The organism is Pseudomonas sp. KH_046_2, assembly GCF_057838985.1.
On sequence record NZ_CM174480.1, the window covers coordinates 787,501 to 902,843 of the forward strand.

The following is a 115,343-nucleotide window of genomic DNA, read 5'->3' on the forward strand; positions in this document are numbered from 1 at the left end:
TAAGGCGAGGCTGAAAAGCGTAGTCGATGGAAAACAGGTTAATATTCCTGTACTTCTGGTTATTGCGATGGAGGGACGGAGAAGGCTAGGCCAGCTTGGCGTTGGTTGTCCAAGTTTAAGGTGGTAGGCTGAGATCTTAGGTAAATCCGGGATCTTAAGGCCGAGAGCTGATGACGAGTGTTCTTTTAGAACACGAAGTGGTTGATGCCATGCTTCCAAGAAAAGCTTCTAAGCTTCAGGTAACCAGGAACCGTACCCCAAACCGACACAGGTGGTTGGGTAGAGAATACCAAGGCGCTTGAGAGAACTCGGGTGAAGGAACTAGGCAAAATGGCACCGTAACTTCGGGAGAAGGTGCGCCGGTGAGGGTGAAGGACTTGCTCCGTAAGCCCACGCCGGTCGAAGATACCAGGCCGCTGCGACTGTTTATTAAAAACACAGCACTCTGCAAACACGAAAGTGGACGTATAGGGTGTGACGCCTGCCCGGTGCCGGAAGGTTAATTGATGGGGTTAGCTAACGCGAAGCTCTTGATCGAAGCCCCGGTAAACGGCGGCCGTAACTATAACGGTCCTAAGGTAGCGAAATTCCTTGTCGGGTAAGTTCCGACCTGCACGAATGGCGTAACGATGGCGGCGCTGTCTCCACCCGAGACTCAGTGAAATTGAAATCGCTGTGAAGATGCAGTGTATCCGCGGCTAGACGGAAAGACCCCGTGAACCTTTACTATAGCTTTGCACTGGACTTTGAATTTGCTTGTGTAGGATAGGTGGGAGGCTTTGAAGCGTGGACGCCAGTTCGCGTGGAGCCAACCTTGAAATACCACCCTGGCAACTTTGAGGTTCTAACTCAGGTCCGTTATCCGGATCGAGGACAGTGTATGGTGGGTAGTTTGACTGGGGCGGTCTCCTCCTAAAGAGTAACGGAGGAGTACGAAGGTGCGCTCAGACCGGTCGGAAATCGGTCGTAGAGTATAAAGGCAAAAGCGCGCTTGACTGCGAGACAGACACGTCGAGCAGGTACGAAAGTAGGTCTTAGTGATCCGGTGGTTCTGTATGGAAGGGCCATCGCTCAACGGATAAAAGGTACTCCGGGGATAACAGGCTGATACCGCCCAAGAGTTCATATCGACGGCGGTGTTTGGCACCTCGATGTCGGCTCATCACATCCTGGGGCTGAAGCCGGTCCCAAGGGTATGGCTGTTCGCCATTTAAAGTGGTACGCGAGCTGGGTTTAGAACGTCGTGAGACAGTTCGGTCCCTATCTGCCGTGGACGTTTGAGATTTGAGAGGGGCTGCTCCTAGTACGAGAGGACCGGAGTGGACGAACCTCTGGTGTTCCGGTTGTCACGCCAGTGGCATTGCCGGGTAGCTATGTTCGGAAAAGATAACCGCTGAAAGCATCTAAGCGGGAAACTTGCCTCAAGATGAGATCTCACTGGGACCTTGAGTCCCCTGAAGGGCCGTCGAAGACTACGACGTTGATAGGTTGGGTGTGTAAGCGCTGTGAGGCGTTGAGCTAACCAATACTAATTGCCCGTGAGGCTTGACCATATAACACCCAAGCAATTTGCGTCGAAAGGCCAGATTGCGGTGTGTGAAGACGAAAGAACCGAAAGTTCGAAGCTCACAAAACACCGAAGCTATCACATACCCAATTTGCTGAAGCGAGGCCAGCCGGTCACGACTCAGTACCCGAATTTCTTGACGACCATAGAGCGTTGGAACCACCTGATCCCATCCCGAACTCAGCAGTGAAACGATGCATCGCCGATGGTAGTGTGGGGTTTCCCCATGTGAGAGTAGGTCATCGTCAAGATTAAATTCCGAAACCCCAATTGCGAAAGCAGTTGGGGTTTTGTTTTTGGCCGCCGTGTAGGAGCGAGCTCGCTCGCGATGGTCTTTAACGATGACACTGGCTGTCTGATGCCACCGGGCGTCCAGAAGTTTTTCGCGAGCAAGCTCGCTCCTACAGCAAGTCGCCTTCAATGCTAAAGTCGTCCCTCGATTTGTATTTTCCAAGGAAGCCTTTATGCCGGACGCGACGTCCCTCAGTGCTGGTTTTATGGTGGTTCACGGCAACCGCCTGGACGAGTTGCGCAGCCTGGTGGTCAGCTGGATGCGGCGCTACCCGCTGGCTCCCCTGGAGAATGAAATCGCGTTGGTGCAAAGCAATGGCATTGCCCAATGGCTGAAGCTGGCACTGGCGGAAGATTCCGAAGAAGACGACATGGGAGGCTGCGGCATCGCTGCCGCCATCGACGTGCAGTTGCCCGGCAGCTTCATGTGGCAGCTCTATCGCATGGTCCTTGGCCGCGACGAAATTCCGGTCAAGTCCCTGCTCGATAAAGCCCCGCTGACCTGGCGTCTGATGCGCCTGCTGCCGCAGTTGATCAACCAACCGCACTTCGAGCCGCTGCAGCGATTCCTGACCCATGACACCGACCTGCGCAAACGCTATCAACTGGCTGAGCGTCTGGCGGATCTGTTCGACCAATACCAGGTGTACCGAGCCGACTGGCTCGAAGACTGGGCGGAAGGTCGCCATCAAACAAGAAGCGCCAGGGGCGAAGCCAAACCCCTGACCCCGGCCAATTGCTGGCAGGCAGAGTTATGGCGCGCACTCTTGCTGGATGTGGGAGCAGAAGGGATGGCGCAAAGCCGTGCCGGTGTCCATCAGCGATTTGTTGAACGTATCAACAATCTCGAAACAGCCCCCAAGGGATTACCCTCGCGAGTGATCGTTTTCGGGATTTCTTCCCTGCCTGCTCAAGCTCTGGAAGCACTGGCGGGACTGGCACGATTCAGCCAGGTCCTGCTTTGCGTACACAACCCGTGTCGTCACCATTGGGCGGACATCGTCGCCGATAAAGACCTGTTGCGGCATCAATACAAGCGTCAGGCCCGCAAGAGCGGCATGCCGGTAGTGATCGATCCGCAAACCCTGCATCAGCATGCTCACCCGCTGCTGGCCGCCTGGGGCAAGCAGGGGCGGGACTACATCAACCTGCTCGACAGTTACGACGATCCCAGCAGCTATCGTTCGGCCTTCCGCGACGGGCGCATCGACCTGTTCAGTGATGGTCAGCCGCTGAACGTGCTCAACCAGTTACAGGACGACATCCTCGAGTTGCGCCCCCTCAATGAGACTCGGGAGCGTTGGCCGGCTATCGATCTTGAGCAGGACGAATCGATCCGTTTTCACATCGCCCACAGCGCCCAGCGAGAGGTCGAGATCCTCCACGATCAACTGCTCGCGCGCTTCAGTGCCGACCCGAAATTGCGGCCCCGGGACATCATCGTGATGGTCCCGGACATCGACAGCTATGCACCGCATATTCGTGCCGTGTTTGGTCAGCTTGACCGCCAGGATCCGCGCTTCATTCCGTTTACCCTGGCTGACCAGGGCCAGCGTGGTCGCGATCCATTACTTATTGTCGTCGAGCACCTGCTCAAGCTGCCTGACAGCCGATTCCCCGTCAGTGAGATTCTCGATCTGCTGGATGTCCCCGCGCTACGCGCCCGTTTTGCTGTTGAGGAGCGTGACCTGCCGACGCTGCACCGCTGGATCGAAGGTGCCGGCATTCGTTGGGGGATGAATGCCGAGCAACGTGCCGGGCTCGGGCTGCCCAATGAACTTGAGCAAAACAGCTGGCGTTTCGGCTTGCGACGGATGCTGCTCGGTTATGCCGTTGGCGGCGCCGATGCTTATGCGGGTATCGAACCCTACGACGAGATCGGTGGCCTGGACGCTGCGCTCATCGGTCCGCTGGTTGCGTTGCTCGACGCGCTGGAAGTGGCTCACCACGAACTCTCTCAGCCAGCATCGCCGGGGCAATGGGGCTTGCGCTTGCAGGCATTGGTGCAGTTGTTCTTCCTTGCCGGTAACGAACACGATGACTACTTGCTGGCCCAGCTCGAAGAGCTGCGCGAGACCTGGCTCGAGACCTGCGAATCCGTCGGGTTGCTGGATGAATTGCCGCTGACCGTTGTCCGTGAAGCCTGGCTTGCAGGTCTGGATCAGGGCCGTTTGTCCCAGCGTTTTCTGGCCGGCGCGGTCAACTTCTGCACCTTGATGCCCATGCGCGCCATCCCGTTCAAACTGGTGTGCCTGCTGGGCATGAATGACGGCGATTATCCGCGCGCGCAGCCGCCACTGGATTTCGACCTGATGGGCAGTGATTACCGTCCGGGTGACCGCTCCCGGCGCGAAGACGACCGCTACCTGCTACTGGAAGCCTTGCTGTCGGCAAGGGATCAGCTCTACATCAGTTGGGTGGGCCGCAGCATCCGCGATAACAGCGAGCGGCCTGCGTCGGTGCTGATCGGTCAGTTGCGTGATCACTTGGCCAGCGGTTGGCGATTGCTGCAAGGCGACGAGGATCTGCTGGAAGCCATGACCCGGGAACACCCATTGCAACCCTTCAGTGCTCGCTACTTTCACGACGGGGATGAGTCGTTCAGCTATGCCAGCGAATGGCAGGTGCTTCATCAGGCGGCAGAGCAACAGGCAAGCGCCGAAGTGCTCGCGCCTCACGTTCAGGACGAACCACTGAGTCTCGGTCAGGTGCAGGATTTCCTGCGCAATCCGGTACGGCATTTTTTCAGCCAGCGACTGAAAGTCTTCTTCGAGGCGGCGGAAGTGCCGTTGGCCGATGAAGAGCCCTTTGTCCTGGATGCGTTGCAGCGTTACAGCCTCAGCGACCGTTTGCTCGAAGCGGCGCTGGCGGATCCTGGAAATACCGGGCAGGCACTGGAGGATCAGGCGAAACGTTTGCAGAACAGCGGGCTGCTGCCCATGGCCGGATTCGGTGAGTGCCTGCAACGGGAGTTGATCGAGCCATTGCCTGACTTGCTGCAACGTCACCAACAGCTCCTGGCGTTGTGGCCAACACCCCTCAGCAGCGCGTTGCCCGTCAGTCTTGAACTGCAAGGCCTGCACATCGAGGGCTGGCTCAGCGGCCTGCATCAGCGTTCTGATGGTGGTTTGTTGTCTGTCACAACGATCCCCAACAGTATCGGCTCGATCAAGTCGCGCAAATGGCATCGGCTGACACGCCCGTGGGTCAATCATCTGATGGCTTGTGCCAGTGGCATGGCGCTGACCACCGCACTGGTGGCCAGCGACGACAGCCTGTTGCTCGGTCCGCTGGACCAGTCCACGGCGCGGACAATTCTCGGTGACCTGTTGATGGCATGGCAGTCGGGGATGCGCCAGCCTCTGCCGATCGCCGTCAAGACAGCCTTCGCGTGGCTGGGGCAAACCGACCCGGTCAAAGCCGAGGCCGCTGCGCGCAAGGCCTATGAAGGGGATGGGCAGACGACGGACGGAGAACGCCGCGAAAGCCCGGCACTGGCGCGCCAATTCGCCGATTACGATGCCTTGGTCGCCGACGAGACGTTCCCCCAGTGGTGTGATGCGCTCTATCGCCCGCTTCTTGAAGCACCCTGGCGTTCACTGTCCAGCGAGGAGTCGCGCTGATGAGCACGAAGACACCGCTGGCCCTGGCATTCCCGCTGCGCGGCAGCCAGCTGATCGAAGCCAGCGCCGGGACCGGCAAGACGTTCACCATTTCCGCGTTGTACCTGCGCCTGGTGCTTGGCAATGGCGGGGAGGAGAGTGGCTTCGGACGTGAGCTGTTGCCACCGCAGATCCTCGTCGTGACGTTCACCGACGCCGCGACCAAAGAGCTGCGCGAACGCATTCGCACGCGGCTCGCCGAGGCCGCACGATATTTCCGCGATGAAACACCGGCCCCCGACAGCCTGATTGCCGAGTTGCGTGATCAGTACTTGCCCGAGCAATGGCCCGGGTGCGCAAACCGTCTGGATATCGCTGCCCAGTGGATGGACGAGGCGGCGGTGTCGACCATCCACAGTTGGTGCCAGCGCATGTTGCGCGAGCACGCGTTCGACAGCGGCAGCCTGTTTACCCAGACCCTGGAAACCGACCACAGCGACTTGCTGGGGGAAGTCCTGCGCGATTACTGGCGGTTGTTCTGTTACCCGATGCAAGGTGACGCCTTGAATTGGGTGCGCAGCAATTGGGGCGGGCCGGCGGCGCTGCTGCCGCGGATTCGTGCGCTGTTCGCCAGCGAGCGGGATGCGCATGAAGGGAAAGAACCCGCCGAAGTGATTTCGCAATGCCTGCAAGAGCGGCGGGCGGCCCTGATCGAACTCAAGAAACCCTGGCTGCAGTGGGCGGACGAGTTGCTTGTCATCTGTCACCAGGGCGTTGCGACCAAGGCTGTCGACGGTCGCAAGATGCAGGCACGCTATTTCGAGCCCTGGTTTGAAAAGATCAAGGCCTGGGCCGAGGACGAATCCCTTGAGCAACTGGATATCGGCACTGGCTTCACTCGCCTGACCCCGGATGGCATGGCTGAAGCCTGGAAGGGCGAAGCACCTCGACATCCGGGGCTCGATGCGATGGCCGGCCTCAAGGCCTGCCTCGATGGGTTGCCAACGCCTGATGCCGCCGTACTGCAACATGCGGCCCGCTGGGTCGGGGCACGATTCGAGGAAGAGAAGCGCCGCCGCGCGGAAATGGGTTTCGACGACATGCTGCTGCGCCTGGATGCGGCCTTGCAGTCCGATGGCGGTGAGCGACTGGCAACCCTGATTCGTGAACAGTTTCCGGTCGCCCTGATCGATGAGTTCCAGGACACCGACCCGGTGCAATACCGGATCTTCGAGAGCATCTACCGCATTGAAGAGAACAGCCCCGAGTGCGGTCTGTTCCTGATCGGCGACCCGAAACAGGCCATCTACGCTTTTCGCGGCGCCGACATCCATACATACCTGCGCGCCCGCCAAGCCACCACCGGCCGCCTGCACACCCTGGGCACCAACTTCCGCTCAAGCCATGGCATGGTCAACGCGGTGAACCATGTGTTCGAGCGCGCCGAAGCCCGGGAGTCAGGACGCGGCGCTTTCCTCTTCCGGCAGAAGAATGGCGACAACCCGGTGCCGTTTACGCCGGTTGCCTCCCAGGGCCGCAAAGAAGTCTTGCGCATCAATGACCAGGCAATCCCAGCCTTGAACATCTGGCACTTGCCGGCCGAACAACCGTTGTCCGGTGCGGTGTACCGGCAACTACTGGCGGCTGCCTGCGCCAGTGAAATCACGGCATTGCTCAATGGCGGGCAGCAGGGGCAAGCGGGGTTCACCCAGGACGGCAAAGCCTTCAGGGGCCTGCTGCCGGCGGACATCGCCATCCTGGTGCGCGACGGCAAGGAAGCGCAGGCGGTTCGTGCGCAATTGGCCGCCCGTGGCGTGCGCAGTGTTTACCTGTCGGACAAGGACTCGGTGTTCGCCGCCCAGGAGGCGCATGACGTGCTGACCTGGCTCAAGGCCTGCGCCGAGCCGGATGTCGAGCGACCGCTGCGAGCCGCATTGGCCAGCATCACGTTGAACCTGTCATTGACGGAACTTGAGCGGCTGAATCAGGACGAGTTGGCCTGGGAAGCCCGGGTCATGCAGTTCCGGGGCTATCGCGAAGTCTGGCGCAAGCAGGGCGTACTGCCGATGCTGCGACGCTTGCTGCACGACTTCCGCCTGCCCCAGGCGCTGATCGCCCGCAGTGATGGCGAGCGCGTGTTGACCAACCTTCTGCACCTTTTCGAACTGCTGCAACAAGCCGCCGCCGAACTCGATGGCGAGCAAGCCCTGATCCGGCATTTGTCCGAGCATCTGGCGTTGTCCGGGCAGGCTGGCGAAGAGCAGATCCTGCGTCTGGAAAGTGATGAGCAACTGGTCAAGGTCGTGACCATTCACAAGTCCAAAGGCCTTGAGTATCCGTTGGTGTTCCTGCCGTTCATTTGCTCGGCGAAACCGGTGGATGGCAGCCGCCTGCCGCTGCACTACCACGATGAATCCGGCAATGCCCAGGTCACGTTGAAGCCGACGACAGAACTGATTGCCCTGGCTGACGATGAGCGTCTGGCCGAGGATCTGCGCTTGCTTTATGTCGCCCTGACCCGGGCGCAACACGCCTGCTGGCTGGGGGTGGCCGACCTCAAGCGCGGCAACAACAATGGTTCGGTGCTGCATCTGTCGGCATTGGGTTATCTGCTGGGCGGCGGTGCGCCGTTGGCCGACTCCCCGGCGTTGCAGCTTTGGTTGCGGGACCTGCAACAGGACTGCCCGGCGCTGGCCTATGCCGAGATGCCTGAAGCGACAACAGAGCACTACCAGCCACCGCAAAACGACGCGGCGTTGCTGGAACCGCTGGTTCCGAAACGCAAGGCCAGTGAAAACTGGTGGATCGCTTCCTACAGCGCGCTACGCATTGGCGACACCCTGAGTGTCGGCACCGACGAGGCGCCGGAGAGCCCGCAGGCGCAAAAACTGTTCGATGACGAACGCCTTGACCCGCTGGCCCCCAGGGAAGTGGTGGCCGGTGGCGGCGATATCCATCGCTTCCCGCGCGGCCCGAACCCCGGCACCTTCCTCCATGGCTTGCTCGAATGGGCGGGGGGCGAGGGATTTGACGCGGCACCACAAGAGGTGATCGACGCCATTGCCCGTCGCTGCAACCGCCGAGGCTGGGAGGGCTGGATCAGTACCTTGAGCGACTGGTTGCAGCATTTGCTCAAGTCGCCGCTGCAACTGGGCGGCGGTCAGGCACCGGTGATATTCGGCCAGTTGACGCAGTATCAGGTCGAGATGGAGTTCTGGTTCGCCAGCCATAAGGTCGATGTGCTCAAGCTCGATGCGCTGGTGTGCCAATACACCCATAACGGCGTGGCCCGGGTCGCCGCGGAACCGGTGTTGCTCAACGGTATGTTCAAGGGCTTCATCGACCTGACGTTCGAGCATGACGGCCGCTACTACGTTGCCGACTACAAATCCAACTGGCTCGGCGTCGATGATGCGGCCTACACCGCGCAGGCCATGGAACAGTCGATTCTCGACAATCGTTATGACCTGCAATACGTGTTGTACTTGTTGGCCCTGCACCGCCAGCTCAAGGCGCGGCTCGCCGATTACGACTACGACCGGCATGTCGGCGGTGCGTTGTACCTGTTTTTGCGCGGTACCCGTGCGGCCAGCCAGGGTGTGTTTTTCGCCCGGCCGCCAAGAGAGCTGATCGAGCGTCTGGACAGACTGTTCCAGGGCAAGCCAGAGCCCAAGGCCGAGCCCGCCTGGGAACAGGGAGTACTGTTATGAGTCGCACATTTGCCGATTTGTTGCCCACATCGCTGGCAGCCGAAAGCCTGGCCGATCTGGCGCCGCTGAGTCGTGCCGACGACTTGCTGTTGTTGCTCACGCGTTGGGTCGAGCGTGGCTGGTTGCGCGCGCTGGACAAAGCCTTTGTGGCATTTCTGCATGAACTGGCACCGGAAGATGATCCACTGGTGTTGCTGGCAGCCGCGCTGACCAGCCATCAATTGGGCCACGGGCATGTCTGTCTCGATCTGTTCGAGACGCTGAAAGAACCGGACTTCGCCCTGTCGCTGCCACCCGAAGGTGACGTGCAAGGCGGCGCGATGCTGTTGCCCTCGCAATTGCTGGGATCGCTGGACGGTGCTCATTGGTGCAAGGTGCTGGCCGCCAGCAACCTGGTCGCGCTGGCCGCTGACAGTCGTGACAACGTGCGCGACCGGCCTTTGGTGTTATCGGGCAAACGCTTGTACCTGCGCCGCTATTGGGCGTACGAGCGGCGGATCGACCTTTCGCTGCGCGAGCGTCTGACGGAACACGAATCCACGCCGAACGACTTGCTCCAGCGCCTCACCGGACTGTTTGGTCCCGCCCGGCCGGGTGAAGTGATCGACTGGCAGAAGCTGGCCTGCGCCCTGGCGACGCGCAGCGCTTTCAGTATCGTCACGGGGGGGCCGGGAACCGGCAAGACCACCACCGTCGTGCGCTTGCTGGCGTTGCTCCAGGCGCCAGCGGTCGAGGCTGGCATGCCCCTGCGCATTCGCCTCGCCGCGCCGACCGGCAAGGCCGCGGCGCGTCTGACGGAATCCATCAGCCAGCAAGTCCGGACCTTGAAGGTCACGGAGGACGTTCGGGAAAAGATCCCGTCCGACGTCACCACCGTTCACCGTCTGCTCGGCAGCCGGCCCGGGACTCGTCATTTCCGCCATCACGCGGGCAATCGCCTGCCGCTGGATGTGTTGGTGGTGGACGAGGCCTCGATGATCGACCTGGAAATGATGGCCAACCTGCTCGACGCCTTGCCGGCCCACGCGCGCCTCGTGCTGTTGGGTGACAAGGATCAACTGGCTTCGGTAGAAGCCGGTGCGGTATTGGGGGATCTGTGTCGCGACGCGGAGGCTGGCTGGCACAGCCCGCAGACACGCCAGTGGCTGGAAGCCGTCAGTGGCGAAAACCTGCAGGCCAGCGGCTTGCAGGAGGACGCGCAGGGCACTCATCCATTGGCCCAGCAGGTCGTTATGTTGCGCCATTCCCGGCGATTCGGTGAAGGCAGCGGCATTGGCCAACTGGCTCGCTGGGTCAACCAGCAGCAACCCGAAGAAGCCCGCAAGTTGTTGTCTGCGCGAAGCCATGACGATGTGTATTGCCTGGTCCTCAAGGGGGAGCAGGATCGGACCCTGGAACGCTTGCTTCTCGACGGCCATGGTGAGGGCCCGCAGGGTTATCGACATTACCTGAGCGTGCTGCGTAATCAGCGGCCGCCACTGGACAGCCCGCTGGAAGATTCGCGCTGGATTGATTGGGCTCGACAAGTGCTGCAGGCCTTCGACGCGTTCCAGTTGTTATGTGCCGTACGCAAGGGACCGTGGGGTGTCGAGGGCTTGAACCAGCGGGTGACGGAGGCATTGCTCCGGGCGCGGCTGATCGACAGCGACCAGCAGTGGTACGAAGGTCGCCCTGTCCTGATGACCCGCAACGATTACGGTTTGGGTTTGATGAACGGCGATATCGGCATCGCCCTCAAGCTCCCGGAGCAGGAGGGGCCCGGGGCTGGAAAACAGGTTCTGCGTGTGGCGTTCCCACGCAATGATGGCCAGGGTGGTGTGCGATTTGTCCTGCCCAGCCGCCTGAATGATGTCGAAACCGTGTACGCCATGACCGTGCATAAATCCCAGGGCTCGGAGTTCGCACATACCGCGTTGATTCTTCCCGATGCCTTGAATCCGGTACTCACCAAGGAACTGATCTACACCGGAATTACCCGGGCCAAGGACTGGTTCACCTTGATCGAGTCGCGTACGGGGGTGTTTGAAGAGGCGGTGAAACGCCGGGTCAAACGCTTGAGCGGACTGATGCTGGAGCTCAAGGACGGCAGCGAGCCGACAGGCTGAAAGGTCAGTAACGGTTGTAGGAAAATGTCCGAGGCTGCGTAGTACGTGGCCTCGCTGGCATTTCGTTGCTGTGCTATCGTTGCGGCATCATTTCGCTACGGTCAACGAGTATCCCTGCATGAAGGTGGCTGTCAGGACGACAGAGCGCGTCGTTGGCTGTAGAAGAGCGCTGCTGGCCATCCTTCTCTGTCTGCTGGCCAGCGTCGCTTTCGCTCAATCGCAAGCCCCGGTGGGCATGGCGGACCAACGCGCCAAAGCGGTTACCCAGGTGGTTCTCGGAATCCTCAGCTATGCCCGCTGGCCCGTCGAGCCTTTGCTGCTGCGCTTGTGCCTGGTCGGCCCTACCGAATACACCGACGACCTGGTCAAGGGCACGACCCAGGCCACCGGTCGACCTGTCGCGGTGCAGCGTTTTTTGGCCGACAACCCCTCGATTGTCAGTGACTGCGATGCGGTTTATATCGGCAAACTGACTGGCGAAGAACGCAGTCGATTGTTTGCCGCGCTGATCGGGCATCCGGTGCTGAGCATCAGTGAGAGCGACGAGCAATGCACCGTCGGCAGCCTGTTTTGCTTGCGGGTCAGCGACGAGCAGGTGTCGTTCGAGGTCAATCTCGACTCTGTCGCCCGCAGCGGCGTACGCATTCATCCGAGCGTGTTGCAACTGTCCCGCCGCAAGCCGGCGGCGCCATGAAACTACTGACACCGGGCAGCCGCCCGACTTTGCATTCGGTCATCGGTCGCGGCAATTTGCTCGTTGCGCTGGTGGGCGTCGCCATGGCCAGTGTTTCACTGACGTTGCTCGGCGTGCTGGCCTTGCGCGTGTACGCCGATCACAACCTGCACCTGATCGCACGCTCGATCAGCTACACCGTGGAAGCCGCGGTGGTGTTCAACGACAAACCCGCCGCCACCGAAGCGCTGGCGTTGATTGCGTCCACCGAAGAGGTGGCCGACGCCCAGGTATTCGACCGGCAGGGCCAGTTGCTGGCCCGCTGGCAACGACCGGAAACCGGTTGGGTGTCTGATCTCGAATTGCACATCGCCAAAGCGTTTCTGGAAGAACCCATGAGCATGCCGATCCTCCATCAAGGGCGGGAAGTCGGCAGCATCAGGCTCACCGGTCATGGCGCCAGCCTGATGCGCTTTTTGCTCAGCGGTCTGGTGGGCATCGTAGTGTGCACGGCCATCAGTGCCTGGGTTGCGCTCTTCTTGGCGCGCCGACAACTTCGCGGGATCATCAAGCCCCTGCGCAACCTGGCCGCCGTCGCCCACGCCGCGCGCAGTGAACGCGCCTTCGACAAGCGCGTGCCGCCCGCCGACATTGCCGAGCTCGATAATTTCGGCAACGACTTCAATGCCCTGCTCGATGAACTCGAAGCCTGGCAGTCGCACCTGCAAAGCGAAAACGAATCCCTGGCTCACCAGGCCAGCCACGACAGCCTCACCGGATTGCCCAACCGGGCGTTTTTCGAAGGTCGCCTGATGCGCGCGCTGCGCAACGCCAACAAGCTCGGTGAGCGAGTGGCGGTGCTGTTTCTCGACAGCGATCGCTTCAAGGAAATCAACGACAGTTTCGGCCATGCGGCGGGCGATGCGGTGTTGGTGGCCGTGGCCAATCGGGTTCGGGCGCAATTGCGCGAAGGCGACCTGGTGGCGCGCTTGGGTGGCGATGAATTTGCCGTGCTGCTGACGCCACTGCACAAGACCGAAGACGCCGAACGGATTGCCGACAAGATTCTGGCCAGCATGGACATGCCGATTCCATTGCCGGACAGCACCCAGGTATTGACCTCCCTCAGTATCGGCGTCGCGGTGTACCCGGATCATGGCGCAACGCCGGGTGCCCTGCTCAACGCCGCCGATGGCGCGATGTACCAGGCCAAGCGCCTGTCCCGAGGCGCACAGTACACGGCAGGGTCGGAGCACCCTGCCGCCGATGTTCAAAACAGGAGCTGATTTACGTGTTCACATTCAACCCGCGTTCCCTGCGTTTTTTCACCATGACCCTGCTCGTGGCCTTGCTGAGCCTGGCCGGTTGCCAAACCACCCCCAAAGGCCTGACCCCGGCGCAAATCGCCGTGCTGAAACAGCAGGGGTTCGAGCTGACAGACGATGGCTGGGCCTTCGGCTTGTCCGGCAAGGTCCTGTTTGGCAGTGACGACGACAGCCTGAACAAGCAGAGCACCGACATCGTCGAGCGCATCGGCAAGGCGCTGTTGGGGGTAGGGATCGAGCGAGTGCGGGTCGATGGTCACACCGACGCATCGGGCAAAGAGGCTTACAACGAGCAACTGTCCATGCGCAGGGCGAAAAGCGTGGCCAAGGTGCTCAACACCGTCGGCATGAAGCAGGAAAACATCCAGCTGCGTGGCCTGGGCAGCAGCGTGCCGGTGGCCAGCAACAGCACGTCCAGTGGCCGCACCGAGAATCGCCGGGTGGCGATTGTGGTCAGTTCCGACTAATCGGCAAACAACATCTCCCGACTTTCTCCCATCAACAGTCCCTGATTCTGCTCGGTGACCTGGCGGATGTAATCCCACAACAGGGTGATCCGCTTGAGCTTGCGCAGGTCTTCGCGGCAGTACATCCAGAACTGTCGGGTGATATTGATTTCCTGCGGTAACACCGGCAGCAGGCGTGGGTCCTGGGTGGCGAGGAAGCATGGCAGGATTGCCAGTGAGCGTCCTTGCTGCGCGGCCACGAACTGCGCGATCACGCTGGTGCTGCGCAGGTTGGCGCTGGCGCCGGGCAGTACGTTGGCCAGGTACAGCAGCTCCGAGCTGAACGCCAGATCATCGACGTAACTGATAAATGAATGCTTGGCCAAATCGGCTGGTTTGCGGATCGGCGGGTGGTTGTCCAGATAATCCTGGGTCGCGTACAGCTGCAATCGGTAGTCGCACAGTTTGCAGCAGACGTACGGGCCATGCTCCGGGCGCTCCAGGGCGATGACGATGTCGGCTTCGCGCTTGGACAGGCTGATGAAGTGCGGCAGCGGCAGGATATCCACCGAGATAGCCGGGTAGGTGTCGACGAAGTGGCTCAGCTGCGGCGTGATGAAGAAGCTGCCGAAGCCTTCGGTGCAGCCCATGCGTACATGACCGGACAGCGCCACGCCGGATCCGGAAACCTGCTCGCACGCCATGTGCAGGGTACTTTCGATCGACTCGGCATACCCCATCAATCTCTGGCCTTCAGCGGTCAGGACAAAGCCGTTGGTCCGGGATTTTTCGAACAGCAAAGTGCCCAGTGCGGTTTCCAGGGAGCTGATGCGCCGCGACACCGTGGTGTAGTCCACCGCCAGGCGCTTGGCCGCGGTGCTGGCCTTGCGGGTGCGGGCGACTTCAAGGAAAAACTTGAGGTCATCCCAGTTCAAAGAGCCGAGGGAGGTGATGTTTTTTTGCATGTTGGACCGGTTTATATGTGCGTTCATATTAGAAGTTTGCACATCTATACTCCAAAAACAGTCCGACAACCAATTCGCGACACACGCCTCATCCCAAGGCGACTTTCTCGCCTTGGCTCCCCTGATAACAACAAAGTCCAGGAGACCCACATGAACGCATCGCTCACGCCTAACGAAACCACCGTGCAAAAGGTCAAGCTGTTGATCGACGGCGAGTGGGTCGAATCCAAGACCACCGAATGGCACGACATCATCAACCCGGCGACCCAGCAAGTACTGGCCAAGGTGCCGTTTGCCACCGCCGAAGAAGTCGATGCTGCCATCAGCGCCGCTCATCGTGCTTTCCAGACCTGGAAACTGACCCCGATCGGCGCCCGCATGCGCATCATGCTCAAGCTCCAGGCGCTGATTCGCGAGCACTCCAAACGCATCGCCGCAGTCCTGAGCGCCGAGCAGGGCAAGACCATTGCCGACGCCGAAGGCGACATTTTCCGTGGGCTGGAAGTGGTCGAGCACGCCTGCTCCATCGGCAGCCTGCAAATGGGCGAATTCGCTGAAAACGTCGCCGGTGGCGTCGACACCTACACCCTGCGCCAGCCAATCGGCGTGTGCGCCGGCATTACCCCATTCAACTTCCCGGCGATGATTCCGCTGTGGATGTTCCCGATGGCCATCGCCTGTGGCAACACCTTCGTGCTCAAGCCGTCCGAACAGGACCCGATGTCGACCATGCTGCTGGTGGAGCTGGCGATCGAGGCGGGTATTCCGGCTGGCGTGCTCAACGTCGTGCATGGCGGCAAGGACGTGGTGGACGGGCTCTGCACCCACAAGGACATCAAGGCGGTTTCCTTCGTCGGTTCAACCGCCGTCGGTACTCATGTCTATGACCTGGCCGGCAAACACGGCAAGCGTGTGCAATCGATGATGGGCGCCAAGAACCACGCTGTGGTGCTGCCGGACGCCAATCGCGAACAAGCGCTGAATGCGTTGGTGGGTGCCGGTTTCGGTGCTGCCGGTCAACGCTGCATGGCCACCTCGGTGGTGGTGCTGGTGGGCGCGGCCAAGCAATGGCTGCCGGATCTCAAGGCGCTGGCGCAAAAGCTCAAGGTCAATGCTGGCAGTGAGCCGGGCACCGACGTCGGCCCGGTGATCTCGAAAAAGGCCAAGGCGCGGATTCTCGATCTGATCGAGAGCGGCATCAAGGAAGGCGCCAAACTGGAGCTGGACGGTCGCGAGATCTCGGTTCCCGGTTACGAGAAGGGCAACTTTGTCGGCCCGACCCTGTTCTCCGGCGTGACCACCGACATGCAGATCTACACCCAGGAAATCTTCGGCCCGGTGCTGGTGGTGCTGGAGGTCAATACGCTCGACGAGGCCATCGCCCTGGTCAACGCCAACCCGTTCGGCAACGGCACGGGCCTGTTCACCCAGAGCGGCGCGGCGGCACGTAAATTCCAGAACGAAATCGACGTCGGCCAGGTCGGTATCAACATCCCGATTCCGGTGCCGGTCCCGTTCTTCAGCTTCACCGGTTCGCGCGGTTCCAAGCTCGGCGACCTCGGCCCGTACGGCAAGCAAGTGGTGCAGTTCTACACTCAGACCAAGACCGTCACCAGTCGCTGGTTCGATGACGACAGCGTCAACGACGGTGTGAACACCACGATCAACCTGCGTTAAGGAGCCGGACATGAAAATCGCTTTTATCGGTCTGGGCAACATGGGCGCGCCGATGGCGCGCAACCTGATCAAGGCCGGCCATGCACTGCGCCTGGTGGACCTGAACAAAGCCGTACTGGCGGAGTTGGAGCAACTGGGCGGCAGTATCAGTGCTTCGGCCCGTGAAGCGGCAGAGGGCGCCGAACTGGTGATCACTATGCTGCCTGCCGCGGTGCATGTACGCAGTGTGTGGCTGGGTGAAGACGGCGTGCTCGCCGGTATCGGCAAGGGTGTTCCGGCCGTGGATTGCAGCACCATCGATCCGCAGACCGCGCGGGACGTAGCCGCCGCCGCTGCCAAACAGGGCGTGGCCATGGCCGATGCGCCGGTCTCTGGCGGCACCGGTGGTGCAGCCGCCGGGACGCTGACCTTCATGGTCGGCGCCACTCCTGATCTGTTCGCCACCCTGCAACCGGTACTGGCGCAAATGGGCCGCAACATCGTCCATTGTGGCGAGGTCGGCACCGGGCAAATCGCTAAAATCTGCAACAACCTGCTGCTGGGGATTTCCATGGTCGGCGTCAGCGAAGCCATGGCGCTGGGCGATGCCCTGGGCATCGACACCAAGGTGCTGGCGGGCATCATCAACAGTTCCACCGGGCGTTGCTGGAGCTCGGAGATGTACAACCCGTGGCCGGGCATCGTTGAAACAGCTCCGGCATCGCGCGGTTACACCGGCGGCTTCGGGGCCGAACTGATGCTCAAGGACCTGGGGCTGGCCACTGAAGCGGCGCGTCAGGCGCACCAGCCGGTGGTACTCGGCGCGGTGGCCCAGCAGTTGTATCAGGCGATGAGTTTGCGTGGGGAGGGGGGGCAGGACTTCTCGGCGATTATCAATGGTTATCGCAAGCCGCAGTAAAGCGATGCATTGAATGTAGTGAGGGCTGTTGTGGCGAGGGGGCTTGCCCCCGTTGGTTCGCGTAGCGGACCCAGAACAGATAAACGCGGTGGGTCATACGAACCGCGGTTACCGACTTTACGACGGCTTCGCCCTCGAACGGGGGCAAGCCCCCTCGCCACACAAGCTCGCTCCCACAGGGTACGGCGTTTGCCGATGGACTTTTGACCGGGAGATCACGTCGGGTGATCCCCCGGTTTTTTGTATCAGGCAAACACGAAATATTTGCGCACGGTTTCTACCACTTCCCAGGTGCCTTTCATCCCCGGCTCAACGACGAAAATGTCGCCGGCGCGCAGGTGGATCGGCGCCATGCCTTCCGGGGTGATGATGCAGTAGCCTTCCTGGAAGTGGCAGTACTCCCACTTCACGTATTCCACGTACCACTTGCCCGGGGTGCAGATCCAGGTGCCCATGATCTTGCTGCCGTCTTCACTGGTGTAGGCATTGAGGTTGACGGTGTGCGGGTCGCCTTCGAGTTTTTCCCATTTACAGGCGTCGAGCACGGGTAGCGGGTGGGTGTCGCGAAGAACGGTAATCGGTGCGGTCATGATGACTCCGGGCAGTGGGCTCAAGAACTGAAGTCGCACCCTATAGCGCCTGCCCAACCATCAGTTGTCTGAGCTCGACACTGATCTGTCCAGAAACGCACGACCCTCAAAGACGGTTCAGCGGGCAGTCGAGCCTGGATTGTTCGAGGCTGTTCTCGAATTCGACCAATTGCGAGTGTTGTTGCGACAGCGCCGCTATCCGCTCGGCGATTTCCTGTTTTTTGCTGGCGAGGATCTGGTGTGCCCGTTCCCATCGCAACTGCGGGCCCTGATGTCCGGCGAAGACCGACTGCAATTCCTTGAGCCTGAAACCCAGCTGTTGGGCACATTTGATGAACATCAGCAGGTCGACGCTGTGCTGGTCATAGATGCGGTACTTGCCCAGGCGGCGAGCGGTAGGCAGCAGGCCAATCGACTCGTAGTGACGGATGCTTTTGACAGTGGTGCCGGAACGTTGCGCGGCTTGGCCGATGTACATGGGAAGGTCCTTTTCTCCGAGGATAAAGCTCGGTGCATTATCGACCGACTCAAGCGCTGGCGATAGCTTCGGCTTGGCGTAACCAGGCCGCATGCCGGTCTGCGCTGGCGCCGAGAATTGGCCCGAAGGTGAGGGTTCGGGTTGGCTTGATGCCACAGAATTCCAGTGTGGTTTTGCGGACCTGATGCAATCCGGGCATGCGGTAGATCCATCGGTAATACCAGGGCGGTGTGTCCATGGTCACCAGCAGGTGGGCGGTTCGACCGCCTAGGAGTTTGTCGGGGAAGGCTTTGCCCTGGCGATATTTGAAGGCAAAACCCGGCAAGAACACCCGGTCGAAAAAGCCTTTGAGCAAGGCCGGTACGCCGCCCCACCAGATCGGATAAACCAGCGTCAGTTGTTCGGCCCACAGGATATCGGCTTGGGCGTTACGCAAGTCGGCTTCCAGCGGCTGGACCTGCTGATAGCCTTCGCGCAGTACCGGGTCAAAATCCATGGTGCCGAGAAACAATTGACGCACCTCATGCCCGGCGCGCATTGCCGACTGTGTGTAGCGCTCGGCAAGGGCGGCGCAGAAGCTGTTGCCGGACGGATGCCCGAGGATCACCAGTATTCGTTTACCCATCATCGCTGTCCTTGAAGATCAAACCTCAAGGATAAAGTCTGCCCCTCAGGGGAGAGTCAAGGCGTGCAGCAGGGCCTTGGCATAGCCGGGTAATGCGGCGAAGTCCCGGGCACAGAGCAACAGTTTGCGTTGGCCCCAGGGTTCTTGCAGGGCGAGGCTTTTGAAGGACCGTCCGCCTGACCCGCGTTCGACTGCGGCCAGCGGTACGATTGCCAGTCCCGCCCCACGGGCGACCATGCGCATCACGCCATCGAAGCCATCGGCACGGATGCGAATCTGCATGCGCAGGCCGGCGTGCAGTGCCTGTTCTTCCAGGTAAACCGCCAGCGCGCTGTTGGCATTCAGGCTGACGTAGTCATGATGCAGCGTGTCGGTGAAGCTCACTGAGCTCGCATGAGCCAAGGGATGTTCCCGAGGCATGATCAGCACCAGCGGATCATCGCGGAACGCTCGGGTCTGCAGGTCATCGGTGTCCACCGCGTCGGAAACGATGCCGAGGTCCGCCGCCCTTTGGCGCAAGGCGTGGGTGATGCGAGTGCTGGGCAGTTCCTGCAGGTCGATGTCGAGGTTGGGATGGCTGTGCAGGAAATCCGCGAGCAACTCTGGCAGGTACTCGGTGATCGCCGTGGTATTGCACAGCAGCCGCACCTGGCCTTTGACGCCCTGGGCGTATTCGGCCAGTTCCTGTTGCAGGCGTTCGGCCTGTTGCAGCAGGACCCGGGCGTGTCGGACCAGGGCATTGCCGGCCGGCGTCGGGCTGACCCCACGACGATTGCGCTGAAGAAACTCGACGCCCAGCGACGCCTCCATGGCGCGGATGCGCGCACTGGCTGCCGCGAGGGACAAATGACTGCGTGCGGCGCCGGCGGTGATGTTGCCGGTGTCGAGGATGTTCAGATACAGGCGCAGGTCGGTCAGGTCGAAGTGCATTGCAGCAACCTCTGGATGTGTGTTGTCTGGGAGGCCGCCATCGCGGGCAAGCCCGCTCCCACAGGGGACCGAGTTCTCCCGACTGCATGCGATCAAATGTGGGAGCGGGCTTGCCCGCGAAGAGGCCAGTCGCTTCAGCCAAATACTCAGCCTCTGTCAAGGCAAGAGGCAGCCTCAGTATATGGCAGATTTTCAATCAACCCCCGTGGGCTCACCATGGCCCCATGAATACACTCTCGGCGTTTTATCAGAATCTCGGGTTGGCCCTTTCGCTGCTGGTTATCGGCACCTTTGTGCTGGCCGGCATGATCAAGGGCGTGATCGGTCTCGGCCTGCCGACCGTTGCCATGGGCCTGCTCGGTCTGGCTATGGCGCCGACGCAGGCTGCGGCGCTGTTGATCATTCCGGCGACCCTGACCAACGTCTGGCAACTGGCATTCGGCGGTCACCTGTCGGGGCTAATCAAACGACTGTGGCCAATGTTGCTGGCGATTTTCATCGGTACCGGGGCAGGCACGCTGTGGCTCGGCATGAGCGGTGGCCATTGGGTGGTGCGGGGGTTGGGGGCGGCATTGTTGCTGTATGCGCTGAGCGGTTTGTTCCTGCCGACTGTGCGCGTTGGGCGGCGTAGCGAACGCTGGCTCGGTCCGCTGTGCGGCGTGCTGACCGGCGTCATCACTTCGGCCACCGGCGTGTTCGTGATTCCGGCGGTGCCCTATCTGCAAGCGCTGGGCTTGAGCAAGGACGAACTGGTACAGGCGCTGGGCCTGTCGTTCACCGTCTCGACCCTGGCCCTGGCCGGTGGCTTGCTATGGCGTGGCGCGCTCGGCGGGGGCGAGTTGAGCGCATCGCTGCTGGCGCTGATCCCGGCCATGCTCGGCATGTGGCTGGGGCAATCGCTGCGCCAGCGGATCAGCGCCCTGTGGTTCAAACGCGTGTTTTTCGTTGGCCTGGGTGTGCTCGGCGGCCATTTGCTGATCAGCGGCTAGCGGACGACGGGCTGATCATCTCGATGGCGCGGATCTCGAAATCCCGCTCCAGGTATTCATCACGCTGCTCGAGGAACTGCTTCATGTGCGGCAGGTTCGAGTGCACGTCGAGGTGGGCCCGGGATTGCCAGATCTCGTAGAAGATGAACAGGGTGGGGTCCTGTTTGTCGCGCAACATGTGGTATTCGATGCAACCGGGTTCGGCCCGGCTCGCTTGCACGTAGCCGCTGAAAAACGCTTCGAACGCGTCGGATTTTTCCGGGCGGGTCTTGGCGTGCAGGATGAAGCCCTGGATTTCACTCATCTACATCTCTCCTCAAGTCAGAATTGGCGCCAGTCTAAGGCAACAATCGCCTGTTGATTCGTGCTTGTAGGTCAAATGAATTTTGCCAAATCGACGCTTACTCCGCGCGAAGTCGATCGGTACTCTGCCGCCATCCGATTCCCGACCTTCCCGAGACCTCCCATGAAAAAAGTCCTGTTGCTCAATGGCAGCAAACAATTTGCGCACTCCGACGGCCGCTACAACGCCACCCTGCATGAAGCCGCGTTGAGCGTGCTGGATCGCGGCGGCATGGATGTGAAAACCACTTTCATCGACGAGGGTTACGACGTTGCGGAAGAGGTGGCCAAGTTCCTCTGGGCCGACGTGATCATCTACCAGATGCCAGGCTGGTGGATGGGCGCACCGTGGACCGTGAAAAAGTACATCGATGAAGTCTTCACCGAAGGCCATGGCAGCCTCTATGCCAGCGACGGTCGCACCCGTTCGGACGCGTCGCAGAAGTACGGCAGCGGCGGCCTGATTCAGAGCAAACAGTACATGCTGTCGCTGACCTGGAACGCCCCGCAGCAAGCCTTCGACGATCCGACCGACTTCTTCGAAGCCAAGGGCGTGGACGCGGTGTACTTCCCGTTCCACAAGGCCAACGAGTTCCTGGGTATGACCGGTTTGCCGACGTTCCTCTGCGTAGACGTGATGAAGCGTCCGAACATCGAAGGCGATGTGGCGCGCTATGAGCAGCATTTGGCTGAGGTGTTTGGCCTGCCGGCTTGAGGTTCCTTTTGCCCCGCATCCAGCTACTATCAAGCCAGTTTTTGAGTGAGGGGCAGCCGTGAAAGCCAGATCCGATGAATTGCAGATTTTTGTCTGCGTGATTGAATGCGGGTCTATATCTGCAGCGGCCGAGCAGGTCGGGCAAACGCCTTCGGCGGTCAGTCGTACGCTGTCGCGGCTGGAGGCCAAGCTCGACACCACGTTGATCAATCGCACCACGCGGCGCATGGACCTGACCGAAGAGGGCAAGTATTTCTTCGAGCACGCCAAGCGCATTCTCGATCAGATGGACGAGCTCGAAGAGCGCCTGTCCTCACGCCAGCAAACGCCGTCCGGGCGTCTGCGGATCAACGCGGCATCGCCTTTCATGCTGCACGCCATCGTGCCCTACATCGATGAATTTCGCCGGCTCTACCCCGACATCCAGCTCGAACTCAACAGCAACGATTTGATCATCGACCTGCTGGAGCAGAGCACCGACATCGCCATCCGCATCGGCACCCTGACCGACTCGACCCTGCATGCCCGCTCCCTGGGTTGCAGCCCGCTGCACATCGTCGCCAGCCCGGCCTATCTGGAAAAACACGGCACACCGCAAGCCGTGGCTGACCTGGCCAACCATACGCTGCTGGGGTTCACCCAGAACGAAGGCCTCAACCAATGGCCACTGCGTTATGTGCATGGCGATCGCTGGCCGATCCAGGCGTCGATCAGCGCCTCCAGCGGCGAGACCATCCGCCATCTCGCACTGGACGGCCAGGGCATCGCCAGCCTGTCGCATTTCATGACCATCGAGGACATTCGTGCCGGACGCTTGAAAGTGTTGCTGGCCGAATTCAACAGCGGTTATCGCCAGCCGATCAACGCGGTGTACTACCGCAACTCGCAACTGGCCCTGCGGATTCAATGCTTCCTGGACTTTATCCAGGGCAAGTTGGCCGATTATGCGAGCGCAGATTTCAAGGGCTGATTCGTGATTCCTGCGCAAAAGTGAATTGGGTCAGAGGGCATTTTTCGGCAGTGATCGCTCCTTGATACTCCTTGCATCACTTATCCACGCAGGGAGTTTCTCCATGAACGTATTCGTTACCGGCGCTGCCGGTTTTATCGGCGGCTCCATCGCCACGGGTCTGGTCCAGGCCGGCCACAGCGTCACCGGTCTGGTACGCAGTGCCGAACAAGCCGATGAACTGCGCGCACTGGGAATTTCTCCGGTGGTGGGCAGTCTGGACGACAGTGCCCTGTTGGCCGATCAGACGCTTGCTGCCGACGCTGTGATCAACGCCGCCAGCAGCGATCATCGTGGCGCGGTGCAAGCCTTGCTCGATGCCTTGCGCGGTTCCGGCAAAGTGTTCCTGCACACCAGCGGTTCGAGCATCGTCGGTGATGCCTCGGGCGGTAAATCCAGCGATGTCATCTACTTCGAAGACAACCTGCCGAAACCGACAGTCGACAAGGCGGCGCGCGTGGCCATCGACAACCTGATCCTGGCGGCGGCCATGGATGGGGTGAACTCGGCGGTGATCTGCAACACGCTGATCTACGGCCACAGCCTGGGCGTCCATCGTGACAGCGTGCAGCTGCCACGCCTGCTCAAACAGGCACGCAAAAGCGGAGTGGTGCGTCATGTCGGCCCGGGCCAGAACATCTGGTCCAATGTGCACATCGAGGACGTGGTGGCGCTGTACCTGTTGGCGCTGACTGAAAACGTACCGGGCACGTTCTACTTCGTCGAAAGCGGTGAAGCGTCGTTCATCGACATGACCACCGCCATGGCCCAGGCGCTGAACCTGGGCGAGCCGCAGGACTGGGCGCTCAAGGACGCGGAAGCCGAGTGGGGCTATGAGATGGCCAACTATGGCCTGGGCTCCAACAGCCGGGTGCGCGGCAAGCATGCGCGGGAATTGCTGGGCTGGGAACCGAAGCGCACGTCGGTAGAGGAATGGATTCGCGACGAGATGGTGTGAGTTCGCTTTAGACCGCGTCATCGTTCATCGCGGGCAAGCCACGCTCCCACAGGTACTGTGTTGTTCGCCCATTTCGTGAACGACACAAAACCTGTGGGAGCGTGGCTTGCCCGCGATGGCGTTTTCAGCAGCCCATTAACTGGCCGCGCTGCCCCCGATTCCGTAACATCCGCACACTTTTTTCGTCTCTCCCTGTGTGCGGTTCCCCATGAAAGTAAAACGTCTACGCGCCGATGTCCTGGCCGGGCTTACCACGTCCTTCGCCCTGTTGCCCGAGTGCATCGCTTTCGCGCTGGTGGCCCATCTCAATCCGCTGATGGGGCTCTATGGCGCGTTCATCATCTGCACCCTGACCGCGCTGTTCGGCGGCCGGCCGGGCATGGTGTCCGGCGCGGCCGGCTCGATGGCCGTGGTGATCGTCGCGCTGGTGGTGCAACACGGCGTGCAGTATCTGCTGGCCACGGTGTTGCTGGGCGGGTTGATCATGATGGCGTTCGGGCTGCTCAAGCTCGGCAAACTGGTGCGCATGGTGCCGTATCCGGTGATGCTCGGCTTCGTCAACGGCCTGGCGATCATCATTGCGCTGGCGCAACTGGAGCACTTCAAGAACGGTGAGGCCTGGTTGAGCGGTACGCCGCTGTACATGATGCTTGGCCTGGTCGCGGTGACCATGGCCGTTGTCTATGTGCTGCCGCGCCTGACCCGTACGGTGCCGCCGGCGCTGGTGGCGATCCTCGGCGTGGGCCTGGCGGTCTATCTGCTGGGCCTGCCGACCCGCACCCTGGGCGACATGGCGCACATTGCCGGTGGCTTGCCGACGCTGGCGCTACCGGACATTGCGTGGAACCTGGACACCCTGCGCATCATCGCGCCCTACGCGATCCTGATGGCGCTGGTCGGGTTGCTGGAAACCCTGTTGACCCTGAACCTCACCGACGAAATCACCGAGAGCCGTGGCTACCCGGATCGCGAGTGCGTGGCGCTGGGGGCGGCGAATGTGGTGTCCGGTGTGTTCGGTGGCATGGGCGGGTGCGCGATGATCGGCCAGACTGTGATCAACCTCAGTTCCGGCGGGCGCGGGCGCTTGTCCGGGATGGTGGCCGGGGTGTCGATCCTGTTGTTCATCCTGTTTCTGTCGCCGCTGATCGAGCGCATTCCGCTGGCCGCGCTGGTGGGGGTGATGTTCGTGGTATCGCAACAGACCTTCGCCTGGGCCTCGTTGCGGGTGCTGAACAAAGTGCCGCTCAACGATGTGCTGGTAATCATCGCGGTGACGGTGATTACCGTGTTCACCGACCTGGCCACGGCGGTGCTCTGCGGCATCATCATCGCGGCGCTCAATTTCGCCTGGCAGCAGGCCCGGCAGCTATACGCCGACAGTCATCTGGAAACCGACGGCAGCAAGTTGTACCGGGTGCATGGCACGCTGTTCTTCGCCTCGACCACACCATTTCTCAATCAGTTCGATACGGCCAATGACCCGCTGCAAGTGACCCTTGATTGCCAGCACCTGACCTTTGTCGACTACTCGGCCATTGCTGCCCTAGACACCCTGCGCGAGCGCTACAGCAAGGCCGGCAAGCACCTGCGGGTGCTGCATTTGTCGGAGCGTTGCAAGAAGTTGCTCAGGCGCGCCCGGGTTCACCACGACTGACTGACCGATTCTTTCCACGCTTAGCGTAGGAATGCTGCCGGATGCTCCCCAAAGCTTATATAGCTTTAATAGTTATTAAAGTTTCTGCCGCTAGTTCGCTTTTCTTATCTGAGCCAGCTGTCATTTTTGACAGTAGACATTGTTGTCAGTGCCGGAGGAGACTTCTGTGGCTGATAGCGTGCTTGATTAAGTTATGCACAGATGGCGCAGTTGATTTTGCATTCTGTGATTTGCGTTTGTCAGTGATGTTTTTTCCAAACTGACTCATTCAATACTAAAGGCAAGGTAGCCAATATGAACCACATTACTCATAACCAAAGAAAATTTGATCTGTCCGAACTACGCGACTCGCACGTGGACAGCGGGAGTAACTCAAGAACATCTTCCCGATCCGCTTATCGTGACCCGCGTTTCGGCGACAATGGTGAGTTCAATCTTTCGAGACTCCTTCACATTCACCCGCTGGACCCGAATCGATATGTGGAAGGCTGCGTGGTTCTGAATGAAGACAAACTCCTGATCAGCGCCTCGCTGTCCCGTGAAAGCAAAGGTCTCTATGGCCTGATTCGCCTGAAATCCGACGGAAAAATCGACACGACTTTCGCCGACAATGGATTGGCGTCCGGCAACTTGGATAACAGTGATAAATGCGGCGCGGGCAAAATCGCCGTTCAGGAGTCCGGGCATATCATCATGCTGGGCTGGTTACGCAGGGTGGATGACAGTAGTCCAAAAAAACTGGTGATCACGCGCTTTGAATACGACGGTTCAATTGACCGAAACTTTGGCGTCAATGGCCATGTTCTGATCGACAACTCGCATTTTGACGAGCTGGACTCAGATTCCTGCAGTTTGCATTTGTTGCGCGACGGAAAAGTTCTCGTCAGCGCCAATTACAAGAAGGGTAATATTTCTACCGGTCTGCTGATACAAATCGATAGTAAGGGCAATCTGGACACAACCTTCAACCAGAGCGGTCAACTCGAGATCAAGAATTCTGCTTTTATCAGCACCTTGGCCAATGCCTTGATAGTGCAGAGCGACGGGCAGATTCTTGTGGCCGGCGGGGCGCAACGGTCTGAATCCGAAACCGAAGGATATGTCGCTCGTTACTCTGCCGCGGGTGTACTGGATGTAACGTTTGGCAAGTCTGGCATTCCAGGTTTCTCACTTCTGAGATCCGATGCCGACACGGTGATTTTTCACACACTGCTCGCCACAATCGAAGATAAGGTCGTCGGCATTGGCCAGATCATTGGAAACCAGATCATTGGCAAAAGAAGCTGGGCAATGCTGGTGGGTTTCGACAGTAACGGCGAAGGGTATCCCGAGTTCAATAATGGCAACCCGGTATTGACCTCATTCTCGGAGGAGCTGGGCAGTGGATGGTTCAACGCTCACCTGCAGACAGATGGCAAGATCCTTTGCGTCGGCGGGCCCAAACGTCTCTACATGGTCCGATACCATGCAAACGGCGCCATTGATCGCGGCTTCGGACAGAACGGTTTAATTGAGGAGAACTCTGCCCTACTCAGAAATTCAGTGTGTATGCGAACTCAAGCCGACTATCGAATTATTTTATCAGCCAACACCAACGGAGCTCCTGGAGTTGGCAAGGTTCTCGGCTATAAACCCTGAGCTTTTGAGCATCCCCCCACCTCCCTTTCGCTCGATGGAGGTGGGGTCACGGTACCCCGGTATGCAGCCGGACAATGAAAACTCCACCGTTCGATTTTCAAAATCTGCGACCGACCATATCTCTGCGCGACACTCCTTGTCCCTGTGCGAAAATTATTTTCACCTCGTTTGATAATCACGCCTCGAAATGTTTTAAGAGTTTCACAAGTATTTCGACGTGACCCTCTCGAGGAGTACCGCATGACCCTGTCCTTCGGCTATTGGCTGCTGGTGTATGCCGCCGTTGCCATCATCGCGCTGATCGTTCTGATCGCCCGTTACCGGCTCAACCCGTTCATTGTCATCACCCTGATCTCCATCGGCCTGGCGCTGGTGGCGGGCATGCCGCCGTCGGGTGTGGTGGGGGCGTACGAGGCCGGAGTCGGCAAGACCCTGGGGCATATCGCGCTGGTGGTGGCGCTGGGCACCATGCTCGGCAAGATGATGGCCGAGTCCGGCGGCGCCGAGCAGGTGGCGCGGACCTTGATCGATCGCTTTGGCGAGAAGAACGCGCATTGGGCGATGGTAACCATCGCGTTTCTGGTGGGGTTGCCGCTGTTCTTCGAAGTCGGTTTCGTCTTGCTGGTGCCGATTGCCTTTACCGTGGCGCGGCGGGTTGGCGTATCGATCCTGATGGTCGGCTTGCCGATGGTCGCCGGGCTTTCGGTGGTGCATGCGCTGGTGCCGCCGCACCCGGCGGCGATGCTGGCGGTGCAGGTGTATCAGGCGTCGGTGGGGCAGACGTTGATGTACGCGATCCTGATCGGCATTCCGACCGCGATCATCGCCGGTCCCCTGTACGCCAAATTCATCGTGCCGCGCATTCAGTTGCCGGCGGAAAACCCGCTGGAACGACAGTTTCTTGAGCGTGAACCGCGCGACAGCCTGCCGGGGTTCGGCATCACCATGGCAACCATCCTGTTGCCGGTGGTGCTGATGCTGATCGGCGGCTGGGCCAATCTGATTTCCACGCCGGGCACAGGTTTCAACCAGTTCCTGCTGTTCATCGGCAACTCGGTGATCGCGCTGTTGCTGGCGACATTGTTGAGTTTCTGGACCCTCGGCCTGGCCCAGGGCTTCAACCGCGAATCGATCCTCAAGTTCACCAACGAATGCCTGGCGCCGACCGCGAGCATCACGCTGCTGGTGGGCGCCGGTGGTGGCTTGAACCGGATTCTGGTGGACGCCGGCGTCACCGACCAGATCGTCGGCCTGGCCCACGAATTTCATTTGTCGCCGCTGTTGATGGGCTGGCTGTTTGCCGCGCTGATGCGCATCGCCACCGGTTCTGCCACTGTGGCCATGACCACCGCTTCAGGCGTGGTCGCGCCAGTGGCCATTGGTCTGGGCTATCCCCATCCGGAACTGCTGGTGCTGGCGACTGGCGCCGGGTCGGTTATCTTTTCCCACGTCAATGACGGCGGTTTCTGGTTGATCAAGGAATACTTCAACATGACCGTTACCCAAACCTTCAAGACCTGGACCGTGCTCGAGACGTTGATCTCGGTCGTCGCCTTCGGCCTGACCGTTGGCCTTTCTTACCTGATTTAGCCGGAGCCACTTGCATGGACATCCTCTACCAGATCCGCGCCCGTCAGGACTCCTTCAGCGCCGGTGAAGGACGCATCGCCCGCTTGATGCTCGACGACGTAGGATTTGCCGCCTCCGCCAGCCTCGATGAACTGGCGCTGCGAGCAGAGGTCAGCAGTGCCACGTTGTCGCGGTTCGCCCGTACGGTCGGCTGTAAGGACCTGCGTGACTTGCGCTTGCAACTGGCCCAGGCCAGCGGCGTCGGCAGCCGGTTTCTCGACCCGACGGGCACGCCCGAGCAGTCGGCGTTCTACGGGCAGATCGTGGGCGACATCGAGTCGACCTTGCGCCAGCACCTGGCCGCGTTCGATGAGTCGCGTTTCGCCGATGCGGTGAAGCTGCTGGGCAAGGCGCGGATGATTCATGCTTTCGGCATGGGCGGCTGCTCGACCCTGTGCAGCGATGAACTGCAAGTGCGCCTGGTGCGCCTCGGCTATCCGATCGCGGTGTGCCACGATGCAGTGATGATGCGCGTCACCGCCGCCAGCCTCAGCGCTGAACACGTGGTAATTGTCTGCTCACTGACCGGGATCACCCCGGAGCTGATCGAAACGGTGGAGCTGGCGCGCAACTATGGCGCACACATTCTGGCCATCACCCGGGCCGATTCACCGCTGGCGCAACTGGCCGACATCGTCCTGCCCCTGCAAAGCGCCGAAACCTCGTTCATCTACAAACCCACGGCAGCGCGCTACGGCATGCTGCTGGCCATCGACGTGCTCGCCACCGAGCTGGCCCTGGCCAATCCCGAAGACAATCAAGAACGTCTGCGGCGGATCAAACTCGCCCTCGACGAATACCGCGGCGGCGACGATCACTTGCCGCTGGGAGACTGACATGCAGTACGACACGCTGATTCGCAACGCCCTGATCATCGACGGCAGCAACAGCCCCGGTTACCCCGCCGACGTGGCCATTCTCAACGGGCGCATCGAGCGTATCGGCGACTTGCGCGATGCCCGTGCCAGCGAAGAAATCGACGCGCAGGGCCATGTGCTGGCGCCGGGTTTCATCGACGTGCACACCCATGACGACACCGTGGTGATCCGTCAGCCGCAGATGCTGCCCAAGCTCAGCCAGGGCGTGACCACGGTCATCGTCGGCAACTGTGGGATCAGTGCGTCGCCAGTGAGCTTGCGCGGCGATCCGCCGGATCCGATGAACCTGCTGGGCACGGCCGCGGCGTTCGTTTATCCGACCTTCGGCAACTACCGCGCGGCGGTTGAAGCGGCGAACACCACGCTGAACGTTGCCGCACTGGTCGGCCACACGGCGTTGCGCAGCAATCATCTGGACGACCTGTTTCGCACCGCCACGGCGGATGAAATCAGCGCGATGCGCGAGCAATTGCGCGAAAGCCTTGAGGCCGGCGCCTTGGGCCTGTCCACCGGCCTTGCCTATGCCAGCGCCTTCTCGGCATCCACCGAGGAAGTGATGCAGCTGACCGAAGAGTTGACCGCGTTCGGGGCGGTCTACACCACCCATTTGCGCAGCGAATTCGAGCCGGTGCTGGAGGCCATGGACGAGGCGTTCAAGATCGGCCGCCATGCGCAAAGCCCGGTGATCATTTCCCACCTCAAATGTGCCGGCGCCGGTAACTGGGGGCGTAGTCCGCAGTTGCTGGCGTCCCTCGAAGAAGCGGCGAAAACCCACCCGGTGGGTTGCGACTGTTATCCGTATGCAGCGAGTTCATCGACGCTGGATTTGAAGCAGGTTACTGACGCCCATCGCATCACTATCACCTGGTCGACCCCGCACCCGGAAATGGGTGGCCTCGACTTGATGGACATTGCCGCCGAATGGAATGTGTCGCTGCTGGAGGCCGCTCGCCAACTGCAACCGGCCGGTGCGGTGTACTACGGAATGGATGAGGTGGATGTCCGCAGAATCCTCGCGCATCCGCTGTCGATGGTCGGCTCCGACGGCTTGCCGGAAGACCCGTTTCCGCACCCACGCTTGTGGGGCGCATTCCCCCGGGTGCTCGGACATTTCAGCCGTGACGTAGGACTGTTCCCGCTGCACACCGCCGTGCACAAAATGACCGGGTTGTCGGCGGCACGTTTCGGTTTGAAGGAGCGCGGTGAAATACGCGAAGGCCATTGGGCCGACTTGGTGTTGTTCGATCCGGCGACCATCCGGGATGTCGCCGATTTCAACGACCCGCAGCGGGCGGCGCAAGGCATCGAGGGGGTATGGATCAACGGTGTGTTGAGCTACCGCGATGGCCAGGCCAGCGGGCGCAGGGAGGGGCGGTTCCTGGCCCGGGAAGGGGATTTGCGCACGGGTTTTCAGTGAGTTTCGAGGACTGCGTCACAGTGATGGCACTTTGAAACTAAAGAATGGCGTTTCCGCGCCGAAGGACTGATATCAAATCCGACTACCATTGTTGTTCAATCATGTAGGAGCGAGCCTGCTCGCGATGGAGTCAAAGGCGCCGCGTTTAGCCAGTCAAAACGCGTTATCGTTAACGACCATCGCAAGCAGGCTCGCTCCTACAGGTCTTTCACCGTCTGGGAGCAACTCGATGAGCTTCGGCAAAACCACTCCGATCCTGCGTATTTTCGACGAAGCCAAGGCAGTGGAGTTCTACGTCGACTTCCTCGGTTTCAAGATCGACTGGCAGCATCGATTCGAAGCGAATTTTCCGCTGTACCTGCAAATCTCCCGTGGCGAATGTGTGCTGCACCTGTCCGAACACCATGGCGACAGCACACCGGGTTCCGCGCTGCGGATCGAGACGGATGAGCTGGAGAAGTTTCAGCAGCAACTGTTGGCCAAGGAATACAGGTTTTCCCATCCACAGATTCAGGCCATGCCTTGGGGCAGTCAGGATATGACCATCGCCGACCCGTTCGGCAATCGGTTGGTGTTTACCAACGCGATCAGTCTCTGAGCCTTCAGCCTTCGTTCGGCACCCGGTGGGTTTGGCGAAACTCGCCGGGCGGCATCCCGCGCCGGCTTTTGAACGTGCGGTGAAACGAGCGGGGTTCGGTGAAACCCAGGTACTGGGCGATGTCCTGAATCGGCAAGGTGCTGTTGAGCAGGTAATGCTCGGCCAGTTCCTGGCGCAGGTCATCGAGGATCTGTTGGTACGACGTACCGGCCAGATGCAGTTGGCGTTGCAGCGTGCGCACTGACACCGCGAGATGCTCGGCCACCTGCTCCTTGCGTGGCAGACCTTCCTTGAGCAACTTTCGCAGGATGCTTTTGACTCGCTGTTGCAGCGACGCGTCCTCCAGTGTGGCCATCAATCCCTGGGCATGTTCTTCCAGTGTGCGCAGCAATTGCGCATCGGCCTGGCGCAATGGCAGCTGCAAATACGGCAACGGGACAATCAGCGCCGAGTAAGGCTGGTCGAACCGTACCGGACAGTCGAAGAACTGCTCGTACTGTGCCAGCGTCGTGTCGGCCGGGCAGGCATGTTCCAGCCAGACGGCGGCCGGCGACATTTGCGTGTCGGCGATCCAGCGCGCGTATTGCAGCCAGGAACCGAGCACGTTTTCCACCAGGTGCCGGCGAATTCGCGGGCGCTGATGGCGGCATGTCCAGATCAGGTGCACCTCGCTGCCTTGTACCTCGGCGCGGCTGACGCCCATGTCTCCCACCAGCTTCTCGAACGGCATGATGCGGCTCATGGCGTCGCCCAGTGTCGCGCAGTTCATGGTGATGTAGCCCAGCACGCTCCAGGAGTTGGGCAACACAAAACGCGCGGCGTTGAGACCGAACAACGCATCGCCCGAGTGTTCGCAGAAATAATCGAGCAGCCGTTCATGGGCTTCACCCGGCAACCGCAGGCTGTTGTCACTCAACTGCTGTGCCTGCAACCCGGCAGCCGCCAACGCAGGCTCGATGGCCATGCCCAGTTGTTCGGCATGTCGCAGGTATTTGAGCAGCGGCGGAACTGAAGTGAAGCCCAGGGATTGCATGACCGTATTCCTTTGATCAAGGCCCGCGTGCGCGGATGAATGCACTGAAAGGTAATTTGAAACCACGGCTAAAGTAAATGGCTGACGCCTGCGCGACGTTTGACTCAATTGGCTACTCGAACTGGCCGGATGCGACCGTGACACTTTCGGACGGCTGACTAGTATGGGGGCCTGAAATATCACTGATCAGAACCGCAAAAGGACACACGCATGCGACGCTGGAACGGCTGGGGAGATGCAACCACGGTGGTCGAACTGCCGGCCCAGGGCGCGAGTTTTCTCGCCCGGCGGGTGGGTGACGGTCGAGCGCTGCCCGATGCGACGCTTGAGACGGCATTGGCCCGCGTACCCCCGTCGCGGTTGCAGCAACACTTCTTGTACAGCGTGGATGCCCATGATCGCTTGCTGCATGCTCGCGGCCAGAGCCTGCCGGACTGGCTGGCGTTGCGTGAGGGCGCGCTGGGAAATTATCCCGACGCCGTGGCCTATCCCGTGAGCGCTGAACAGATTCGCCGGTTACTGCTGCTCGCCCATGAACAGGACCTGTGCCTGATTCCTTATGGCGGCGGCACCTCGGTGGCCGGTCACATCAATCCGCCGAGTTCCGCGCGGCCGGTGGTGACGGTTTCCCTGGCCCGCATGAATCGCCTGCTGGACCTCGACGAAGAGAGCCTGCTGGCCACCTTCGGCCCCGGCATCAGTGGACCGCAGGTGGAAAGTCAGCTGCGCGCCCGGGGTTACACCCTGGGGCATTTCCCGCAGTCGTGGGAGCTGTCGACCCTGGGCGGTTGGGTCGCCAGCCGTTCCAGTGGCCAGCAGTCGCTGCGCTATGGGCGGATCGAGCAACTGTTCGCCGGCGGCACCCTGGAAACCTTTGCCGGACCTTTGGAAATCGCCTCCTTTCCGGCCTCGGCGGCCGGGCCTGATCTGCGCGAAGTGGTGTTGGGCTGTGAGGGCCGTTTCGGGATCATTTCCGAGGTGAAGGTGCGGGTCAGCGCACTGCCCGCCGATGAACGTTTCTATGGGGTGTTTCTGCCCGATTGGCCCAAGGCGCTGCAAGCCATCCGCCAGTTGGCCCAGGCGCGAGTGCCGCTGTCGATGCTGCGCCTGTCCAACGCGGTGGAAACCGAAACCCAGCTGGCGTTGGCCGGTCACCCGCAGCAGATCGCCTGGCTGGAAAAGTACCTGGCCCTGCGCGGCGCCGGTGAGGGCAAATGCCTGCTGACGTTCGGCGTGACCGGCAATCGTCGGCAAAATGCGCTGTCCCTGCGTCAGGCCCGGCAGCACCTCAAGGCGTTCGGCGGGGTATTTACCGGCACCTTGCTCGGCAAGAAGTGGGCGCAGAACCGTTTTCGTTTTCCCTACCTGCGCGAAAACCTGTGGAACGCCGGTTACGTGGTGGACACCCTGGAAACGGCCACTGACTGGAGCAACGTCGATAACCTGCTCACGCTGATCGAAAACAGCCTGCGCGACGCCTTGGCTGCCGAAGGCGAGCGGGTGCATGTCTTCACCCACCTGTCCCATGTCTACGGCGAAGGGTCGAGCATCTACACCACCTATGTGTTTCGCCCGGCGGCGGACTACCCCGCCACCCTGGCGCGCTGGCAGGCACTCAAGCAGGCGGCCAGCCAGACCATCGTCGACAACCACGGCACCATCAGTCACCAGCATGGCGTGGGTAAGGATCACGCGCCGTACCTGCGGCGTGAGAAGGGCGCGCTGGCGATGGACACCCTGCAGGCACTGAGTCGGCATTTTGATCCGGCCGGGCGACTGAACCCTGGCACGCTGTTGCAGGAGTAACGGCCATGAGCCTGGACTGGAACGCGGCGTGGCGCCAGCGGGTGCTGCCGACGCTGGCGGATGAAACCTGGGACCTGATCGTCATCGGCGGCGGCATCAGCGGCGCCGGCATCCTGCGCGAAGCCGCGCGCCGTGGCTGGCGTTGCCTGCTGCTGGAACAGCGCGATTTCGCCTGGGGCACCTCCAGCCGCTCCTCGAAAATGGTCCATGGCGGCTTGCGTTACATCGCCAAGGGTCAGTGGCGCCTGACCCGCGATTCGGTCCGCGAACGCCAGCGCCTGCTCGACGAAGCGCCGGGGCTGGTGGAGCCGATGAGTTTCATGATGCCGCATTACCGTGGCGGTTTTCCCGGACCGCGGGTGCTGGGTGGTTTGCTGTCCATCTATGACGCATTGGCCGGGCGGCGCAGCCATCACTTCCATGACGCGCAACAACTGCGTTATCTGGCACCCGGGGTGAAGGAAGATGACCTGCTGGGCGGCACCTGTTTTGTCGATGCGCTGACCGATGATGCCCGTCTGGTGATGCGCGTATTGGGCGAGGCCCGGGCCGACGGCGCCGTGGCGCTCAACGGCGTGCGCGTACAGCAATTGCTGCGTGAAGAGGGGCGCGTTTGCGGGGTTCAGGTCGAAGACTGCGAGGGGGGCCGATTACTGACATTGCGTTGTGGTGTGCTCGCCGTGGCCACCGGCGCGTGGGCCGAGCGCTTGCGCCTGCCCGACGCCCCTCGCCAGTTGCGCCCGTTGCGTGGCAGTCATCTGTTGTTGCCGGGCTGGCGTCTGCCAGTGGCGCAAGCCTTCACCTTCCTGCACGAGCGCGACCGTCGACCGGTGTTCGTTTTCCCTTGGGAGGGTGCCACGGTGGTCGGCACCACGGACCTTGATCATCACGGCGATCTGGACCAGAGCGCGAGCATCAGCCTCGAGGAGCTCGACTATCTGCTGGCGGCCTGTAGCCAACAGTTCCCCCAGGCCGAGGTGGTCGCAGCCGATGTGCTGTCGACCTGGTCGGGCGTGCGCCCTGTGGTGGGCAGCGCAGCGGGGGAACTCAAGCCGTCGAATGAAACCCGTGAGCATGTGCTGTGGCAGGAACCTGGTTGCGTGACCCTGGCCGGCGGCAAGCTGACCACCTTTCGCCCGCAGGCCATCGAAGTGCTCAAGGCCTGCGCGAGCATGCTCGACCGTCCATTCGTTGATGACGCCGCGCCGGTGTTTGCTGTCGTGCCGCCGCTGGCGATCCCTGGGCTCAGCGTCAGCCAGTGGCGACGACTGGCCGGACGGCATGGCCGTGACCTGCCGAGGCTGGCGCAACTGATCACCGAACTGAGCCACGACACCGTCGGCGGCACAGACACCTTGTGGGCGGAGCTGGCCGTTGCCTGCGATGGGGAAATGGTCCTGCACCTGGATGACCTGCTGCTGCGCCGAACCCGCCTGGGCCTGTTGCTGCCGTGCGGTGGCGAGGAATATTTCGCTGCCATTCGCCAACTCTGCCAGCCGCGACTGGGCTGGGACGATGAGCATTGGCAGCAGGAATTACAGCGTTATCGGGCGTTGTGGCAACGCCATCATGGTTTGCCGGATGCCGCGCATTGATGCCCATTGAAGAGAGCTCCATGGATAACCACCCGAACAAGCGTTACCTGTTGGCCATCGACAACGGCACCCAGAGCGTGCGCGCGCTGCTCTTCGACCTGCAGGGCAATCTGCTGGGCAAAGGCAAGGTCGAGTTGCAGGCCTATTATTCGACTCAACCCGGCTGGGCCGAGCAGGACCCGGAATATTACTGGGCAAAACTGGGTGAGGCCTGCCAATTGTTGTGGCAACAAACCGGCATCGATCGTTCACAGATTGCCGGTGTATCCCTGACCACCCAGCGCGGCACCGTGATCAACGTCGATGCCCAGGGTAAGGCGCTGCGCCCGGCGATCCTGTGGCTCGATCAACGTCAGGCCGAAGTCAAAGGCGGCATCAAGGGACCGTGGGGCTGGCTGTTCAAACTGGTCGGCGCGCAAGCCACGGTGGACTACTTTCGCGCCCAGGCCGAGGCCAACTGGATCGCCCGCAATCAGCCTGACGTCTGGGCGGCGACCGACAAATTTCTGCTGCTTTCGGGCTTTCTCACCCATCGCCTTTGCGGGCGCTTTGTCGATTCGGTGGGCTGTTGCGTCGGTTACCTGCCGTTCGACTTCAAACGCTTGCGCTGGGCCGCACCCAGCGACTGGAAATGGCAGGCGCTGGCGGTGCGTCCCGAGCAACTGCCGAGCCTGCACAAGCCCGGTGAAACCCTGGGCTACATCAGCGCCGAGGCCAGCCGCCACACCGGCATTCCCGAGGGGCTGCCGCTGATCGCCGCGGGTGCCGACAAGGCCTGCGAAGTCGTGGGTTCCGGTGTCGTCGACGCAGGCACCGTGTGCCTTTCCTACGGCACCACGGCGACGATCACCAGCACCCGGTCGCGCTACCTGGAAATCGTCCCGTTGATTCCGCCTTACCCGTCGGCGGTGCCGGATCAATACAACTGTGAGGTGATGATTTATCGCGGCTACTGGATGGTCAGCTGGTTCAAGAACGAGTTCGGCCTGCGGGAAATGCAGCAGGCCAAAGCCCAGGGCGTGGAGCCCGAGCAACTCTTCGATGCGCTGGTCGACGCGGTGCCGCCGGGCTCCATGGGGTTGATGCTGCAACCCTACTGGTCGCCCGGCATCCGCGAGCCGGGCGTGGAAGCCAAGGGCGCGATGATCGGCTTCGGCGACGTGCATACCCGCGCGCACATTTACCGGGCGATCCTCGAAGGTCTGGCGTATGCCTTGCGTCAGGGCATGGAGAAAATCGAGAAGCGCTCGAAGGTCTCGATCAAGCGCTTGCGCGTCGCCGGCGGAGGTTCGCAGAGTGATGCCGCGATGCAACTCACGGCGAACATTTTCGGCTTGCCGGCCGAGCGTCCGCATGTCTACGAAGCGTCCGGCCTGGGCGCGGCCATTTGCTGCGCGGTGGGCCTGGGGCTGCATGCGGATTTCCCCACGGCGATGGCCGCCATGACGCGGGTCGGTGCGGTATTCATGCCGCAACCCGAGGCGCAGCAGATCTATGAGCGACTGTACAAAGAGGTCTACCTGCGCATGTATCGACAGCTCAAGCCGTTGTACCAGAGCATCCGCAAAATTACCGGTTACCCCGCCTGAAAAAACACCGCAGATCCCTGTAGGAGCGAGCCTGCTCGCGATAGCGGTGTGTCAGTCAAAGTAACTGTTAGCTGACTCGCCGCCATCGCGAGCAGGCTCACTCCTACAATGTCCGGCGGTGTTTTCATGCCACCTGGCGTGGCGCTATCGGAGAACTTTTCTGGTGAGATCGGACAGTGTCAGGGGCAGGGTCGGTTGTTAGGCTCAACCCCCACGGCACATTCAATAAGAACCAGGCAATGAAGCTGACATTCCTCCTGTTGCTGCTTTGTGCAACGGCCCCTACAGCCTGGGGCTGGTCGAACCATACGGTGGGCAGCTACCTCGCGTTGCAGGACCTGCCGGCGTTGCGTGATGCACCGCAGGTCGAAGTCGAGCCGCTGGAACAGTTTCTTTCGCAGCAATACCAGGCCGTGAGGGCGCTGCTGGATGAGCAGGAACGCTTCGCCCGCGAGCACTTCGCCCAATACCCGCAGCGCCCCGACAACCTGCGATTGCCAGCCGTGCCTGGGGACAATCTGCGCCACGACTTTCTTACCGCACTGCGGATCAATCCCGGGATTCATCTGGCGATGGTCATCCAGCCGATGCCGGGCAAGGATCTGCCCGAGCGTGAGCACCTCAAGGCCGAACAAGTCATGGTGGCGCAGACGCTCTCACCGTGGAATCGCCAGCGCTTCATCGTTGTAGCTGACCATGAGCAAGTCGCGCCCCTGGCCGTGTTGGCCAGCGCCGCCGATGAGCCTGACTACGGCCACGACATCAACCTGTTCAGCGACAACCCGGGCGAGGTGGGCGCGTTGTACGGCTTCGGCCCGCAGCCTTTCGGTGACGCGCGGTTTCAGTACAGCTCCCAGGCGCCCTTTCATATGGGCTTCTTCCATGAAAGCCCGGTGGTGTACGCCGCTGCCGGATTTCTTCAGCGCAGTTGGCCGGACTGGCGCGCTTATCAGTACATGGGCTTGGCGCGACTGGCGTTTGCCACTGGCCATCCTTATTGGGGTTATCGATTTCTCGGTTGGGGCCTGCACCACGTTCAGGACCTGACCCAGCCTTATCACGCCAAGCCGCTGCCGGGTGTCGAATTGGCGAGCCTGCTGGTGCTGGAAGGCAAGGCCCTGGCCGGCTTCGATGCGGACAAACATGCTGCCATCGAGCGGGTCGCCACCCGGCACATGGAAGTGGAGAAATATCAGTCGACCTGGCTTCGTCGCCTGCTGCGCGCTGGTCAGGCACACCCGATGCTCGACGCTTATGCCGATTCTGCACAGGACGCCCGTTATCCGCCGTACTCGGTGGACTACCTGCGCGAAGTGGTGAGTGCCGAGTCCGTCGACCAATCCGCGGCGTTTGATCAAGCCATCGGCCAGTGGCTGGACACAGCGCCGATCACCAGCGATTTCAGCAACGGTAATCAGCTGCAGCGCGAAGACTTCGACCATCCGGTACTTAACCAGCAGCTGTTCAAACTGCTGGGGCATTTCGGCGCCCACAGCCGGATTTACGCCCGTACGGGATTGGCGCCATAGCCATCGCAGCAACGGTTTCAGAAGACAAAAACAATAAAACCAGGGAAAGAGGAAAGGATCATGAGCACTCGATTTCGCCTGTCTGGCGCGGCGCTTCCCGGCGTGGGCCTGGCAGGGCTGCTGCAACTGTGCGCGGTCGACGGCGTGCAGGCCAAGGAGTTCAGCGTGCTGGACAACCAGGTCACCGGTTCATTCGACAGTACCTTGTCCTATGGCCGCTTGTGGCGTGTCCAGGGCCGGGACAAGAACAACGATGACGTCAACACCAACGACGGCAATCGCAACTTCGACACCGGGCTGGTTTCCGAAGTGTACAAGATCACCTCGGAGCTCGAGGCCAACTATCAGAACTACGGGATGTTCGTGCGCGGCACCGCGTTCTATGACACCCAACTGATGGACAAACGCAACGATTACTACCGCAACAACAACCCGTCGCAACCCAGCCAGAGTTTCCCGCAGGACGACCACTTCACGGACCAGACCCGCGATATCGCCGGCAGCCGGGTGGAGATGCTCGACGCCTACCTTTATGGCAACTGGGACGTCGCGCAGATGCCACTCACGGCACGCATAGGGCGCCAGGTGTTCAACTGGGGCGAAGGGATTTTCTACCGTGGCGGGATCAACACCACCAACCCGGTGGATGCGGCCAAGTACCGTCTGCCCGGGGCCGAAGTCAAGGAAGTGCTGGTACCGGTGGAAGCGCTGAGCTTCAACATCGGCCTGACCGACAGCCTGACCATGGAAAGCTTTTACCAGACGAACTGGAAGGAAACCCGCATCGACCCAGTCGGCACGTTCTACTCGCAGACGGACCTGTTCGCCGACGGCGGTAACACCGCCTACAACAACTTCAGCGGTACCGCGCTGGACACCCCGGTGCCTGGCTTCGGCAACGTGATCGATCTGTACAGCGCGCTGGGCAACAACCCGCTGCTCAACCAGGCCCTGAGCACCACCGGCCTGTACGCCAACGGGGTCACCCCGGCCTTTGGCAACACCGTCAAAGTGGCCACGGTCGGCAAGGATTTCAACGCGCGCAACGACGGCCAGTTCGGTTTCGCTTTTCGCTACATCGTAGAAGAGCTCAACAGCACCGAGTTCGGGTTGTACATGGTCAACTACCACGCCAAGGAACCGACCATTTCCGCCGATCTGGGTGGGTACCAGGGTATCGACATGAATGCCCTGACCAACCTGTTGGCCGGTGTCGCCGGCAGTCAGGCGGGGCAACTGGCCAACGGCCTGGCGACCATGGACGTGCTGGGCAATATCCAGGCGCATCGGCGCTACGCCGAAGACATCCGCATGTACGGCTTCAGTTTCAACACCACCCTGGGCCAGGCGTCGGTGTTTGGTGAAGTGGCCTATCGGCCGAACCTGCCCATCGGGGTCGCCGCCACCAACGACCTGATCGGCGACCTGGCCAACGGCGCCGCTGCAGCGGCAGGCGGCCAGACCATCAACATCGGCGGGCAGCAGGTCACGCTCGACAGCCAGATCAATAACGCCGAACGGGTGGAAGCGTTCAACACGTCCATGGGCACCATTTACAACTTTGGCCCGAGCCTGTCATTCGACTCGCTGTTCGGCGTATTCGAGCTGGCGTCCGAGCACCTGCGCGGCAGCAGCCTGCAATACACCGCGTATGACGGCAGTACCCGTTACTACGCTGGTACCGGTAACTTTTCCTATGTGTCCGGCGGCGAGCGCAGCGACCAAGTCAACCGCAATTCCTACAGCTACACCGCGATGCTCAACGGCACCTGGAACGACGTGTATGCCGGGGTCAATGTCTCGCCTTATGTCGTCTACAAGGATGACTTCGAGGGCAACAGCTACCAGGCGGGCAACGTCATCGAGGGTCGCAAGGCCTACACCCTGGGGATCAAGGCCAACTACCAGAACAAGCTGGAGGCTGAGCTGCAATACACCGAGTTCTACGGTGGCGGGCAGGACAACGGCCTGCGTGATCGCGACAACGTCGGCTTCAACCTCAAGTACTTCTTGTGAGTTCCAACTCATCCCCCTGTAGGAGTGAGCCTGCTCGCGATGACGGACTTTCAGTCGAAGTTGATGTTGGCTGGCACACCGCTATCGCGAGCAAGCCCGCTCCCACAGGGGATCTGCTGTGTTTTGCAGACCAGCTGGATTTTTCGGAGAACGATCATGTTTCACACTTCACGACTGACCAAGACCACGCTGGCACTGTTCCTGAGCCTGGCCGCCGGCAGCGCGCTGGCCGCGGTCACGCCACAGCAGGCCGAGCAATTGAAGACCACGCTGACGCCGATGGGGGCCGAGCGTGCCGGCAACGCGGCCGGGACCATTCCGGCATGGAACGGCGGCATCACCCAGGCGCCGGCGGGCTACAAGCCCGGCCAGCATCACCTGGACCCCTATGCGGCAGACAAGCCGCTGTTCACCATCACCAAGGCCAACCTTGAACAGTACAAGGCCCACCTCAGCCCGGGTCAGATCGCACTGTTCAACAGCTACCCCGACACCTTCCAGATGCCGGTCTATCCCTCTCGCCGCTCGGGCTCGGCGCCGCAGTGGCTGTATGACAACACCTTGAAAAATGCGACCTCGGCCAAGCTGCTCGATGGCGGGACCGGTTTTGCCGATGCCTATGGCGGTGTGCCGTTCCCGGTGCCCAAGGATGGCATCGAGGTGCTGTCGAACCACATCACCCGTTATCGCGGCATCTATGTGGTCCGTCGTGCCTCCGAAGCGCCGGTACAACGCAACGGCAGCTTCGCGCTCGTGACCTCGCAGCAGGAAGGGTTTTTCAACTATTACCGTCCGGGCGGGCAGTTTGCCGACCTGAAAAACATCCTGTTTTACTACCTGGCATTCGTGAAGAGCCCGGCCCGGCTGGCGGGCGGTGCGGCACTGGTTCACGAGACCCTGGACCAGCTCAAGGACCCGCGCCAGGCCTGGGTCTACGACGCCGGCCAACGCCGTGTGCGCCGGGCGCCGAACCTCGCGTATGACACCCCGATCGCCTCATCCGACGGCCTGCGCACGGCGGACGATACGGACATGTTCAACGGCTCGCCAGACCGCTACGACTGGAAGCTCAAGGGCAAGCAAGAGGTCTATATTCCCTATAACAATTACAAAGTCGGCAGCCCTGAGGTGAAGTACGAGCAGTTGCTCACACCGGGCCACCTCAACCCGCAATTCACCCGTTATGAGCTGCATCGGGTCTGGGTGGTCGAAGGCACGCTCAAGCCGGGCGCGCGGCATATCTATTCCAAGCGCGTGCTGTTTCTTGACGAGGACAGTTGGGGCGCCGCCCTGGTGGATCAATACGACGGGCGAGGGGAGTTGTGGCGGGTGTCGATGGCCTACCTGAAAAACTTCTACGACCTGCCCACCACCTGGAGCGCGCTGGACGTATTCCATGACTTGCAGGCGCGTCGTTACTACGTGCAGAACCTGGATAACGAAGAGCCGGCCACAGTGGACTTCGCCCAACCGGTGCCGGAAGACGCGTACTTCATGCCGTCGGCATTGCGCCAGCGCGGGACGCGGTGATTCTGGCCATTCGGAAGATGGCCGGGTTTTGGTTTGCCAGGATGTGCTAGCCTGCAATCAATGATTTCATTGATTGCATGAGGCATCATGGCCAGCATCACAATTAGAAACCTTGATGAGAAGCTCAAGGAGCAGCTGCGCATCACGGCGGCTCATAATGGACATTCCATGGAAGAAGAGGCTCGCCTGATTCTGGGCAGGGCCTTGGCGACTGTTGATCGCGCCGGTGGACTTGGAAGCAGGATCCGCAACCGATTCAGCGCTCTCGGAGGCGTCGAGCTTGATCTGCCAGAGCGTTCAGAGAAAGCGACGGCGGTGGATTTTTCTGAATGATAGTGCTCGATACCAACGTTCTTTCAGAGTTTATGCGAGTCGAGCCTGAAACCCGGGTGCTTGCCTGGGTTGATGCGCAGCCGGCGATGGATCTGGCAGTCAGTGCGGTAACGGTGGCGGAAATACTCCACGGCATCGCACGCCTGTCTTCGGGCAAGCGCAAACAAAAACTTGAAGCCCATGCCATGGCCATGTTCGAAGAGGACTTTGCCGGACGCATTTTGCCGTTCGATGCCCATGCCGCTGTTGAGTACGCAACGCTGACAGCCGGTGCTGAAGCAAATGGACGTGCGGTTTCAATGGCAGATGCGCAAATTGCCGCCATTTGCCGAAGCCATGGGGCTGCCATAGCCACCCGCAATATTCGCGACTTCGGATTTCCCGGGATTGAGGTCATCAATCCTTGGGAGGCCTGAGTATCTTCGCAGTCAGATAGATAGCCATCGCGGGCAAGCCACGCTCCCACAGGGTTTTGGGTCGTTCACAGATTCTGTGTTCGACTCTCCACCTGTGGGAGCGAGCCTGCTCGCGAAGGGGTCTTTCATTCACAGCAAGGCGAATGTCAGACGCGGAAGTGGCTCACCATCTGCTGCAACTGACCACCCAACCGCGCCAGCTCAATGCTGGACTTGGCGGTTTCATCGCTCGCCGCTGCGGTCTGTTCGGACACGTCGCGCACGTTGATGATGCTGCGGCTGATTTCTTCGGCCACGGCGCTTTGCTGTTCGGCAGCGGCGGCGATCTGCTGGTTCATCGACTGGATGTTGGACACCGTGCGGGTGATGTTTTCCAGTGACTCGCCGGCCTTGCGGGTCAGGGCCACGCTGCTGTCGGTGAGGACGCGGCTGTTGTTCATCACGGCAGACACTTGTTGCGTGCCGTTCTGCAGGCCGGCCACCAGGCCTTCGATTTCCTCGGTGGATTTCTGCGTGCGCTGGGCCAGGCCGCGGACCTCGTCAGCCACCACCGCAAAACCACGACCGGCTTCACCGGCACGGGCCGCTTCGATGGCGGCATTGAGCGCCAGCAGGTTGGTCTGTTCGGCGACGGCCTTGATCACGTCCATGACGCTGCCGATCTTGTCGCTTTCCTGTTGCAGCACGCTCATGGCTTCGGTGGAGCGCACCACTTCGCTGGCCAGGCGCTCGATCTGGGCGATGGCTTCGTTGACCACTTTGTCACCCTCACGGGCTTCGCCGTCCGCCGCCGCAGCGGCTTGCGAGGCTTCTTCGGCGTTACGCGCAACTTCCTGCACCGTGGCGGTCATTTCGTGCATCGCTGTGGCGACCTGATCGGTCTCGACTTTCTGGCTGTTGACCCCGGCACTGGTCTGTTCGGTCACGGCCGACAGCTCTTCGGCGGCGCTGGCGATCTGGGTCACGCCGTCGCGGATGCCGCTGATCAAGTCGCGCAGGGTTACGCCCATGCGCGCGATGCCTTGCTGCAATACGCCGAGTTCGTCGCGACGGGTGACCTGCACGTTGTGGGACAGGTCACCGCTGGCGATGCGGTCGACCACCGCCAGGGTTTCGCGCAATGGGCGGGTGATCTGGCGGGTGATGACCACGGCGGCAATGATGCCCACCAGCAAAGCCAGCAACGTGCTGATCAGCTGCAGAGTGCGCGCCCGGGCGCTTTCGGCGTCACGGCGGTCGAGCTGGATCTGATACAGCTGATCGCTCTGGGAGACGATGGCGGCGCCCTGTTCAGTCATTTCCTTGCGCGCTTGCACCGCGTCATTGCTGGCGGCCTTGTAGGTCTGCAAGGCGCTGCGGTAGTTGCCCAGCGCGGTTTCCAGCTGACGCAGGGCGTCTTGTTGGGAATCGGCGAAATGCATGTTCAGCGGTTTCAGGCTGGCGATGGCGGCGTCCAGTTGGCCGACGGCTTTTTGCTCGGTCTCGGCATTGGTACTGGCGGTGTAGCCGCGCACTTCGTAGCGGGCCAGCAGGAACGCTTCCTTGGCCGCGGTGATGGCCTGGAACTGTTCGAAGCGCTGGTCGCTCAATGGCATTTGCTGCACGCGGGCATTGATGTCATTGATCAGCGTGTTGGCGGTTTCGGCGTTGGCACTCATGGCGTCGCGGGCGCTGTTGCCGGCGCGATAGGCGCTGCGCATCTTGCCCAGGGACGTCCTGTAGGCGTCGATGACGGCGCCTTGCTCGCGCAGCAGCTTGAGGTTTTCCGGGCTCTTGAACTTCGCCAGCAGGGCTTGCTGCTGCGCCGAGAAGGCGTCGAGGGTGGTCTGCACGTTCTGCGCGGCGGTTTCGTCGCCGTTGGTCAGCATGTATTGCAGGCGAACCACGCGCAGCTTGGTCAGGCCGGCGTTGAGCTGGGTGATGTCGCTCATCCAGTTGCTGCGGTCGATCAACCCGCCCAGGCTGGTCCAGCCGGTCAGGGCCAGGACGCAGGTCAGTGCCAGGACCAGGCCAAACCCCAGGCCCAGTTTCAGGTTCACGCTGATGTTGCCGAACCAGCTATTCATCACATTCCTCCAGGAACTTGATACTTCTTTATCGTCGGTTGGCTGGAAGATTGTTTTTTTTGGAAGCCGCCAAGCTATGTAAGCAGGATGTATCGGCAGCAATCCCGGGAGCTGAAAGGATTTTTCCGATCGGATTCTGTAACAAGATTTTTACAGCGCTTTTAAGCTTTTTTTCACATGGGTTTCACCAGTCACCGACGCACGTTTCTTTAACCTGCCGGGATCTAATGAGGTAGCGCGTGCCGGCGAGGCGGCTTGATGTGGAATTAAGACTGAGTCTTTTCGGGATAAAACGCTCGATCGATCTGAACCGCTTCGCCCGCTATCGCAACGCTGCGGTGGTGTTGGCCTCGGCGTTGCTGGTGATCCCGTTGACGGTGTTCCTGCTGCGACCTGCCGCCGTTGCGGACCTGGCTCACGGCAATGTGACCGGCGCACAGGCGTTGATGACTGGATGGGCCAAGGGCGACGTCATCGTGCTGGTGCGCCACGTCGAGCGCTGCGATCACTCCTCGGCGCCTTGCCTGGTTGGTAACGATGGCATTACCGAGCGCTCGCGCCGTGTCGCCATGGGTGTTGGTGCGCACTTCCAGAACCTGGGCCTGGACAAGGCCGATATCTACAACAGCCCGATCCTGCGGACGGCGCAGACCGCCAACTTCATGTTCGACAAGGTCGGCACGGGCGAAGACTGGTTGATCAGTTGCAAGGGCACCATGCTGCGCGACGCGTTGGCGCACAAGGTGGCCGGGCGCAACCTGATTCTGGTGACCCACAGCGAATGCATGGACCAACTGGAAAAAGACCTCCATTTGCCGACTTCGACCCTGGGTTACGGGGCCTCTTTGTTTATCTCCACCGAAACGCCGCACACTCCGCGCATGCTTGGCTTTATCGAAGCCTCGGATTGGCCGACGGTGACGCCCCGTTGAGTTTCACCATCCCTTTGAATCAGGACTGAGCATGCTGACCGCTTCCCGCTATCGCTTTTACTGGATGAATTTTGGTATTCCGCTGGCCTGCGCGGTCGTGGTGTTCCTGATGTTCGACATGACCAGCATCGACATCGCCTTCAACAATTACTTTTTTGATCCGGTGACGCAGACGTACCCGTTGGACCAGGTCCATCTGTTTGAAAAAATCACCCACAAATGGGCGCGGATCATTCCGAACTGGACCGGTGAAATTGCGATTGTCGGTGTCTTGCTGTCGTTTTTCTGGCCACGCCTGAAGGCTGAAAAGCACGCGAAAATCATCGCCTTCCTGGAAAAAATCAAAGTCGCACCGGTGCTGCGCTTTGCCAACCGCCACCGTCGTGACTTTCTCTACGTGGTGTTCGCGTTCTCCATCAGCACCGGGGTGATTCACTACCTCAAGGGCCACACCAGCGTGTATTGCCCGATCGAGACGAGCCTGTACGGCGGCAAGATGGAGCACATTGAGTGGTATGAAAATTTCGACCTGCTGAAAGTTGCCGGCGAAGGGCGCTGCTGGCCGGGCGGACATGCGTCGGGCGGTTTCACCATGCTGGCGTTGTACTTCGTGGCGCGCCGTTATCGCTGGCGCTATTCGAAAGCGATCATGTACGGCTCGCTGACCCTCGGTTTCATCTATGGCACCACACGGGTACTGCAAGGGTGGCACTACATGTCCCACACCTTCTGGGCCGGAATCTTCGTGTGGCTGGCGTGTTTGCTGACGGCGCTGGCGTTTTACGGGCGAGCGAGGCTGGAACAGCCCGTGCTTTCCAAGGCGCAACAATCGGTGGCGTCAACTCAGGCCCAACCAGCGAATTGAGTTGTTGTTGAACCGCAAAACCCGCATCTCGAAAGAGGTGCGGGTTTTTTGTCGCCCGAGGAAACCTTCAGTGAGTCTCGGATTGCGAATTCGCAGACAAAAAAAAGCCCGCGGGAGGGCGGGCAAACCGTAGTTTCTTGAATGAGCGAGTGCAATGTACAGGCAGTAACGGAACCGCGGGGTGAAGAAAAATTCATCTGGATCAAAGCCCTGTACCAGAGCTTGCGACACCGCTACGGCAAATGATCCGCGGCAAAGTCGGCTTCCGACCGGGCACGCAAGCGGCCCTTGCGGCAGGCTTGCTGGAACCGCTCGAAATCACGCTCGTTCTGCTCGGTATAGCCCTGGGCATATTTATAGAGCGCGTCGGCCAGTGCATCGCTCTTGCCGATGTAGCCGCTGTTCACCGCCGCGTGCCCGGAAGACTTGGCATGGGCGCGAGCCAGGGCCCGGCCGCAGAGCCGGCCATAAGCGGCGAATGCGTCGCCATCGAAGGTCTCGAGTTCGGCGGAGATTTTCATGTCGCGCAATTGCCGCACATAGAAATGCCGCCCGCTGGGACCGGTGGTCCAGCCGAGAAACAGGTCACTGGCCGATTGCATCAACCGCTGGCCGTCGACCACCCGTTGCCCCTCATGCCGCACCCGTGACCTGGTCTTCACGTAGCCGGCGAGCACCGAGCGTCGCGCTTCCTTGAATTGCAGGAACAGCGGGAACTCCTGATCGTCGGTCAGCAGCGCCACCAGGCAACGGGTGCCGACACTGCCCACGCCCACCACTTTGAACGCCATGTCCTGAACGTGAAAACGCGACACCAGTTCACGGCGATCCGCTTGCAGGGTGCCACGGTAGTCACGCATGAAGGTGTCATAGAGCGGACGCCAGTCCGAGAGGCGCAACCAATCGTCATCGGCATCCAGTAGCGTGGTGTTTTTGTGCAGATGGAAAATTTCCGGCAGGTCATCGCGAATGATCAGACGACCATGGGCGTCGCGCTCGCTGATTTTCGGCAGCAGTTCGGCGTGGGTGCGCCGTTCGGCTTTGGCGATGGCGCGTTCCACATGCTCCATCGTGCCTTTGTTGGCCTGAGCGAGCAGATCGTCATAGCTGATGGACTCGTACCAGGTTTCCAGCGAGCTCTGTTCGGCGCACTCCAGCATGGTTTTTTGATAGGCGCTTACCACGTCATGGCAGATGTTTTCCTCAACGGATTCCCCATGGCGCAAGTCGCGGGCGGCCACCAGGAAACTCGCCACCAGACGTTTCAAGTCCCATTCCCACGGCCCGGGATGGGCTTCGTCGAAGTCGTTGACGCTGAACAACAGGTTGCGCTCCGGCGTTGCGAAACCGCCGAAGTTCATCAAGTGGCTATCGCCACAAATCGGCGAAACCAGCCCCATGCTCGAGGTGCCCGCCAGGTCGTGGGCCTGCAGCAGCGCATTACCGCGATAGAAGGTGAACGGTGACACCAGCATCCGTCCGTAGCGCAACTCCACCAGCGATTTGATGCGTCCTTCACTTGACGCCTTGATCAGCGGTATGGGGTCGCGGTCGACCTTGCCCAAGGCTGCTTGCGAACTGCGGGAGCACTTCTTGCGCGCATCCTTGCCTTGCTTCAAACGGTCGGTGAGGGTGGTCATGGAGGCCTATTCGACAGGGGTTACAGGGCGATTGCGGATTGAGTGTAGAAGGGCTTTGCGGGTTCGTCCGAAACCACGTTCATGTATCCGTGTTGTGCTGCGATGACCGCGAGGACGGTGACTACGTGCCAATCGAGTGCGAAGCACGCCATTTAATATTCAGAGAACACAACAAAAAAGCCCGACAATTTGTCGGGCTTCATTTTGGCGCGGTCAGTTAGCTTCGTTTCGCTTCGGCTTCCATCATCACAAGATTTTGCAGCCTCGTAGCTTCAATCAACACTTCGCTATAGACACGCTTTTTCTGTTCCGACTTGGCGTTGCGAATAAAGTCAGCAAAGGAGCTTTTGGCGCCCTTGGAAAGACCTGGCTTGATCGAAATCATTGATGTGCTCCTGATCCTAACCCGAGCCTGGCCATTAAATCAGCCCGCGTGAATTGCTCAGGGATATGGTAGTCAATTTTATCGACCCCGGCTTTGTAAAGACGTCCCGAATTGTCTATGTGCTTGATTAGCAGATCCACATGAACGTCGCTCCCGTACTCTAGCTTAAGAGTATTTACCACGTCACGCGCTGCGAAATACTGGTCGATGAAATGCTCAGCTCGGATTCGTCGCCCTTCGAACTCCTCGCGAGCTTTGACGAACTCCCATGCAAGGAGCGGATTTTGGTAAACGTAAAGAATCTGCACGAACCGGCCCTTGCGCAAAGAACGCTCCACATTTCTTCGTGCTACATCGATGTTGGAAAATGTTCCATCCAGCACAAATGATTACCTCTGGTCGAAAGCGTAATCCAGAATTTTCTCGACAAAAATTGACACCCCGTTTTGGAAGATCCAGGCGTTTCCTCCCGCGTAGTCGGAAAATTCACTACGAAACTCATCAGGATCAATCCTCAGAATCGCTGTATCAGCAAACAGGTTTACCAGGGCGATTGAAGCTTCTGTCTTTCCTGCTCCAGGCGAGCCGGCCATGAATACTGAAACAGGATCTTGCTCAGGAGGGTATAGCGCTCGATCGGTTCGGCGCTTGGCTATGGTTTTCTTGTGCAATCTAGCGAAGGACATGGCTTGTTCTTGCATGAGCAATTCGGCAGGAGTCATCGTTCATTCCTTTGGTTTGAAGCGCATCAAAGGTGAAACAACAGAAGCGGTGAATTCGATTGAAAAGTCAGCGTACATGGCCGCCTATCAAGCTCCAGTCCATGAGGGGGACACAGCTTGAGGGAAATTTCCTAGAAGTGAGTTTTTGCCTTGCTTAACGTCGGTTGATTGGCTCAATGAAGTGGTGCTAATTGCAGATCAAAGTTGCTTGGAGCTCACCGTGTGTTTGAAGTGATGCTCCCAAAGCCTGACCCCCAACCCGCCCGTCCGGTCCAGTGATGACCCCATCGTCAAATCCGTAATCAACGTCGGCTGCAAACCCGCATCAAACAGCGCAAACCCCGCCGCCAGGCAGCAAGTCTCGGTCTGCAGGCCGCACACCAGCACGCGTTCGACGTTGAGGCTTTTCAGGTAGTCGATGGTTTCCGGTGTGGGCGCATAGCCGTGCTTGATAAAGATGCGGTCGGCCGGGATCAGGCTGTCATCGTCCGGTGCGGGGTGCCAGCCGAGCTGTTTTTCGAAGGGGGTTATGGATTCGTCATGGCGCTCGACCGTGGCGACACTGGGCAGGGTGCCGATGAGCGCCTGGATACCGTCGATCAGCCATTGCGGCGGGGCGAAGCCGGGTTGTACGTCGATGATCAGGAGGGCTTGGCGCATGGGCTTCTCCGAGGGGGTGGCAGTGATAGGGGGATCGTGGATGCAAAATATTGTGGCTGGTCTCGCTGGCTCTTCGCGGGCAGGCCAACTGCAAAGCTCAGCCGTGACCGATGCCCATATTGCAACCATGCACGTAGCAGCCTTGAGCGAATGACCATGTGACCCTATCGTCAGATTTCACCTGCCACAAAGTGCTTTTGTGAGTTGTGAGCGTACGATGTAACTCACGTTTTCGCTGAATTCCTGGGGGAGCGAACGAAGCGACCGAGCGATGTTGAATTGGAGAAAAGTCATGATTCGCAAGCACTACTTGAAAGCCCTGGCGACGCTGCTCATCGCCGCTGGCGTGCAGTGGGTGACGCTACCCGTCTACGCGACCGAGCAGGGTGAACAACGGCGTGAAGCTCGCGATACCCGGCAGGAAGGGCGCTCCACTGCCCGGCAAACCAAGGATGAATGCAGAAAGGGCAGTGACAAGAGCAACGTGGAATGTCGCCAGGACAAGCGCAGTACCAAGCAGGATACCCGTCGTACGGCACGGGATATCAAGTACTGATTGTTGGCGTGGGTCCTGTTTCAGACGGTTGCAGGGCTTGCGATACGCCCAGAAACAACGAAGCCCGCACGGGGCGGGCTTCGTTGGTGTCTCAATTGGTGGAGCCGGGGGGATTTGAACCCCCGTCCGCCAGTACTCCGCTGTCGGTACTACATGCGTAGCCGTGTCTATTAAGTTAACCCTCAGCGACCCGACGGGCAGGGTGCTTTGGGCGAGTTGTGTGAGTTTTAGCCGCTTCGTCCACAACGTACTGCACGGCGATTCTGTTCTATATGACAATCACTTTGGGTTTACAGACATCCCCTGGTGATTGCTGGACCCGAAGGTACCAGAAGCTCAGGGCTAAGGCTGCTTACGCAGCGAGAGCGAATTCCTGGCCGTAGTTATCGTCATTGGCAACTATAAGTAGTTGCAACAGTGGATTTACGAGTTCTGTTACCAACTCGGCATGCACCTAAAGTTTCGCAACCGGCGTCGAATCCTAAACGGCCCCGAGCCTGATGCTCTGTGAATCAAGTGAGCAGCAGGCCTATACAGTGTACGTCATCACGCCCCGGAAGGCCAACCCGAAGGTTGATCACCACAGATCATGGGGTTGGTTGGGTGCTCTGTCTGTCAGCGAGTGCCAATGCCTGGGTGGCCTCGGTGACGCATTTATTGTCGTCTCCGGAGGCTTGTGAGGCTTCGGCGCTGGACATCAGCCTTTTGATCTCCATTGAGGTGTTTGTGGCGTTCGCCGGCAGCGCATTCACTTTGCCTTTGAGCTCTTGCAACTTGCTCGTACAGAGGTTGTTGTCCGCCGCAAATACAGGAGAGGCCAGCATGGCGGCAGCAATGAACAGGCCGGCGAGTGTGGTGCGTTTCATGGGTATCTCCTTGAGCTGATGGCCTCGGTGCTGCCGTATGAGCGGACGGCCAAGCCGAGCCCGAAAAATCAGCCGCGATCTGAGGGGCCTACCTCAAAGACTGCGATTCAACGCAAGAATTCGGTTTTTTCAGAAAATGTGTCGAGCTTTTCCAGGGATGCGGGTGGTTACACATTCTCAGACCCCGGATGCAACAAAACCCGCAACTGGCGGGTTTTGGTTTGCTTCGTAGCGGGCGTAGCCGGGTTTGAACTCCCGGCCGCCAGTACCTCGTTGATGATGTACGCCAACGCGGTCTGGAAGGCCAACCCGAAGGTTGGCCGTGAACCGGGTTACTTCCCGCCTTTTTTCGAGTCGGTGACGGCCTTGATGATGTCGTTGGTCTCGGCGACGCAATCATCCGTGCCTTCCTTGGTGCCTTTTGCATGATCGGCTTTGGCTTGCTTGACGGAGGCTTCTACCTGGTCAGCCATCTCTGGAGGAATCTGTGCCTTGCCGTTTTCGATGGTTTTCAGGTTGAGCGCGCATTGGTCTTCTACGGCGGCGAACGAAGTGGAAGCCATTATGGAAGCAGTAACGAACAGACCTAACAGCACAGAACGATTCATGTGTTTCTCCTTGAACTGAAGGGCCAGCATTGCTGGCCATCAAATCGGTCTACCGAGTGTTGGGAAGGTCCCGCATTTGCGGGACTTGATCAGTGGACTGCGGCGGCACATCAGGGTTCTTTTTTCTGCTGTAGAACTGTTGATTCCGGCCAGAAGCATTAAGGAAGGCGTACCAATGCGCCTGCCTTGAGGTCCAGATTTCAGGGCTCCCTAGCCTGGGAAACGCGGTCCACCAGATAGACTAGTCCGTGGTAGTCAATGCCGCCATGTTGCGTCAAACCGATCTCACAGGTGCGGCTGGTGGAAATCCCCTCGCTGCACTGCTGCACCGCGTCCTTGAGCGTGCGCAGCGAGTGGGCGTTCAGCTCCGGGGTGGTGAAGCCCTTGTCGCCGGCGAAGCCGCAGCAGTGGATACCTTCGGGAATGACCACGTTTTTGCTGCACTTGCGCGCCAGGTCGATCAACGCCTGGCTTTCCCCGAGGTGTTGTGTGCTGCAGGTTACGTGCACAGCGATCGGCGCCTCCTGTGGCGTGAAATCCAGGCGATCCATCAAGTGTGTGCGGATGAAGCGTACCGGGTCGTACAGGTCCAGACGGACTTCGCCGAGGTCTTGAACCAGGCGCAAGGTGCAGGGGCTGGTGTCGCAGTAGATCGGGTCGAGCCCGCCACGGCTGGCGTGGAGCAGGGCGCCGATCAGCTCCTGGCGTTTGTTTTCGGCTTGCTCGGCGTAGCCTTTGGAGGCGAATGGCTGACCGCAGCACAGATTGTCGAGGTTGTCCGGGAACACCACCTGGTAGCCGGCCTTTTCCAGCAGGCCGCGGGTCTTGTCGTGCAGCGACATTTGCTCCGTGTCGCCCGCCGCCGGACCCATGGCGCGGGATACACAGGCCGCCAGATAGACCACGCGCGGGCGGGCGTCCGTCACCGTCGGACTGAAGCGAATGGCTTTTTCCGGTTGCGGCATCGCGTTGGTCCATTGCGGGACCTGACCCTTGGACAGGCGCGTCAACGTCGCCGACAACTTCGCCAATCTCGGCGCCCCCAGCAACATCCGCGCGCCATTGGCCACGTGCAGGGTGAAGCGTGCACCTTGCAGGGCCGTGGCGAAATGTCCTTCAAGCCAGTTGGCGGTTTTCGTATGTGTCGCCTTCCGGCTACGCAGCTTTTTCACCAGCTCGCCGGTATTGATGCCTACAGGGCAACGTTGTGCGCACAGGCCGGTGGCGGCGCAGGTATCGATGCCTTGATAGTCGTAGGCGGCTTCGAGTTCGGACGTATCGATGCCCGCGCGTTTCTTCGCCTGGATGTCGCGCCAGATCACGATGCGTTGGCGCGGGCTCAGGGTCAGGCCTTTCGACGGGCAGACCGGTTCGCAGAAGCCGCATTCGATGCACTTGTCCACAATCTCGTCAGCGGCAGGCAAGGGCTTGAGGTGCTTGAGGTGGATCTGTGGATCTTCGCTGAGTACCACGTCCGGGTTGAGGATGCCGTTGGGGTCGAGCAGTCGTTTGAGTTGCCACATCAACTGGTAGGCATCGCTGCCCCATTCCAGTTCAACGAACGGCGCCATGTTGCGCCCGGTGCCGTGTTCGGCTTTCAGCGATCCACCAAATTCCACCGCCACCAGTTGCGCCACGTCGTCCATGAACGCCTGATAACGTGCGACTTCTTCCGGGCTGTTGAAGCCTTGGGTGAAGACGAAGTGCAGATTGCCTTCCAGGGCGTGTCCGAAAAGGATCGCTTCGTCGTAGTGATGTTTGTCGAACAGTTCGATCAGGCGGTTGACGCCGATGGCCAGCTGTTCGACCGGGAAGGTGACGTCTTCGATGATCACCGTGGTGCCGGTCTTGCGCACTGCGCCGACGGCCGGGAAGGTGTCCTTGCGGATGGCCCAGAGACGGGCGTTTTCCTGCGGGTCTTCGGTGAAGTCGACCTGCTTTTCCACCGGGAACGCCTTCAGCGACGCCATGATCTGCGCCAGTTGTTCGTGCAGCAAGGTGGACGACGCGGCGCGGGATTCGATCAGCAAGGCGCAGGCATTGTTCGACAGATGCTGTACGAAAGGCGGCATGCCGGGTTTGTCCTGCACTGAACGCAGGCTGCGGCGGTCCAGCAGTTCCACGGCCGACACCGGTTGGCTTTTCAGTACGGTGACTGCGTTGCAGCAGGTCTCGACATCCGGGAACACAATCAGGGCCGAGGCCTTGTTCGGATGGTCGATCACGGTGTCGTAGGTCACGGCACTGATGAACCCGAGCGTGCCTTCGGAGCCCACCAGCAAGTGGCTCAAGATATCCACAGGCTCGTCGAAATCCACCAGGGCATTGAGCGACAGGCCGGTGGTATTTTTCAGACGGTATTTGTGGCGAATTTTCGCAGCCAGCTCGGCGTTTGCCCGGGTCTCGCGGCCCAGGGTCGCCAGGCGCTCCAGCAGGGCGGCGTGGCTTTGGCGAAACGCCTCAACGCTGGCGGCATCCTCGGTATCGAGACGACTGCCGTCGGCCAGCACCAGGCGAATGCCGGCCAGGGTGTGATAGGTGTTTTGCGCCGTGCCGCAGCACATGCCGCTGGCATTGTTGGCGACGATGCCGCCGATCTTGCAGGCGTTGATCGAGGCCGGGTCCGGGCCGATCTTGCGGCCGAACGGTGCCAGCCAGGCATTGGCCTGGGCGCCGATCACGCCTGGCTGCAGACGGATTTGCGTGCCTTGGCCGCGGATCTCGCGAGCGTTCCAGCTATCCCCCAGCACGATCAACACCGAGTCGCTGATGGCCTGGCCGGACAAGCTGGTGCCGGCGGCGCGGAAAGTCACCGGCACCTGATCCCGTTGCGCCAGTTGCAGCAGCGCCACCACTTCGTCTTCTGATTCGACGCGGATCACCAGTTGCGGAATCAACCGGTAGAAGCTGGCGTCGGTGCCGAAGGCCAGGGTCGACAACGGGTCGTCGAAACGTCGCTCTTGGGGAATCAGTAGCTGTGCATCACGCAGGAAAGCGGCCGGTAGACTCATTGGTCCTCCAGGATCAGTACCACCAGGTCCTTCGGACCGTGGGCGCCGTACGCCAGCACTTGTTCGATATCGGCGGTCTTCGACGGGCCGGATACCAGCAACGCGTTGGTCGGCATGCCCTGGGCCCATTGGAATTCCTGTTGCACCTGATAGAAGTTGTCGCGGATTTCACTGGCCTTGAGCAGGGCGAAATGGATCGGTGGCACCAGGCTCATCAGGCGCGGTTCTTCCCGGGTCGGCCAGAGAATCAGGCTGCCCGTGGCAGCGATGGCGCCGAGGGTTCCAGTGATGCTCGCCGGGGTGTCGTTGAACAGCTCGGCTTTCCATTCTTCAACCGGACGGTTGTAGGCCTTGAGCATTGGCTGGCCGGGATTATTCGCCCAGTGCTGCGTGATCCGTTGACCGTGGGGCGTTGTCGGTGCGATCAGCAGACTCGGCAATTGGCGGTCCTGCAGCAATTGCGCGAGTAGCGTCGGCCACTCTTCGCCGGACGTCAGATGAATTTCCGTGTGCACCGATTCCATCAGTTTGCGCAGTTGCGCAATGCGTTGCTCAGGCGCGTAGGTGTAAGGCTGGGTCACTAGATCGACATCGAAGTTGTCAGCCACAGGCGTGGTGCCTGTCAGACTTTTACGCAGCTTAGCGAGGATATTTTGCTTGGCGCTCATCAACGGTCTCCCTGTTTGGCCAAATGTTCGCGGGCCATGTCATGCAGCGAGCGGGCAGCGGGTTTCGGTGCGCTGTGGTTTTGCGTCCACGGGCCGACATTGCTCGGCGTGAGGGCGCGCAAACGAGTGGCGAAGAAACCGAACAGGCGATAGAGCGACGGCGAACTGTTGAGCTTCGCCCAGGCATTCCAGATGAACCGCTCCTTGCGCGAATACTTGCTGCCCTGGCCGCGCATCACTTGATGGGGGCTGTCCGGGGCCTTGACGTTTTCTTCCCGCAGGCGCCGCAACAGAGCAGGGATCGGGATTTTCACTGGGCAGACTTCACCGCAGGCGCCGCACAGCGAAGAAGCACTCGGGTGATCCGGGACTTTCGCCAGGCCGACCATGTGCGGGGTGATGATTTTTCCGATAGGGCCGGGGTAAACCTCCCCATAGGCATGGCCGCCGATTCGGGTGTAGACCGGGCAATGATTCATACAGGCGCCGCAGCGAATGCAGTTCAGGGTCTGGCGCAATTCGCTGTCGGCAAAGGCCTGGCTGCGGCCGTTATCGAGCAGTACGAGGTGTACTTCCTGCGGGCCGTCAAGTTCATGTTCCTTGCGCGGGCCGGAGATCATGTTGACGTAGGTGGTGATCGGGATGCCCAGGGCTGAGCGGGTCAGCAATGACAGCAATGGCACCACGTCGCGCAGGTTCTCGACGACTTTCTCGATGCCGGTGACGGCAATGTGCACCGGCGGCACCGTGGTGGTCATGCGACCGTTGCCTTCGTTTTCCACCAGCAGCAGGGTGCCGGTTTCGGCCACGGCGAAGTTGACGCCGGAGACGCCGATGTCCGCTTCGAAGAATTTCTGCCGCAGGACTCTGCGGCCGATCTGAATGAGTTGGTCAACGTCCTTGGTGTATTCCACGCCAAGTTTGTCGTGGAACAAGGACGCGACCTGACCGGCATTCTTGTGGATTGCCGGCATGATTATGTGTGAAGGCTTCTCGTGGTCGAGCTGGACGATGTACTCGCCCATGTCCGATTCCAGGCATTCAATGCCCCGATCAGCGAGGAAATGGTTCATCTCCATCTCTTCGCTGACCATCGATTTGCCCTTGATCACTTGCCGCCCCTCGTGAGCGCGGATGATCGAGAGGACGATGCCATTGGCTTCGTCCACCGTTTCCGCCCAGTGCACTGTCACACCGTTGCGGGTCAGGTTCTGTTCCAGTTGCTCGAGCAGGTCGGGCAACTTGGAGAGCGCGCGGGCACGGATTGCATTGCCCAGTGCGCGCAAGTGTTCTCTTTCATGGGCATCGCTGAACGCCGCTGCCCGTTTGCTCATCAGTGAATCCATCGCCTTGCGAAAGTTGCCTCGCAATTGCGCGTCACCCAGCGCGTTGTGGGCGCGGGTGCGGAAATCTTCTTCTACGGCAACCGTAGGAATAATCGTCGAGGTGCTCATTTCGCACCTCCGGTTCGCTGCCAGAGAAAACTGGCCAGATGCTGACCGCGTAACGCTTCCTGCTGCTTTTCCAGCGAGCCGTTGATGTTCATCAAACAGCCGCAGTCGGCACTCAACACCTTGTGCGCGCCAGATTCCTTCAGCGCCCGGGTCTTGTCAGCCACCATCGCGCCGGAAATGTCTGGCATACGGACGCTGAATGTCCCACCAAAGCCACAGCACTCACTTTCGTGATCGTGATTGACCCGCTCCACATTGCTCAGTTGCGCCAACAACTCGCGGCCGTGCAGGTGGGTGTTCATTTCACGGCGTGCCGAGCACGAGGTGTGCAGCGCCACTTTTACAGGCTCGCCGCTGTCCTTGAGCTGCACCTTGCAGACAAACAACAGGAACTCGGCCAGTTCGTAGGTTCTGGCAGCCAGGGCCTGGACCTGTTTCAACGTGTCCGGCTCGTCCTTGAACAAGTCGGCGTAATGTTCGCGCAGCATGCCCGCGCAAGAACCTGACGGCACCACCACCGGATAGTCACCGGCAAACAGCGCCAGTTGCGAGCGCGCCACGGTCCGTGCCTGTTCGGTGTAGCCCGAGGTGTAGGCCGGTTGGCCGCAGCAGCTTTGCCCTTGCGGGTATTCGACACGAATGCCTTCGCGCTCCAACAGGTGGATCGCATCCATCCCGGCTTCCGGGTAGAACAAATCGACCACGCAGGTCCCGAACAGGTAGACCCGTGAAGGTTTCTCACTGGGGTATTGCCGAGGCTCGGGCAGTGGCGGGGCGACACGGGTCGCATTCGGCACGGCGTTGTAAAAAAGCTCGCTCATCAGGCGGTCTCCGGGTGGTCCCGGTTATTCGTCTGTCGAGGCTGCTGAATATAGAGCCGGAAGCTTTCAGCAGCCTTACAGACCGGGGTGTGAATAGCGGACGCCGGGGGCGTGGCCCGGCGTCGGTTTTTATCGTGTTGCCTGTAGCCCTTAGTGCACCAGCATGCCGGTGAACCAGTAGGCCTGGGCCAACGTGATCAAGCCGACAATCGTTGCAAAGAATAGGCTGTGCTTGAGGGTGAAGCGGAACAGATCCGATTCTTTGCCCACCAGGCCGGTCGCGGCACAAGCCACGGCGATCGATTGTGGCGAGATCATCTTGCCGGTCACGCCGCCGCTGGTGTTCGCCGCCACCAGCAAGGTGTCGTTGACGCCGATCTGGTGCGCAGTGGTCGCTTGCAGCGAACTGAACAGCGCGTTGGACGAGGTATCGGAACCGGTGAGGAATACGCCCAGCCAGCCGAGGAATGGCGAGAAGAACGGGAACGCCGCGCCGGTGCCTGCCAATACCAGGGCCATGGTCGAGGACATGCCCGAGTAGTTGGTGACGAAGGCGAAGGCCAGCACCATGCCGATGGACAGGATCGGCCAGCGCAGTTCGTAGAAGGTCTCTTTAAAAGTGGTCAGACCAGTTTTGAGATTGATCTTCAGCACCAGCATGGAAATCAGGGCCGAGAAGAAAATCGCCGTGCCGGTGGCGGAAATCGGGTCCAGTTTGAATACTGCCGGAAGGGCGGTTGGCGCGGTCACGATCGGTGCGACCTTGATCACCATCTGGTCCAGGTGCGGGATGGCGAAGTTGAACACCCAGCTGTACATCGAACCGCCAGCGGCGAACATCGCCTTGAACGGCTTCAGGGTCCAGATGGTGACCAGTACGGTCAGGATCAGGAACGGCGACCAGGCCTTGAAGATTTCCCCAAGGCTGTAAGGCGAAGCCACGGTAGTGCGTTTCTGGCCGAAACCACCGACGCTGGCGCTCACCACGGAAGCCGAGACAGCGCCAACGATGTGTTGGCCGGCGGCGCGTTTTGGTTGCCAGACTTTCAGGAACAGGGTCAGGGAAATCAGGCTGGCCAGGGCTGAGGTAATGTCCGGCAGTTCCGGACCGATGAAGTTCGAGGTGAAGTACTGGGTCACGGCAAAGCTCAAGCCGGCCACCAAGGCTGCCGGCCAGGTTTCCCGCACGCCGCGCAGGCCATCCATCATGAACACCAGCCAGAAGGGCACGAACAGCGACAGCAGCGGCAATTGGCGACCGGTCATGGCGCCGATCTTGAACGCGTCGATGCCGGTGACTTGCCCGGCAACGATGATCGGAATGCCCAGCGCGCCGAAGGCCACCGGCGCGGTGTTGGCGATCAGGCACAGGCCGGCGGCGTACAGCGGGTTGAAGCCAAGCCCTACCAGCAGCGCAGCGGTAATCGCCACGGGTGCGCCAAAACCGGCTGCGCCTTCGAGGAAGGCACCGAAGCAGAAACCGATCAGCAAGACCTGCAGGCGCTGGTCATCGGTGATCGATAGGACCGAACTGCGGATGACTTCAAACTGCCCGCTCTTGACCGTCAGTTTGTAGAGGAACACCGCTGCCACGATGATCCAGGCAATCGGCCACAGGCCATAGGCGAAGCCATACCCGGCGGCGGCGAACGCCATATCGACCGGCATCTGGAAAGCGAAGATCGCCACCAGGATCGACAAAGCCAGGGTGATGCTGCCGGCCACATGTCCTTTGAGGCGGAACACGGCCAAAGCCAGGAAGAAAAACACGATGGGGATGACGGCGGCGAGTGCGGACAGGCCGAGGCTGCCGAGCGGGGTATAGAGCTGTTGCCAGGTTTGCATATGGGGTGGCCCCTAATTGTTGTTGGTCAGGCACTGATCAGCGTTCTTGGTTAATTGGTAAGACCAATTTACAATCGCTGTTGGCTAGGGTAAAAGCCTTGTAGGCGGTGTGTCAATTTGCCGCCCTAAAACTTTTGTCGAATGCGAAGTGCGCAGGTCGTCCGCCTGGTATGACCAAATGCGTTGTGGCAGGTGCTGGCGCGGCGCCGATAGGCCAGAATAGAGCGCCGGCGAGCCGTCGGATCGTGGAGTAATCGAGTTATGGGGTTTGATCAGATTCGTCAGCGCCGTTTGTCTGACGATATTGTCGAGCAGCTTGAGGGCATGATCCTCGAGGGCACGCTGAAAGCGGGTGAGCGCTTGCCGGCCGAGCGTGCGCTGGCCGAGCAATTTGGCGTGTCACGCCCTTCGTTGCGCGAAGCCATTCAGAAGCTGACCGCCAAGGGCCTGCTGGTCAGTCGCCAGGGCGGCGGCAACTATGTGGTGGAATCACTGGGTAGCACCTTCAGTGATCCCTTGTTGCATCTGCTGGAAAGCAATCCCGAGGCGCAACGCGATCTGCTGGAGTTTCGCCATACGCTGGAAGCGTCTTGCGCCTACTACGCGGCGCTGCGTGCCACGGAGGTGGACCGCGAGCGGCTGACCGCGGCATTCAATGAATTGCAGGACTGCTATTCGCGTCACGAAGAAGTGAGTCGTGCCGAAGAGGGGGCGGCGGACGCAAGGTTTCACCTGGCGATCGCCGAGGCCAGCCACAATGCCGTGTTGCTGCACACCATTCGCGGGCTGTTCGACCTGCTCAAGCGCAACGTGGTGACCAACATCGGTGGCATGTACAAGCAGCGCACTGAAACCCGCGACATGCTGATCACGCAGCATCGGGAGTTGTATCAGGCGATTATCGAAGGGCGGGCGGAGCAGGCGCGGGAAGTTTCCAGCCGGCACATTCTGTATGTGCAGGAAGTGCTGGAGGAGGTGCGTCAGGAAGTGCAGCGCGTGGCCCGGGCGGAGCGGCGCAAGGGGATGTGAGGCGGTAGCTTGATTGTGGCGAGGGAGCTTGCTCCCGTTCGGCTGCGCAGCAGTCGTCAGCAGTTTTAGTGATGGGCGCCGTCAAGCGAGGGGGCGCTTAGCACCCCAGCGGGAGCAAGCTCCCTCGCCACAAAGTCGCACCAGGGCAGAAAAATCAGTCTTCCTTGCCCTTGTTGCGCACCGCACGCTGCAACTCGCGACCGGCGTCGCGTTCGCGTTCGGTATCGCGCTTGTCGTATTCCTTCTTGCCTTTGCCCAGGGCGATCTCGCACTTGACCATGTGCTTGCTCCAGTACCAGGACAGGCACACGCAGGCGTAACCCTTTTGCTGCACGGCAGCGGCCAGCTTTTCCAGCTCGCGCCGGTTGAGCAGCAATTTACGGGTGCGAACCGGATCCGCGATGACGTGGGTACTGGCGGTCGTCAGGGGCGTAATGTGGCTGCCGAGCAGCCAGGCTTCGCCATCCTTGAGCAGCACGTAGCTGTCAACCAGCTGCAGCTTGCTTGCCCGCAGACTTTTTACTTCCCAGCCGGCCAGGACCAGACCAGCCTCGAAACGATGTTCGATGAAGTAATCGTGTCGCGCCTTTTTGTTTTGCGCGATGGTCCCTGTTGGGTGTTTCTTCTGTTTAGCCATAGGGGCGGCATTATAGGGAGTTGCACGCGAGTCGGCTACGGTGTTGCTACGTGCTTGAGCAGGTTGATTGAATCCCGGACAATGCGGCCTCTTTTTTGAACGCTTGGGCGTGATAACGATGTCGACAGACAAGGTTTCTGTCCACGGCAGTTGGGCTAGCCGCTGGGTCTTCATACTCGCCGCGACCGGTTCGGCCGTGGGGCTGGGTAGTATCTGGAAATTCCCGTACATGGTCGGCGTCTATGGCGGCGGCGCCTTCGTGCTGATGTTCCTGGCCTGCATCGCGCTGATCGGGGTGCCGGTGATGCTGGCGGAAACCCTGATCGGCCGGCGTGCCCGGCAGAGCCCGGCCAACGCCTTGAAGATGCTGGCGGTCGAGGCGGGGCACTCGGCCAAATGGTCCTGGGGCGCGTTTGCCGGGATGATCACGGCGTTGCTGATTCTGTCGTTCTACAGTGTGGTTGGCGGCTGGTCGCTGGACTACATCATCGACATGGGGCGTGGCGATTTTCAGGGCGCGACGCCGGATCAGGTGGGGGCTTACTTCGGCAATGTGATCGCCGATCCCTGGCGCCTGACACTTTGGCACACGATTTTCATGCTGTTGTCCGCGGTGGTGATCGCCAAGGGCGTGGTTGCCGGGCTTGAGCGCAGTTTGCGCATCATGATGCCGTTATTGTTCGTGATGATCCTGGTGCTGCTGGGCTACAGCATGACCACCGGGCATTTCATGGAAGGCGTGCATTTCATGTTCGACTTCCACCCGGAAAAGGTCCTGGACGGCTTGTTGCCCGCGATGGGGCATGCGTTCTTTTCCCTGAGCGTGGGCGTCGGCTCGATCATGATCTATGGCGCCTACATGCCGAAGAACTCGTCGATCTCAGGGACGGTCGTTGGCGTAGCGCTGCTCGACACCTTCGTTTCCCTGGTGGCCGGCCTGGCATTGTTTCCGATTGTTTTCGCAGCGGGCCTGAATCCGAGCGAAGGACCGGGCCTGATGTTCGTCAGCCTGCCGTTTGCCTTCGGTAACGTGGCGTTCGGGCAATTGATGGGGGTGGTGTTCTTCGTGCTGGTGGCGGTCGCAGCCTGGAGCTCGGCGATTTCCCTGCTGGAACCGATGGTGGCCTACCTGGTCGAGCGCACTAAAGTGAGTCGTGCGTGGGTCACCTTCTGGCTGGCTTTCAGCTGCTGGTTTGTCGGTCTGGGCACGGTGTTCTCCTTCAATATCTGGAAAGAGGCCAAGTTCTTCGTGAACGAAGGCGGGATGTTCCACCTCTACCAATGGGGAGCGGCCGGTGGCCTCGACTTCTTTGGCGTGATCGATTTCTTCACCTCGCGACTCATGCTGCCGCTTGGCGGTTTGTGTTTCGTGGTGTTTGCGGGCTGGATCATGGGGCGTGAGGCGGTGCGCGACGAGTTGTCGATCCGTAATCCTGCGCTGTTTGGCCTGTCCTTGTTCTTGATGCGCTATGTGGCGCCCATCGGCATTCTCGTAGTGTTTGCCGCCCAGCTGTGGAAGTGACGCTGACATGACGACACACATTTCACGTTCGGCCTTGCTGCCGTACCCGGCGCAAGCGCTGTATGACCTGGTCAACGACGTGGCGCGCTATCCGGAGTTTCTACCGTGGTGCTCGTCCGCCGAAGTCCTGGAGAGCTCACCTGAGCATATGCGGGCGAGCGTCGGCGTGGCGAAGGGTGGCCTCAGTCAGCATTTCGTGACGCGCAACACCCTGGTTCCGGGGCAGTCGATCGAAATGAACCTAGAAGAGGGCCCTTTCACTCAATTGCATGGCATCTGGGTATTCAAGGCGCTGACCGACAAAGCCTGCAAGATCAGTCTTGATCTGTCGTTCGATTATGCCGGACCGCTGGTTCGCGCCACCCTGGGACCGCTGTTCAACCAGGCGGCCAATACCCTGATGGATGCGTTCTGCCAGCGCGCCAAGCAGATACATGGTTGAGGTCATGATTGAAGTCGAGGTGGTCTACGCGGCCGTAGATCGTCAAGTGCTGCTGACAGTGGACGTGCCTGTCGGAACGACTGTGCGGGCGGCCTTGCTCAGGTCGGCTGTGGCTGAAGAGTTTCCGGAGCTGGATCTGACTCATTGCCCTGTGGGGATCTTCGGCAAGGTGGTAGCTGACCCGGAGAGTCGGGTAGTCCAGGCCGGGGATCGCATCGAGATTTACCGCCCGTTGCTGGCCGATCCGAAAGAGGTGCGCCGACTGCGCGCGGCGAAAGCTGCCGAGGCCAAAGCGCGGAATCAGTGAGCAGCCTGAACACCAGACAATAAAAAGCCCGGGCATGCCGGGCTTTTTATTGTGTCGCAAATTATTGCGGCGAGGTATCCAGTGGTTGCGGTGTCGGGACCGGAACGGTTTCTACACCGTCGACGTCCTTCTGGATCTGATCCAGCAACGAACCTGGCTTGACCGGTTTTTCCGGTTTTGGCTTCTCGACGTTTTCTGCCGGGGCAGCCACTGTCGTGCCGCTGTCCTTGCCGAGAATGGCTTCGTCACGGCTCACGCCTGGCATGAAATCACCAGAGAGGCTGACAAGCTGATCATTTGGGTTGAAGATAACGCTAATGCGTTCCTGTTGGCGTTCACCGCCACCCGGTTGCAGGCTGTACAGATAATCCCAGCGATCGGCATGGAACGTGTCAGTCAGCAGAGGGTTGCCCATGATAAACCGTACTTGCTTACGGGTCATTCCCGGGCGTAACTGGTCTATCATGTCCTGCGTGACGACATTGCCCTGCTGGATGTCGATTTTGTAAACCCCGGGGAATGAACAACCGGCGAGTGCGAGCAGTCCCACAAAGGTGAAACTGGTTAGCAAGAGCTTGGTGTTTTGCATCGGTGGGCGACTTCCACTATCTTGGCTGGGACAACGTAAACGCCGATCATACCCGCATTAAGAGAAGCTGCGAAGCAGCATCGCGAGAAAGCTGACCATGGTTGAAAATAGCGAACTACGCAAAGCCGGCCTCAAAGTGACCCTGCCACGGGTCAAAATTCTGCAAATGCTCGATTCCGCCGAGCAGCGCCACATGAGTGCCGAGGATGTCTACAAGGCCCTTATGGAGGCTGGTGAGGACGTCGGTCTGGCCACGGTTTACCGTGTCCTGACCCAGTTCGAGGCAGCTGGCCTTGTGGTGCGGCACAACTTCGACGGAGGCCATGCGGTCTTCGAACTGGACGACGGAAAGCATCACGACCATATGGTCAACGTCGAAACCAGCGAAGTGATCGAATTCTTCGACGAAGAAATCGAGCGGCTTCAGAAAGCAATCGTCGACAAGTATGGCTTCGAGATGGTTGATCACAATCTGGTGCTGTACGTGCGCAAGAAAAAGTAAGCATGTCGCGCGAACGTCAGTTCGCGAAACGAACGAAGGCGACCCCAGGGTCGCCTTCGTGCTTTCTGCCTTTATTCAATTCAAGCTTTTGCGGCCACCACCATTTTTTTGGCATGCGCCAGGGACTCCTTGGTGAGATCGATGCCGCCCAGCATCCGTGCGACTTCTTCGACACGGTCGTTTTTGCTCAATTTGGAAACGGCGGTGCGAGTGGCATCTTCGCCACGCACTTTATGCACAAACAGATGTTGATGACCCTGCGCCGCCACCTGCGGCAAGTGGGTCACGGTCAGTACCTGCCCGCGCTCGCCGAGCCTGCGCAGCAACTGGCCGACGATTTCCGCGGTCGGGCCGCCAATGCCGACATCGACTTCGTCGAACACAAGGGTCGGTACGCGAGAGGTTTGTGCGGTGATCACCTGGATCGCCAGGCTGATCCGCGACAGCTCGCCACCGGATGCGACTTTTGCCAAGGCTTTCAATGGTTGGCCCGGGTTGGCGCTGACCAGCAGTTCAACCTGTTCAAGTCCGTTAGGCAGCAGTTCGTCGCTGCTGTTTGGGCGCAGTTCAATGGTGAAGCGCCCGCCAGGCATGCCCAGGCGCTGGATTTCCTGTTCCACGGCGCTGGCCAGGCTGTTCGAGGCTTGATGGCGCAGATCGCTCAGTTCCCGAGCCTTTTCCTGATAATGGCGAGCGTATGAAGACAGCTCATCGCTCAGCCGCTCGATGGATTCGTCGTTGGCGTTGAGGGTTTCGATTTCATCCAGCAGTTTCTGCTGCATCTCGGCAACTTCGGTCGGCTGGATGCGGTGTTTGCGCGCCAGGGTGTAGATCGCGTCGAGGCGCTCTTCGAGGTATTGAAGGCGCGACGGATCGGCGTCGAAGTTGTCGAGGAAGCGGTTCAGTTCACCCACGGCCTCTTCAACCTGGATCTGTGCACTGGTCAACAGGCTGCTGGCTTCGCCCAGCGCACCGATCGAGCTGTTCACGCTCGACAGGCGATTGAGGCTGGCGGTGAGGGCGTTCAGTACATTTCCGGAATCACTTTCACTGCATTGCTCGACGACTTGCCGGCAGATACCGAGCAGGGTCTCGGCGTTGGTCAGGTTCTTGTGTTCCTGCTCCAGATGCTCCAGTTCGTTGTCGCCAAGGCCAAGGTTTTCCAGTTCTTCGAGTTGATAGCTGAGCAACTGATGGCGGGCGCGTTGCTCGTCGCCGGAGTTGGAGAGTCGCTCCAGTTCCTGGCGGGTCTGGCGCCAGCGCTGGGCGGCGAGTTGAACCTGGCGGGCAAGATCGGTCGCGCCGGCATATTCATCGAGCAGGCGGCGGTGGGTGTCGGTCTTTAGCAGGGATTGGTGTTCGTGCTGGCTGTGAATGTCGATCAGCAGCTCGCCCAGTGCCTTTAGGTCGCCAAGCGGGCAGGGCGTGCCGTTGATGTAGCCGCGCGAACGTCCTTCGGAAGTGATGACCCGGCGCAGGATGCACGGGCCGTCGTTTTCGAGGTCCCGTTCGGCCAGCCAGGCGCTGGCTTCCGGAATGTCGACCAGATCGAAGGTGGCCAGGATGTCGGCCTTGTCGGCGCCGGGGCGGACCACGCCGCTATCGGCGCGATCACCCAGGGTAAGGCCCAGCGCGTCGAGCATGATCGACTTGCCCGCGCCGGTTTCCCCGGTGATCACGCTCATCCCGCGATCGAGTTCGAGATCGAGATGTTCAACGATGGCGTAGTTGTGTACGGACAGGTGCACCAGCATATGGGCCGCTCCCAGGTGTTAGGTCTGGTTATTTATACAGTGTTTTGTTTCTGGCTGACAATGCCTCTTGTTAGCTCGATTCGCTCGGTCCGACGAAAGCCTTATCGCGAGCGGGAATGACAAAGCAGTTGTTTTTTGTAGGGTTAATCGTCGGACCCCCTTGAAGCCGGATTTTGCGGCCCCATATAGCTGGGCAGAAGCGCGAGTTGAGCTCGCGGACGAAATTGAAAGGAGAAATCTATGGCTGACGAACAGACAGTGGATACGCAAAACCCAGACGCCAACCAGGCGCCCGAGGCTTCGGGTGTAGACCTGGCGGCTCGTGTACAAGTGCTCGAAGAGCAACTGGCAGGCGCTCAGGATCAGGCTTTGCGTGTAGCCGCCGATCTGCAGAACGTCCGCCGTCGCGCCGAGCAGGATGTGGAGAAGGCTCACAAGTTCGCGCTGGAAAAATTCGCCGGCGACCTGCTGCCGATCGTCGACAGCCTGGAGCGCGGCCTGGAACTGTCCAGCCCGGACGACGAAAGCATCCGCCCGATGCGCGAAGGCATCGAGCTGACCCTGAAAATGTTCCAGGACACCCTCAAGCGTTATCAGCTTGAAGCGATCGATCCGCATGGCGAACCGTTCAACGCCGTTCAACATCAGGCGATGGCCATGCAGGAAAGCGCCGATGTCGAGCCGAACAGCGTTCTGAAGGTGTTCCAGAAGGGCTATCAGCTCAATGGTCGCCTGCTGCGCCCGGCAATGGTCGTGGTCAGCAAGGCGCCTGCGCCGGTTTCGCCTTCGATTGACGAGCAGGCTTGAAATCCGCCGCAAGGCCCCCATTTATAAGTCAAGCGTTTAAGTGCTACCGCAGTTAGCCACCACTGCTGCGGCAACCAAATCCAAAGTTTCGGGAGAGTGAACATGGGCAAAATTATCGGTATCGACCTGGGGACTACCAACTCCTGCGTCTCCGTGCTGGAAAACGGCAAGGCAAAAGTTATTGAAAACGCTGAAGGCGCGCGTACCACGCCGTCGATCATCGCTTACGCCAACGATGGCGAAATTCTGGTTGGCCAGTCGGCCAAGCGTCAGGCTGTGACCAATCCGCACAACACCCTGTATGCGGTGAAGCGTCTGATCGGTCGTCGCTTCGACGAAGAAGTCGTGCAGAAAGATATCCAGATGGTCCCTTACAAGATCGTCAAGGCTGACAACAGCGACGCCTGGGTTGAAGTGAACGGCCAGAAAATGGCACCGCCACAAATCTCGGCTGAAATCCTGAAGAAAATGAAGAAGACCGCCGAAGACTACCTCGGCGAGACCGTGACTGAAGCGGTGATCACCGTTCCGGCTTACTTCAACGACAGCCAGCGTCAGGCGACCAAAGACGCCGGCCGCATCGCCGGTCTGGACGTAAAACGTATCATCAACGAACCAACCGCAGCTGCTCTGGCTTACGGTATGGACAAGGCGAAGGGCGATCACACCGTGATCGTTTACGACCTGGGCGGTGGTACTTTCGACGTTTCCGTGATCGAGATCGCTGAAGTCGATGGCGAGCACCAGTTCGAAGTACTGGCTACCAACGGTGACACGTTCCTGGGTGGTGAGGACTTTGACATTCGTCTGATCGACTACCTCGTCGACGAATTCAAGAAAGAAAGCGGCATGAACCTCAAGGGCGACCCGCTGGCGATGCAGCGCCTGAAAGAAGCCGCTGAAAAAGCCAAGATCGAGCTGTCTTCCACTCAGTCGACCGACGTCAACCTGCCGTACATCACTGCAGATGCGACCGGTCCGAAGCACCTGAACGTGAAGATCTCCCGCGCCAAGCTGGAAGCGCTGGTGGAAGACCTGGTGCAACGCACCATCGAGCCTTGCCGTATCGCTCTGAAAGACTCCGGTATCGACGTTGGCGCGATCAACGACGTGATCCTGGTAGGCGGTCAGACCCGTATGCCACTGGTTCAGAAGCTGGTGACCGAGTTCTTCGGCAAAGAAGCGCGTAAAGACGTCAACCCGGACGAAGCGGTTGCCATGGGTGCTGCCATCCAGGGCGCAGTACTGGCCGGCGACGTGAAAGACGTTCTGCTGCTCGACGTCAGCCCGCTGACCCTGGGTATCGAAACCATGGGCGGCGTGATGACCGCGCTGATCGAGAAAAACACCACGATTCCTACCAAGAAATCGCAAGTGTTCTCGACTGCCGACGACAACCAGGGCGCCGTGACCATTCACGTGCTGCAAGGCGAGCGTAAGCAAGCCGCACAGAACAAGTCCCTGGGCAAGTTCGACCTGGCCGACATTCCACCAGCTCCACGTGGCGTGCCGCAGATCGAAGTGACCTTCGACATCGACGCCAACGGCATCCTGCACGTAGGTGCGAAGGACAAGGCTACCGGCAAGACTCAGTCGATCGTGATCAAGGCCAACTCCGGTCTGTCCGACGAAGAAATCGAGCGCATGGTGCGTGATGCCGAGGCTAACGCCGAGGAAGACCGCAAGTTCGAAGAGCTGGCCACTGCTCGTAACCAGGGTGATGCACTGGTTCACTCGACGCGCAAAATGGTTGCCGATGCTGGCGATAAAGTGACCGCTGAAGAGAAGACTGCAATCGAAGCGGCAGTAGTTGCCCTGGAAGCCGCCGTCAAAGGCGACGACAAGGCTGCTATCGACGCCAAGGTTGAAGAACTGTCGAAAGTCTCCGCTCCAGTGGCGCAGAAGATGTACGCCGAACAGGCTCAGCCTGCTGAAGGCGCTGCACCGCACGACGACAAGGCGGAAAAGGCTGACGACGTTGTCGACGCCGAGTTCGAAGAAGTCAAAGACCACAAGTAAGTTGTTGGTCGGCCGGTTGACTGCCTTCAGGCGGTGACTGGTAGGATGTCGCCGCGCGGGAGCTTGCTCCCGCGTTGGCGTATCTGGAATACGCGAATTTTTACAGCATGCGACAACGTTCGAATGCTGACGGTATGGCCGGGAATGCTCCTGCTTTTCGTGCCGCAAGTACCGCAAGAATCAAAGACCAGGATCGTTGAATTGACGTGAGTTGGGTCCGGGCCTGTATTGGGGCTCAACGAGTTCGGCAAACTCAGGAGGGTTTTGTCGGACGTCCTCAAGAGTGCAAAGACTTATGGCAAAGCGTGACTATTACGAAGTATTGGGTGTTGAGCGTGGCTCAAGCGAAGCGGACCTGAAAAAGGCCTACCGTCGCCTGGCAATGAAGCATCACCCGGACCGTAATCCCGATGACAAAGCATCGGAAGACATGTTCAAAGAGGCCAACGAGGCCTACGAAGTGCTGTCCGACTCCAGCAAACGCGCGGCATACGACCAGTACGGCCATGCCGGTGTCGACCCGAGCATGGGTGGCGGCGGTGCCGGTTTTGGTGGTCAGAACTTCTCCGACATCTTTGGCGATGTATTCAGTGACTTCTTCGGTGGCGGTCGCGGCGGTTCCCGTGGCGGCGCTCAGCGCGGCAGTGACTTGCGCTACACCCTGGAGCTGGACCTCGAAGAAGCGGTGCGCGGCACGACCGTGAATATCCGCGTTCCGACGCTGGTCAACTGCAAGCCTTGCGACGGCTCCGGGGCCAAGAAAGGTTCTGCGCCGGTGACCTGCCCGACTTGCGGCGGTATCGGTCAGGTGCGCATGCAGCAAGGTTTCTTCTCGGTGCAGCAAACCTGCCCGCGCTGCCATGGCCAGGGCAAGATCATTTCCGATCCGTGCGACTCCTGCCACGGCGAAGGTCGTGTCGAAGAGTACAAGACCCTGTCGGTGAAAGTGCCGGCCGGTGTCGATACCGGTGACCGCATTCGTCTGTCCGGCGAAGGCGAGGCGGGTGCCCAGGGTGGCCCGACTGGCGACCTGTACGTGGTGATCAACGTGCGCGAGCACTCGATTTTCCAGCGCGACGGCAAGCATCTGTTCTGCGAAGTGCCAATCAGCTTCGTCGATGCGGCGCTGGGTGGCGAGCTGGAGATTCCGACCCTTGATGGCCGGGTCAAGCTGAAGATCCCTGAGGGGACTCAGACCGGCAAGCAGTTCCGCGTTCGCGGTAAGGGCGTCGCGCCTGTGCGTGGCGGTGGTGCTGGTGACTTGATGTGCCGTGTGGCGGTCGAGACTCCGGTCAACCTGAGCCGTCGCCAGCGTGAAATGCTCGAGGAGTTCCGTAGTTCGCTGGCGGATGACAACAGCCATTCGCCAAAGACCACCGGTTGGTTCGAAGGCGTGAAGCGCTTCTTCGGCGATTTGTAAGGAGACAGGCATGCGACGTATTGCAGTGATGGGCGCCGCCGGGCGCATGGGCAAGACCCTGATTGAAGCGGTGCAGCAAACCCCGGGCGCCGGTCTGACGGCGGCGGTGGATCGTCCCGACAGCACATTGGTCGGCGCGGATGCCGGTGAGCTGGCTGCGCTGGGTCGAATCGGCGTGCCTCTGTCCGGCGACCTGGATCGGGTGGTCGACGAGTTCGACGTGCTGATCGACTTTACGCACCCGACGGTGACCCTGAAGAACCTGGCTTTCTGCCGTAAACACGGCAAGGCCATGATCATCGGTACCACCGGTTTCAGCGTTGAAGAAAAGCAGTTGCTGGCGGAAGCGGGCAAGGACATTCCGATTGTCTTCGCGGCCAACTTCAGTGTTGGGGTCAACCTGTGCCTGAAGCTGCTCGACACGGCCGCTCGCGTATTGGGCGACGATGTCGATATCGAAATCACCGAAGCTCACCATCGGCATAAAGTCGATGCGCCGTCCGGTACTGCCGTGCGCATGGGCGAGGTGATTGCCGATGCTCTGGGTCGCGATCTGAAGAAAGTGGCGGTGTACGGCCGTGAGGGCCAGACCGGCGCTCGCGATCGCGAGACCATTGGTTTCGCCACCGTACGCGCTGGCGACATCGTCGGTGATCACACCGTGCTGTTCGCCGCCGACGGCGAGCGTGTCGAGATCACTCACAAGGCGTCCAGTCGCATGACCTTCGCCAAGGGTGCGGTACGTGCTGCTTTGTGGCTGGACGGGCGCGAGCCTGGTCTTTACGACATGCAAGACGTGCTCGATCTGCGTTAAGATGCACCCGAAATCGGGCTCGCGCACAGCGTTTGAGCCCGGTTTTGTTCCGCCAAGCGACGTCCTGTCGCATTCTCCAGCCTTTAAGGCTCATTGGCGGTAGACCAAAAATGCCTTTTTCTGTAAGCTACAGCTTTAGTGTGTCCACTAAAAGCGCGCAGAATAATTCAGTGAAGAAGCGGGGTGACGTGTCCATACGTCACTCCGCTTTTTTACAACCTGCGATCGCCCTTTCAGGCTTTATTTACGGGAGGTCTTCTTGACTAAGCCAGCCATACTCGCCCTTGCTGATGGCAGCATTTTTCGCGGCGAAGCCATTGGAGCCGACGGTCAAACCGTTGGTGAGGTGGTGTTCAACACCGCAATGACCGGCTATCAGGAAATCCTTACCGATCCTTCCTACGCCCAACAGATCGTTACCCTGACTTACCCGCACATCGGCAACACCGGCACCACGCCGGAGGACGCCGAGTCCAACCGCGTCTGGTCTGCCGGCCTGGTCATCCGTGACCTGCCACTGGTGGCGAGCAACTGGCGTAACACGATGTCCCTGTCCGACTACCTGAAGGCCAACAATGTTGTGGCCATCGCCGGTATCGACACCCGCCGCCTGACGCGCATCCTGCGTGAAAAAGGCGCGCAGAACGGCTGCATCATGGCCGGTGACAACATTTCCGAAGCCGCCGCCATCGCCGCCGCCCAGGGTTTCCCTGGCCTCAAGGGCATGGACTTGGCGAAAGTCGTCAGCACCAAGGAAAGCTACGAGTGGCGCTCGACTGTCTGGGATCTGAAAACCGACAGCCACGCGACCATCGAAGCCTCCGAACTGCCGTACCACGTGGTTGCCTACGACTACGGCGTCAAGGTGAACATCCTGCGCATGCTGGTCGAGCGCGGTTGCCGCGTGACCGTGGTGCCTGCACAGACTCCAGCATCCGACGTTCTGGCACTCAAGCCGGACGGCGTGTTCCTGTCCAACGGCCCTGGTGATCCGGAGCCTTGCGACTACGCGATCCAGGCGATCCAGGACGTGCTGGAAACCGAGATCCCGGTCTTCGGTATCTGCCTCGGTCACCAACTGCTGGCCCTGGCCTCAGGCGCCAAGACCCTGAAAATGGGTCACGGCCACCACGGTGCCAACCACCCCGTCCAGGACCTGGACAGCGGCGTGGTGATGATCACCAGCCAGAACCACGGTTTTGCCGTAGACGAAGCGACCCTGCCGGCCAACGTTCGCGCGATCCACAAATCGCTGTTCGACGGCACCCTGCAAGGTATCGAGCGTACCGACAAGAGCGCCTTCAGCTTCCAGGGTCACCCGGAAGCCAGCCCTGGCCCGAACGACGTAGCGCCATTGTTCGATCGCTTCATCACCGAGATGGCCAAGCGACGCTGATCGCTCGCCCTGATGTGGCGAAGCCTGAGGGCGGTCCCGAAAACCGGTGGCCCCCTCAAGGCTTCAGAGATTGAACAAGACGGCTTGCCGACTGACCTGCGGATTTGAGTGACAACTAATGCCAAAACGTACAGACATAAAAAGCATCCTGATTCTCGGCGCTGGCCCGATCGTTATCGGCCAGGCCTGTGAATTCGACTACTCCGGCGCCCAGGCCTGCAAAGCCCTGCGCGAAGAGGGTTATCGCGTCATCCTGGTGAACTCCAACCCGGCCACCATCATGACCGACCCGGCCATGGCCGACGCCACCTACATCGAGCCGATCAAGTGGCAGACCGTTGCCAAGATCATCGAGAAAGAGCGTCCGGACGCGCTGCTGCCGACCATGGGTGGCCAGACCGCCCTGAACTGCGCCCTGGACCTGGAGCGCGAAGGCGTTCTGGAGAAGTTCGGCGTAGAAATGATCGGTGCCAACGCCGACACCATCGACAAGGCTGAAGACCGTTCGCGTTTCGACAAGGCGATGAAGTCCATCGGCCTGGCGTGCCCGCGTTCCGGTATCGCCCACAGCATGGAAGAGGCCAATGCGGTCCTCGAGAAGCTCGGCTTCCCGTGCATCATCCGTCCGTCCTTCACCATGGGCGGCACCGGTGGCGGTATCGCTTACAACCGTGAAGAGTTCGAAGAAATCTGCGCCCGCGGTCTGGACCTGTCGCCGACCAAAGAGCTGCTGATCGACGAGTCGCTGATCGGCTGGAAAGAGTACGAAATGGAGGTTGTCCGCGATAAGAAGGACAACTGCATCATCGTCTGCTCCATCGAAAACTTCGACCCGATGGGCGTGCACACCGGTGACTCGATCACCGTGGCTCCTGCGCAGACCCTGACCGACAAGGAATACCAGATCCTGCGTAACGCCTCCCTGGCGGTACTGCGCGAGATCGGCGTGGAAACCGGCGGTTCCAACGTTCAGTTCGGTATCTGCCCGAACACCGGCCGCATGGTCGTGATCGAGATGAACCCGCGTGTGTCCCGTTCCTCGGCACTGGCTTCGAAAGCCACCGGCTTCCCTATCGCCAAGGTCGCGGCCAAGCTGGCTGTGGGTTACACCCTTGACGAGCTGTCGAACGACATCACCGGTGGCAAGACCCCGGCGTCCTTCGAACCGTCCATCGACTACGTCGTCACCAAGCTGCCACGTTTCGCCTTCGAGAAATTCCCCAAGGCTGACGCGCGCCTGACCACTCAGATGAAGTCGGTGGGTGAAGTCATGGCCATCGGCCGTACCTTCCAGGAATCCCTGCAGAAAGCCCTGCGCGGTCTGGAAGTGGGCGTTTGCGGTCTGGATGAGAAGGTTGATCTGGCCAACCCGGAAAGCATGAGCGTGCTCAAGCGCGAGCTGACCGTGCCGGGCGCCGAGCGTATCTGGTACGTGGCGGACGCCATGCGCGCCGGCATGACCGTCGAAGACATCTTCGGCATGACCATGATCGACCCTTGGTTCCTGGTGCAGATGGAAGACCTGATCAAGGAAGAAGAGAAGGTCAAGACCCTGGGCCTGACCAGCATCGACCGCGATCTGATGTTCCGTCTCAAGCGCAAGGGCTTCTCCGATATGCGCCTGGCCAAATTGCTGGGTGTGACCGAGAAGAGCCTGCGTGCTCACCGTCACAAGCTGGAAATCTTCCCGGTCTACAAGCGCGTCGACACCTGCGCCGCCGAGTTCGCCACCGATACTGCTTACCTCTACTCGACGTACGAGGAAGAGTGCGAAGCGGCGCCATCGGGTCGCGACAAGATCATGATCCTGGGTGGCGGTCCGAACCGCATCGGCCAAGGCATCGAGTTCGACTACTGCTGCGTTCACGCGGCACTGGCCCTGCGCGATGATGGCTACGAGACCATCATGGTCAACTGCAACCCGGAAACCGTTTCCACCGACTACGACACTTCCGATCGCCTGTACTTCGAACCAGTGACCCTGGAAGACGTGCTGGAAATCGTCCGCGTCGAGAAGCCGAAAGGCGTGATCGTCCAGTACGGCGGCCAGACTCCGCTGAAACTGGCGCGTGCCCTGGAAGCCGCCGGCGTGCCGATCATCGGCACCAGCCCTGACGCCATCGACCGTGCCGAAGACCGCGAGCGCTTCCAGCAGATGGTCCAGCGCCTGAACCTGCGTCAGCCGCCAAACGCCACCGTGCGCAGCGAAGACGAAGCGATTCGTGCCGCCAGCAAGATCGGTTACCCGCTGGTGGTGCGTCCGTCCTATGTACTGGGCGGCCGTGCGATGGAAATCGTCTACGAAGAAGAAGAACTCAAGCGCTACCTGCGCGAAGCGGTTCAAGTATCCAACGACAGCCCGGTGCTGCTGGACCACTTCCTCAACTGCGCCATCGAAATGGACGTGGATGCGGTCTGCGACGGCAAGGACGTGGTAATCGGCGCGATCATGCAGCACATCGAGCAGGCCGGTGTTCACTCCGGTGACTCCGCATGTTCGCTGCCGCCGTACTCGCTGCCGGCGCACATCCAGGATGAGATGCGCGAACAGGTCAAGAAAATGGCCCTGGAACTGGGCGTGATCGGCCTGATGAACGTACAGTTGGCGCTGCAAGGCGACGACATCTACGTCATCGAAGTCAATCCGCGTGCTTCCCGTACCGTACCGTTCGTATCCAAGTGCATTGGCGTTTCCCTGGCAATGATCGCGGCTCGCGTCATGGCCGGTAAGACCCTGAAGGAAATCGGCTTCACCAAGGAAATCATCCCGAACTTCTACAGCGTGAAAGAGGCGGTGTTCCCGTTCGCCAAATTCCCTGGCGTTGACCCGATCCTCGGCCCAGAGATGAAGTCGACCGGTGAAGTGATGGGCGTGGGTGACACCTTCGGTGAAGCGTTCGCCAAGGCCCAGATGGGTGCCAGCGAAGTGCTGCCGACCGGAGGTACTGCGTTCATCAGCGTGCGTGACGACGACAAGCCGTTGGTTGCGGGCGTGGCCCGTGATCTGATCAACTTGGGCTTCGAAGTGGTTGCAACTGCCGGTACTGCCAAGCTGATCGAAGCCGCAGGCCTGAAAGTGCGCCGCGTGAACAAGGTGACCGAGGGTCGTCCGCACGTGGTCGACATGATCAAGAATGACGAAGTCACGCTGATCATCAACACCACCGAAGGTCGTCAGTCGATCGCTGACTCCTATTCCATTCGTCGCAATGCCCTGCAGCACAAGATTTACTGCACCACCACCATTGCTGCTGGCGAAGCTATCTGCGAAGCGCTGAAGTTCGGTCCCGAGAAGACCGTACGCCGCTTGCAGGATCTACACGCAGGATTGAAGGCATGAGCATAACGAAGTACCCAATGACCGTTCAGGGCGCTCGCGCCCTGGAAGAAGAGCACACTCACCTGACCAAGGTCGTTCGTCCGAAGCTCAGCCAGGACATCGGTACGGCCCGCGAGTTGGGTGACTTGAAGGAAAACGCCGAATACCACGCTGCCCGTGAGCAGCAGGGTATGGTCGAGGCGCGGATCCGTGACATCGAAGGCCGGATTCAGAATCAGGTCATCATTGATGTCACGACCATTCCGCACACCGGCAAAGTGATTTTCGGCACGACCGTCGAAATCGCCAACGTCGAAACCGATGAGAGCGTGGTTTACCACATCGTGGGTGAGGATGAGGCTGACTTCAAACTCGGCAAGATTTCGGTCGGCTCGCCACTGGCTCGCGCCTTGATTGCCAAGGAAGAGGGCGACGTGGTCGCCGTCAAAACGCCGGGCGGCGTTATCGAGTACGAGATTGTCGAAGTTCGCCACATCTGAAGGCCGGCGCCCGTTTCGTGCGGGCGCCATGCTTTGGCAGCTGACCCAGATGTTGTGGGTCGGCGGCTTGTGGCTGTTGCAAATCGGTCTGCTGCCGGTGCTGGGACGAATAGGCCTGGCGCCGCTGCTGATCGACGAAATTGCAGGCATGCTCAATACGCTGGTAGTGGGATTCGCTACGGCGTGTGTGATATTTCAGGCTTTGGTGCTGGTTAAGGCCGAGGGCCTTGCCAGTCTATGGCGGGATATTCGTGGGCAACTGTTGTTGATGGCGCTGTATGCGTGCGCGATGTACTTCGCGGTGCGTTTCGGCTGGCCGGATGCCGATCGTTGGCAGGCGTTCAGCTATCTTGTCCTGGGCTTTTCCGGGCTGGTGCTGGTGTTGCAGCCGGTGCCGGGATGGAGTGGCTGGGTGCGCGAAGCACACCCTTGACCCTTGTCATCACTTGAAGCGATGGACGTTCGACAGCTGCTTGTTGACGCTGAAGTTCTTGCGGTAGATCAGTGCCATCTTGCCGATGACCTGGACCAGATCCGCTTTGCCGACCTTGCAGAGCTCTGCAATGGACGCCAGGCGCGATTCGCGATCGAGGATGTTGAGCTTGATCTTGATCAGCTCGTGATCCGCCAATGCGCGTTCGAGTTCGGCTAACACACCTTCAGTCAAACCATTGTCTGCCACAATCAAAACCGGTTTCAGATGGTGGCCAATGGATTTGTACTGTTTCTTCTGCTCTTGAGTGAGCGGCATAATCTGACCCCTGCGTCTGATCTTGTAAAAAGCGGCGGCCAGTTTACCCGAGCGAGTCCGGGACCGCCCAGTTAATCACGACCCGTTTTATTTTCGAGGTGGCCCGTGGCCCGTTCCAAGACAAGCCTTAACTGGCTGAAAGAACATTTCAACGACCCATTCGTCAAAATGGCACAAAAAGACGGGTACCGTTCCCGCGCCAGCTACAAGCTGCTGGAGATCCAGGAAAAGGATCGTCTGATCCGTCCGGGCATGAGCGTAATCGACCTTGGAGCGGCCCCGGGTGGCTGGTCCCAGGTGACCAGTCGTCTGATTGGTGGGCAGGGAACACTGATCGCTTCTGACATTCTGGAAATGGACAGCATCCCGGACGTCACCTTCATTCAGGGCGACTTTACCGAGGATGCCGTGCTGGCCCAGATCCTCGATGCCGTCGGAAATAAGGAAGTAGACCTTGTGATTTCCGACATGGCCCCCAATATGAGTGGATTACCGGCCGTAGACATGCCGCGAGCGATGTTCCTGTGCGAGTTGGCACTGGATCTTTCGACGCGGGTGCTCAAGCCCGGTGGTGATTTTTTGATCAAGATCTTCCAGGGCGAAGGCTTCGACGAGTTCCACAAGAGCGTTCGCCAGCAGTTCGAAAAGGTGCAGATGCGCAAGCCGACCTCGTCGCGCGACCGTTCTCGCGAGCAGTACCTGCTGGGTCGCGGTTTCCGCGGACGCAGTGAGGGTTGAGTGAATTTTCGATCAGGGTGATAGAATTTTTGTATTACGCCTTGTCAGAATTAGCGAATATTGTGTAGGAAGTGTTTCACAAAGGGTTACAGACGGCGCCTGCCAAGTTGTAGGTAATGTAGTAAGTTAGGCCGGTGAATATCATGCGAAGCGCGCGCCAGTAGCGGAGCTTGCTTCAGAGGGTAGTTAATTGAACGATATGGCAAAGAATCTGATCCTGTGGTTGATCATCGCGGCTGTCCTGGTGACGGTGATGAACAACTTCTCCAGCCCTAACGAGCCGCAGACCCTCAACTATTCCGACTTCATCCAGCAGGTCAAGGATGGCAAGGTCGAGCGCGTGGCGGTTGATGGCTACGTGATTACCGGCAAGCGCAACGATGGCGACAGCTTCAAGACCATCCGCCCGGCGATCCAGGACAACGGCCTGATCGGCGACCTGGTGGATAACCACGTCGTGGTCGAAGGCAAGCAGCCGGAACAGCAATCCATCTGGACTCAGCTTCTGGTCGCCAGCTTCCCTATCCTCGTGATCATCGCCGTGTTCATGTTCTTCATGCGGCAGATGCAGGGCGGTGCCGGTGGCAAGGGCGGGCCGATGAGCTTCGGCAAGAGCAAGGCACGCCTGCTCTCCGAAGATCAGGTCAAAACCACTTTGGCTGACGTTGCCGGTTGCGACGAAGCCAAGGAAGAAGTTGGCGAGCTGGTCGAGTTCCTGCGTGATCCGGGCAAGTTCCAGCGTTTGGGCGGTCGCATTCCTCGTGGCGTGCTGATGGTCGGTCCTCCTGGTACTGGTAAAACCTTGATTGCCAAGGCGATTGCCGGCGAAGCCAAAGTGCCGTTCTTCACCATCTCCGGTTCCGACTTCGTCGAGATGTTCGTCGGTGTGGGTGCCAGCCGTGTTCGCGACATGTTCGAACAGGCCAAGAAACACGCTCCATGCATCATCTTCATCGACGAAATCGATGCGGTCGGTCGCCATCGTGGTGCTGGCATGGGTGGTGGTCACGACGAGCGCGAGCAGACGCTCAACCAGTTGCTGGTTGAGATGGACGGCTTTGAAATGAATGACGGCATCATCGTGATTGCCGCGACCAACCGTCCCGACGTACTGGACCCTGCGCTGCTGCGTCCGGGCCGTTTCGACCGCCAGGTTGTGGTCGGTCTGCCGGACATCCGTGGTCGCGAACAGATTCTCAAGGTTCACATGCGCAAAGTGCCGATGGGCGACGACGTTGCCCCGGGCGTGATCGCTCGTGGTACTCCGGGCTTCTCCGGTGCTGACCTGGCCAACCTGGTGAACGAGGCATCCTTGTTCGCTGCCCGTGCCGGCAAGCGCATCGTCGAGATGAAAGAGTTCGAACTGGCGAAAGACAAGATCATGATGGGCGCCGAGCGCAAGTCCATGGTCATGTCCGAGAAAGAAAAGCAGAACACGGCTTATCACGAAGCGGGCCACGCCATCGTGGGTCGTGTCGTGCCTGAGCATGATCCGGTGTACAAGGTGTCGATCATCCCGCGCGGTCGTGCGCTGGGTGTGACCATGTTCCTGCCGGAAGAAGATCGTTACAGCCTGTCCAAGCGTGCATTGATCAGTCAGATCTGCTCGCTGTACGGCGGTCGTATCGCTGAAGAAATGACCCTGGGCTTCGATGGCGTGACCACCGGTGCCTCCAACGACATCATGCGCGCCAGCCAGATTGCGCGGAACATGGTGACCAAGTGGGGTCTTTCGGAAAAACTCGGTCCGTTGATGTACGCCGAAGAAGAGGGTGAAGTGTTCCTTGGTCGCGGCGGTGGCGGTCAGAGTGCAAGCTTCTCTGGCGAGACAGCCAAGCTGATCGACTCCGAAGTGCGCAGCATCATCGATCAGTGCTATGGCACGGCGAAGCAGATTCTCTCGGACAACCGTGACAAGCTCGATGCGATGGCCGATGCCTTGATGAAGTACGAAACGATCGATGCCGAACAGATCGACGACATCATGGCGGGTCGTACGCCTCGCGAGCCGCGCGACTGGTCGGGTGGCACGGGTACTTCCGGTACCCCGCCGGTGGTGCAGGATGAGCGTCCGGAAACACCGATCGGCGGTCCTGCTGCTGACGTATAAGGTTTGAAATGACTTCTGTTCAGTCCTCGACCCGGTTGCCTTGCGGCAACCGGGTTCTTGATTTGGCCCAGACGCATGTCATGGGTATTCTCAATGTCACTCCTGATTCTTTCTCCGATGGCGGCCAATACAGCCAGCTCGACGCGGCCATGCGCCACGCCGAAGCCATGGTGGCGGCCGGTGCGACGCTGATCGACGTCGGTGGAGAATCCACCCGCCCCGGTGCCAGGGTTGTATCGCCACTCGAAGAGCTGGAGCGCGTAGCCCCCATCGTCGAGCGCATCAGTCGCGAACTGGATGTCATCATCTCGGTCGATACCTCAACGCCAGCCGTCATGCGTGAAGCTGCGCGCCTGGGGGCAGGGTTGATCAATGACGTACGTTCGTTGCGTCGCGATGGTGCACTGGATGCTGCGGCGGCCACCGGGCTACCGGTTTGCCTGATGCATATGCTGGGCGAGCCGGGCGATATGCAGGACAATCCGCAGTATGAGGATGTCACCAGGGAGGTTGGCGAGTTTCTCGCTGAGCGCCTGCATCAGTGTTCTTTGGCGGGCATTCCGGCTGAGCGGGTCATTCTTGACCCCGGCTTTGGCTTCGCCAAAACCTTGCAGCACAATCTAAGCTTGTTCAAGCATATGGAAGCCTTGCATGCCTTGGGGCGGCCCCTGTTGGTCGGGGTTTCGCGAAAAAGCATGATTGGTCAGGCGTTGAGTCGTCCGGTGGGAGATCGGCTGTATGGTGGTTTGGCACTCGCGGCGCTGGCTTCGGCGAAAGGTGCGCGTATATTGCGCGTCCATGATGTAGCCGAAACAGTGGATGTGGTGCGGATGATCGCCGCAGTGGAATCAGCCGAATAAGAATGATGGAGCACCTATGAGCAAAAAATATTTTGGCACCGATGGTATTCGTGGGCGTGTCGGTGAATATCCGATTACTCCTGATTTCATGCTCAAGCTCGGCTGGGCTGCTGGCATGGCTTTCCGCAAGATGGGCGCCTGCAAGGTGCTGGTCGGCAAGGACACCCGAATCTCCGGCTACATGTTTGAGTCGGCGCTTGAGGCCGGGCTGACGTCCGCAGGTGCCGATGTGATGCTGTTGGGGCCGATGCCGACGCCGGCTATCGCCTATCTGACGCGTACTTTCCATGCCGAGGCCGGTATCGTCATCAGTGCGTCGCACAATCCGCATGATGACAACGGCATCAAGTTCTTCTCCGGCAAGGGTACCAAGCTCCCGGATGAAGTCGAGCTGATGATCGAAGAGTTGCTCGATACGCCAATGACCGTGGTGGAGTCGAGCAAGATCGGCAAGGTCTCGCGAATCAACGACGCGTCGGGACGCTATATCGAATTCTGCAAGAGCAGCGTGCCGACCAGCACCAGCTTCTCGGGCCTGAAAATCGTCATCGATTGCGCTCACGGTGCGACCTACAAAGTGGCTCCGAGTGTGTTCCGCGAGTTGGGCGCTGAAGTCGTCGTACTGTCGGCGCAGCCCAATGGATTGAACATCAACGATAATTGCGGCTCGACCCATATGGGGCCGTTGCAGGCTGCCGTCGTGGCTGAGCAGGCCGATCTGGGTATTGCCTTCGATGGTGATGGTGACCGCGTTCAGATGGTCGATCACACCGGTGCAGTGGTGGATGGCGACGAATTGTTGTTCATCATTGCCCGTGACCTGCATGAGCGCGACAGGCTGCAGGGCGGCGTGGTCGGAACCCTGATGAGTAACCTGGGGCTGGAGCTGGCCCTGGCGGACCTGGGTATTCCATTGGTGCGTGCCAACGTCGGCGACCGCTATGTCATTGCCGAGCTGCTGGAGCGCAACTGGATCGTGGGGGGTGAAAACTCCGGACACATCGTGTGCTTCAGTCACACCACCACGGGTGATGCAATCATTGCGGCGCTGCAGGTGTTGATGGCGCTGCGCAGGCGTGACGAAGGTCTGGCGCAATCCCGGCAGGCGTTGCGCAAGTGCCCTCAGGTGCTGATCAATGTGCGATTCGGTGGTGGCGCAAGCCCTCTCGATCATCCGTCGGTCAAGGAGGCCAGCGAGCGTGTGACCAAGGCCATGGCAGGTCGGGGGCGTGTGCTGTTGCGCAAGTCCGGTACCGAACCGCTGGTGCGTGTGATGGTCGAAGGCGAAGACGAAACGCAGGTTCGCGGCTATGCCGAAGAGCTGGCAAAACTGGTTACTGAAGTTTCTGCCTGAATTCGGCTTGCCAGCCATGATTGTGTTGGGTAACATCTGCGCCCACTTTGACCGACGAGGTACAGCATGCGTCGCCCTATGGTAGCTGGTAACTGGAAGATGCACGGTACCCGCGCCAGCGTCGCTGAGCTGATCAACGGCCTTCGTGACTTGGCCTTGCCGAGCGATGTTGATGTCGCGGTATTCCCGCCTTTCCTGCATATCAATCAAGTGATTGATAGCCTGGAAGGAAAGTCGATTTCGGTCGGCGCGCAGAATTCTGCGGTGGAATCCGGACAAGGTGCGTTGACCGGTGAAGTTGCACCGAGTCAGTTGGTGGATGCAGGTTGTTCCCTGGTGCTTGTCGGACACTCCGAGCGCCGCCAGATCATGGGCGAGCAGGACGCAGTGTTGATCCGCAAGTTCGCAGCGGCACAAGCATGTGGCTTGATTCCGGTGTTGTGCATAGGGGAGACCCTGGAGCAGCGTGAAGCCGGTAAGACTCTTGAGGTTGTCTCGCGTCAGCTGGGCAGTATCATTGAGGAGCTGGGTGTCGGTGCCTTTGCCAAGGCAGTGATCGCTTACGAGCCGGTCTGGGCCATTGGCACCGGGCTGACTGCGACGCCGCAGCAGGCGCAGGATGTGCACGCAGCCATTCGCGCCCAGTTGGCGGCAGAGAATTCTGAAGTCGCACAAGGTGTGCGGCTTCTATACGGCGGCAGCGTGAAGGCGGCCAATGCGGTCGAACTGTTCGGCATGCCGGATATCGATGGGGGCCTGATTGGTGGGGCTTCCCTGAATGCAGATGAGTTCGGTGCGATCTGTCGCGCCGCGGGAAACTGAAAAAATGCTGGAAACAGTCGTAGTCGTTTTTCATCTGCTGGGTGCATTGGGCGTAGTAGCTCTGGTTTTGCTGCAGCAGGGTAAAGGTGCGGATGCTGGCGCGTCTTTCGGAGCAGGTGCTTCAAATACTGTGTTCGGAAGCCAAGGTTCCTCTACCTTTCTTAGTAAGTTTACTGCTATACTTGCCGCAGGTTTTTTCATAACCAGCTTGGGGTTAGGTTACTTTGCTAAAGAGAAGGCTCAACAGCTGACTCAAGTAGGTCTCCCAAATCCAGCGGTACTGGAAGTTCCAAAGCAACAACCGGCTTCTGATGATGTCCCGGTGCTTCAAGAGCAAAAGTCGGCTACTCCAGCGACTGACGTACCTCCAGCTCAAGAGCAGAAGTAAGAAGGGTTTCAAACGTAGTATTGCCGAGGTGGTGGAATTGGTAGACACGCAACCTTGAGGTGGTTGTGCCCATAGGGTGTAGGGGTTCGAGTCCCCTTCTCGGTACCAATTAGTCAGGAGAGCCCGCTGTTGCGGGCTTTCTTGCAGGTGGAAGGTTACATTGACCCTGTAGGGGATCGGTCGTATACTTCCGCCCCAGCTTTGTCGCGGGGTGGAGCAGTCTGGTAGCTCGTCGGGCTCATAACCCGAAGGTCGTCGGTTCAAATCCGGCCCCCGCAACCAGTTTAAGGAGCCCCTTTTAAGGGGCTTTTTGTTAGCTGGACACTTTCAACGCCGCTGTTCGACGGCGTTTCAAGGATGGGCGTTTCGCCCATTTTTTTATTTTGCATAGCATGCACATACATGCACTAGGGGGTTCAGGTGTCGAGCAAGCTAGAAGAGTTGCAGGCCTTGCTGGCCCCGGTGGTCGTGGCCCTAGGCTATGAATGCTGGGGTATCGAGTTTTCGGCTCAGGGTCGTCACTCGATGTTGCGCGTTTATATCGATAAAGAAGGCGGCGTGCTGGTGGACGATTGCGCCATCGTCAGCCGTCAGATCAGCGGTGTGCTGGATGTTGAAGATCCAATCACCGTTGAGTACACCCTTGAAGTTTCCTCGCCTGGCATGGAACGCCCTCTGTTCACTCTTGAGCAGTTTGCAAAATTTGCCGGTGAACAAGTGAAGATCAAGCTGCGCTCGCCTTTTGAAGGACGACGCAACTTTCAGGGCCTTCTGCGCGGCGTAGAAGAGCAGGATGTCGTGGTGCAGGTAGAAGACCATGAGTTCCTGTTGCCGATCGATATGATCGACAAGGCCAACATTATTCCCAGTTTTGACTGAGGCGTGCCAGATACTGCGGATCCCGCGGATCCAATGGCTTGCGAAAGGCGAGGCGTACGATGAGCAAAGAAGTACTGCTGGTTGTTGAGTCGGTATCCAATGAAAAGGGCGTACCGGCAAACGTGATTTTTGAAGCACTGGAGCTGGCCCTGGCCACTGCTACCAAAAAGCGTTTCGAAGACGAAGTTGATCTGCGTGTGGAAATCAACCGCCACACGGGTGCATACGAGACATTCCGTCGCTGGACGGTCGTCGAAGAAGCAGACCTGGACGATCCGGCCATCGAAACCTGGCCGAGCAAGGTTGCCGAAACGCATCCTGGCGCCAAGGTCGGTGACGTCGTAGAAGAGAAGATCGAGTCCATCGAGTTCGGCCGCATCGCTGCACAGACTGCCAAGCAAGTCATCGTGCAGAAAGTTCGCGAAGCCGAGCGCGCTCAGGTTGTTGATGCTTACCGCGAGCGCCTGGGTGAAATCATCTCCGGCACCGTGAAAAAAGTAACCCGCGACAACGTGATCGTTGATCTGGGCAACAACGCTGAAGCGTTGCTGGCCCGTGAAGACATCATTTCTCGCGAAACTTTCCGGGTTGGCGTGCGTCTGCGTGCGCTGCTCAAGGAAATCCGCACCGAGAACCGCGGCCCGCAGTTGATCCTGTCGCGTACCGCGCCGGAAATGCTGATCGAGTTGTTCCGCATCGAAGTGCCGGAAATTGCCGAAGGCCTGATCGAAGTGATGGCTGCGTCCCGTGATCCGGGTTCGCGCGCCAAGATCGCCGTTCGCTCCAAGGACAAACGCATCGACCCGCAGGGCGCTTGCATCGGTATGCGCGGTTCGCGCGTCCAGGCAGTGTCGGGTGAGTTGGGTGGTGAGCGTGTTGACATCGTTCTTTGGGACGACAACCCGGCTCAGTTCGTGATCAACGCCATGTCCCCGGCTGAGGTTGCGGCAATTATCGTTGACGAAGATGCCCACGCAATGGACATCGCCGTTGGCGCAGACAATCTGGCTCAGGCCATCGGTCGCGGTGGTCAGAACGTGCGTCTGGCTAGCCAGTTGACTGGCTGGACCCTGAACGTGATGACCGAATCGGACATCCAGGCTAAACAGCAAGCAGAAACCGGCGACATCCTGCGCAACTTCATCGACGAGCTGGAAGTCGACGAAGACTTGGCGCAGGTGCTGGTAGATGAAGGCTTCACCAGCCTGGAAGAGATTGCCTACGTACCGTTGGAAGAAATGCTCAACATCGACGGCTTTGACGAAGATACCGTCAACGAGCTTCGCGCTCGTGCCAAGGATCGCTTGTTGACCAAAGCCATCGCTACTGAGGAAAAGCTGGCAGACGCCCATCCGGCCGAAGACCTGCTCTCGCTTGAGGGTATGGACAAGGATTTGGCGATGGAACTGGCGGTGCGCGGCGTAATTACCCGCGAAGACCTGGCCGAGCAGTCTATTGACGACCTGCTCGACATCGACGGCATTGACGATGATCGTGCCGGCAAGTTGATCATGGCCGCCCGAGCCCACTGGTTCGAGTAATTAGGCGCGGCCTGAGGAGAGAAGTGCATGACGCAAGTCACGGTGAAACAACTGGCCGATGAGGTCAAAACACCGGTAGAGCGCCTGTTGCAGCAGATGCGTGAGGCAGGTCTGCCGCACACCGCCGCCGAAGAAAATGTGACTGACAGTGAGAAGCAATCGTTGCTGACTCACTTGAAAAGCAGCCACAAGGCGAAAGTGGAAGAACCACGCAAGATTACGCTGCAGCGTAAAACCACCAGCACCCTGCGTGTTGCTGGCAGCAAAAGCATCAGCGTTGAAGTACGCAAGAAGAAAGTCTTCGTACAGCGCAGCCCGGAAGAAATCGAAGCCGAGCGCAAGCGTGAACTGGATGAACGTCGCGCAGTAGAAAATGCTGCTCGTCAGAAGGCTGAAGAAGAAGCCAAGCGTCGCGCCGAAGAAGAAGCGCGTCGCCAGCCTGCTGCTGCGCCGACCGCTCAAGCCGTACCTGTTGCAGCGCCTGCTGTGGTGGCCGAGCCAGTTCGCGAAAGCGCACCGGTTGTGGCAGCCGCTCCAGCTCCTGCGGCCGATACCCGCAAGCGCGACGAACAGCGTCGTCCGGACAAGCCACGTGCCGACGACAACAGTCGTCGCGGTAGCGGCGATGGCGAGCGCAAAAACGCTCCGCATCGTGCTTCGGTCAAGGAAAAGGCTCCGGCGCCACGCGTTGCCCCACGTACTACCGACGAAGAAAGCGATGGCTTCCGTCGTGGTGGTCGCGGCAAGGCCAAGCTGAAGAAACGCAACGCCCACGGTTTCCAGAGCCCTACCGGCCCTGTTGTGCGCGAAGTGAAGATCGGCGAGACCATCACTGTTGGCGATCTCGCCCAGCAGATGTCGGTCAAGGCTGCTGAAATCATCAAGTTCATGTTCAAACTGGGTACTCCAGCGACCATCAACCAGGTACTGGATCAGGAAACTGCCCAGCTGGTGGCTGAAGAGCTGGGCCACAAAGTGACCCTGGTCAGCGACACCGCCCTGGAAGATTCCCTGGCCGAGTCCCTGAAGTTTGAAGGCGAGGCAGTTTCCCGTGCGCCAGTCGTGACCGTAATGGGCCACGTTGACCACGGTAAGACTTCCCTGCTCGACTACATCCGTCGTGCCAAGGTTGCTGCTGGCGAAGCCGGTGGTATCACCCAGCACATCGGCGCATACCACGTTGAAACCGACCGTGGCATGGTGACGTTCCTCGACACCCCTGGTCACGCTGCGTTTACCGCAATGCGTGCCCGTGGTGCCAAGGCGACCGACATCGTGATCCTGGTGGTTGCAGCGGACGACGGCGTGATGCCGCAGACCATTGAAGCTGTCCAGCACGCGGTAGCGGCCGGTGTGCCACTGGTTGTTGCAGTGAACAAGATCGACAAGCCAGGTGCTGACCTCGATCGCATCCGTAGCGAACTGTCGGTTCACGGCGTGACGTCGGAAGAGTGGGGTGGTGACACTCCGTTCGTACCGGTCTCGGCGAAGATGGGTACTGGCGTCGACGAACTGCTCGAAGCCGTATTGCTGCAAGCCGAAGTCCTGGAACTGACTGCAACTCCTTCGGCTCCTGGCCGTGGCGTCGTGGTTGAGTCCCGTCTGGACAAGGGCCGTGGCCCGGTGGCTACCGTTCTGGTTCAAGACGGTACCCTGCGCCAGGGCGACATGGTCCTGGTCGGTTCGAACTATGGCCGCGTTCGCGCCATGCTCGACGAGAACGGCAAGTCAATCAAGGAAGCCGGTCCGGCCATCCCTGTCGAGATTCTCGGCCTGGACGGTACCCCGGACGCTGGCGACGAGATGAGCGTGGTTGCCGACGAGAAGAAAGCCCGTGAAGTGGCTCTGTTCCGTCAAGGCAAGTTCCGCGAAGTCAAGCTGGCCCGTGCTCACGCCGGCAAGCTGGAAAACATCTTCGAAAACATGGGCCAGGAAGAGAAGAAGACGCTCAACATCGTCCTCAAATCCGACGTCCGTGGTTCGCTCGAAGCGTTGAACGGCGCCTTGAACGGCCTGGGTAACGACGAAGTGCAAGTGCGTGTAGTGGGTGGCGGTGTCGGTGGTATCACCGAATCCGACGCCAACCTGGCACTGGCCTCCAACGCTGTACTGTTCGGCTTCAACGTGCGTGCCGATGCCGGCGCGCGCAAGATCGTCGAGCAGGAAGGTCTGGATATGCGTTACTACAACGTGATCTACGACATCATCGAAGACGTCAAGAAAGCCCTGACCGGTATGCTCGGCAGCGATGTTCGCGAGAACATCCTGGGTATCGCCGAAGTGCGTGACGTGTTCCGTTCGCCGAAGTTTGGCGCGATCGCCGGTTGCATGGTTATCGAAGGTGTTGTGCACCGTAACCGTCCAATCCGTGTACTGCGTGAAGACATCGTTATCTTCGAAGGCGAGCTGGAATCCCTGCGCCGCTTCAAGGATGACGCTTCCGAAGTACGTGCCGGCATGGAATGCGGTATCGGCGTGAAGAGTTACAACGACGTTAAAGTCGGTGACAAGATCGAAGTCTTCGAGAAGGTGCAGGTTGCTCGCAGCCTCTAATTCGCGCACTTCAGGAGCCGTGACGGGTAGCCGCATGCAAATGCGCAGCTCGTCACCAGGACTCTAAACGCAACGCCCGGTCTGGCTTTTGTCAGGCCGGGCGTTTGCCGCTTTCAGACCTCACGGGTTTCACCGTGGGGCAGTAACAGGTAACAAGACATGGCAAAAGAATATAGCCGTACCCAACGCATCGGCGATCAGATGCAGCGCGAGCTGGCACAACTGATCCGTCGTGAAGTCAAAGACCCGCGCGTCGGCCTGGTCACCATTACCGCTGTGGAAGTCAGCCGTGACGTCGGTCACGCCAAGATCTTCATCACCGTGATGGGGCAGGACAGCGCCGAAGAAATCGCACAAAGCATCAAGGTGCTGAACTCCGCCGCCGGTTTCCTGCGCATGCAGCTGGCTCGCGAGATGAAGCTGCGCAGCGTTCCACAGTTGCACTTCCACTACGACGAAAGCGTCGTACGCGGTGCGCATCTGTCGGCATTGATCGAGCGCGCAGTGGCTGAAGACAATCAGCATCCGGTTGCGGCAGAAGCCGAAGACACCAAGGAGTAATCGGTGGCTCAGGTCAAACGTATCCGTCGTAACGTCAGCGGCATTATCCTTCTCGACAAGCCGTTGGGGTTCACCTCCAACGCGGCCTTGCAGAAGGTTCGCTGGTTGCTGAACGCCGAAAAGGCAGGTCATACCGGCAGTCTCGATCCCTTGGCCACCGGCGTGTTGCCGCTGTGCTTCGGCGAGGCGACCAAGTTCTCGCAATACCTGCTCGACTCCGACAAGGGTTATGAAACCCTGGCGCAACTGGGCAAGACCACCACCACGGCGGATGCCGAAGGTGAAGTTTTGCAGGAACGCCCGGTGACCGTTGGTCGCCCCGATGTCGAGGCTGTACTGCCGAAATTTCGTGGGCAAATCAGTCAGATACCGCCGATGTACTCGGCGCTCAAGCGTGATGGCCAGCCGCTGTACAAGCTGGCTCGTGCAGGCGAAGTAGTGGAGCGCGAACCGCGTTCTGTTACTATTACGCGCTTGGAATTGCTGGCCTTCGAAGGTGATACTGCGCGGCTGGCGGTGGATTGCACTAAAGGCACCTATATCCGCACCCTGGTGGAGGATATTGGTGAGCAACTCGGTTGTGGCGCTTACGTTGCAGAGCTGCGACGTACCCAGGCCGGGCCATTCACCCTGGCGCAGACGGTTACCCTCGAAGAGCTGGAAGCGGTACATGCCGAAGGCGGCAACGAAGCGGTCGATCGCTTCCTGATGCCATCGGACAGCGGCCTGCTGGATTGGCCACTGTTGCAGTTCTCGGAAGCGAGTGCGTTCTACTGGCTCAACGGCCAGCCGGTACGTGCCCCGGATGCTCCGAAGTTCGGCATGGTGCGGGTACAGGATCACAATGGTCGCTTCATCGGTATCGGTGAAGTGAGCGAAGACGGGCGCATCGCGCCGCGTCGACTGATTCGGTCAGAATGACCGGACGAGGGTGGCTGTCAACAGGCACGGTCACTACTCATTTTTAGATACAGGGATTTGTCCCTGGCCTGTTGAAACTGTTTTTCTGAAACAGTTTCCTGATAAAAGGATTGCCTCATGGCTCTCGACGTTCAAGAAAAAGCTCAAATCGTAGCTGACTACCAGCAAGCTGTTGGTGACACTGGTTCGCCAGAAGTGCAAGTTGCACTGCTGACCCACAACATCAACAAGCTGCAAGGTCACTTCAAGGCCAACGGTAAAGACCACCACTCCCGTCGTGGTCTGATCCGCATGGTTAACCAGCGTCGTAAGCTGCTGGACTACCTGAAAGGCAAGGATCTGGGTCGCTATCAGACTCTGATCGGTCGCCTGGGTCTGCGTCGCTAATAAGCGATTGCGCTAGAGGTTGGCTGTCTGTCGTGCACCAGCGGGTTTCCCGCTGGCGCATGGCAGGCTCCCAGCCTCAAGTTTTATCTGGATACCTGCTTTGCCTGAGTAACACCTGGACAAACCAGTCGGGCCGACTCCCGACATTGCCCAAGAATTTCGCAAGAAACCAGTTCCCCCAAGAGCCACAAAGAAGGTAGGACACCGTGAACCCGGTAATCAAAAAATTCCAGTTCGGTCAGTCGACCGTTACCCTCGAGACTGGCCGTATCGCCCGTCAGGCCTCCGGCGCAGTATTGGTCACCGTTGACGACGACGTCAGCGTATTGGTGACCGTAGTCGGTGCAAAACAAGCCGATCCAGGCAAGGGCTTCTTCCCTCTGTCTGTTCACTACCAGGAAAAGACTTACGCTGCCGGTAAGATCCCTGGCGGTTTCTTCAAGCGCGAAGGCCGTCCTTCCGAGAAAGAAACCCTGACTTCCCGACTGATCGACCGTCCGATCCGTCCGCTGTTCCCGGAAGGCTTCATGAACGAAGTGCAGGTTGTCTGCACCGTCGTTTCCACCAGCAAGAAGACCGATCCGGACATCGCTGCGATGATCGGTACCTCGGCTGCCCTGGCGATCTCCGGCATTCCTTTCGATGGCCCGATCGGCGCTGCCCGCGTTGCGTTCCACGAAAGCACCGGCTACCTGCTGAACCCGACCTACGAACAGCAAGCTGCTTCTAGCCTGGACATGGTCGTTGCCGGTACTTCCGACGCTGTACTGATGGTTGAATCGGAAGCCAAAGAGCTGACCGAAGACCAGATGCTGGGCGCGGTACTGTTTGCTCACGACGAGTTCCAGGTCGTGATCAACGCCGTTAAAGAACTGGCCGCTGAAGCTGCCAAGCCAACCTGGACCTGGGCTCCTGCGCCAGAAGCCACCGAACTGCTGGGCGCTATCCGTGCCGAGTTCGGCGAAGCGATCTCCCAGGCTTACACCATCACCGTCAAGGCCGACCGTTACGCTCGCCTGGGCGAGTTGAAGGACCAGGTCGTTGCCAAGCTGTCCGGTGAAGAAGGCCAGCCTTCTTCCAGCGAAGTCAAAGCGGCTTTCGGCGAAATCGAATACCGCACCGTTCGCGAAAACATCGTAAACGGCAAGCCACGTATCGACGGTCGCGACACCAAGACTGTCCGTCCGTTGAACATCGAAGTCGGCGTCCTGCCAAAAACCCACGGTTCGGCTCTGTTCACCCGTGGCGAAACCCAGGCCCTGGTAGTCGCGACTCTGGGCACCGCCCGTGACGCGCAACTGCTGGACACCCTGGAAGGCGAGAAAAAAGACCCGTTCATGCTGCACTACAACTTCCCTCCGTTCTCGGTAGGTGAGTGTGGTCGCATGGGTGGCGCTGGTCGTCGTGAAATCGGTCACGGCCGTCTGGCCCGTCGTTCGGTTTCGGCCATGCTGCCTGCCGCTGACGTGTTCCCGTACACCATCCGTGTGGTTTCGGAAATCACCGAATCCAACGGTTCGAGCTCGATGGCTTCCGTTTGCGGTGCTTCCCTGGCCCTGATGGACGCTGGTGTGCCGATGAAGGCGCCGGTTGCCGGTATCGCCATGGGTCTGGTTAAAGAAGGCGAGAAATTCGCCGTCCTGACCGACATCCTGGGAGACGAAGACCACCTGGGCGACATGGACTTCAAGGTAGCCGGTACCGCCAAAGGCGTCACCGCGCTGCAGATGGACATCAAGATCAAGGGCATCACCGAAGAAATCATGGAGATCGCTCTGGGCCAAGCCCTGGAAGCGCGCCTGAACATCCTCGGCCAGATGAACCAGATCATTGGCCAGTCGCGTACCGAACTGTCGGCCAACGCTCCGACCATGATCGCGATGAAGATCGACACCGACAAAATCCGTGATGTCATCGGTAAAGGCGGCGCGACCATTCGTGCGATCTGTGAAGAAACCAAGGCTTCGATCGACATCGAAGACGACGGTTCGATCAAGATCTTCGGCGAAACCAAGGAAGCGGCTGAAGCAGCACGTCAGCGCGTTCTGGGCATCACCGCTGAAGCCGAGATCGGCAAGATCTACGTCGGCAAGGTTGAGCGTATCGTCGATTTCGGCGCATTCGTCAACATCCTGCCTGGCAAGGACGGTCTGGTTCACATCTCCATGCTGAGCGACGCTCGCGTTGAGAAAGTGACCGACATCCTGAAAGAAGGCCAGGAAGTGGAAGTACTGGTACTGGACGTGGACAACCGCGGCCGTATCAAGCTGTCCATCAAAGACGTGGCAGCAGCCAAGGCTTCGGGCGTTTAATTACGCCTCACGCCTGACTGCTTCAACGTTATAAAAAATGCCCCGCAGTGAAAGCTGTGGGGCATTTTTTTGTCTGCAGGAAATTGAGACGTTCCGGAAGTTGCCTGCCCCTGAAGTCAGTGCTAGGTTTAGCCCACCGCCCGTGTAGCTCAGCCGGTAGAGCAGCGCACTCGTAACGCGAAGGTCGCAGGTTCGATTCCTGTCTCGGGCACCAGCAAGACTTGTTTTCAGATGATCCCGAATGGTTCTGAAGGCCAGACAAACCGCGCTTTATACGGTTTTTTGCGTCAGAGAGATCCTTGATGATCCAGATCCATCTTCCATTCCCCAGATCAACGAGAACGCCATGACAATAAAAGAATTGACCCAAGAAGCCAGACACGAAGAAGCACTGAAAAAGTACGTGCTGGATGTGCCGGATCTGATGGAAGAGATCAAGGACCTGAGTGCCGATGATCAGAAGGACCAGATTCAGTGGGCGTTCGAGGATGAAGCCGAAGCCCAGGGCTTGCAGCCGTGGGAGTTGAGCCTCAAGTACACCTCGACTCCGGAAGAGTACGAGACAGAACGCCTGAAGCTGCATAAAGAAGCTGCCGAGGTGTTGGGCGTCGAGTGGGAAGAGTACTGCGAGATGAACTATCTGGTGGTCTGACAAAAACGCCAGCCTTGATGAGGCTGGCGTTTTTTGTACGGCGAGGCGCGATCAGAGACTCAGGCGCATCGACAGATCGACCGCCTTCACATCCTTGGTCATCGCACCGATCGAAATGTAATCCACCCCGGTCTGTGCAATCGGCAGCAACGTGCTTTCGTTGATCCCGCCGCTGGCCTCCAGCTTGGCCTTGCCGGCGTTCAGGCGCACGGCTTCGCGCATGTCGTCCAGGCTCAGTTCGTCGAGCATGATGATGTCGGCACCGGCCGCGAGCGCTTCTTTCAGTTCATCCAGGCTTTCCACTTCAATCTCGACCGGTTTGCCCGGGGCGATCTTGTGCGCGGCGGCGATGGCCTGCGCGATGCCGCCGCTGGCGGCGATGTGGTTTTCCTTGATCAGGAAGGCGTCATACAGGCCGATGCGGTGGTTATGGCAGCCGCCGCAGGTCACGGCGTACTTTTGCGCCAGGCGCAGCCCCGGCAGTGTTTTGCGGGTGTCGAGCAACTTGACCTGAGTCTCGGCCACGAAGTCCGCCAGGTATTGCGCGCGGGTCGCCACGCCGGAGAGCAATTGCAGGAAGTTCAGGGCGCTGCGTTCGCCGGTCAGCAGCGAGCGTGCCGGGCCTTCGAGGTGGAACAACACCTGATTGGGCGTCACCCGTTCACCGTCGGCAACCTGCCAGTGCACCGCCACCCGTGGGTCCAGTTGCCGAAACACGTTATCCACCCAGGCGGTACCGCTGATGACGGCTGCGTCGCGGGTAATGATGGTGGCTTTGGCCAGGCGCTCGGCCGGGATCAACTGCGCGGTGATGTCGCCGCTGCCGATGTCTTCACGCAACGCACGGCGCACGTTGGCTTCGATTTCGGCGGTCAGATCGGCGAGACGTAGATTCGGCATAACGGACTCCACAAACAAAGTGGCTCGATTATAGTGCCATGGCACGGGCCAACCCAAGGCATCAGAGCGTTACGTTGGCGCTGGCGCCTGCATTTGGTCGAATCCCTGCCGTTGTCGCGTTGGTCATCGTTGCCGAACAAACGCCTGTTTGAGATCGGCAACCTCCAGCGCCTCAAACACGGCAAGGGATCGCGCCCCGGGGGATTATCGCGGCATACTGTGCCAATACAGTCGACGTTGAAGGAATCGGTATGCAGTTGGACCCCGCGAGCGGTTGGATTCAGGGTGTGCATGTCTGCCCCTCACCCAACTTCAATGCGCGCCCCACAGGCGAAATTTCCCTGCTGGTGATCCACAACATCAGCCTGCCGCCGGCGCAGTTCGCCACCGGCAAGGTGCAGGAATTTTTCCAGAATCGTCTGGATGTCACCGAACACCCCTATTTTGAAGGGATCGCGGATTTGCGGGTGTCTGCGCACTTTCTGATCGAACGTGACGGTACCGTCACCCAATTTGTTTCATGTCTTGAGCGTGCGTGGCATGCGGGTGTCTCGTGCTTCGAGGGGCGGGAAACCTGTAACGATTTTTCCGTGGGCATCGAGCTCGAAGGCACGGATGATCTGCCGTTCACCGACGCGCAATACAGCGCGTTGACAGCCCTGACCCGCCAGTTGCAACAGGCGTTCACGGCAATCACCACAGAGCGTATCTGCGGGCACAGCGACATTGCACCGGGGCGCAAAACCGATCCAGGGCCGGCGTTCGACTGGGCACGCTATCGTGCCGCCCTGGCACAAGAGGAAGGACGATGAGTTTTCTGGTGTTGCTGTTGGCGGTGTGGATCGAGAAGTTCTCGGCCCTGCGCCATCGAGTTCAGCGTGACAATGGCTGGACACACGAGCTGAACAAGCTTGAAGCCAGCCCGCGACTTTCAAACCGGCCATGGCTGGTGCTGGCGGTACTGGTCTTGTTGCCGGTGGCGTTGCTGGGTTTGCTGCTGGTGGTCATTGAGCCCGTGGCCTACGGGTTGCTGGCGTTGCCGATCCATTTGCTGGTGGTGATCTACAGCCTGGGGCGCGGTGATCTGCTGGGCGATCTCGGGCCGTTCCGCGATGCCTGGCGTCGGGAAGACCTGCAAGCGGCGGCTCATGTCGCCCAGCGCGACCTGGATATCTGCGCAGACAATGGCGAGCAATTGCTGGAGCAGGTCGAAGGGCATTTGCTGTGGGAGGCCTACCATAGCTTTTTCGCGGTGATTTTCTGGTACTTCCTGTTGGGTCCGGTCGCGGCGCTGAGTTATCGGTTGCTGGCGCTGGCCGAAGAACACGGGAAAAACCCCGCAGTGGTCGAGCGCGCCGGGCAACTGCGTCACGCCTTCGACTGGTTGCCGGTGCGTCTGCTGGCGGCGAGCCTGGCGTTGGTCGGCAATTTTGTCGCGGTCAGTCGGGTCATGCTGCATGAGCTGCTGAACTGGAACATCAGCGCCGCGCAACTGATCGTGAACGTCGGGCTGGTGGCCGGTGAAATTCCGGCGCCAGTGACCGGCGCAGAAGGTATCAACAATCTGGACCGCATCTGGGCGCTGCTGCTGCGTGCGGCGGTGCTCTGGTATGCCGGGTTTGCGTTGTGGACGGTCCTGCATTAACGCTGCATTCAAAGCAAGCTCCTTAGCCACAGGGCGATCACTAGTCCGAAGTGCTTCGCCCTGTCGTTAACCTTAAGTTACAAAACCTCCTGCCGATTTAAGTTATACAGAGATAGCGCCGAATAGTGGCTATCTGCCGTCCGTCTGCGCCTGCCAATAAAAAAAATAAGAAATTGAAGGGAGACATCCAGTGAAGAGCTTGCTCTATCCCGCTGTCGCACTGATGAACCGCCTGAGCTTCGGCATGAAGTTCAGCCTGATCAGCGTACTGTTCCTGGTGCCGATGCTGGTGACCAACTTCTATCTGGTGCGTGACTCCTACCGCGAATTCCAGGGCACGCGCATCGAACTGCAAAGTCTCGACCTGTTGGGCAGCAGCCTGACGTTGCGGCGCGATCTGGAAACCCTGAACAACCTGGTGCAGATCAATGTCAGCCTCGGCCAATCCGGCAAGGCCGGCAATGTCGAATCGAAGATCAGCGCCCTCGAGCAGAATATTCTGACTCGCCTGCAAGGGCTGACGGCGATGACCAGCGACCCGGAGCAGGTCGCGGTGTTTGATGGCAAACGCGATGAAATGATCGCCGCGTTCAAGGCCCAGCAAACGGAAAACTCCCTGCAAAGCAAAAGTGCCTTGATCGGCAAGCTGGTGGGCAGCGCGCAGATTTTCAGCCAGCTCATCACCAGCCAGTCCGGCCTCAGTCGCGACAACCAGAGCGACATGCGCCAGTTGAGCGAGCTCGTCACCCTCGTCACGCCACGGGTCACCCAGATCCTGGGCGAAGGTCGGGCAATGGGGTCTTATTCGTTGGGGCAGGGGTTCATCAACTCGGCTTCGAGTACCCGTTTCGATGAATTGCTGGCGCAGATTGAAAAGCTCCAGGCCGAGTACGGCCTGAAGTTGCAGGATGCCCTGGGTTCCAGCAACGCCGCACGCGATAACCTGGCCGCTCAGGCCGATAGCAGCCGGGCATCCTTGAAGAAAGCCAGCGAGCTGTTCGAGGAACAAGTGGTCATGGCCGATACCCTCGACGCGCCGTGGCAGGTTTTTTACGATCAGGTCAGTGCCCTGATGGACCAGACCTACCAACTCAATGAAGCAACCCTGAAGTATCTGGGCCCGCAGTTGCAGCAACGCCTGGAGCAGAACCGCACGCACATGGTCCTGCAGGCCGTGGCGCTGTCAGTCGTGTTTGTGTTGATCTTTTATCTCTACGGCGCTTTCTATGCCTCGACCCGCACCACGCTCAAGCGCCTGGGGGCGGTGATGGACAAGGTGGCGGCCGGCGACATGACCGTGACCTTCAGCGCCCACAGCCGCGATGAGCTGGGGGAGTTGGGCGAGGTGTTCAACGGCACCGTGAAGAAAATCCATGACCTGATCGAGCGGGTTGGGCAGACCGTCAGCGAAGTCGAGCGTCAGGCCGGGCAAGTGGAAAGCGTTTCCGCGCAAAGCAACCAGGCCGTCGCCGGGCAGCGCACGCAGATCGAACAAGTGGCTACGGCCATGAACCAGATGTCGGCCACTTCCCAGGAAGTTGCGCGCAGTGCCGCCGCAGCGGTGAGCAGTGCCCACAGTGTCAACGATGAGACCATCAGTGGTCGCAGTCTGGTGGAGTCTCAGCAAGGCAGCATTGCTGCACTGGCCAGCGAGATCGATCAATCGGTACTGGTGATCAATCAACTGGCCAGCGACAGCCAGTCCATCAGCCGCGTGCTCGAAGTGATCAAGAGCATCGCCGAACAGACCAACCTGCTGGCGCTCAATGCCGCCATCGAGGCAGCGCGGGCCGGTGAGCAGGGCCGTGGTTTCGCCGTGGTCGCCGATGAAGTCCGGACCCTGGCCAAACGAACCCAGCAATCGACCGAAGAAATCGAGCAGATGATCGCCAGGCTCCATGGCGGTGTCGGCGCGGCGGTCAAGGCAATGGGCACCAGCCATGAAATGGCCAGCGGCACGGTCGGGCAGTCGGAGAAGGTCCAGCGGGCGCTGGAAAACATTCTGGGAGCGGTCGGCATGATCGTTGACCAGAACCAGCAGATTGCCGCCGCCGTGGAGCAGCAAACCGCCGTGGCCCACGACATCGACCAGAACATCGTCGAGATCAATCGCGCCGGCGAGCGCACCGCTGAAGGTGCGCATCAGACCGAAGACGCCAGCCGGGCGTTGTCGGCCCAAGTCGTGGAGTTGAAGCAGTTGATCAGCGCATTTCGGGTTTGAAAGACGGCTCGGGAACCCTGTAGGAGCGAGCCTGCTCGCGAAAGCGGTTTTTCAGTCACATTGTTGTTGAATGTGCCGCCGTCTTCGCGGGCAAGTCCGCTCCCACCGTTGGCGGGTGCTGGCAGTCATGACCAGTTAAACAACTCGCAGGCATTGGCCGTACTGGCCGCGGCCAATTGCTCGGGGCTGATCGCCATGATGTCGGCCAGTGCCGCACAGATCGCCGGCAGGTGTGCCGGGCTGTTGCGCTGGCCAGGGAACATGGCGGGCGCCATGTCCGGCGAGTCGGTTTCCAGCACCATAGAATCCAGCGGTAGCTCGGCGAGCACGCGGTGCATGCGCAGCGCCTGCGGCCAGGTCGGGGCGCCGCCAAGGCCGAGTTTGAATCCGAGCTTGATGTATTCGCGGGCTTCTTCCTTGCTGCCGGCGAAGGCGTGGATGATGCCGGCCCGTTTCAGGCGAAACCGTTTGAGTGTGGCAATCACCGCCGCATGGCTACGCCGCACATGGATCAATGCCGGAAGATCGAAATCCGCCGCCAGTTGCAATTGCGCTTCGAACAACGCCTGCTGGCGGTCACGGTCGAGGGTTTCGATGAAGTAATCCAGGCCGATCTCGCCGACCGCACACAGTTGCCGATGGCCGGCCAGACGTGTAATCCAGTCACCGAGCTCACTCAGGTGTTGCGGGCGATGATCGTCCAGGTACACCGGGTGCAGTCCGAACGCGGCGTGCAGGTCGGGATCACTCTGCACCAGTTCCCAGACCCGCTGCCAATTGGCCTGATAAACCCCCAGCACCACGATCCGCCGCACACCGAGGGCGCGGCAGTCGGCCAGCAACGCCTGGCGGTCGACGTCGAAGTCCGGAAAATCCAGATGGGTGTGGGTGTCGATCAGCTCCACGGTTCAGTCCTGGCGAATACGCTGCTTGAACGTGCGCGCGATGGCTTGCACGCCGGGCCGGTAATCCGATTGCTCGATGGCTGCCAGGGCCAGCGCGAGGGCCTTGTCGGCGATCAACTGGTGTTGTTGGGCCATGGCGTTGACCGGCAGCGGCAGGAAGTCCAGCAACTGGGTGTCGCCGAAGGTGCCGAGGCGCAGCGGACGGCTTTTCAGCGGGAAGTCGTGCAGCGCATCGAACACGCCCTGAAGCAGTACGTAGGATGTGGTCACCAGGGCATCGGGCAAATGGCCCAGGCGCTGCAGCAACTCGTCCATCAATTGCTTGCCGCACTCGCGGCTGAAGGATTCGCCTTCTTCGATCAGCACCTCACCGTTGAACCCGGCGAGAGCCTCTTTGAAGCCAGCGGCACGTTCCCGGCTGATGCTCAGCTCCGGGCGGGCGCCGATCAGCGCGATCTGTTTGGGCAGCGGCTCCAGCAGGCTGCGGGTCAGTTGCAGGCTGGCCTCGCGGTCGTCACTGATTACCGAGCAGAAGTGCTCGGGTTCCATGACCCGGTCGATGGCGATGATCGGAATGCCCTTGGCCTGCAATTGGCGATAGCTGTCGTCACCGGCCGGCAGGCAGCTGGCAACGATCAATGCGTCGCAGCGCCGGGCGCGGAACAGTTGCAGCAATTGCCGTTCGCTGTCCGGTGCATCGTCGGAACTGGCGATCAGCAACTGATAACCCCGGGCTCGCGCACCTTGCTCCAGCAACTTGGCGATTCGCGCGTAACTGGGGTTTTCCAGATCCGGCAGAATGAACCCCAATGTGCGGGTGTGTCGGCTGCGCAAGCCAGCGGCCTGTGGATTAGGCGTGAAGCCATGCAGTTCGACGACCGCGCGCACGCGTTCGACGGTGGCGCTGCTGATGCGCTGTTGTTCGGCCTTGCCATTGATGACATAGCTGGCGGTGGTGACGGACACACCGGCCAACTGGGCGATATCACTGAGTTTCAACCCGCTGTTTCCTTGTTTTTTCGAGATAGCCTCGACATTTTCGTCAATCCTAACCGATTAAGGCAGGCGACCATTGTCGCAACGCATCCGACAAGTTGGACTTCAAGGATGGGCCAATATCGAGTAACGTGCCAATCGATCTAGATTAAACGTTTCAGCAAGCGTATTTTCTACGCTTTAGGTGCCTTTGGCCGGTTCTGCCGTGAAACCGCCAAAAGCGATGACCAAGCGCCTAAGCTGACTCATTCAAAACAATACCTGGCGCCCCAAGGTGCCAAAAAGGAGAAAGCATGCTCGAGCTCACTGTAGAGCAGATTTCCATGGGCCAGTCGGCCGTGGATAAGTCCGCAGCACTGCAATTGCTGGCCCGGCACCTGGTCGCCGACGGCCTGGTTGCCGAGGGTTATCTCGCCGGTTTGCAGGCGCGGGAAGCCCAGGGCTCGACCTTTCTCGGTCAAGGTATTGCCATCCCTCACGGCACACCCGAAACCCGCGAGCTGGTGTTCACCACCGGTGTGCGCCTGATGCAGTTTCCCGATGGCGTGGACTGGGGCGATGGTCATATCGTTTACCTGGCGATCGGTATCGCCGCCAAATCCGATGAACATCTACGCCTGTTGCAATTGCTTACCCGCGCCCTCGGTGAAACTGACCTGGGCCAGGCCCTGCGTCGCGCCGGTTCCGCCGAAGCCTTGCTGAAGTTGCTGCAAGGCGCGCCGCAGGAGCTGGCGCTGGATGCGCAGATGATCGGCCTCGGTGTGGCGGCCGAAGATTTCGAAGAGCTGGTCTGGCGCGGTGCACGTCTGTTGCGGCAGGCCGACTGCGTGAGCAACGGTTTCTCCGCCGTGTTGCAACAGGTTGAAGCGCTGCCGTTGGGCGATGGCCTGTGGTGGCTGCACAGCGAGCAGACGGTGAAGCGTCCGGGCCTGGCCTTCGTCACCCCGGACAGACCGCTGCGCTATCTCGGCCAGCCACTCAATGGGCTGTTCTGCCTGGCCAGCCTCGGTGAGGCCCATCAAGCCCTGCTCGAACGCCTGTGCGCGTTGTTGATCGAAGGGCGTGGCCATGAGTTGGGGCGCGCCACCAGCAGCCGCAAAGTCCTCGAAGTGCTCGGTGGCGAAGTGCCCGCCGACTGGCCCAGCGCGCGAATTGCATTGGCCAACGCCCACGGCTTGCATGCGCGCCCGGCGAAAATCCTCGCGCAACTGGCAAAGAGCTTTGAAGGTGACATCCGCGTGCGCATCGTCGATGGTCACGACAGCGCGGTGTCGGTAAAGAGCTTGAGCAAGTTGCTCAGCCTCGGCGCCCGTCGCGGGCAGGTCCTGGAAATCATCGCTGAGCCGGGCATCGCGGCCGATGCGTTGCCGGCCTTGTTGGCCGCCATCGAAGAAGGCCTTGGTGAGGAAGTCGAGCCACTTCCGCCGGTCAGCCAGGTACACGAAGTCGTTGCCGATATGGCCGAAGTGGTCCTCGCCCCGATATCGGGCAGTGTGGTTCAGGCGATTGCCGCCGCGCCGGGGATTGCCATTGGGCCGGCCCATATTCAAGTACTGCAAACCATCGATTACCCGTTGCGCGGCGAGTCCGCCGCCATCGAGCGTGAACGTCTCAAGCAAGCTCTGGCGCAGGTACGCCGTGACATCCAGGGCCTGATCGAGCGCAGCAAGAGCAAAGCCATCCGCGAAATCTTCGTCACCCATCAAGAGATGCTCGACGACCCGGAGCTGACCGATGAGGTCGATACGCGCCTCAAGCAGGGCGAAAGCGCCGAGGCGGCGTGGATGACCGTGATTGAAGCGGCGGCCCGGCAGCAGGAAGCGTTGCAGGATGCCTTGCTCGCCGAGCGTGCGGCCGACTTGCGCGACATCGGACGTCGGGTGTTGATGCAGCTATGCGGCATCGAAACCCCGAGCGAACCGGATCAACCGTACATTCTGGTGATGGACGAGGTCGGCCCGTCCGACGTTGCGCGTCTCGATCCGGCTCGCGTGGCGGGGATTCTCACCGCCCGGGGTGGCGCTACGGCACACAGTGCGATTGTCGCCCGGGCGCTGGGTATTCCGGCACTGGTCGGCGCCGGCCCCGGCGTGTTGCTGCTGGCGCCAGGTACGCCGTTGCTGCTCGATGGCCAGCGGGGTCGCCTGCATGTGGACGCTGACGAGGCGACCTTGCAACGCGCCACGGCCGAACGCGATACCCGCGAGCAGCGCTTGAAGGCGGCTGCGGAACGGCGCCATCAACCGGCGCTGACCACCGATGGCCACGCCGTCGAAGTGTTCGCCAACATTGGTGAAAGCGCTGGCGTGATCGGCGCGGTGGAGCAGGGCGCCGAGGGCATTGGCCTGTTGCGCACCGAGCTGATTTTCATGGCCCACCCGCAAGCGCCCGACGAGGCGACCCAGGAAGTCGAGTACCGCCGCGTCCTCGACGGTCTGGCCGGGCGACCGCTGGTGGTGCGCACCCTTGATGTCGGTGGCGACAAACCGCTGCCGTACTGGCCGATTGCGAAGGAAGAAAACCCCTTCCTCGGCGTGCGCGGCATTCGCCTGACCTTGCAGCGCCCGCAGATCATGGAAGCGCAACTGCGTGCCTTGCTGCGGGCTGCCGACAACCGCCCGCTGCGGATCATGTTCCCGATGGTGGGCAGCGTTGACGAGTGGCGCCAGGCCCGTGACATGACCGAACGCCTGCGCCGGGAAATCCCGGTCGCCGACCTGCAACTGGGGATCATGATCGAAGTGCCGTCGGCGGCATTGCTGGCGCCGGTGCTGGCCCAAGAGGTCGACTTTTTCAGTGTCGGTACCAACGACCTGACGCAATACACCCTGGCCATCGACCGTGGCCATCCGACGCTGTCGGCCCAGGCCGATGGCTTGCATCCGGCTGTGCTGCAACTGATCGACATCACCGTGCGCGCGGCCCATGCTCACGGTAAATGGGTCGGTGTGTGCGGCGAACTGGCGGCCGACCCGCTGGCGGTGCCGGTGCTGGTCGGCCTCGGGGTGGATGAACTCAGCGTCGGGGCGCGCAGCATTGCCGAAGTCAAGGCGCGGATACGCGAACTGGGCTTCACTCAGACTCAAACCCTTGCCCGACAGGCCCTGGCCGTGGGCAGCGCCAATGAAGTGCGCGCATTAGTGGAGGCCCTGTAATGGCCCGGATTCTTACTCTGACCCTCAACCCGGCGCTGGACCTGACCGTCCAGTTGCCGCGCCTTGAAGCCGGCCAGGTCAACCGCAGCGATGTGATGCACACCCACGCCGCCGGCAAAGGCGTGAATGTGGCGCAGGTGCTGGCGGACCTCGGTCATCAGCTGACCGTCAGTGGCTTTCTTGGCGAAGACAACCTGCAAGCGTTCGAAACATTGTTCGCCAAACGCGGTTTTGTCGATGCCTTCATCCGTGTTCCGGGCGAGACTCGCAGCAATATCAAACTGGCGGAAAGCGACGGCCGAATCACCGACATCAATGGGCCGGGGCCGCAGGTCAGCGAGGCGGCGCAGCAGGCCTTGATGGAGCGACTGGAGCAGATTGCCCCGGGCCACGATGCGGTGGTTGTCGCCGGAAGCTTGCCGTTGGGCGTCAACGCGCAGTGGTTGCAGGCGCTGATTTTGCGCTTGAAGAGACTGGGGCTGAACGTCGCCCTCGACACCAGCGGCGAGGCGTTGCGTGCAGCGCTCAAAGCGGGGCCATGGCTGATCAAGCCCAACACTGAAGAGCTGGCCGAGGTGTTGGGCTGCGAGGTCGTGTCGGTCAGTGCCCAAGCCGTAGCGGCGGAGCGGTTGCACGCCCAGGGCATTGAGCATGTGGTGATTTCCCATGGTGCCGAGGGTGTGAACTGGTTCAGCGTCGGCTCGGCGATGCATGCCACGCCACCCAAGGTCAGCGTCGCCAGCACGGTGGGCGCGGGTGATTCGTTGCTGGCGGGAATGCTCCACGGTTTGCTCAGCGCTGATACGCCGGAGCAGACCTTGCGCACCGCCACGGCGATTGCCGCGATGGCAGTGACCCAGATCGGGTTCGGTATTGGCGATGCGGCGCAACTGGCGCAGCTCGAACAGGGTGTGCGCGTGCGTCCCCTGACAGAAAAATAAGAGGGTTTGTCATGAAGTTAGCCATCGTTACGGCCTGCCCGAACGGCATGGTCACCAGTGTGCTGTGTGCCCGGCTGCTCGATGCCGCGGCCCAGCGTCAGGGCTGGAGCACCAGTGTCGAAGTCACCGATGCCGCGCATCTCGAAAAACAACTGTCGGCGGCCACCCTCGACGCGGCCGAGTGGGTGCTGCTGGTGACCAGCGCGCCCATGGACATGTCGCGGTTTGTTGGCAAGCGAGTGTTCCAGAGCACCCCGGCCCAGGCCCTGCAAGACGTGGAAGCCGTGCTGCGGCGTGGAGCGCAGGAAGCACAGGTCTACGTCGCTACCGAAGCCGTTGTCGAACCTGTGGCGGTCGTCCAGAACATGCCACGACTGGTGGCGGTCACCGCGTGCCCGACGGGTGTCGCTCACACGTTCATGGCTGCCGAGGCCTTGCAGCAAGCGGCCAAACGCCTGGGCTATGACCTGCAGGTGGAAACCCAGGGCTCGGTCGGCGCGCGCAATCCATTGAGCGCACAAGCGATTGCCGAAGCCGATGTGGTGCTGCTGGCGGCCGATATCGAAGTCGCCACCGAGCGTTTTGCCGGCAAGAAAATCTATCGCTGTGGCACCGGCATTGCCCTCAAGCAAGCTGAAGCGACCTTGAAAAAGGCCTTGGCCGAGGGTCAACAGGAAAGCGCATCGAGCGTTGGCAACACAACGGCCAAACAGGAGAAGACGGGCGTCTATAAACACCTGCTGACCGGCGTGTCGTTCATGCTGCCGATGGTGGTGGCCGGCGGTTTGATGATCGCCTTGTCGTTCGTGTTCGGCATCACCGCATTCAAGGAGCAGGGAACGCTGGCGGCGGCGTTGATGCAGATCGGTGGCGACACTGCATTCAAGCTGATGGTGCCGCTGCTGGCAGGCTATATCGCCTATTCCATCGCCGACCGTCCGGGCCTCGCGCCGGGGATGATCGGCGGCATGCTGGCGAGCACCCTGGGTGCCGGTTTCATCGGCGGGATCATCGCCGGTTTTCTGGCTGGTTATGCGGCCAAGGCGATCAACCGTTATGCGCGGTTACCGCAAAGCCTTGAGGCGCTCAAGCCGATCCTGATCATCCCGCTGCTGGCGAGTCTGTTCACCGGTCTGGTGATGATCTACGTGGTCGGCAAACCGGTGGCCGGGATGCTTGCCGGGCTCACGCATTTCCTCGACAGCATGGGCACCACCAACGCGATTCTGCTCGGTGTGCTGCTGGGCGGCATGATGTGCGTCGACCTCGGTGGGCCGATCAACAAGGCGGCCTATGCGTTCTCGGTGGGCTTGCTGGCGTCGCAGAGCTACGCGCCGATGGCGGCGACCATGGCGGCCGGCATGGTGCCGCCGATCGGCCTGGGCATCGCCACGTTCATTGCCCGGCGCAAGTTCGCCCAGACCGAACGCGAGGCCGGTAAAGCGGCGCTGGTGCTGGGGCTGTGCTTCATCTCCGAAGGGGCAATTCCGTTTGCGGCGAAAGATCCATTGCGGGTGATCCCGGCGAGCATCGCCGGCGGTGCGCTGACCGGTGCGCTGTCGATGTATTTCGGCTGCAAGCTGATGGCGCCCCACGGTGGGTTGTTCGTGCTGGCGATCCCGAATGCGATCAACCATGCGCTGCTTTACTTATTGGCGATTGTGGCGGGGAGCCTGTTGACGGCGGTGGTGTATGCGCTGGTAAAGCGGTCTGAGGCGGTGGAATTGGCACTGGAGCCGGCCAGGGCCTGACACCATTAACTGTGGTGTTGGCGGGATCTATGTCATGCCAGGGTCATAGGTCCATGCTTTAGTTTTTCCTTTTTCAGGGAGAACACCATGAGCGATTTCAACCTCGGGCGCCGTCGTGTCATGCAAGCGGTCGGCGCCGGGCTGTTGTTGCCGGGGCTGGCGCCGGCGGTCATCGCTTCGGTCAAGGATCGGCCGCAACTCACCGACGGTGTGCAGTCCGGCGACCTGCTCGGCGACCGGGCGATCATCTGGAGCCGCTGCGATCGCCCCGCGCGGATGGTGGTGGAGTGGGACACCCGCAGCCTGTTTCCCAACCCCCGGCGATTCGTCTCGCCGCTGGCCGATGCGCGCACCGATTTCACTGCCCGGGTCGAACTCACCGGACTGCCCGCCGACCAGGCGATTTTCTATCGCGTGCAGTTTGAAGACGCCCAGAGTGGCATTGCCAGCGAGCCTTGGTTCGGTCACTTGCGCAGCGTGCCGCAAACCCGCCGTGACATCCGTTTTGTCTGGAGCGGCGACACCGTCGGCCAGGGCTTCGGCATCAACCCGGACATTGGCGGCATGCGCATCTACGAAGCAATGCGCCTGCGTCTGCCGGATTTCTTTATCCACAGCGGCGACACCATTTACGCCGACGGCCCGATCCCGGCGCAGCTCACCACGGAAGGCGGCCGGGTGTGGCGCAACATCACCACCGAAGCCAAGAGCAAGGTCGCCGAGACCCTCGACGAGTACCGCGGCAACTACCGCTACAACCTGATGGACGAAAACATCCGTCGCTTCAACGCCGAGGTCCCGCAGATCTGGCAGTGGGACGACCACGAAGTGGTGAACAACTGGTCGCCTGGCAAGCAGCTGGATGCGCGTTACCAGGACAAAGATATCCACAGCCTGGTGGGCCGCGCACGCCAGGCCTGGCTCGAATACGCGCCGATGCGTTTGCAGAGCGGCGATGGCGGCGGGCGGATCTATCGCAAGCTCGGCTACGGGCCGCTGCTCGATGTTTTCGTGCTCGACATGCGCAGTTATCGCGGGGCCAACGATGACAATCTGGGTACTGAAAAACCCTTCCTCGGTCGTGAGCAACTGGACTGGCTCAAGCGGGAAATGCAGAACTCGAAGGCGCAATGGAAAGTGATCGCCGCCGACATGCCTATTGGCCTCAGCGTGCCCGACGGCGAAGTCAGCCCCGGTGTCGCGCGCTGGGAAGCGGTGGCCAACGGTGACCCCGGCCCGGCCCAGGGACGTGAACTGGAAATCGCCGAACTGCTCGGTTTCCTGCGGGCGCAGCAGGTGCGCAATTTCCTGTTCCTGACCGCGGATGTGCATTACTGCGCGGCCCATCACTACCACCCGGATCGGGCGGCGTTCCAGGATTTCGAACCGTTCTGGGAATTCGTCGCCGGACCGCTGAATGCCGGTAGCTTCGGACCGAACGCGTTGGATAAAACCTTTGGTCCTGAAGTGGTGTTCGAGAAGGCGCCGCCCGCGCAGAACGTCTCGCCGTTTGCCGGGTTTCAGTTTTTTGGCGAGGTGAATATCGATGGGCAGAGCGGGGAGTTGAGCGTGGTGTTGCGGGATCTGGACGGGGTGTCTGTATTCGAGCGCAAGTTGCAGCCAGTTTGACCGACACATGACCCCCCTGTGGGAGCGAGCTTGCTCGCGATGACGATGTGACATTCAACATGGATGTTGGCTGTCAGTACGCTATCGCGAGCAAGCTCGCTCCCACAGGGAACTCAGTGAATCAGTACACGTCGCGGCGGTAGCGGCCCTGTTCGATCAGGCGCTCCACTTCGGCGGCGCCCAGCACCTCGTTGAGCACCTGGTCCACGCCCGAAGCCATGCCTTGAAGGCTGCCGCAGATGTAGATCACCGCACCGTCCGCCAGCCATTTCTTGAGCTCGGCTGCCGATTCACGCAAGCGATCCTGTACGTAAACCTTTTCGGCCTGGTCGCGGGAAAATGCCAGGTCCAGGCGCGCCAGATCACCATTGATCAGCCACTCCTCCAGTTCCTTTCGGCACAGGTAGTCGTGCTCGCGATGGCGCTCGCCAAACAACAGCCAGTGACGTTGCTGACCGTCGGCAATCCGGGCCTTGAGCAGGCTGCGCAACCCGGCCAGCCCCGTGCCATTGCCCAGCAGGATCATCGGCACCGGTTGGGCCGGCAGGTGGAAACCACTATTGCGCCGCACGCGCAGGCTGATGGAACTGCCCACGGGCGCGTGTTCGGTCAGCCAGCCGGAACCGACGCCGAGGTTGCCGTCGGCATGCACTTCCTGACGCACGATCAATTCCAGCACGCCATCGGCCGGGATCGACGCAATGGAGTACTCGCGCATGGCCAACGGCACGAGGGCCTCTGCCAGCGCCTGGGCGTGCAGGCCGACCAGGTGGGCGCGGTTCTCCGGCAACTGGCGGCTGGCCAAGGCCTGTTCGAGGGTTTCTTCCAGGCCGTTGAGTTGCACCTTGGTTTCACCATGGATCCCCATGCCGTCGAGGAAGTGCTCGATGGCCCACGGGCAATTGCGCGGCATCACTTCCACCAGGTCGCCCGCCAGCCAACTGCTGGTGGAAGGAGACTTGAGGCCCAGCAAGTACACCGGCGAACCACTGCTGTCCGGGTTGAGCAATTCACGATGCAGCAGGGTCCAGTTGTCGTAGCTGGGCGCTTGCCAGGTATCCACGGGGGCCTGGCCGGTCAACAGGCCCAGTTGCTGTTGCCAGTGGCGCAAGGCGTAAGGGTCACCGCTATCGACTTCCACCGGGGCGAACAGGGTCTTTGCGCCATGTTCGCCCAACCAGGCGTGCAGGCGTTTGGCGAAACCGCAGAAGTGTTGATACTGCCGGTCGCCCAACCCCAGGACGGCGTAATTCAGGCGTCCCAGGCTCGGTGCCCGGCCCAGTACCTTGCGCTCGAAACCGCGGGCGCTGTCCGGTGCTTCACCGTCGCCGAAGGTGCTGACGACGAACAAGGCATTGTTCGACTCATGCAAGTCCTGCTCGCTGACGTCCGCCAATGGTTGCACTTTTACCGGCAAGCCCGCAGCCTGCAATTGTCCGGCGGTCTGCCATGCCAGCTGCTCGGCAAAACCACTTTGGCTGGCGAAGCCGATCAGCCACGCCGGCGCATCGCTGGCGGTTTGCACGAGGTCTTTGCGCGCATCCTTGATCTGGCGTTTTTTACGGCGACGATCCAGGTACAGCATCCAGCCGGTGACGAAGAACAGTGGCATGGTCAGTGAGGTGATGGTCAGGAGGATGCGCCCGACGATGCCGAAGTAACTGCCAACGTGCAGCGCATAGATGCTGGTCAGCAGTTGCGCCTTGAGGCTCTTGTCGCTGTAGCGATCAACCCGTTTGACCACGCCGGTGGCCGGGTCGAGGGTGATCTGGTTCAGGGCACGGTCGTGAGGCGAAGTTGTCAGCAGGAAATACACGGTCGCTGGTTGGCCGGCCACGGGCGGCATGCGCACGTTATAGGAACTGAGTTGCGGACCGGCCGCGCTGTAGATGCTGCTCCACATCGCCGCGTAATCGGCCGTCGGTGCCGGACCGCTCGGCGCAGGGCCGCGTCCGCCGCGCACGCGTTCGTTCTGTGGTGAGTCGGAGAGCAAGCGGGTCAGCCCCTTGTTGTACCACTCGTAGGACCAGGACAACCCGGTCAGCGCTGCCAGGAGGTAAAACACCAGGCACCAGGTACCGGCCACCGAGTGCAGGTCCCAGTTGAAGCTGCGGCCCTTTTTCTTCCAGTCCAGGGTCAGCCAGGCGCGCCAGCTTCTCCACTGGCGAGGCCAGCGCAGGTACAGGCCGGACAGGCAGAAGAACACCAGGATCAGCGTGCACGCGCCGGTGATCTGCCGACCCGTGTCACCCATGGCGAGGAAGCGGTGCAGTTGCAGCATCAGGCCGAAGAAGCCCTGGCCGGTGGCGTCGCCGAGGAACTCGGAGGTGTACGGGTCGAAGTAGCGCATCTCGCCACGGCGTTCACCCGGCGGCGGGGTGAACCACACTTTGGCGGCGTTACCGCTGTCGGTTTCCACCGTGAGCATCGAGACTTTTTTGCCCGACGCGGCTTCGATTCGCTCCACCAGTTCGGCGGGCGGCAGCACACCGGCGACCTGTTTTTCGACCTGCAATACAGACGGGTTGAGTGTGCTCAGGATTTCATCCTGAAACGACACCGCCGCCCCGGTGATGCCCATCAGGGCCAGGACCAGCCCGGCGCTGATGCCGAAAAACCAGTGCAACTGGAACAGGGTTTTCTTCAACACGTCGCTCGCCTTGTTCGTTCAAATTGATTCATCACGGCGCGCATTATGCCGTGGGGTTGTCGAGAAGCATTCTTTTTTACGCACAAAAGCCCCGTTCATCTGGATGAACGGGGCCTCGGGCTTCACACCTCTATCAGAAGTGGAAGTTGGTGCTCAGCAAAGTGGTACGACCGGCCGCCTGGTTGGCGAAGTGAGTCGAGAACGCCTTGTCGTAGTAGGTTTCGTCGGTCAGGTTCTGCACGTTCAGTTGCAGGTCGACGTTCTTGGTCAGCTTGTAGGCCGCCATCGCGTCGTAACGAACATAGGAATCAACCATGGTGGTGTTGGCGGCACTGCCGAACACGTCATCGACATAGAACGCACCGCCACCGATGGTCAGCTTCGGCGTGACTTGATAAGTCGTCCACAGGCTGGCGCTGTTTTTCGGCGTGTTAGGCAGTTCGTTGCCATCGTTGGCTTTGTTTGCTGGCATGTCGCCGCCATCGACTTGCTCGCTGTCCATGTAGGCGTAGCCGGCGAAGACCTGCCATTTGTCGGTGAGCTTGCCGGTGGCCGACAGTTCGACACCTTGAACGCGGGTTTTGCCGACGTTTTCGTACGTTGTGGTGTTGGTCTGCACACGAGCGTTTTCTTTCTCGGTGCGGAAGATGTCGGCGGTCAGGGACAGACGATCGTTCAGCAGGTCCCACTTGGTACCGATTTCGTAGTTCTTGGTGGTTTCCGGCTCCATGTCGCTGCTCAGCAGGTTGCCGTTGCGATCCGTAGTGCCATTCTGCGGGTTGGTTTCTACGCCTTCACCGAGGGTGTTGCCCGGTGGGGTGGCGGACGTTGCGTAGGAGGCATAGATGCTGCCGTTTTCCGCTGGTTTGTAGACCACGCCGAATTGGCCAGTGACGAACTCGCTGGTGTCCTTGCCTTTGGCGGCAGTGCCTTTGGTCACGACCGTGGCGCCGGAACCGTCAAAGGTGCGGTAATTGGTGTCGAAGTGGTCGTAACGCAGACCCATGTTCACCAGCCACTGCTCGGACAACGTCAGGGTGTCGAAAACGTACAGCGCGTAGGTGTCGGCCTTGGTGTTGGTGCCGGCGTAGTTGCGCGAGATGGCACCGTTCCAAGGATCGTTTTGATTAGGGTTGGACAGCGAGGTGCAGTTGTAACCGCTAGGCGCACCGATCATTGCCGGGGAGCAGTTGGTGCCTGATGGATTCGTTGAGGTCGTTGGGGTCAGTGGTGTGGTGTCCGTGTTGACGTTGTACGAGGATTTTTCATTTTCCTCGTGGGTGTATTCGACACCAGTGGAGAAGCTGTTCTTGAACCCGGCGATGTACACATCACCAAACAGATCGGTCTGGTTGGTGGTGGTCTCGGTGTTGCTCACGCGGGTGTTCGCCCGGCGCCAGACGCTGCCGTTGTTGGCGTTGCCTTTACTGTCGTCCGGCTGGGTCAGGATGTAATCCTGCATGCTGGAGCCGTGACGCAGGGTGTTCTTGATGGTCAGCGAGTCGCTCAGGTCGTGCTCGATGGCAAAGGTTGCCGTGTCGGTGCGGGTCTTGCGGAAGTCGCGATCGGTCAGGCCGTAGAAGTTGCTGCTGTCGCCGCCGGCGTAAGGCTTGTCCGGATTGGACTTGGTGCGGTCGGCCGTCTTGCCCGACGCAGGAACGGTGTACGGAATACCCGAGTCAGGCGTGTCGTTGCTTTCGAGGTGGTAGTAGTCGAGGTTGACGCGTGTGTCCGTACCCAGGCCGAAGGCCAGGGACGGTGCGATACCCCAACGGTCGTATTCGACACTGTCACGCCCGGCGACGTTGCTCTCGTGGCTCAACAGGTTCAGACGGCCGGCGGCGGTGTCGCTGAACTGGTAGTTGCCGTCGAAGGTGTAGCGCTGGGTCTGGTCGGAGCCCCAGGTGAAACCACCGTCGAGCGAATTGCCCAGGTGAGCTTTCTTGCTGACCAGGTTGATGCTGCCGCCCGCAGCGCCACGGCCGCCGATGGCCGAGTTCGGGCCCTTGCTGACTTCGATCGATTCAACGGCGAAGATTTCGCGGCTCTGGGAACCGGTGTCGCGCACGCCGTCCAGGTAGGTGTCGCCCTGGGCGTCGAAGCCACGGATAAACGGACGGTCGCCTTGCGGGTTGCCACCTTCACCGGCACCGAAGGTGATGCCTGGAACAGTACGCAATGCGTCCTGCATGTTGAGGGCGCCCGTGTCTTTGAGAACCTGTTGCGGAATGACCGTTACCGAGCGCGGCGTGTCGATCAGCGGCGCGGTGTACTTGGGCGAGGAGGCTTTCTCTACGTTGTAGGTTGTCTCGTCCTGGGCTTCGCCGGTGATGGCGGTGGCACCCAGCGAAATCACTTTGTCCGGTGCTTTTTCGTCGGTTTTTTCCGCCGCGAAAACCATGTGGCCCGCAGAGCCGGCAGTAATCGCCATGCCGATGGCCGATGCGAGCAAACGTGGTGAACTGACCGGTACTTGTGGTTGTTGACGCGACATTTGAATTCCCCTCCCCAAGGATTTGAGGCGGCGGAATATAGGGTAAATACGTATTTGTAACAATTGCGAAACATTGCTATTCGCACTGAATTTACATTCTTTACAATTTAACCTTACGGTTTTTGCTGACTCATTCGTCAGATGGGTTTTACATAGGCAATAAGAATCAATACCATTGGCGCCCCTTTGTTTTCAGGTGTCTTTGTCATGCTGCTGCACATTCCCGGCCTGTTCGAAAAAGACGAGGTGCGGCGCATTCGCGAGGCTCTGGAACAAGCCGATTGGGCCGATGGCAAGATCACCGCCGGCTACCAGTCGGCCAAGGCCAAGCACAATCTGCAGCTGCCTGAAGGGCATCCGCTGGCCAAGGAGATCGGCGCGGCGATGCTGGAGCGGCTGTGGAAAAATCCGCTGTTCATGTCAGCTGCCTTACCGCACAAAGTCTTTCCTCCGTTGCTCAACTGTTACACCGCCGGTGGCAGTTTCGACTTCCATATCGACAACGCGGTGCGTCAGCCCAAGGGCGGCATCGAGCGGGTGCGTACGGATTTGTCCGCCACGCTGTTCTTCAGCGAGCCGGAGGATTACGACGGCGGCGAGCTGGAAATCCAGGACACCTTCGGCACCCAACGGGTGAAGCTGCCTGCCGGCGACATGGTGCTGTACCCCGGCACCAGCCTGCACAAGGTCAACGCGGTGACACGCGGAACGCGACTCGCCTCGTTTTTCTGGACCCAAAGCCTGGTGCGTGAAGACAGCCAGCGCGCCCTGTTGTTCGAGATGGACGGGGCAATCCAGCAACTGACCCGCGATGTGCCCGATCATCCAGCGCTGATCCGCCTCACCGGTACCTATCACAACCTGTTGCGTCGCTGGGTCGAGGTGTAAGTGGCGGATTTTCGTTTACGCCGCGAGGAAATGCTCGACGGTGAGCGCCTGCGCGCGATGCTCGACGAAAGTCCGGCCCGGGCGGCCCAGGCCATCCTGATCGCCGCACGAGAAGGTGAGGTCGAAGCTCAGGCTTTGCTCGGGCAGATCCTGCTCGACGGCCAGGGGATCGCGCAGGACCAGCCGCTGGCGCTGAGCTGGTTCGGCATCGCCGCGCGACGCGGGCATGTGATGGCGCGCAATATGCTCGGCCGTTGTCATGAACATGGCTGGGGTTGTGTTGCCGACGCATCGCTAGCGGCCAGGCATTATCGACTTGCCGCCACTGCAGGGCTGGATTGGGCGATGTACAACTACGCCAATCTGCTGGCGACCGGTCGCGGGGTGGTTGAGGATCAGCTTCAAGCACTGAAGCTCTATCGCCGTGCGGCTGAGTTGGGCCATGCAAAATCGATGAATCTGTTGGGGCGGTATCTGGAAGAAGGGCGGGTTTGTCCCGCGGATCCGGCAGCGGCTCGTGACTGGTATCGACGTTCGGCCGAGGGCGGGGATTTTCGCGGGCAGTTCAGCTTTGCGGCGGTCTTGACCGACGAAGGGAATATCGAGGAAGCGTTGGTCTGGCTGCGC

Annotated in this window: 92 protein-coding genes, 3 tRNA genes, 2 rRNA genes, 1 other RNA gene and 2 pseudogenes (2 of these 100 only partly in view); 70 read left to right on the top strand and 30 right to left on the bottom strand. The window is 60.1% G+C overall.

Annotated features, from left to right (window positions below; all coding sequences use genetic code 11):
- From AC3IX1_RS03540 to yfiB, 8 genes are all read left to right on the top strand, one after another.
- Positions 1–1,553 (top strand): 23S ribosomal RNA (locus AC3IX1_RS03540) (it extends 1,341 nt beyond the left edge of the window).
- Between the two features lie 149 nt (positions 1,554–1,702).
- Positions 1,703–1,818, top strand: a 5S ribosomal RNA gene (rrf, locus tag AC3IX1_RS03545).
- Positions 1,819–2,031: 213 nt separating this feature from the next.
- Positions 2,032–5,481, top strand: a complete 3,450-nt coding sequence (gene recC, locus AC3IX1_RS03550) for an exodeoxyribonuclease V subunit gamma (protein ID WP_489387154.1) — start codon at positions 2,032–2,034, stop codon at positions 5,479–5,481.
- A complete protein-coding gene (recB, locus tag AC3IX1_RS03555; RefSeq protein WP_489387155.1) occupies positions 5,481–9,170 on the top strand; it encodes an exodeoxyribonuclease V subunit beta in 3,690 nt (1,229 codons plus the stop codon). The genes recC and recB overlap by 1 nt, the downstream gene beginning before the upstream one ends.
- A complete protein-coding gene (gene recD, locus AC3IX1_RS03560) occupies positions 9,167–11,275 on the top strand; it encodes an exodeoxyribonuclease V subunit alpha (protein ID WP_489387156.1) in 2,109 nt (702 codons plus the stop codon). Before recB ends, recD begins: the two co-directional genes overlap by 4 nt.
- A 118-nt stretch (positions 11,276–11,393) precedes the next feature.
- Positions 11,394–11,969, top strand: coding sequence for a regulatory sequestration protein YfiR (gene yfiR, locus AC3IX1_RS03565; protein ID WP_489387157.1), 576 nt, complete (start codon positions 11,394–11,396; stop codon positions 11,967–11,969).
- Positions 11,966–13,234, top strand: coding sequence for a diguanylate cyclase DgcN/YfiN (gene dgcN / locus AC3IX1_RS03570; RefSeq protein ID WP_489387158.1), 1,269 nt, complete (start codon positions 11,966–11,968; stop codon positions 13,232–13,234). Before yfiR ends, dgcN begins: the two co-directional genes overlap by 4 nt.
- Positions 13,235–13,239: 5 nt before the next feature.
- Positions 13,240–13,740: an outer membrane lipoprotein YfiB gene (gene yfiB / locus AC3IX1_RS03575; protein WP_489387159.1), complete on the top strand. Its 501-nt coding sequence runs from the start codon at positions 13,240–13,242 to the stop codon at positions 13,738–13,740.
- On the opposite strand, the gene AC3IX1_RS03580 is transcribed toward yfiB, so the two are convergent.
- Positions 13,737–14,684 (bottom strand): LysR family transcriptional regulator, encoded by a 948-nt coding sequence (locus AC3IX1_RS03580; protein WP_095942484.1) that lies wholly within the window; start codon positions 14,682–14,684, stop codon positions 13,737–13,739. The two genes, yfiB and AC3IX1_RS03580, sit on opposite strands and share 4 nt — an antisense overlap.
- Positions 14,685–14,834: 150 nt before the next feature.
- Between AC3IX1_RS03580 and AC3IX1_RS03585 the strand changes: the two genes are divergently transcribed.
- Together AC3IX1_RS03585 and mmsB are read left to right on the top strand one after the other, a co-directional pair.
- Positions 14,835–16,361 (top strand): CoA-acylating methylmalonate-semialdehyde dehydrogenase, encoded by a 1,527-nt coding sequence (locus tag AC3IX1_RS03585; protein ID WP_477756017.1) that lies wholly within the window; start codon positions 14,835–14,837, stop codon positions 16,359–16,361.
- A gap of 10 nt (positions 16,362–16,371) precedes the next feature.
- Positions 16,372–17,259: a 3-hydroxyisobutyrate dehydrogenase gene (gene mmsB, locus AC3IX1_RS03590; RefSeq protein WP_489387160.1), complete on the top strand. Its 888-nt coding sequence runs from the start codon at positions 16,372–16,374 to the stop codon at positions 17,257–17,259.
- Between the two features lie 245 nt (positions 17,260–17,504).
- Here the strand turns inward: mmsB and AC3IX1_RS03595 are convergent, their stop codons facing one another.
- The 4 genes from AC3IX1_RS03595 to AC3IX1_RS03610 form a co-directional block, all read right to left on the bottom strand.
- Complete coding sequence (locus tag AC3IX1_RS03595) at positions 17,505–17,849, bottom strand: cupin domain-containing protein (RefSeq protein WP_046038617.1); 345 nt, start codon at positions 17,847–17,849, stop codon at positions 17,505–17,507.
- Positions 17,850–17,955: 106 nt separating this feature from the next.
- Positions 17,956–18,327: a MerR family transcriptional regulator gene (locus tag AC3IX1_RS03600; RefSeq protein WP_489387161.1), complete on the bottom strand. Its 372-nt coding sequence runs from the start codon at positions 18,325–18,327 to the stop codon at positions 17,956–17,958.
- Between the two features lie 49 nt (positions 18,328–18,376).
- Positions 18,377–18,955, bottom strand: coding sequence for an NAD(P)H-dependent oxidoreductase (locus tag AC3IX1_RS03605; protein WP_489387162.1), 579 nt, complete (start codon positions 18,953–18,955; stop codon positions 18,377–18,379).
- Between the two features lie 42 nt (positions 18,956–18,997).
- Complete coding sequence (locus AC3IX1_RS03610) at positions 18,998–19,882, bottom strand: LysR family transcriptional regulator (protein WP_489387163.1); 885 nt, start codon at positions 19,880–19,882, stop codon at positions 18,998–19,000.
- A gap of 224 nt (positions 19,883–20,106) precedes the next feature.
- Here AC3IX1_RS03610 and AC3IX1_RS03615 point away from each other — a divergent pair, with 224 nt between their 5' ends.
- A complete protein-coding gene (locus tag AC3IX1_RS03615) occupies positions 20,107–20,871 on the top strand; it encodes a sulfite exporter TauE/SafE family protein (protein WP_489387164.1) in 765 nt (254 codons plus the stop codon).
- Here AC3IX1_RS03615 and AC3IX1_RS03620 read toward each other — a convergent pair.
- Positions 20,861–21,175 (bottom strand): putative quinol monooxygenase, encoded by a 315-nt coding sequence (locus tag AC3IX1_RS03620; RefSeq protein ID WP_095942477.1) that lies wholly within the window; start codon positions 21,173–21,175, stop codon positions 20,861–20,863. The two genes, AC3IX1_RS03615 and AC3IX1_RS03620, sit on opposite strands and share 11 nt — an antisense overlap.
- Positions 21,176–21,337: 162 nt before the next feature.
- On the opposite strand from AC3IX1_RS03620, the gene mdaB reads away from it, so the two are divergent.
- The 9 genes from mdaB to AC3IX1_RS03665 all read left to right on the top strand — a co-directional run bounded on the left by mdaB (position 21,338) and on the right by AC3IX1_RS03665 (position 31,709).
- On the top strand, positions 21,338–21,928 hold the full coding sequence (gene mdaB, locus AC3IX1_RS03625; protein ID WP_489387165.1) for an NADPH:quinone oxidoreductase MdaB: 591 nt from the start codon (positions 21,338–21,340) through the stop codon (positions 21,926–21,928).
- 58 nt (positions 21,929–21,986) lie between these two features.
- A complete protein-coding gene (locus AC3IX1_RS03630; RefSeq protein WP_104450845.1) occupies positions 21,987–22,898 on the top strand; it encodes a LysR family transcriptional regulator in 912 nt (303 codons plus the stop codon).
- Positions 22,899–23,001: 103 nt separating this feature from the next.
- Positions 23,002–23,895: an NAD-dependent epimerase/dehydratase family protein gene (locus AC3IX1_RS03635; protein WP_489387166.1), complete on the top strand. Its 894-nt coding sequence runs from the start codon at positions 23,002–23,004 to the stop codon at positions 23,893–23,895.
- 208 nt (positions 23,896–24,103) lie between these two features.
- Positions 24,104–25,549 (top strand): SulP family inorganic anion transporter, encoded by a 1,446-nt coding sequence (locus tag AC3IX1_RS03640; protein WP_489387167.1) that lies wholly within the window; start codon positions 24,104–24,106, stop codon positions 25,547–25,549.
- Between the two features lie 294 nt (positions 25,550–25,843).
- Positions 25,844–27,187 (top strand): hypothetical protein, encoded by a 1,344-nt coding sequence (locus AC3IX1_RS03645; protein ID WP_489387168.1) that lies wholly within the window; start codon positions 25,844–25,846, stop codon positions 27,185–27,187.
- A gap of 240 nt (positions 27,188–27,427) precedes the next feature.
- A complete protein-coding gene (locus AC3IX1_RS03650) occupies positions 27,428–28,777 on the top strand; it encodes a GntT/GntP/DsdX family permease (RefSeq protein ID WP_489387169.1) in 1,350 nt (449 codons plus the stop codon).
- A 14-nt stretch (positions 28,778–28,791) separates the two neighbouring features.
- Entirely contained in the window at positions 28,792–29,652 is an 861-nt protein-coding gene (locus AC3IX1_RS03655) for a MurR/RpiR family transcriptional regulator (protein WP_489387170.1), read from the top strand.
- Position 29,653: 1 nt separating this feature from the next.
- Positions 29,654–31,111 carry an N-acyl-D-amino-acid deacylase family protein gene (locus AC3IX1_RS03660; protein ID WP_489387171.1) on the top strand — a complete coding sequence of 486 codons (1,458 nt, stop codon included), beginning with the start codon at positions 29,654–29,656 and terminating at the stop codon, positions 31,109–31,111.
- A gap of 229 nt (positions 31,112–31,340) precedes the next feature.
- Entirely contained in the window at positions 31,341–31,709 is a 369-nt protein-coding gene (locus AC3IX1_RS03665; RefSeq protein ID WP_007994548.1) for a glyoxalase superfamily protein, read from the top strand.
- Positions 31,710–31,713: 4 nt separating this feature from the next.
- On the opposite strand, the gene gliR is transcribed toward AC3IX1_RS03665, so the two are convergent.
- Complete coding sequence (gene gliR / locus AC3IX1_RS03670) at positions 31,714–32,742, bottom strand: AraC family transcriptional regulator GliR (RefSeq protein ID WP_489387172.1); 1,029 nt, start codon at positions 32,740–32,742, stop codon at positions 31,714–31,716.
- 210 nt (positions 32,743–32,952) lie between these two features.
- Here gliR and AC3IX1_RS03675 point away from each other — a divergent pair, with 210 nt between their 5' ends.
- The 8 genes from AC3IX1_RS03675 to AC3IX1_RS03710 all read left to right on the top strand — a co-directional run bounded on the left by AC3IX1_RS03675 (position 32,953) and on the right by AC3IX1_RS03710 (position 43,556).
- Complete coding sequence (locus AC3IX1_RS03675) at positions 32,953–34,548, top strand: FAD-binding oxidoreductase (RefSeq protein ID WP_489387173.1); 1,596 nt, start codon at positions 32,953–32,955, stop codon at positions 34,546–34,548.
- 5 nt (positions 34,549–34,553) lie between these two features.
- On the top strand, positions 34,554–36,143 hold the full coding sequence (locus tag AC3IX1_RS03680; protein ID WP_489387174.1) for a glycerol-3-phosphate dehydrogenase/oxidase: 1,590 nt from the start codon (positions 34,554–34,556) through the stop codon (positions 36,141–36,143).
- 20 nt (positions 36,144–36,163) lie between these two features.
- Positions 36,164–37,732, top strand: a complete 1,569-nt coding sequence (locus AC3IX1_RS03685; protein WP_489387175.1) for an FGGY-family carbohydrate kinase — start codon at positions 36,164–36,166, stop codon at positions 37,730–37,732.
- Positions 37,733–37,971: 239 nt separating this feature from the next.
- The gene (locus AC3IX1_RS03690) at positions 37,972–39,261 is read left to right on the top strand and encodes a phospholipase (protein ID WP_489387176.1); all 1,290 of its coding nucleotides are present in this window, start codon (positions 37,972–37,974) and stop codon (positions 39,259–39,261) included.
- A 60-nt stretch (positions 39,262–39,321) separates the two neighbouring features.
- Positions 39,322–41,277: a DUF1302 domain-containing protein gene (locus AC3IX1_RS03695; RefSeq protein ID WP_489387177.1), complete on the top strand. Its 1,956-nt coding sequence runs from the start codon at positions 39,322–39,324 to the stop codon at positions 41,275–41,277.
- 156 nt (positions 41,278–41,433) lie between these two features.
- The gene (locus tag AC3IX1_RS03700; RefSeq protein WP_489387178.1) at positions 41,434–42,807 is read left to right on the top strand and encodes a DUF1329 domain-containing protein; all 1,374 of its coding nucleotides are present in this window, start codon (positions 41,434–41,436) and stop codon (positions 42,805–42,807) included.
- 87 nt (positions 42,808–42,894) lie between these two features.
- On the top strand, positions 42,895–43,140 hold the full coding sequence (locus AC3IX1_RS03705) for a FitA-like ribbon-helix-helix domain-containing protein (protein ID WP_046038645.1): 246 nt from the start codon (positions 42,895–42,897) through the stop codon (positions 43,138–43,140).
- Complete coding sequence (locus AC3IX1_RS03710) at positions 43,137–43,556, top strand: type II toxin-antitoxin system VapC family toxin (protein WP_489387179.1); 420 nt, start codon at positions 43,137–43,139, stop codon at positions 43,554–43,556. Before AC3IX1_RS03705 ends, AC3IX1_RS03710 begins: the two co-directional genes overlap by 4 nt.
- 146 nt (positions 43,557–43,702) lie before the next feature.
- Here AC3IX1_RS03710 and AC3IX1_RS03715 read toward each other — a convergent pair whose 3' ends face one another.
- Positions 43,703–44,566, bottom strand: coding sequence for a methyl-accepting chemotaxis protein (locus AC3IX1_RS03715; RefSeq protein ID WP_408003798.1), 864 nt, complete (start codon positions 44,564–44,566; stop codon positions 43,703–43,705).
- 42 nt (positions 44,567–44,608) lie between these two features.
- Positions 44,609–45,622, bottom strand: a pseudogene (locus AC3IX1_RS03720) (methyl-accepting chemotaxis protein); the annotation flags it as partial.
- Positions 45,623–45,882: 260 nt separating this feature from the next.
- On the opposite strand from AC3IX1_RS03720, the gene pmrG reads away from it, so the two are divergent.
- Positions 45,883–46,554, top strand: coding sequence for a lipopolysaccharide core heptose(II)-phosphate phosphatase PmrG (gene pmrG / locus AC3IX1_RS03725; protein WP_489387180.1), 672 nt, complete (start codon positions 45,883–45,885; stop codon positions 46,552–46,554).
- 31 nt (positions 46,555–46,585) lie between these two features.
- On the top strand, positions 46,586–47,419 hold the full coding sequence (locus AC3IX1_RS03730; RefSeq protein ID WP_489387181.1) for a phosphatase PAP2 family protein: 834 nt from the start codon (positions 46,586–46,588) through the stop codon (positions 47,417–47,419).
- Positions 47,420–47,652: 233 nt separating this feature from the next.
- Here AC3IX1_RS03730 and AC3IX1_RS03735 read toward each other — a convergent pair whose 3' ends face one another.
- The 4 genes and pseudogenes from AC3IX1_RS03735 to AC3IX1_RS03750 form a co-directional block, all read right to left on the bottom strand.
- Positions 47,653–49,059: a DUF2252 domain-containing protein gene (locus AC3IX1_RS03735; RefSeq protein WP_489387182.1), complete on the bottom strand. Its 1,407-nt coding sequence runs from the start codon at positions 49,057–49,059 to the stop codon at positions 47,653–47,655.
- Positions 49,060–49,276: 217 nt separating this feature from the next.
- Positions 49,277–49,444 carry a hypothetical protein gene (locus AC3IX1_RS03740; protein ID WP_489387183.1) on the bottom strand — a complete coding sequence of 56 codons (168 nt, stop codon included), beginning with the start codon at positions 49,442–49,444 and terminating at the stop codon, positions 49,277–49,279.
- Positions 49,441–50,166, bottom strand: a pseudogene (locus AC3IX1_RS03745) (zeta toxin family protein). The gene AC3IX1_RS03740 and the pseudogene AC3IX1_RS03745 overlap by 4 nt, the downstream one beginning before the upstream one ends.
- Before the next feature lie 198 nt (positions 50,167–50,364).
- Positions 50,365–50,826: a cysteine hydrolase family protein gene (locus tag AC3IX1_RS03750; RefSeq protein ID WP_489387184.1), complete on the bottom strand. Its 462-nt coding sequence runs from the start codon at positions 50,824–50,826 to the stop codon at positions 50,365–50,367.
- 292 nt (positions 50,827–51,118) lie between these two features.
- Here AC3IX1_RS03750 and AC3IX1_RS03755 point away from each other — a divergent pair, with 292 nt between their 5' ends.
- Positions 51,119–51,382 (top strand): hypothetical protein, encoded by a 264-nt coding sequence (locus AC3IX1_RS03755; RefSeq protein ID WP_095942453.1) that lies wholly within the window; start codon positions 51,119–51,121, stop codon positions 51,380–51,382.
- A 96-nt stretch (positions 51,383–51,478) separates the two neighbouring features.
- On the opposite strand, the gene ssrA is transcribed toward AC3IX1_RS03755, so the two are convergent.
- The 8 genes from ssrA to AC3IX1_RS03795 form a co-directional block, all read right to left on the bottom strand.
- Positions 51,479–51,875: a transfer-messenger RNA gene (gene ssrA / locus AC3IX1_RS03760) on the bottom strand.
- A gap of 94 nt (positions 51,876–51,969) precedes the next feature.
- Positions 51,970–52,248: a hypothetical protein gene (locus AC3IX1_RS03765; protein WP_489387185.1), complete on the bottom strand. Its 279-nt coding sequence runs from the start codon at positions 52,246–52,248 to the stop codon at positions 51,970–51,972.
- A gap of 332 nt (positions 52,249–52,580) precedes the next feature.
- Positions 52,581–52,856 carry a hypothetical protein gene (locus tag AC3IX1_RS03770; protein WP_489387186.1) on the bottom strand — a complete coding sequence of 92 codons (276 nt, stop codon included), beginning with the start codon at positions 52,854–52,856 and terminating at the stop codon, positions 52,581–52,583.
- Positions 52,857–53,056: 200 nt separating this feature from the next.
- The gene (locus AC3IX1_RS03775) at positions 53,057–55,867 is read right to left on the bottom strand and encodes an FAD-binding and (Fe-S)-binding domain-containing protein (protein WP_489387187.1); all 2,811 of its coding nucleotides are present in this window, start codon (positions 55,865–55,867) and stop codon (positions 53,057–53,059) included.
- The gene (locus AC3IX1_RS03780; RefSeq protein ID WP_489387188.1) at positions 55,864–56,535 is read right to left on the bottom strand and encodes a LutC/YkgG family protein; all 672 of its coding nucleotides are present in this window, start codon (positions 56,533–56,535) and stop codon (positions 55,864–55,866) included. Before AC3IX1_RS03780 ends, AC3IX1_RS03775 begins: the two co-directional genes overlap by 4 nt.
- Complete coding sequence (locus AC3IX1_RS03785; protein WP_489387189.1) at positions 56,535–57,989, bottom strand: LutB/LldF family L-lactate oxidation iron-sulfur protein; 1,455 nt, start codon at positions 57,987–57,989, stop codon at positions 56,535–56,537. Before AC3IX1_RS03785 ends, AC3IX1_RS03780 begins: the two co-directional genes overlap by 1 nt.
- The gene (locus tag AC3IX1_RS03790) at positions 57,986–58,810 is read right to left on the bottom strand and encodes a (Fe-S)-binding protein (protein ID WP_151214254.1); all 825 of its coding nucleotides are present in this window, start codon (positions 58,808–58,810) and stop codon (positions 57,986–57,988) included. The genes AC3IX1_RS03785 and AC3IX1_RS03790 overlap by 4 nt, the downstream gene beginning before the upstream one ends.
- A 150-nt stretch (positions 58,811–58,960) precedes the next feature.
- Positions 58,961–60,655, bottom strand: a complete 1,695-nt coding sequence (locus AC3IX1_RS03795; protein ID WP_489387190.1) for a lactate permease LctP family transporter — start codon at positions 60,653–60,655, stop codon at positions 58,961–58,963.
- A 261-nt stretch (positions 60,656–60,916) separates the two neighbouring features.
- On the opposite strand from AC3IX1_RS03795, the gene AC3IX1_RS03800 reads away from it, so the two are divergent.
- Positions 60,917–61,684: a GntR family transcriptional regulator gene (locus AC3IX1_RS03800; RefSeq protein ID WP_150727499.1), complete on the top strand. Its 768-nt coding sequence runs from the start codon at positions 60,917–60,919 to the stop codon at positions 61,682–61,684.
- Positions 61,685–61,838: 154 nt separating this feature from the next.
- Here AC3IX1_RS03800 and smpB read toward each other — a convergent pair whose 3' ends face one another.
- Entirely contained in the window at positions 61,839–62,321 is a 483-nt protein-coding gene (smpB, locus tag AC3IX1_RS03805) for an SsrA-binding protein SmpB (RefSeq protein WP_008057382.1), read from the bottom strand.
- Between the two features lie 118 nt (positions 62,322–62,439).
- On the opposite strand from smpB, the gene AC3IX1_RS03810 reads away from it, so the two are divergent.
- The 3 genes from AC3IX1_RS03810 to AC3IX1_RS03820 are packed head-to-tail and all read left to right on the top strand — an operon-like array spanning position 62,440 to position 64,592.
- On the top strand, positions 62,440–63,843 hold the full coding sequence (locus tag AC3IX1_RS03810) for a sodium-dependent transporter (protein WP_489387191.1): 1,404 nt from the start codon (positions 62,440–62,442) through the stop codon (positions 63,841–63,843).
- A gap of 7 nt (positions 63,844–63,850) precedes the next feature.
- A complete protein-coding gene (locus AC3IX1_RS03815) occupies positions 63,851–64,285 on the top strand; it encodes a type II toxin-antitoxin system RatA family toxin (protein WP_104450883.1) in 435 nt (144 codons plus the stop codon).
- A complete protein-coding gene (locus AC3IX1_RS03820) occupies positions 64,278–64,592 on the top strand; it encodes an RnfH family protein (RefSeq protein ID WP_489387192.1) in 315 nt (104 codons plus the stop codon). The genes AC3IX1_RS03815 and AC3IX1_RS03820 overlap by 8 nt, the downstream gene beginning before the upstream one ends.
- Positions 64,593–64,653: 61 nt before the next feature.
- On the opposite strand, the gene AC3IX1_RS03825 is transcribed toward AC3IX1_RS03820, so the two are convergent.
- Entirely contained in the window at positions 64,654–65,181 is a 528-nt protein-coding gene (locus tag AC3IX1_RS03825) for an outer membrane protein assembly factor BamE (protein ID WP_007973139.1), read from the bottom strand.
- A 97-nt stretch (positions 65,182–65,278) separates the two neighbouring features.
- Here AC3IX1_RS03825 and fur point away from each other — a divergent pair, with 97 nt between their 5' ends.
- Positions 65,279–65,683, top strand: coding sequence for a ferric iron uptake transcriptional regulator (gene fur, locus AC3IX1_RS03830; RefSeq protein WP_003197684.1), 405 nt, complete (start codon positions 65,279–65,281; stop codon positions 65,681–65,683).
- A gap of 80 nt (positions 65,684–65,763) precedes the next feature.
- Here fur and recN read toward each other — a convergent pair whose 3' ends face one another.
- Positions 65,764–67,437: a DNA repair protein RecN gene (gene recN, locus AC3IX1_RS03835; protein ID WP_489387193.1), complete on the bottom strand. Its 1,674-nt coding sequence runs from the start codon at positions 67,435–67,437 to the stop codon at positions 65,764–65,766.
- A 240-nt stretch (positions 67,438–67,677) separates the two neighbouring features.
- Between recN and grpE the strand changes: the two genes are divergently transcribed.
- The 8 genes from grpE (at position 67,678) to AC3IX1_RS03875 (ending at position 78,145) form a co-directional block, all read left to right on the top strand.
- Positions 67,678–68,244 (top strand): nucleotide exchange factor GrpE, encoded by a 567-nt coding sequence (grpE, locus tag AC3IX1_RS03840; protein WP_489387194.1) that lies wholly within the window; start codon positions 67,678–67,680, stop codon positions 68,242–68,244.
- Positions 68,245–68,346: 102 nt separating this feature from the next.
- The gene (gene dnaK, locus AC3IX1_RS03845; protein ID WP_489318298.1) at positions 68,347–70,263 is read left to right on the top strand and encodes a molecular chaperone DnaK; all 1,917 of its coding nucleotides are present in this window, start codon (positions 68,347–68,349) and stop codon (positions 70,261–70,263) included.
- 295 nt (positions 70,264–70,558) lie between these two features.
- Positions 70,559–71,683: a molecular chaperone DnaJ gene (dnaJ, locus tag AC3IX1_RS03850; protein ID WP_056728224.1), complete on the top strand. Its 1,125-nt coding sequence runs from the start codon at positions 70,559–70,561 to the stop codon at positions 71,681–71,683.
- Between the two features lie 10 nt (positions 71,684–71,693).
- Entirely contained in the window at positions 71,694–72,497 is an 804-nt protein-coding gene (dapB, locus tag AC3IX1_RS03855) for a 4-hydroxy-tetrahydrodipicolinate reductase (RefSeq protein ID WP_057716481.1), read from the top strand.
- Between the two features lie 259 nt (positions 72,498–72,756).
- Positions 72,757–73,893, top strand: a complete 1,137-nt coding sequence (gene carA / locus AC3IX1_RS03860) for a glutamine-hydrolyzing carbamoyl-phosphate synthase small subunit (protein WP_489387195.1) — start codon at positions 72,757–72,759, stop codon at positions 73,891–73,893.
- Positions 73,894–74,011: 118 nt separating this feature from the next.
- Positions 74,012–77,233 carry a carbamoyl-phosphate synthase large subunit gene (gene carB / locus AC3IX1_RS03865; RefSeq protein ID WP_095942405.1) on the top strand — a complete coding sequence of 1,074 codons (3,222 nt, stop codon included), beginning with the start codon at positions 74,012–74,014 and terminating at the stop codon, positions 77,231–77,233.
- Positions 77,234–77,235: 2 nt separating this feature from the next.
- Positions 77,236–77,712: a transcription elongation factor GreA gene (gene greA, locus AC3IX1_RS03870; RefSeq protein ID WP_489388683.1), complete on the top strand. Its 477-nt coding sequence runs from the start codon at positions 77,236–77,238 to the stop codon at positions 77,710–77,712.
- 28 nt (positions 77,713–77,740) lie between these two features.
- Positions 77,741–78,145 carry an MFS transporter gene (locus tag AC3IX1_RS03875; RefSeq protein ID WP_489387196.1) on the top strand — a complete coding sequence of 135 codons (405 nt, stop codon included), beginning with the start codon at positions 77,741–77,743 and terminating at the stop codon, positions 78,143–78,145.
- Between the two features lie 9 nt (positions 78,146–78,154).
- Here the strand turns inward: AC3IX1_RS03875 and AC3IX1_RS03880 are convergent, their stop codons facing one another.
- Entirely contained in the window at positions 78,155–78,463 is a 309-nt protein-coding gene (locus AC3IX1_RS03880) for a YhbY family RNA-binding protein (RefSeq protein WP_007942889.1), read from the bottom strand.
- Positions 78,464–78,568: 105 nt separating this feature from the next.
- Here AC3IX1_RS03880 and rlmE point away from each other — a divergent pair, with 105 nt between their 5' ends.
- From rlmE to AC3IX1_RS03965, 17 genes are all read left to right on the top strand, one after another.
- On the top strand, positions 78,569–79,201 hold the full coding sequence (rlmE, locus tag AC3IX1_RS03885) for a 23S rRNA (uridine(2552)-2'-O)-methyltransferase RlmE (protein WP_095942403.1): 633 nt from the start codon (positions 78,569–78,571) through the stop codon (positions 79,199–79,201).
- Between the two features lie 199 nt (positions 79,202–79,400).
- A complete protein-coding gene (ftsH, locus tag AC3IX1_RS03890) occupies positions 79,401–81,311 on the top strand; it encodes an ATP-dependent zinc metalloprotease FtsH (protein ID WP_489387197.1) in 1,911 nt (636 codons plus the stop codon).
- Positions 81,312–81,319: 8 nt separating this feature from the next.
- On the top strand, positions 81,320–82,171 hold the full coding sequence (folP, locus tag AC3IX1_RS03895) for a dihydropteroate synthase (protein ID WP_489387198.1): 852 nt from the start codon (positions 81,320–81,322) through the stop codon (positions 82,169–82,171).
- Between the two features lie 16 nt (positions 82,172–82,187).
- Complete coding sequence (gene glmM / locus AC3IX1_RS03900; RefSeq protein WP_489387199.1) at positions 82,188–83,525, top strand: phosphoglucosamine mutase; 1,338 nt, start codon at positions 82,188–82,190, stop codon at positions 83,523–83,525.
- Between the two features lie 66 nt (positions 83,526–83,591).
- Positions 83,592–84,347 carry a triose-phosphate isomerase gene (tpiA, locus tag AC3IX1_RS03905; RefSeq protein ID WP_489387200.1) on the top strand — a complete coding sequence of 252 codons (756 nt, stop codon included), beginning with the start codon at positions 83,592–83,594 and terminating at the stop codon, positions 84,345–84,347.
- A gap of 4 nt (positions 84,348–84,351) precedes the next feature.
- Positions 84,352–84,735 carry a preprotein translocase subunit SecG gene (secG, locus tag AC3IX1_RS03910; RefSeq protein ID WP_010463489.1) on the top strand — a complete coding sequence of 128 codons (384 nt, stop codon included), beginning with the start codon at positions 84,352–84,354 and terminating at the stop codon, positions 84,733–84,735.
- A 22-nt stretch (positions 84,736–84,757) separates the two neighbouring features.
- A tRNA-Leu gene (locus AC3IX1_RS03915) sits at positions 84,758–84,843 on the top strand.
- A gap of 97 nt (positions 84,844–84,940) precedes the next feature.
- Positions 84,941–85,017 (top strand) — tRNA-Met (locus AC3IX1_RS03920).
- A gap of 138 nt (positions 85,018–85,155) precedes the next feature.
- Entirely contained in the window at positions 85,156–85,614 is a 459-nt protein-coding gene (rimP, locus tag AC3IX1_RS03925; RefSeq protein WP_064387885.1) for a ribosome maturation factor RimP, read from the top strand.
- 59 nt (positions 85,615–85,673) lie between these two features.
- Positions 85,674–87,155, top strand: a complete 1,482-nt coding sequence (gene nusA / locus AC3IX1_RS03930; RefSeq protein ID WP_008057419.1) for a transcription termination factor NusA — start codon at positions 85,674–85,676, stop codon at positions 87,153–87,155.
- Between the two features lie 27 nt (positions 87,156–87,182).
- On the top strand, positions 87,183–89,708 hold the full coding sequence (gene infB / locus AC3IX1_RS03935; protein WP_489387201.1) for a translation initiation factor IF-2: 2,526 nt from the start codon (positions 87,183–87,185) through the stop codon (positions 89,706–89,708).
- 159 nt (positions 89,709–89,867) lie between these two features.
- Positions 89,868–90,269 (top strand): 30S ribosome-binding factor RbfA, encoded by a 402-nt coding sequence (gene rbfA, locus AC3IX1_RS03940; RefSeq protein WP_007973108.1) that lies wholly within the window; start codon positions 89,868–89,870, stop codon positions 90,267–90,269.
- Positions 90,270–90,272: 3 nt separating this feature from the next.
- Complete coding sequence (gene truB, locus AC3IX1_RS03945) at positions 90,273–91,190, top strand: tRNA pseudouridine(55) synthase TruB (RefSeq protein WP_046038714.1); 918 nt, start codon at positions 90,273–90,275, stop codon at positions 91,188–91,190.
- Between the two features lie 117 nt (positions 91,191–91,307).
- Entirely contained in the window at positions 91,308–91,577 is a 270-nt protein-coding gene (gene rpsO / locus AC3IX1_RS03950) for a 30S ribosomal protein S15 (protein ID WP_003177875.1), read from the top strand.
- Between the two features lie 206 nt (positions 91,578–91,783).
- Positions 91,784–93,889 carry a polyribonucleotide nucleotidyltransferase gene (gene pnp, locus AC3IX1_RS03955; RefSeq protein WP_007915263.1) on the top strand — a complete coding sequence of 702 codons (2,106 nt, stop codon included), beginning with the start codon at positions 91,784–91,786 and terminating at the stop codon, positions 93,887–93,889.
- Positions 93,890–94,027: 138 nt separating this feature from the next.
- Positions 94,028–94,103, top strand: a tRNA-Thr gene (locus AC3IX1_RS03960).
- A 132-nt stretch (positions 94,104–94,235) separates the two neighbouring features.
- Positions 94,236–94,541, top strand: a complete 306-nt coding sequence (locus AC3IX1_RS03965; protein WP_489387202.1) for a DUF6388 family protein — start codon at positions 94,236–94,238, stop codon at positions 94,539–94,541.
- A gap of 51 nt (positions 94,542–94,592) precedes the next feature.
- On the opposite strand, the gene nadC is transcribed toward AC3IX1_RS03965, so the two are convergent.
- Positions 94,593–95,441, bottom strand: a complete 849-nt coding sequence (nadC, locus tag AC3IX1_RS03970) for a carboxylating nicotinate-nucleotide diphosphorylase (RefSeq protein WP_347910539.1) — start codon at positions 95,439–95,441, stop codon at positions 94,593–94,595.
- Between the two features lie 251 nt (positions 95,442–95,692).
- Here nadC and ampD point away from each other — a divergent pair, with 251 nt between their 5' ends.
- The 3 genes from ampD to AC3IX1_RS03985 all read left to right on the top strand — a co-directional run bounded on the left by ampD (position 95,693) and on the right by AC3IX1_RS03985 (position 99,307).
- Entirely contained in the window at positions 95,693–96,253 is a 561-nt protein-coding gene (gene ampD, locus AC3IX1_RS03975; protein WP_414929784.1) for a 1,6-anhydro-N-acetylmuramyl-L-alanine amidase AmpD, read from the top strand.
- On the top strand, positions 96,250–97,086 hold the full coding sequence (gene ampE / locus AC3IX1_RS03980; RefSeq protein ID WP_489387203.1) for a regulatory signaling modulator protein AmpE: 837 nt from the start codon (positions 96,250–96,252) through the stop codon (positions 97,084–97,086). Before ampD ends, ampE begins: the two co-directional genes overlap by 4 nt.
- Positions 97,087–97,276: 190 nt before the next feature.
- Positions 97,277–99,307, top strand: a complete 2,031-nt coding sequence (locus AC3IX1_RS03985) for a methyl-accepting chemotaxis protein (protein ID WP_489387204.1) — start codon at positions 97,277–97,279, stop codon at positions 99,305–99,307.
- A 125-nt stretch (positions 99,308–99,432) separates the two neighbouring features.
- On the opposite strand, the gene AC3IX1_RS03990 is transcribed toward AC3IX1_RS03985, so the two are convergent.
- Together AC3IX1_RS03990 and cra are read right to left on the bottom strand one after the other, a co-directional pair.
- Positions 99,433–100,212 (bottom strand): TatD family hydrolase, encoded by a 780-nt coding sequence (locus AC3IX1_RS03990; protein WP_489387205.1) that lies wholly within the window; start codon positions 100,210–100,212, stop codon positions 99,433–99,435.
- A 3-nt stretch (positions 100,213–100,215) separates the two neighbouring features.
- On the bottom strand, positions 100,216–101,211 hold the full coding sequence (gene cra, locus AC3IX1_RS03995) for a catabolite repressor/activator (RefSeq protein WP_489387206.1): 996 nt from the start codon (positions 101,209–101,211) through the stop codon (positions 100,216–100,218).
- 290 nt (positions 101,212–101,501) lie between these two features.
- On the opposite strand from cra, the gene ptsP reads away from it, so the two are divergent.
- The 4 genes from ptsP to AC3IX1_RS04015 all read left to right on the top strand — a co-directional run bounded on the left by ptsP (position 101,502) and on the right by AC3IX1_RS04015 (position 108,684).
- Complete coding sequence (ptsP, locus tag AC3IX1_RS04000; RefSeq protein WP_489387207.1) at positions 101,502–104,363, top strand: phosphoenolpyruvate--protein phosphotransferase; 2,862 nt, start codon at positions 101,502–101,504, stop codon at positions 104,361–104,363.
- Positions 104,363–105,304: a 1-phosphofructokinase gene (pfkB, locus tag AC3IX1_RS04005; protein WP_489387208.1), complete on the top strand. Its 942-nt coding sequence runs from the start codon at positions 104,363–104,365 to the stop codon at positions 105,302–105,304. Before ptsP ends, pfkB begins: the two co-directional genes overlap by 1 nt.
- Positions 105,305–105,315: 11 nt before the next feature.
- Positions 105,316–107,055 carry a PTS fructose-like transporter subunit IIB gene (locus tag AC3IX1_RS04010; protein WP_489387209.1) on the top strand — a complete coding sequence of 580 codons (1,740 nt, stop codon included), beginning with the start codon at positions 105,316–105,318 and terminating at the stop codon, positions 107,053–107,055.
- An 87-nt stretch (positions 107,056–107,142) separates the two neighbouring features.
- Positions 107,143–108,684: an alkaline phosphatase D family protein gene (locus AC3IX1_RS04015; RefSeq protein ID WP_489387210.1), complete on the top strand. Its 1,542-nt coding sequence runs from the start codon at positions 107,143–107,145 to the stop codon at positions 108,682–108,684.
- Between the two features lie 121 nt (positions 108,685–108,805).
- On the opposite strand, the gene AC3IX1_RS04020 is transcribed toward AC3IX1_RS04015, so the two are convergent.
- Together AC3IX1_RS04020 and AC3IX1_RS04025 are read right to left on the bottom strand one after the other, a co-directional pair.
- Positions 108,806–111,334 carry a PepSY domain-containing protein gene (locus tag AC3IX1_RS04020; RefSeq protein WP_489387211.1) on the bottom strand — a complete coding sequence of 843 codons (2,529 nt, stop codon included), beginning with the start codon at positions 111,332–111,334 and terminating at the stop codon, positions 108,806–108,808.
- 133 nt (positions 111,335–111,467) lie between these two features.
- Positions 111,468–113,828: a TonB-dependent receptor gene (locus AC3IX1_RS04025; RefSeq protein WP_489387212.1), complete on the bottom strand. Its 2,361-nt coding sequence runs from the start codon at positions 113,826–113,828 to the stop codon at positions 111,468–111,470.
- A 207-nt stretch (positions 113,829–114,035) separates the two neighbouring features.
- On the opposite strand from AC3IX1_RS04025, the gene AC3IX1_RS04030 reads away from it, so the two are divergent.
- On the top strand, positions 114,036–114,716 hold the full coding sequence (locus AC3IX1_RS04030; RefSeq protein ID WP_489387213.1) for a Fe2+-dependent dioxygenase: 681 nt from the start codon (positions 114,036–114,038) through the stop codon (positions 114,714–114,716).
- 30 nt (positions 114,717–114,746) lie between these two features.
- Positions 114,747–115,343, top strand: the 5' portion of a protein-coding gene (locus tag AC3IX1_RS04035) for a tetratricopeptide repeat protein (RefSeq protein ID WP_489388684.1). 132 nt of this gene lie beyond the right edge of the window; only the first 597 of its 729 coding nucleotides appear in the window; its start codon is at positions 114,747–114,749; its stop codon lies beyond the right edge, outside the window.

Bases quoted from the DNA above. Each gene is read 5' to 3' on its own strand.
- recC (WP_489387154.1), top strand. From the start codon at position 2,032: ATGCCGGACGCGACGTCCCTCAGTGCTGGTTTTATGGTGGTTCACGGC.
- recB (WP_489387155.1), top strand. From the start codon at position 5,481: ATGAGCACGAAGACACCGCTGGCCCTGGCATTCCCGCTGCGCGGCAGC.
- recD (WP_489387156.1), top strand. From the start codon at position 9,167: ATGAGTCGCACATTTGCCGATTTGTTGCCCACATCGCTGGCAGCCGAA.
- yfiR (WP_489387157.1), top strand. From the start codon at position 11,394: ATGAAGGTGGCTGTCAGGACGACAGAGCGCGTCGTTGGCTGTAGAAGA.
- dgcN (WP_489387158.1), top strand. From the start codon at position 11,966: ATGAAACTACTGACACCGGGCAGCCGCCCGACTTTGCATTCGGTCATC.
- AC3IX1_RS03580 (WP_095942484.1), bottom strand. From the start codon at position 14,684: ATGCAAAAAAACATCACCTCCCTCGGCTCTTTGAACTGGGATGACCTC.
- AC3IX1_RS03585 (WP_477756017.1), top strand. From the start codon at position 14,835: ATGAACGCATCGCTCACGCCTAACGAAACCACCGTGCAAAAGGTCAAG.
- mmsB (WP_489387160.1), top strand. From the start codon at position 16,372: ATGAAAATCGCTTTTATCGGTCTGGGCAACATGGGCGCGCCGATGGCG.
- AC3IX1_RS03595 (WP_046038617.1), bottom strand. From the start codon at position 17,849: ATGACCGCACCGATTACCGTTCTTCGCGACACCCACCCGCTACCCGTG.
- AC3IX1_RS03600 (WP_489387161.1), bottom strand. From the start codon at position 18,327: ATGTACATCGGCCAAGCCGCGCAACGTTCCGGCACCACTGTCAAAAGC.
- AC3IX1_RS03605 (WP_489387162.1), bottom strand. From the start codon at position 18,955: ATGATGGGTAAACGAATACTGGTGATCCTCGGGCATCCGTCCGGCAAC.
- AC3IX1_RS03610 (WP_489387163.1), bottom strand. From the start codon at position 19,882: ATGCACTTCGACCTGACCGACCTGCGCCTGTATCTGAACATCCTCGAC.
- AC3IX1_RS03615 (WP_489387164.1), top strand. From the start codon at position 20,107: ATGAATACACTCTCGGCGTTTTATCAGAATCTCGGGTTGGCCCTTTCG.
- AC3IX1_RS03620 (WP_095942477.1), bottom strand. From the start codon at position 21,175: ATGAGTGAAATCCAGGGCTTCATCCTGCACGCCAAGACCCGCCCGGAA.
- mdaB (WP_489387165.1), top strand. From the start codon at position 21,338: ATGAAAAAAGTCCTGTTGCTCAATGGCAGCAAACAATTTGCGCACTCC.
- AC3IX1_RS03635 (WP_489387166.1), top strand. From the start codon at position 23,002: ATGAACGTATTCGTTACCGGCGCTGCCGGTTTTATCGGCGGCTCCATC.
- AC3IX1_RS03640 (WP_489387167.1), top strand. From the start codon at position 24,104: ATGAAAGTAAAACGTCTACGCGCCGATGTCCTGGCCGGGCTTACCACG.
- AC3IX1_RS03645 (WP_489387168.1), top strand. From the start codon at position 25,844: ATGAACCACATTACTCATAACCAAAGAAAATTTGATCTGTCCGAACTA.
- AC3IX1_RS03650 (WP_489387169.1), top strand. From the start codon at position 27,428: ATGACCCTGTCCTTCGGCTATTGGCTGCTGGTGTATGCCGCCGTTGCC.
- AC3IX1_RS03655 (WP_489387170.1), top strand. From the start codon at position 28,792: ATGGACATCCTCTACCAGATCCGCGCCCGTCAGGACTCCTTCAGCGCC.
- AC3IX1_RS03660 (WP_489387171.1), top strand. From the start codon at position 29,654: ATGCAGTACGACACGCTGATTCGCAACGCCCTGATCATCGACGGCAGC.
- AC3IX1_RS03665 (WP_007994548.1), top strand. From the start codon at position 31,341: ATGAGCTTCGGCAAAACCACTCCGATCCTGCGTATTTTCGACGAAGCC.
- gliR (WP_489387172.1), bottom strand. From the start codon at position 32,742: ATGCAATCCCTGGGCTTCACTTCAGTTCCGCCGCTGCTCAAATACCTG.
- AC3IX1_RS03675 (WP_489387173.1), top strand. From the start codon at position 32,953: ATGCGACGCTGGAACGGCTGGGGAGATGCAACCACGGTGGTCGAACTG.
- AC3IX1_RS03680 (WP_489387174.1), top strand. From the start codon at position 34,554: ATGAGCCTGGACTGGAACGCGGCGTGGCGCCAGCGGGTGCTGCCGACG.
- AC3IX1_RS03685 (WP_489387175.1), top strand. From the start codon at position 36,164: ATGGATAACCACCCGAACAAGCGTTACCTGTTGGCCATCGACAACGGC.
- AC3IX1_RS03690 (WP_489387176.1), top strand. From the start codon at position 37,972: ATGAAGCTGACATTCCTCCTGTTGCTGCTTTGTGCAACGGCCCCTACA.
- AC3IX1_RS03695 (WP_489387177.1), top strand. From the start codon at position 39,322: ATGAGCACTCGATTTCGCCTGTCTGGCGCGGCGCTTCCCGGCGTGGGC.
- AC3IX1_RS03700 (WP_489387178.1), top strand. From the start codon at position 41,434: ATGTTTCACACTTCACGACTGACCAAGACCACGCTGGCACTGTTCCTG.
- AC3IX1_RS03705 (WP_046038645.1), top strand. From the start codon at position 42,895: ATGGCCAGCATCACAATTAGAAACCTTGATGAGAAGCTCAAGGAGCAG.
- AC3IX1_RS03710 (WP_489387179.1), top strand. From the start codon at position 43,137: ATGATAGTGCTCGATACCAACGTTCTTTCAGAGTTTATGCGAGTCGAG.
- AC3IX1_RS03715 (WP_408003798.1), bottom strand. From the start codon at position 44,566: ATGGGCGTAACCCTGCGCGACTTGATCAGCGGCATCCGCGACGGCGTG.
- AC3IX1_RS03730 (WP_489387181.1), top strand. From the start codon at position 46,586: ATGCTGACCGCTTCCCGCTATCGCTTTTACTGGATGAATTTTGGTATT.
- AC3IX1_RS03735 (WP_489387182.1), bottom strand. From the start codon at position 49,059: ATGACCACCCTCACCGACCGTTTGAAGCAAGGCAAGGATGCGCGCAAG.
- AC3IX1_RS03740 (WP_489387183.1), bottom strand. From the start codon at position 49,444: ATGATTTCGATCAAGCCAGGTCTTTCCAAGGGCGCCAAAAGCTCCTTT.
- AC3IX1_RS03750 (WP_489387184.1), bottom strand. From the start codon at position 50,826: ATGCGCCAAGCCCTCCTGATCATCGACGTACAACCCGGCTTCGCCCCG.
- AC3IX1_RS03755 (WP_095942453.1), top strand. From the start codon at position 51,119: ATGATTCGCAAGCACTACTTGAAAGCCCTGGCGACGCTGCTCATCGCC.
- AC3IX1_RS03765 (WP_489387185.1), bottom strand. From the start codon at position 52,248: ATGAAACGCACCACACTCGCCGGCCTGTTCATTGCTGCCGCCATGCTG.
- AC3IX1_RS03770 (WP_489387186.1), bottom strand. From the start codon at position 52,856: ATGAATCGTTCTGTGCTGTTAGGTCTGTTCGTTACTGCTTCCATAATG.
- AC3IX1_RS03775 (WP_489387187.1), bottom strand. From the start codon at position 55,867: ATGAGTCTACCGGCCGCTTTCCTGCGTGATGCACAGCTACTGATTCCC.
- AC3IX1_RS03780 (WP_489387188.1), bottom strand. From the start codon at position 56,535: ATGAGCGCCAAGCAAAATATCCTCGCTAAGCTGCGTAAAAGTCTGACA.
- AC3IX1_RS03785 (WP_489387189.1), bottom strand. From the start codon at position 57,989: ATGAGCACCTCGACGATTATTCCTACGGTTGCCGTAGAAGAAGATTTC.
- AC3IX1_RS03790 (WP_151214254.1), bottom strand. From the start codon at position 58,810: ATGAGCGAGCTTTTTTACAACGCCGTGCCGAATGCGACCCGTGTCGCC.
- AC3IX1_RS03795 (WP_489387190.1), bottom strand. From the start codon at position 60,655: ATGCAAACCTGGCAACAGCTCTATACCCCGCTCGGCAGCCTCGGCCTG.
- AC3IX1_RS03800 (WP_150727499.1), top strand. From the start codon at position 60,917: ATGGGGTTTGATCAGATTCGTCAGCGCCGTTTGTCTGACGATATTGTC.
- smpB (WP_008057382.1), bottom strand. From the start codon at position 62,321: ATGGCTAAACAGAAGAAACACCCAACAGGGACCATCGCGCAAAACAAA.
- AC3IX1_RS03810 (WP_489387191.1), top strand. From the start codon at position 62,440: ATGTCGACAGACAAGGTTTCTGTCCACGGCAGTTGGGCTAGCCGCTGG.
- AC3IX1_RS03815 (WP_104450883.1), top strand. From the start codon at position 63,851: ATGACGACACACATTTCACGTTCGGCCTTGCTGCCGTACCCGGCGCAA.
- AC3IX1_RS03820 (WP_489387192.1), top strand. From the start codon at position 64,278: ATGGTTGAGGTCATGATTGAAGTCGAGGTGGTCTACGCGGCCGTAGAT.
- AC3IX1_RS03825 (WP_007973139.1), bottom strand. From the start codon at position 65,181: ATGCAAAACACCAAGCTCTTGCTAACCAGTTTCACCTTTGTGGGACTG.
- fur (WP_003197684.1), top strand. From the start codon at position 65,279: ATGGTTGAAAATAGCGAACTACGCAAAGCCGGCCTCAAAGTGACCCTG.
- recN (WP_489387193.1), bottom strand. From the start codon at position 67,437: ATGCTGGTGCACCTGTCCGTACACAACTACGCCATCGTTGAACATCTC.
- grpE (WP_489387194.1), top strand. From the start codon at position 67,678: ATGGCTGACGAACAGACAGTGGATACGCAAAACCCAGACGCCAACCAG.
- dnaK (WP_489318298.1), top strand. From the start codon at position 68,347: ATGGGCAAAATTATCGGTATCGACCTGGGGACTACCAACTCCTGCGTC.
- dnaJ (WP_056728224.1), top strand. From the start codon at position 70,559: ATGGCAAAGCGTGACTATTACGAAGTATTGGGTGTTGAGCGTGGCTCA.
- dapB (WP_057716481.1), top strand. From the start codon at position 71,694: ATGCGACGTATTGCAGTGATGGGCGCCGCCGGGCGCATGGGCAAGACC.
- carB (WP_095942405.1), top strand. From the start codon at position 74,012: ATGCCAAAACGTACAGACATAAAAAGCATCCTGATTCTCGGCGCTGGC.
- AC3IX1_RS03875 (WP_489387196.1), top strand. From the start codon at position 77,741: ATGCTTTGGCAGCTGACCCAGATGTTGTGGGTCGGCGGCTTGTGGCTG.
- AC3IX1_RS03880 (WP_007942889.1), bottom strand. From the start codon at position 78,463: ATGCCGCTCACTCAAGAGCAGAAGAAACAGTACAAATCCATTGGCCAC.
- ftsH (WP_489387197.1), top strand. From the start codon at position 79,401: ATGGCAAAGAATCTGATCCTGTGGTTGATCATCGCGGCTGTCCTGGTG.
- folP (WP_489387198.1), top strand. From the start codon at position 81,320: ATGACTTCTGTTCAGTCCTCGACCCGGTTGCCTTGCGGCAACCGGGTT.
- glmM (WP_489387199.1), top strand. From the start codon at position 82,188: ATGAGCAAAAAATATTTTGGCACCGATGGTATTCGTGGGCGTGTCGGT.
- tpiA (WP_489387200.1), top strand. From the start codon at position 83,592: ATGCGTCGCCCTATGGTAGCTGGTAACTGGAAGATGCACGGTACCCGC.
- secG (WP_010463489.1), top strand. From the start codon at position 84,352: ATGCTGGAAACAGTCGTAGTCGTTTTTCATCTGCTGGGTGCATTGGGC.
- nusA (WP_008057419.1), top strand. From the start codon at position 85,674: ATGAGCAAAGAAGTACTGCTGGTTGTTGAGTCGGTATCCAATGAAAAG.
- infB (WP_489387201.1), top strand. From the start codon at position 87,183: ATGACGCAAGTCACGGTGAAACAACTGGCCGATGAGGTCAAAACACCG.
- rbfA (WP_007973108.1), top strand. From the start codon at position 89,868: ATGGCAAAAGAATATAGCCGTACCCAACGCATCGGCGATCAGATGCAG.
- rpsO (WP_003177875.1), top strand. From the start codon at position 91,308: ATGGCTCTCGACGTTCAAGAAAAAGCTCAAATCGTAGCTGACTACCAG.
- AC3IX1_RS03965 (WP_489387202.1), top strand. From the start codon at position 94,236: ATGACAATAAAAGAATTGACCCAAGAAGCCAGACACGAAGAAGCACTG.
- nadC (WP_347910539.1), bottom strand. From the start codon at position 95,441: ATGCCGAATCTACGTCTCGCCGATCTGACCGCCGAAATCGAAGCCAAC.
- ampD (WP_414929784.1), top strand. From the start codon at position 95,693: ATGCAGTTGGACCCCGCGAGCGGTTGGATTCAGGGTGTGCATGTCTGC.
- ampE (WP_489387203.1), top strand. From the start codon at position 96,250: ATGAGTTTTCTGGTGTTGCTGTTGGCGGTGTGGATCGAGAAGTTCTCG.
- ptsP (WP_489387207.1), top strand. From the start codon at position 101,502: ATGCTCGAGCTCACTGTAGAGCAGATTTCCATGGGCCAGTCGGCCGTG.
- pfkB (WP_489387208.1), top strand. From the start codon at position 104,363: ATGGCCCGGATTCTTACTCTGACCCTCAACCCGGCGCTGGACCTGACC.
- AC3IX1_RS04010 (WP_489387209.1), top strand. From the start codon at position 105,316: ATGAAGTTAGCCATCGTTACGGCCTGCCCGAACGGCATGGTCACCAGT.
- AC3IX1_RS04015 (WP_489387210.1), top strand. From the start codon at position 107,143: ATGAGCGATTTCAACCTCGGGCGCCGTCGTGTCATGCAAGCGGTCGGC.
- AC3IX1_RS04025 (WP_489387212.1), bottom strand. From the start codon at position 113,828: ATGTCGCGTCAACAACCACAAGTACCGGTCAGTTCACCACGTTTGCTC.
- AC3IX1_RS04030 (WP_489387213.1), top strand. From the start codon at position 114,036: ATGCTGCTGCACATTCCCGGCCTGTTCGAAAAAGACGAGGTGCGGCGC.